Below are 94919 nucleotides of genomic sequence, written 5' to 3' on the forward strand. Positions count from 1 at the left end.
GTCACAGGTTCAAATCCTGTCCCCGCAACCAGATTCCCGACATCGAAACGCCCATCCGGCCAGCCCGGATGGGCGTTTCGCGTTCGGGCAACCCTCACGGCCAAACCGGACGGGCCGCGCGCGTCGGAGACAACCACAGACGTGCGCAGGACCCGCCTCATTGGCCAGATGCCGCCGTTCACGCGGCCTTGCGGCGGCCCCTCGCCTTCGGTGGATCGGTGCGGGGCTGCAGGGCGCCGGGCCGGCCGAGCCCGATCGTCTTGGCCAGTGCCGAGCGCTGCGCGGCGTAGCTGGCGGCCACCATCGGATAATCGGAGGGCAGACCGTAGCGCGCGCGATAGCTGTAGGCGTCGAGGCCGTGGGACGAGAGATGGCGCTTCAGCGTCTTGTAAGGCTTGCCGTCGATGAAGCTGATCAGGTGATCCGACGTGATCGACTTGCGGACCTGCGCGGGCGTCGGCTTCTCGACAGATTCGGACGGGACGGGCGCCGGCCGCGTCAACCCGACCAGCGCCGTGTGCACGGAGTGGATCAGGGCCGGCAACTCGCCGGCCGCGACGTGATTGCGCGTGACGTAGGCCGCGACGATGTCGGCGGATTGCTCAATGATCTGGTCCTGCGAATAAGAGGGATTTTCTTCCTTTTCCATGACGATCTCCCGATTGAATCCTACGTACTTCGCCGCAAACCGGCGGATGGGCAAGCGTAGGGCGTTGCTTAATGCACAGGAAATAGCTTCTTCTTGAAAGTGAATGCAGGGGATACAAAAACTTTTACATAAACGATGCAGCGACGCTCACATTAACCGTTGCCGTTCCCCAGTCGTTCTGCGGAGCATTTTCGCCGGCAGGGCGATGGCGCCTCCGCCCCGTCTCCGCGTTAGGGCTTTCCTCACCGTGTCGGCGCAAGGATCGGAATCGGTGCGGCGAACCTGCTAGGATCGCGCCGGTCGGGGAGATGGGCATGCTGCTTCTGGTGTTCACGGCGATCGGCGGCGGCCTCGCGACAGCCGGCCTGATGTGGCCGCAAGGCGCCATGATCTCGGTCCTTTCCGCGCCCCTGGGCGGGAGCCTCTGCGCTCTGACGGCGGCTTGCCTGCTCGCCACCCGGCGCGGTCCGCACTGGCAGGACGAGCACGACCTCGACCGGCAGACCGACGAGATGGTCGCCGCCCTCAGGGGCGTTTCGGCCCGCGCCGGCGAAGGCGAGACCGCCGCAGCGGCCCGCAAGGCGGCGTGAGCGCGGCCGGCCCGCGGCTCGGCGGCCGCATCAGGCGACGCGTCGGCGCCCCTGCGGTCCGCTGGGCCGCCGTGCATCCACCGGTGCGCTGACCGGGCGTCCGAGGCCGATGGAGCGGGCGAGCTCGGAGCGCCGCGCCGCGTAATCGGCCGCCACCATCGGGTAATCATCCGGCAGGCCGTAGCGGCGCCTGTAGCTCTGCGGATAGAGTCCGTGCGCCGCCAGGTGGCGCTTGAGCGTCTTGTAGGACCGGCCGTCGATGAAGCTGATCAGGCCGTTCGGCGTGATCGACCGGCGGATCTGCGCGGGCGTGGCCTTCTCGAAAGTCTCGACCTTCACCGGCTCCGGCGTCGCGAGACCGAGGAGCGCGCCATGCACGTTCCTGATAACCGCCGGAAGCTCGGGCATGGCAACGGAGTTGTGCGAGACATAGGCCGAGACGATCTCGGCTGCCTGTTCGAGGCGAACCATTCCGGATGTTCGTACAAGTTCCGACATGGCAGTCATCCCGGATCGGGTTTAGCCGCGAAGTTTTGAATAAGATTGCGCCTGCCGCAACGACATCTGTTAAAGCCATGTCGTTCCGCAAAGCTGCGCGGCGCGCAGCTTGAATTGCGGCTTCGCTGACCGCGCCGTCGCCGAACAGGCCGCCCCTCAACCGACGAGCCGCCTGCCGATGCGCGTCGGCCCGATCCACAAGCACCCCTGAGCCGGGAGCGCCGCCCGCGCCTTCTCGGTCCGCGAGGCGGCTTCCGCCCGTCGCTGACGGGGAGGGCGGGTGGGAGCGCGGGCTCCAGGCGAAAGCGGCCCCGGCCGATCGATCGGGCCGGATACGGGACGAGGCCAGCCGGGCGGCCCGGATCGCGCCTCAGCGCTTGCCCATGCGCGCGGGAAACCAGGCGAAGGCCGGGGCCCGCGCCGCGCGCACCGGGGCCTCGCTCCACAGGCTCAGCCCGGCCTTCAGCCCCGCGGCCGCCAGCCCCGCGAGACTTCCGCCCACGGGCATCGCCGCCAGGGCGAGAAAGGGGCCCGTGCTGCCACAGCAGGATGGTCGTCAGGGGACCGCCGACAAGTGCCGCCAGCATGATCACGAACATCGGCGCCTCCCTGCCCGGTTCGCGACAGGGCGTAAGCATCGATTGCGTCCAAACCGGGTCGACGCCGACAACGCCGTCCCGGATCCGATCGCCCTTGGCCGTGCGAGCCCTGCCCGTGGCGGGAGGCCCGGGTCCGGGGCGATTCGGGTTCTGGGAGATCCGGGTCCTGGGAGATGTTGGCCCGGATCTCAGGGGAGCGCGCCGCCCGGGCGGATCGGGCGGCTGATGAAGCGGGAGCCCGCGAGGCCGAATCGCCAGGGCGTGTCGGCGCCCCGCGTGATCCCGATCCGTGTCCCGACCGCGAGCGTGACCGGCCGCTCCCGCGCCCGGAGCACGAAGGGTGCGCGGTCGAGGGGCAGGCCGTCCTGCGCGAGCGTGATGCCGAGGGCCTGGGCGAGCCGGCCGGGGCCGGAGCAGAGGAGGCGCGGATCGACAAGCCCCCGTCGCGCCCGCATCCGGTCAAGGCCCGCCCCCGGCTCGATCGCCCGCAGCAGCACGGCGCTGCCGGGCTCGCATACGAGGTTCAGGCACCAGTGCATCCCGTAGGAGCGATAGACATAGGCATGCCCCGGCGGCCCGAACATGCTGGCATTGCGCCGCGTCGGGCCGGCGAAGCTGTGCGAGGCCGGATCCTCCCGGTCGTAGGCCTCCGTCTCGACGATGATGCCGCCGACGCCGTCGACGAGCAGGCATGCGCCGATCAGTTCGGGCGCGACCGACGCGGCTGCGCGGGCGAAGAAGGCCCGGGCCAGCGGGGACGAAGTCAGGTTATCCTGCATGATCATGACATTGCACACCGATCAGGCACTGCCTTCGGTGCGTTCGGCACCGTATTTCTTCGTACCTAACCGTACGCCACTTAACCGTTGATTCACGTATGTTAGTTGCTTAATCAAATGAAACCCGAGCGAATCACCACAAGCCAGCGAATCAATCACTGCCTATCTCCCCCCGATAGGAGAAGTATAAATCATGGCGCGATACTTTTTTGATGTATTCGATCCTCGCATCACTCACTACGACTTGGACGGGGTCGAGTGTTCGGACAAGCGTTCCGTCACCGACGAGGCCCTGCGCGCGCTCTGCGAGATCGCCGCGGACGAGCCCCGGCGCTATCTCGATCAGAATCTCCTCGTCGTCGTGCGCGACGATGCCAACCGGGTCGTCCTGACGGCCAGCGTCGGCCTGACCACCGCGTGGCACGCGGATGGGGGACACGCGGCGGCGGCCTGAACCGGCGCCTCACCGTCAGGAGCCTCAGAAGCCGCGCGCCCGGGGCAGCGCCCGCCCTCGCGGAACACCCCGTCGCAACCGCCTGTTGGTTCATCACAACAGGGAGGTTCGCGATGCTGAGACTGGCTCAGGCAACCCTGCTGACGCTGCTGGCCCGCGCGGCGCTCGCGCAAGAGACCCGCCCGGCCCCGCCGGCCCCGAGCGATGCGCGGCCCGTGCCGAGTCCCGCGGCCACCAGCATGGACATGAACTGGCTCTGGCTGGTTCTCGTCGTCGTCGTGGTTGTGGCGGCTCTGTACTACTTCCAGCAGCGTCGCCGGTCGCCGCGCATCTGAGACGCCCCCGCGCCCGGCCGGTGCCGGGCGCCGCCGCGCGGGCGGCCCGGTTCCTGCGCCGACGGCGCGACAGGGCCCGGGAAACCGGTCAGTGTCCGAGCCCGGCGCGCGACTGCGCGAACAGGTCCGCGCCCGCCTCGGCGCCCGCGGCCTTGATCAGCGTCGCCTCCTCGCAGGTGCTCGCGAGCTTGAGCGCCAGGGGCTGGAGCCGCTCGCGCTCGGTGCAGTAGGCTGCGATCCGGGCGCGGCCGTATTCCGGCATCGTCGAGACGAGGCGCCCGAACTCGCCCTCGTTCGCCCGATAGAGGGCCGCGATCAGCTCGATCGGGATCGGATACTTGGCAAGGCTCGTGGCCATGGGACGGAGGGAAGTCGATGCCATGGAGCGCCTCATCTGCTTCGGACGAGGCAGGATCGGTCCGGCATGGTTAACGAAGCGTTAGGGCGGGCCGAAAAGCCGAGGCCCGCCACGCGCTTACGCCCCCGCTCCGGGCCGGGTCGTCAGGCTGCCCGTCGCGCCGCGGGTCGATCGGCACGCGGGACGAGGAGCCGCTCCGGCCGGCGCCGACGGGCGCGCTCGAACAGCGCGTAGGTGCGGTTCACGTAGTTGGTGACGCCGCTGATCTCATCGATGTAGCGCTGCACGGGGGGCGTGATCTCGGCCTCCACGAGCCGGGTTGCCCTGGCCGGGTCGGGTGTCTCGAAGCGCACGTAGAACCAGGGCTGGCCCCGGCGCAGCACCAGGTTCCTGGACGTGTCGTGCCACTCGAAGGCCCACATCAGCGGTCGGGGCCAGATGTGGACGGGGAAGCGCCCGCTGATCAGAACGCCGGGGGGCGGCTCGGGCTGGTGGTCGAGATAGGGCGGCACCTGATTGAGATAGACGACCTCGTCCGCGAGGAAGATGTAGGGCGTCACGATCTGCAGGATCGGCCGCTTCGGATGGCGCCATTCCGACGGGCTCACGACGCTGACCATCTGGTTGATGTGCCGGGTCCGCACGGTGCTGCGAGCCCCGTCCGCGTTCTCCAGCACCGGCGCCTTGCCCTCCTCGAGACGGATGCGCAGGTTCAGGTCGACGGGACAGCGGACCACGATGTGCCGGGCGTCGAAATCGACGGCGGCGGGGCAGCCCTGCACCGACTTCGCCGAGGCGGCCTTCGGCAGGTCCCGGCGGAACGGCTCCGGATCGTCCCAGATCATCGCCGCCTTGGCCTCGGTGATGGCCCAGCCGACCTCGGCGACACGGCCCGGCCGCCCAGCCCGCCAGGGGCAGCCTCGTCCCTTCAGGAAACCGAACATGCTCGTCTCCCACCTCCACCGCGGATGCGGCGGGGGAGACCTAGCGCGGCGGGTCCGGGCGGACTGTGACGCGGGTCACGCCCGCCGCTGGCGCCGCCGAGCGAGGGGCGGGCGCCGTCGAGCGAGGGGACGGCAGCCGCCGCGCCTCAGCCGCGCTGCCGGCGCGCCCGGCGCGCCAGCCGGATCAGCTCGTCGGCCGTCAGGCAGCGATTCGCGGGAAGAAGCTGGTCGAACAGGGTGCGGTCCTCGTTCGTCCGGACGCTGACCGCTCCCGCGATGTTGCGCCACGTCCGCTCGAACCGGGCTGAAATAACCTGCGCTGCCATGATCGTACCCACCCTCAGGCCATGGAACAAGACAGTATTCGGATCCCGAGCGTCGGCAGATCCTCATATGTTAAGGATCAGTAAAAATTCTAAAATTCGCAGGTACGATACCGTACATCTCGACCGATGGCGCGCAATTATCTGAGAAATTTGCGCATATTCCTCAGCAATTTGCACCTGGTCCGTGAGAAATGACAAAAAGCGTTACGATTTAATGCCGAAATAATACCCTCCTCGACCTTGGACTATCGCTTAACACGCGTTACGAAAACGTCGTTCACACAGGTTAATGGGATGATTTGCCCATTGATTTTTGTGGGCGGCAAACAAGCTGGTAGAGGTATTCGATGTCTTCTGTACAGAACGACACGCAATCCAAAGCTCAGAACAAGGTTGCCGGGCAGGGCGGCCGGATTGCGCAAGCCGCCGAGGACGATCTCAACAAGGCGGCCGATCTCGGAATGAAAGGGCTCGATCAGATCGCCGAATTGCGCGAGCAGGTGACGGAGAACGCCAAGCAGATCGTGACGACGAGCGTCGAGGTGGCCTCGACGCGGGCGCGCCGGGCCTCGGACGAGATCGCCAGGACCTTCGGCTTCTCGGGCGAGGACGGGGAACGCCTGGCCCGTCAGTCGAAGCAGAACATGGAGGCGGTCGCGCGCTGCGGCACGGTCCTGACCCAGGCCCTCCAAGACGCGTCGCGTGGCTGGGTCGAGATCGGCCAGAAGCAGTGGCGGCGCAACCTCGACGGGCTGAACCGGCTCGCCCGGGTGCGGTCGCTGCAGGATCTCGCCGCGGTGCAGAGCGACCTGGTGCGCGAGGGGCTGCAATCCATGGTCCAGGACAGCCGCCGCATCGCCGAGGGGTCGCTGCGCGCGGTCGACGAGGCCGCCAAGACCATCGCCGCCGTCCCCGATGGCCGGGCCTGACCCGACGAAGCGCGGTCCCTAGTCTCGGGAGGAGACGACACGGAACGGCCCGCGACGATCCGGCCCGGCGACGCCATCGCCGCGCCGTGATGCGGCCGTCACGATCACCTGTCAGGCCCGCCGCGCGGCGGGCCTGCCTCATCGGAAAGCGAGGCCGAACGCGATGCGAGCACGCCGGATCCGTGCTCGCCGCAGGGGGACCTGTCGCCTGCAACGCCGCAGGAGAACGTCAGGGGACAATGATGTATTCAGACGACGCCCATTACGATTTCGACGCTCCCGAAGCGGACTGGAACTACGAACCGTCGCCTGCCGAAGTCTTCCATCAGATCAAGGGCGCCCTCTACACCACCGACGCCGAGGGCTGGCTGACCTATTACAACGAAGCCGCGGCCCGGCTCTGGGGCCGCCGGCCGGTGCTCGGGCGGGAGCGCTGGTGCGGCTCCTGGCGGATCTACCGGACCGACGGAACGGCGCTGCCGCACGATCGCTGCCCGATGGCCGTCGCCCTCCTGGAGGGCCGGCCGGTGCGGGGCGTCTCGGCCGTGCTGGAACGGCCGGACGGCGCGCGGGTGCCGTTCCTGCCCTTCCCGACGCCGCTGCACGACCGCGCGGGGCGGCTCCTCGGCGGCTCGAACATCCTCGTCGAGATCGCCCGGCCGCCGGCCCGGCCCTTCCCGCTGCCGCGCCGCGCCGCGCCGGCCTGGCCCTTCGAGCGGTAGCGGCGGCGGACGGGCGCCGCCCGCGGCCCGTTCAGGCGCCGTCCGCCAGCCGGCGGATCATGGCCTCGCGCATCAGGTACTTCTGGACCTTGCCGGTCACCGTCATGGGGAAGGAATCCACGAAGGCGACGTGGCGGGGGATCTTCTGGTGGGCGATCTCATCCCGGCAGAAGGCGCGCAGGGCCTCGGCCGTCAGCTCGGCGCCGGGGCGCAGCCGGATCCAGGCGCAGACCTCCTCGCCGTAGCGGGGATCGGGCACGCCGAAGACCTGGACCTCCTGGACCGCGGGATGGGTGTAGAGGAATTCCTCGACCTCGCGCGGGTAGATGTTCTCGCCGCCGCGGATGACCATGTCCTTGATGCGCCCGACGATCCGGCAGAAGCCCTCCGGGTCGAGGGCGGCGAGGTCGCCCGTGTGCATCCAGCCCGCCGCGTCGACCACCTCGGCGGTGCGCTCCGGCGCCCCCCAGTATCCCAGCATCACGCTGTAGCCGCGGGTGCAGAGCTCGCCCGTCTCGCCCCGGGGCACGACGCGGCCCTGCGCATCCACGATCCTGACCTCGAGATGCGGGTGGACGCGGCCCACCGTCGAGACCCGGCGCTCCAGGGAATCGTCCACCGCGCTCTGGAAGCTGACGGGACTCGTCTCGGTCATGCCGTAGCAGATCGTCATCTCGGTCAGGTGCATCCGCTCGATCGCCCGCCGCATCAGCGCGACGGGGCAGGGCGCGCCCGCCATGATGCCGGTGCGCAGGCTCGACAGGTCGAACCGGTCGAACTCCGGATGGTCGAGCTCGGCCAGGAACATGGTCGGCACCCCGTAGAGCGCGGTGCAGCGCTCGGCCGCGACCGTCCGCAGGGTCGCGAGCGGATCGAAGCCCTCTCCCGGATAGACCATGGCGGCGCCCGACGTCAGGGCCGCGAGGTTGCCCATCACGAGGCCGAAGCAATGGTAGAGCGGCACCGGGATGCAGATCCGGTCCTCCGGCCCGAGCCGCATCGCGCGGCCGACGAAATAGCCGTTGTTGAGGATGTTGTGGTGCGACAGGGTCACGCCCTTCGGGGTGCCGGTGGTGCCGCTGGTGAACTGGATGTTGACGGGCTCGTCGCTCTGGAGCGTCTGCGCGAGTTCCATGACCCGGCTCCGCTCGGCCGCACCCGCCCGGGCCTCCAGGGCCGCGAAGGGGAGGAGCCCGGGAGCGGCCCCGCCGCCGATCTGGACCACGAGGCGCAGATGCGGCAGCCGCGCCGCCCGCAGGGCCCCGGGCTCGGCGGAGGCGAGTTCGGGCGCGAGGGTGCCCAGCATCTCGAGGTAATGCGTGGTCTTGAAGCGCTCCGACGTCACGAGGCCTGCGCAGCCGACCGCGTTCAGAGCGAAGTCGAGCTCGGTCAGCCGGTAGGCCGGGTTGATCGTGACGAGGATCAGGCCGGCCTTGGCGGCGGCGAACTGCGTCAGCGCCCACTCGGCCCTGTTGAGGGACCAGATGCCGAGCCGGTCGCCGGGGTTCAGCCCGAGGGCGAGGAAGCCCGCCGCCAGCGCCTCGGCGCGCGCGTCGAGCGCCTTCCAGGTGAAGCGGGCCTCGCCCGCGATCAGGGCCGGCCGGTCGGGCCAGCGGCCGGCGGCCTCCGACAGCATCTGCCCGATCGTGCGGCCGAGCAGCGGCGTCGCGCAGGCGCCGTGCACGTAGCTGGGTGCGGCCGGCAGCGTCATTGCGTCATGGCGTCCTCCCGCCTGCGCGCCAGTCTAGCGCGAGATCAGGCCGGGCCGCAGGGAAATTCGGGAGCAGCGACCGGACGCCGATCGGATGTATAAGCCCCGGACGATCCCAGCCCGGAGAAGACCGATGCGGACCAGCGGGTATTCCGGCGCGGAGAGCGGCCCCGCCGCGGATCGGGCCTGACCCGTGCGCGCGCTGCTCTTCGTCCCCGGCGACGCGCCGGCCAAGCTCGATCAGGCGCTGGGGGCCGGTGCCGACGCCCTGATCGTCGACCTCGAGGATTCGGTCGCGCCGGACGGCAAGGCGGCGGCCCGGCGACACGCCGCCGCCTTCCTGGCGCGCGCCCGGGACGCGACCGGGCGTCCGCAGCTCTACCTGCGCGTCAACGCCCTCGAGACGGGGCTGACCGACGCGGACCTCGCCGCCGTGATGCCGGCCGCACCCGACGGCATCGTCCTGCCGAAGGCCGCGGGCGCCCGGGACGTCGCCGCGCTCGGCGCGCGGCTTTGCGTGCACGAGGCCGGGATCGGCCTTCCCGACGGCGCGACCCGGATCCTGCCGATCGCGACCGAGACGGCGCGGGCCGTGCTCGCCCTGTCGAGCCTCTCCCGGGGAGGCTATGCCGGGGGGCATGCGCGCCTGTCCGGCCTCACCTGGGGCGCGGAGGACCTCTCGGCCGATCTCGGCGCCGAGGCGAACCGCGACGAGACCGGCGCCTGGACCGGCACCGCGCGCCTCGCCCGCGCCCTCACCCTGCTGGCGGCCGCCGCCGCGGAGGTCGACGCGATCGACACGGTCCACACCGCCTATCGCGACCTCGACGGGCTCGAACGCGCCTGCCGCGAGGCGCGGCGCGACGGATTCGCCGGCAAGCTCGCGATCCATCCGGGCCAGGTGCCGGTGATCAACGCGGCCTTCGCGCCCTCCGAGGCCGCCCTGGCGGAGGCCCGGGCCGTGGTCGCGGCCTTCGCGGCCGCGCCGGGCGCGGGCGTCGTCGGCCTCGGCGGCGCGATGCTCGACCGGCCGCATCTGCGCCGGGCGGAGCGCCTCATCGCCCGCGCGGCGGGGCCCGCCGAGCGGTCCTGACCCGTCAGGCCGGAGCGCCGCCGCCGGATTCCGGCGCGTGGGCGTTGAGCCAGCCGACGGCACCCGTCAGGTCGAAGCCGCGGGCCGCCCCGTAGGCGAGGACATCCTCCCGGCGCATGCGCCCGGCGAGCACCTCGCCGAGCACCCAGAGGGTGAGCGAGCGGGTGCCGCTGCGGCAATGGGCGACGACGGGGCCGGGCGCCCGCTCCAGCGCCTCGCGGAATCCGTCGATGTCGGCGCGGGTGATCGTCGCCCCCGTGACGGGCAGGTGCAGGTAGGCGAGGCCGCCCCGTCCGGCCGCCGCCGCCTCGGCCGCGGAGCCCGGCTGGGCCGGCTCCTCGCCGTCCGGCCGGTTGTTGATCAGGAGGGCGATGCCCTTCGCCCCGAATCCCGCGATCTCGTCCGGCGTCGGCTGGCCGCCCACGAGGAGCTTGGCATCGATCTCCGTCAGCACCATCGCGGCCCATCCCGTTCCAGATCCGGTCCCAGCGCAGGTTTAAGACCTCGTCGGCAGGTCGGCAATCGTACCGGCCGACAGTCTCCGCCGCAGCTGTGTCTGTCATCGTACGGCACTTCAACTCAATGCTTAGACTTCGATCGATGGTTCCCAAGGGATAGGTTGCCTTGTCCCAAGTTTAGTGCCAGCTTCCGCAACAGTAATGGCCACCGCGAATGCGAGCCTCGCCGGCTCCCCGGCGCCCGCTCTCGCGGCCTGAACCTGCCCCGTGCGAAGGGCGTCTGGGATCCCCGCCTGGGCTGAGCCCGGTCTTGCCCGGACCGGCTCCGTCCGAAACGACCCGGCTCGGCTGCGCCGAGCCGCCTGGCGCCGGGCAGCCGAGATGAGCCGGACATGAGGCCCCCTGTCTCCCCACGCCGCCCCGCCGGTCAGCGGGTGCGCGCCGGCATCGCCGCCCTCGCGGTCGCGGCCTGCGCATCCGCCGCCCGTGCGCAGGGCGAGGGCGAGCCGGACGGCGAGGCCCGGATCCGGGTCGTCTATGAGCCCCCCAGGAAGGCGGCCCACGCGGCGGCCCAGGCCGCCCTGCGGCGCGAGCGCGTCCTCGAGCGGGTCGGCGCCCTGGTCGGGTTGTTCCGGCTGCCGACGCGGCTGACCTACCGCCTCAAGGATTGCGCGGGCGAGCTGAACGCCTGGTACGCTCCCGAGACCCGCACCGTGACGGTCTGCTACGAGCTGATCGACAGCATCGCGCGCGCGCCCCAGACCGGGATCCTGAGCGGCGTGACGCGCCGCGACGCGCTCGCCGGGCCCGTCGCGCAGATCCTGCTGCACGAGAGCAGCCACGCCATCTTCGACCTTCTCGACGTTCCGATCCTCGGGCGCGAGGAGGACGCCGCCGACCAGATGGCCGCCTTCGTGCTGCTGCAGCTCGGCGGCAGCGAGGCCCGCCGCGTCGTCAACGGCAGCGCCTTCTTCTTCGCGACCCTTGCCAAGGACGAGCCGGTGGACAAGGGCGCCTTCTCGGACACGCACGGCCTGTCCTGGCAGCGCTTCTACAATCTCGCCTGCCTGGCCTACGGCTCCGACGCGCGCGCGTTCCGCTACATCCTCGATCGCGGCTACCTGCCGAAGGACCGGGCCGAGGGCTGCGGCGAGGAGTACGAGCAGGTCGCCTTCGCCTTCCGGAAGCTGATCGGTCCGCATCTGCGCGTGCGCCTCGAAGCCCGCGAGCGCCTGCAGCGCGTGTTCTGGCGGTCCTGGAGCCGCGGCTAGAGCTGGGCCGCCGAAGCGGCCACCGGTCCGGCGCGGGACCCGCGCGACACCGCGACGGATCAGAGCACGGTGCCGGTGGGGGCTCGCGCCGCGCGGGCCTGGGCCGTCCGCCGCCCGGCGATCGCCCGCCGGGCATGCGCGCCGGCCGCCGCGACCACGGCCCACTGGTCGGAGCGGACGCGCCCCTCGGCGTGAAGGGCCAGCGCGGCGGCGGTGAGCGCGTGCAATTCGCGGTCGAGCGCATCGAGTTCGGTCGCCCCGGCCGTCTCGGCCGCCTCGGCGATCGCGATGAGCCGCCGGAGCAGCTTCCGGTCGCGGGCCGAGCGCCGGCGCTGCCACCGCTCGGCCAGGATCGCGAGGGCCGAGCCCGCGACGCTGAGGACGATGCCGCCCACGTAGAGGTAGTTCTCGGAGGCGTCGAAGAAGCTCTGGTCGCCGCTGCCGAGATAGGCGATCACGCCGGGGTGGATCGGCAGGACCGGGTTCTTGTCGTCGGTATCGGGCGCCTCGATCTGGCTGGCGAGCGGGGTCGCGGCGAGCAGCATCGGCTTCATGGTGAAGACCGAGCGGGCGATCGCCGCCGCCAGGAGATCGGGCATGGAGCGGGAGGCCACCAGGCGGTAGGTCACCGCCACGCTCGTCACGCTGTCGTCGGGCACCTCGGGCCGGCCCCGGAACGCGCCCGCCGGGACTTCGATCGACTCGAAGCCCGGGAAGCGCTTGCCGATCGCCTCCGCCTCGTCGATGGCGAGCAGCGTCGGGGCGCCCCGCTCGGCCTTCGCCAGCGCCGCGACCGCGTCGAGCGCCGTGCCCGGCCCGATCGGCCCGACCGCCAGGACCGCGGCCGCCCGCTTCTCGTGCACGGCCCGCCCGATCTCGGCGACGGGCAGGACGATCCGCCCGACGCTCGTCGCCGGCACGTCGACATAGCCCAGCAGCGTGTCGAGGATGCGGGCGTTGTCCGCCTGCGCCGGTCCCTCGGGAATCGCGACCGTGCGGCCCGCGAGGCGCCCGAGCCCGTCGACGGGGCTGTGGGGCGGCAGCAGCAGGGCGACCACGTCCCGCCGCAGGATCGCGATGGTCTGCGCGTTGCGCGGCGGCGCGAGGTCGCTGCGGATCACGGCGAGATCGACCCGGCCCTCCTCGAGCGCCCGCGCGCTCGCGGCCAGGCTGTCCTCCTCGACCGGGCTGAGGCGGACGCGCGGATGCACCTTGGCGTTCGCCGCGACGAGGGCCGCGACGAGGCGCTGCATCGCGCTGCCGGGCGGGCCGGCGGTGATCCGCAGATCCGCGTGCACGATCCCGAAATACAGGATCGCCGCGACGAGTCCGATCAGGGCGAGAAGCCCCGCGAGCACACGGACGACCAAGGCATCGCCCTCCCGGTGAGAGCCCGCCGGCACGGTGCGGCCGAAGGCCGGCCGTGTCCGACCGGGTACACATGATGACAAGCTGCCGGCGAGCGCAAATGATGAAACAGCAACACAATTCTTAGCTTATAAAATACAGTTCTGCCGTTTTTTGTACGGTATATTGCCGTAGACTGGCCAAGACAGAAAGCTTATCCTGCCGGCACTTGCATGACGGTAATCCTCTGGGTCCTGGAGGGGTTGCGTGCAACGGCTTGCGCACGGCACAGCGGCAGCATGGTTGGGTCCGGCCGTGCTGGCAGCCTCGCTGGCAGCCTGCGAGCGGCAGCCGGCCTTCGTGGCGCCGCCGGACCCGAAGGTGACGGCCGCGAGCCCGCTGGTGCAGCCCGTGCAGGACGAGGCCCTGTTCACCGGCCAGACCGCCGCGATCCTCAGCGCCGACCTCGTGGCCCGCGTCGCCGGCTTCCTGCGCGAGGCGGACGTCGCCGACGGGGCCGACGTGCAGAAGGGTCAGGTGCTCTTCCAGATCGAGCGCGAGCCCTATCAGGCGCAGCTGGATCTCGCCCAGGCCAATCTCGACCAGCAGCAGGCGGTGGCCAAGAGCGCCGAGAACGAGTTCGCGCGCCAGGAGACCCTGCGCAAGCAGCTCATCGCCACCCAGACCACCTACGACAGCGCGCTGGCCAGCCGGGACTCGGCGCGCGGCGCGGTCGCGGCGGCGCAGGCGAACCTGAAGACGGCCGAGATCAACCTCGGCTACACGCGCGTCGAGGCGCCCTTCTCGGGCCGGATGGGCCGGCGCCTCGTCGATCCCGGCAACCTCGTCGGCGCGGGCGGGCCGACGAAGCTCGCCAACCTCCAGCAGATCGACCGGCTCTACGCGACCTTCACGATCAACGAGCGCGACCTCCCGCGCCTGCAGCAGGCCATGCAGGCGCGGGGCCTGACGCGCGACGGGCTGCGCGGCGTGCCGGTCTTCGCCGGCCTCGCCAACGAGCCGGACACGCCCCACGAGGGGCATCTCGACTTCGTCGATGCCGGCCTCGATCCGGCGACGGGCACGCTGCAGGCGCGGGCCGTGTTCGACAACGCCAAGCGCCAGCTCGTGCCGGGCCTGTTCGTGCGCCTGCGCATCCCCCTCGGACCGCCCGAGCCCGCCTCCCTGGTGCCGAGCGCCGCGATCAGCGTCGATCAGGTCGGCCCCTACCTGCTCACCGTCGACGCGGGCGGGACGGTGGCCCTGCGGCGCGTCGCGCTCGGCCCCCAGCGCAACGGCCTCCAGGTGGTCGCCTCGGGCCTCGTTCCGGGCGACCGCGTCGTCATCGACGGCCTCCAGAACGCCGTGCCCGGGCGGCGCGTGACGGTGCTCACGGGCACCGTCGCGGCCACGCTCGCGCAGTCGAACTGAGGAGGCGCCGGTGCTCGCCCGGTACTTCATCGAGCGCCCGGTCCTCGCCAACGTCATCGCGGTGCTGGCCATCGTGGTCGGGGCGGTGGCGCTCCTCGCCCTGCCGGTGGCGCAGTACCCGCCGATCACCCCGCCGACCGTCCAGGTCACGGCGCGCTACCCCGGCGCCAACGCCCAGACCGTGATCGACACCGTCGCCCTGCCGATCGAGCAGCAGGTGAACGGCGTCGAGAACATGCTCTACATGCAATCGACCGCCTCGAACGACGGCACCTACGCGCTGGTCGTCACCTTCGCGGTCGGCACCGACCTCGACCAGGCGCAGATCCAGGTCCAGAACCGCCTCTCGGCCGTGATGGCGATCCTGCCCCAGGCGGTGCAGGCGCAGGGGGTGGTCACCAAGAAGAAGAGCACCGCGATCCTGCAGATCGTGACGCTGACCTCGCCCGACCGCTCGCGCGACGGGCTGTTCCTCAGCAACCTCGCGGCGATCAGCCTGAAGGATTCGCTCACCCGCATCCCGGGGGTCGCCGACGCCTCGGTGTTCGGCATCGGCCAGTACAGCATGCGGGTCTGGCTCGACGCCGACCGGATGAAGGCGCGCGGCCTGATGCCGGGGGACGTCGTGGCGGCGATCCAGCAGCAGAGCCAGGAGGTGGCGGCCGGCCAGATCGGCGCGCCGCCGGCCCCGGGCAGGCAGGCCTTCCAGTTCACGCTCGACCTGCGCGCCCGCTTCGCCGAGGCGCGGCAATTCGAGGAGATCGCCGTCAAGACGGGCGCGGCCGGGAGCATCACCCGCATCCGCGACGTCGGCCGGGTCGAGCTCGGGGCGCAGACCTACAGCCAGTTCCTCGCCCTCGACGGCGAGCCGGCCGCGGGCATCGCGATCTTCCAGCTCCCCGGCGCCAACGCCCTGCAGGTGGCCGCCTCCGTCAAGGCCGAGATGGTCCGGCTCTCGGCGGGCTTCCCCTCGGGCGTCGCCTACGCGATCCCGTTTGACACCACGCGCTTCGTCGAGGCCTCGATCCGCGAGGTCTACCTGACCCTGTTCGAGGCCGCGCTCCTCGTCCTCGTCGTCATCGTGGTGTTCCTGCAGGACTGGCGGGCGACGCTCGTGCCCGCCACCACCGTGCCGGTGACGATCATCGGCGCCTTCGCGGCGATGGCGGCGCTCGGCTTCAGCATCAACCTGCTGACGCTGTTCGCGCTGGTGCTCGCCATCGGCATCGTCGTCGACGACGCGATCGTGGTGGTGGAGGGCGCCGCCCACCACGTCGAGGCGGGCCTCGGACCGAAGGCGGCCGCGATCGCCGCGATGGGCGAGTTGCTGCAGCCAATCCTCGCCATCACGCTGGTGCTGCTCTGCGTGTTCCTGCCGGCCTCGATCCTGCCGGGCATCGTCGGCGAGCTCTACCGGCAGTTCGCCCTGGTCATCGCCGCGACCGCCCTGATCAGCGCGGTGAACGCCGTCACTCTGAAGCCGACCCAGTGCGCCCAGTGGCTGCGCCCCCGCGCGGGACCGCCGGGGGCGCTGGCGCGGGGCTTCAACGCGGCCTACGGGCGGCTGGAGGCGGCCTATGCGGGCCTCGTCGCGCGCCTCGTGCGGCGGCCGCTCCTCTTCTCCGCGGTCGCCCTCGCGCTCGTCGGCCTCGCGATCTGGTCGCTGGTGCGGCTGCCCACCGCCTTCATCCCCACCGAGGACCAGGGCTACCTGATGGTAGCGACGCAGCTGCCCGACGGAGCCTCCCTCGAGCGGACCGCCCGGACGATGGACCAGGTCACGGCCGCCGCCCGCGCGACGCCCGGCGTCGCGCACGTGGTGGCGATTGGGGGCGCCTCGCTCTTCGACAACAACGCCTCGCTGGCCAATGCCGGCACCGCCTACGTGATCCTGAAGGACTGGGGCCTGCGCGGGGCCGGCGAGGACCTGCCGGCGGTCTACCGGGGGCTGCAGGCGCGCCTCGACGACATCCCGGAGGCGCGCTCCACCGTGGTGCCGCCGCCACCCATCCAGGGGCTCGGCCTCGCGGGCGGCTTCCAGATGCAGCTGCAGCTCACCGACGGCACCTTCGACTACCGCAAGCTCCAGCAGGCGGCCGACGGTCTCGTCGCGGCGGCGGGCGCCCAGCCGGCGCTGACCCGGCTGATGACCCCCTTCCGGGCCGGCGCCCCGCAGCTGCGCGTCACCTTCGACCGGCGCAAGGCCGAGACGCTCGGCGTCAATCTCGGGGACGCTTTCCAGACCGTCCAGACCTATCTCGGCTCGACCTATGTCAGCCAGTTCGCGCGCTTCGGCCACGTCTTCCCGGTCTTCGTGCAGGCCGACGCCCCCTTCCGGCTGAGCGCCGAGACCCTCGGGGCGCTCAACGTCCGCAACGCGGCCGGCGGCCTCGTCCCGATCGACACGCTCGCGCGCGTCGCGCCCGCGCTCGGGCCCTCGCTCGTGCCCCTGTTCAACCTGAACCCCTCGGCGACGATCAACGGCGCGGCCGCCCCCGGCACCTCCTCCGGCCAGGCGCTGGCGCTGATGGAGGAGATCGCCCGCGCGACGCTCCCGCCCGGCATGCGGGCCGACTGGGTCGGCATCGCCTACCAGGAGGCCGCCCTCGGCAACCAGGCCTACGGGGTGTTCGCGCTGGCGCTGCTCCTCGTGCTCCTGGTGCTCGCCGGCCAGTACGAGAGCTGGACGGCGCCGCTCGCCGTGGTGCTGGCCGTGCCGCTCGCCCTGCTCGGCACCGTGGCGGCCCTGACGCTCGCGGGGGCCGCCAACAACATCTACACGCAGATCGGCCTCGTCCTGCTGATCGCGCTCGCCAGCAAGAACGCGATCCTGATCGTCGAGTTCGCCCGCGAGCTGCGCCTGCGCGACGGCCTGCCCGTGGTGGAGGCGGCCGTGCGGGCGGCGCGCCTGCGCCTCAGGCCGATCGTGATGACCTCGCTCGCCTTCATCCTGGGCGTGCTGCCCCTCGTCTTCGCCACGGGCGCGGGCGCGGCGGCGCGGCGCTCGATCGGCATCACGGTGTTCAGCGGCATGCTGGCCTCGACCTGCGTGGCCGTCCTGTTCGTGCCGCCCCTCTTCGTGGTGCTGCAGCGATGGTCCGAGCGACGCCGCCCCGTGCCTTCGCGCGGCGATCCGGCTCCGGCAGCCGGTTAAGAGGCGCCGCGGCAGAGAGGAGAGGATGGAGATCATGACCCGCATCTCAGCCCTGATCGGGCTCCTGGCCGGCCTTGCCGTCCCGGGCGCCATCGCCGGGCTCGGACCCGCCGCCGCCCAGGAGCCGGCCGCGGCCGCCCAGCCCGCGCAGGCGGTGGAGCCCGCGGCCGTGGCGCTGCTGCGGGCTGCCGGCGAGGCGCTCGCCGCCGCCCGCAGCCTGAGCTTCACGGCCCTCGCCGTGCACGACGTCCCGAACGCGGAGGGACAGTCCGTCTTCTACACGCTGCGCAGCCGGGTCGAGCTGCGCCGGCCCGACCGCCTGCGCGTCGTGACGGACGGCGACGGCCCGTCGAGCGAGTTCATCGCCGACGGCCGCACCCTGACGCTGTTCCATCCCGGCGAGCGCACCGTGGCGACGACGGGAGCGCCTCCGAGCCTCGATGCCGCGCTGAAGGCGGAGGTCCAGGCCTCGGGCCAGGCGCAGGCCTTCGCCGACATGCTGGTGGCCGATCCCGCCGGGGCCCTCACGGAGGGGCTCACCCGCGCCTTCGTGGTCGGCCGCTCGAGCCTCGTCGGCGGGGTCGAGACGGACATCGTCGCCTTCGCGGACCGCGACGCGCAGGCGCAGATCTGGATCGGTGTTGTGGACCGGCTCCCCCGCCAGCTCTGGGTCACCGAGACCGGCGCGCCCGGCCGCCCGCGCAACGGCGTGACCTTCTCCGACTGGACGGTCGACCGGCCGATCGAGGACAGGGTCTTCTCGACGGCCCATACCGTGGGGGCGCGGCCCGTCCCCTTCCCGAGGCCCGACTTCTGAAGGAGGCAGCGATGCGACGGTTCGTTCTCCCGTTCCTGGCCGCCGGCGCGCTCGCCGGCCTCGCGGTGCCGGCGGACGCCTTCTGGGTGGCGCGGGGCTGGCGCGGCGTGGCGGTCGGCGGCGTACGGGCCCCGATCCTGGCGCGGGGCGCCTACTTCCCGCATTGCTGGCGCTGCGCGCCGGCGGCGGCTGCCCTTGCCGGGACAGCCGTTGCCGGGACCGCGCTGGCCGGCGCCGCCGTCGCCGGAACCGCCGCAGCTGCGGCGCCGACGGGCATGGCCCCCGCACCGGCCCCCGCCGAGGCGGCGCCTCAGAAGGCCGCCGGGACCCAGGTCGCGCAGGCCGGCGGGGGAGGGGGCAGCGGCGCGGCGGCCCATTGCGCCGCGGGCCTGCCGGCCGATTCCCGGATCATCTACGACGCCTCGATCCGCAACATGAAGAGCCTCGAGACGCTGCGCGACACGGTGGTGGCGCAGACGCGCTCGCTCGTCGAGGCCGGCAAGATCAGCGAGGCCGATGCGCGGCCGGCGGCCGAGCGGGCCGGCACCTGCCTGCGGATGCTCGCCAACCCCTGACCCGCCGGGCCGGGCGGCCGCCCGGAAGCCGCCACGTATCGGCGGCGTCCCGCACCCGGGACGCCGGATCGGACCCCGCGCGGCGGAGGCCGCGCTCCAGCAAGGGAGACACGCCATGAAATCGCATCCTGTCCTGAAATCGTTCCTCGTCGCCCTCGGCCTGTTCATCGGCGTGACGGCGTTCATGCCGAGCGAGGCGAACGCGGTGGTCTGCGCGCGGGGCGTGTATCGGGCTGGCTGCGCCGGGCCGCACGGAGCGGTCGGGGTCCGGCGCGGCTACTACGGAGGCCGGACCACGGTGGTGCGGCGCGGCTATGCCGGGCCCCGGACCGTGGTCGTCCGGCGCGGGTACCGCCGGTACTGAGCGGCCTCGCGCCGAGGCCGCGGCCGGGCCGGGATGGCCGCGCCGCGTCTCATACCGGATCCGATGAATCCCTTCGGGATGGCGGATCCGGCCTTCGCGTCGCACGCCGCGCGGGCTTGCTCATGCGCTCCCCGCTCTGATCGGGCGGGGAGCGCATGGCCGGCACCGTGACGCCCGAACAGGCGAGGGCGGCCGCCATGACGGCGAGGGAGAGGACATCCGTCGGGGCTGGTCGGGGCGAGCCGGCGCGTTCGGCCATCGAGCGTTGGGCCGCCGCGGCATGATGCCCGCGCCGGCCTCTCCTGCCGCCTCGCAGCGGCCGCGGCTTCCGTTCGAACTGAATCGATCGTCAAGGCCATTGGCCAAGCAAAGTTTCCCGGACGCATCCAAAAAATTACACTCGGCGACGCATTGCCTCTTGATGCGGAGGCATCAAAATGATCATAGGCGCGCTGAGCAACTTTGAACGGGCCTCCGAAATGCCAGAAGAAAGCCAGGGGACAAACCCCGAATTCATTACACTCGCAGGCGACATCGTTTCAGCCTACGTGTCCAACAATTCCATTCCTGTAGCCGAGCTTCCCGCCCTGATCGCCAGCGTCCACGCGGCGCTGAATGCGCTGGCGGCCGGCCCGTCCGCCGCGGCCCCGGCGGAGGAGGCCGAGAAGGCGACGCCCGCGCAGGTTCGCAAGTCGGTCACGCCGGACGCGCTGATCTCCTTCATCGACGGCAAGCCCTACAAGACGCTGAAGCGTCACCTGACCGGCCACGGGCTCGACCCCTACAGCTACCGCCAGCGCTACGGCCTGCCGGCCGACTACCCGATGGTCGCCGCCAACTACGCCGCCCAGCGCTCGGAACTCGCCAAGTCGATCGGCCTCGGGCGCGCCGGCATCCCCGCCGAGGCGCTCGACGAGCCGACCGCGCCGCCCAAGAGCCGCGGCCGCAAGGCCGGATAGGCGTCCCGGATCGCCGGTCCGCGCGGACCGGCGGTCCGGCCGGCAGCACCCTTAACGGCCGCGAAACCTCGGCCTCGTAGATCCTGCCCTCCGCGGCGCGCCCGGCGCCACCCCGGCAGAGAGGCTTCGCGTGCTCGATCCCTTCGTTCCTGCCGCCCTGGCCGAGCGCCTGCGCGGCAAGCGCCGCAGGGCGCGCCCGCTCGCGGCGATCGACCACGCGCCGTCGCGGCCCGTCTTCGCCGAACTGCTCGACCGCGAGGGTCGCGGCACCGGGCAGTTCGTGCGACTGTCGCAGGGGATGGTCGAGCGGATCACCCGGGCCGTGAAGGCCGCGACCTGAACGGCCCGGGCCTCGTCCGCCGGAACGTCCGCCGGCCCGGCCCGGCAACGGGCCGGAGCGCCCTGCATGATCCGGGGATCAGGGGACGATCGCGCGCGGAACAGCCACGAACCCTCGCCGTTGGCGTCATCGAACCCCTGCCGGGCCGGCGCCGCCGCGCCCGGATCGCCGAGGAGCATGCATGCACGAGCGTACGCCGCCACGGGCCCGAGCGGCGCTCGGGCTCGGATCCCTCATCGGCGAGGCCCTGCGCGGCGCGGGCGATCTGCTGGGCAAGGAGATCCGGCTCTTCCAGGTCGAGGTGGACGGCAACATCCGGGCGCTCGCAGGCCTCATCGCCCGCTTCGGCCTCGCCGTCATCCTGCTCGTCGGCGGGCAGCTCCTGCTGATCCTCGCCCTGGTCAAGGCGCTCGGGGCCTTGATCGGGTCCGAAGCCGTGGCGGCCCTCTGCGTCGGCGGCCTCTTCGCGGCAGTCACCGGGCTCTTCCTGGTGCTCGGGTTGCGGCGCATGTCCCTCGACAACCTCGCGCCCCGGCGGACCGAGCTGCAGCTCGCACGGGATGCCGAGATGCTCGGCGGCGCGAAGGAGTGAGACCGCGCGGCGCCCGCGCGAGGCCGGAATCGGCGCCGCGACGCGGTCACCCGGATCTCGGATGAGGCCGCCTCGGCGCCGAACGGCGCCGTGGCGCGTGGCTAGATCATGCTGCGTTTTGAACGAATCGGTCAAAACGCAGAAAACATGATCAATTCAATAAGTTAGATCATGCTGAGGGCCGGCGTCAGGCGTGCAGCATCCCGTCCGTGGGCAGGTGGACCGTGAAGGCCTTGCCCTCGTCGACCCAGCCGGCGCCGGCCGCGCCGTGCCGGATGCCGTCGATCTCGCTCTGGGTCGCGGCGAAATGGTGGACCCCGCTCTGCGCGTTGTAGAAGCGCTCGAGGGTGACGCCGCCACTCCCCGCCGCGGCGGCATTCGCGTAGGCCTCGAAGGCGACGCCCTCGTACTGGTAGGCCGGCAGCGTCTTGAGGATCTGGTCCCGCTCGGCCGTGCCGGTGGTGTAGAAATGCGTCTTGTTCGCGGAGTCGAAGAAGCGGAACACGTCCATCGTCCCGGCCCCGGGATCGGGCACGGCCCAGTCGGTTCCCTCGTAGACGTACCCGCCCTTGTTCTGGATCAGGGCATCCCGCTCGACCTGGCTCGTCGTGTAGAGATGATCGTTCGTGGCCGGGTTGAAGAAGCGGAAGGTGTCGTGCAGCCCCGCGGCGGCCGGCGCCGCCATGGTCGTTCCAGCGGAGGCCGCGGCGGGAGCGCCGTAGAGCGCCTGGGCTCCGGCGATATCCGAGGTGGTGAGGTCGGTCACCGACGGGTTGAGATAGGCGTTCATCACGGCGGGCGCGCCGTTGTAATGGTCGAGGCCGATCGCGTGGCCGATCTCGTGCAGCGCCACGAGGAAGAGGGGCGTGTTGTGGTTGCTGACGATGCCGCCGCCCGCGGCGTGCCAGCCCTCGCCGCTGTCGAACGTGACGTCGGCCGAGGTCAGGGCCTTGCCGACATAGGCGTAGCTCGTCTGGCCCAGGACCTTGTCGAGCCCGTCGATGCCGCTCTGGCTGAAGCTGATGTCGGCGCCCGCCGCCGAGGCGACCTGCTGGAACGCGACATTCGCGTGCGCCGACCAATCGGCGAGGGCCGCCTGGATCGTCGGCAGGAAGGAGGCGGGAATCGTCCCGTCGATGGCCCAGGACACGGTCTCGCCCGCGCCCCAGCGGGGCCCCTCCAACGCGTATGCAGCCATGTTGCCGTCTCCTTCACACCGGTTGAATGGAGCTTCTGAGAGGATATTGCGGACAGAATGCGACGCTTCGGCCGGCGCCGCCACAGCAAATCCGCAGATTATCTTCCCGACTTCCGAGCATATTGCATTGGCGGATCAACGTTGACTCTCGGGATTGAGAGGATTCTTCTCCGGATCTGTGGGCGTAGCGGAGCCAATCATGCAATTTTTCAACTTCCGACCTTGTGCGATACCGGACGGAGGCGTGGTGCGGCGACCGGCCTGGGGCGGCGCGGCGCGGCTTTGCAAGCGCTTATAGCATATGTTACTCTCGCGCAGTTGCCGGAAGACGTCGGCCGATGCTGCGCGTCGTTCCGTCCAGAGCGGCATGGCGTTTCCATGATATCGTCGACGTTCGCCTTCTCGTCCCGCGAATTTCTTCGGATGATCGAGTCGCTTGGTCTGACTGGAAACTGGGGCTGGACGTTCGCCACGCATACGCAAATCTGGTCGCCTGGCCTATTCAACATCTTAGGCCTCGAAGTCGGGTCCGTGAGACCGGATTACGACTATATGCTCGGCCTCGTTCACCCGGACGACCGCGCCGGTCTCGAGAGCGCCGGCGAGATCATGCGGTCGGGCGTCTTCAGCGATCGCACCTTCCGCATCATCCGCCGGGACGGGACGATGCGCGTCCTGGTGAGCCGGGGCGAGGTGTTCCACGCGCCGGACGGACAGCCGCTCGGCGCGGCCGGCGTGCTGCTCGACGTCACGGACCGGGAGCGGTTCGCGCGCTCTTGCCCCGGCGGCCCGGCACCGTCCGGGGTCGACCCGGCAGCCGCGCCCGGCCCCGCGGAGGCCGAGGCGCCGCCGGACTCCGTGCCGCCGATCGGCATCGAGCAGGAGATCGACCGGCGTCAACTGCGCGCGGCCCGCGCGCTCCTCGAATGGTCCATGGCGGACCTCGCGCAGGCCAGCGGCCTGTCCTTCTCGTCGGTCCGCCGCCTGGAGGAGAGCCCGGATGGCGGCACCCCCCGCAGCCGCCAGGCCGCCATCGCGGCCCTGCGGGCGGCCGGCATCGATTTCTCGCGATCGCCGGGCCGGGCGGTCGCGGTCGCCCGGGTCGCGTGAACCCTGGGGCCCGCGCGCGGGCCGGCCTGCTGCCGGCGCGCAGCCTCAGCGGGCCAGGACGCGCGCCGCGTCCTTCGTGGTGGCCACGGCCCGGGAGACCGCCGCGAGGGATTGCGAGATCGTCCCGATGTTGCCGGTGATCGCCGCGACCGCGCCCGCGGCCCCCTGCATGTTGCCGGAGATGTCCTGCGTGACGACGCTCTGTTCCTCCACCGCGGCGGCCGCGCCGACGACGTGGTCGCGCATCGTCGCGACCGAGTCCTGGATCGCTCCGAGGGCGCCCACGACCTCCTGCGTGACGCCCCGGATGCCGTCGATCTCGGCGGCGATCTGCTCGGTCGCCCGCGCCGCCTGATTGGCGAGGCTCTTCACCTCCTGCGCCACCACGGCGAAGCCGCGCCCCGCCTCGCCCGCGCGCGCCGATTCGATGGTGGCGTTGAGGGCGAGCAGGTTGATCTGGCCCGCGATCGTCTGGATCAGGCCGACGATGCCGCCCATCGCGGCCGCGGCGCCGGTGAGCCGCTCCGTGAAGGTGCCGGCCGCGAGGACCTGGGCATGCGCGGCATCGGTGGCGGCCCGCGACTTGGCCATCCCGGCCGAGATCTCGCCGACGGAGGCGGCCAGTTCCTCGGTCGCCGCCGCCATCGCCTGGACGGTCTGGAGGGTGTCGCCGGCGGCATCGGCCGCCGCCGCGGATTCCGCCCCGGTGCGCGCGATCGAGCCGTCGATCTCGCCGAAATTCCGGTCGATCAGGCGCTGGAGATTGGCCAGGAGGCTCACCTGCGCGGTGATGTCGGTGGCGAACTTGACCACCTTGTAGGGGCGCCCGCTCGCGTCGAGGATCGGGTTGTAGGAGGCCTCGATCCAGATCTCGCGGCCGTCCTTGGCGACCCGCTTGAACTGGCCCGTCCGGTAGGTGCCCCGGCGCAGCGTCGCCCAGAACTCCCGGTACTCCGCGCTGTCGCGGTAGGCCGGCTCCACGAACAGGCCGTGGTGGCGGCCGACGATCTCCGGCAGGGCATAGCCCGTCACGGCGAGGAAGTTCGCGTTGGCCTCCAGGATGGTGCCGTCGAGATCGAACGCGATCACGGCCTGCGAGGCGTGGATCGCCGCGATCTGGCCCTGGCGATCGGCATCCTCGGCCTTCTGGCGGGTGATCTCGGTGGCGAATTTGACGACCTTGTAGGGCTTGCCCCGGCGGTCGAGGATCGGGTTGTAGGAGGCCTCGATCCAGATCTCGCGGCCACCCTTGCCGGTCCGCTTGAACTGGCCCGCCTGGTAGGTGCCCCGGCGCAGCCGCTCCCAGAACTCCCGGTACTCCGCGCTGTCGCGGTAGGCCGGCTCCACGAACAGGCCGTGGTGGCGGCCGACGATCTCCGGCAGGGCGTAGCCCGTCACGGCGAGGAAGTTCGCGTTGGCTTCCAGGATGGTGCCGTCGAGATCGAACGCGATGATCCCCTGCGACTTGTCGAGCGCCGCGAGCTTCGACTCGGTCTCGGCACGCGCCCCGCTCAACCCGCTGAACATCGAGAAGACTCCGAATATTTCTCCGGATCGCGGCGCATTCCATGCACCCCTCGATGCATTCGCCCCACGGACCCACCGTAATCGTCGTGGACATTTGATCGCCGGAACGGTGAATTTTTTATGAATACACCAATTTTAATGCCAAGATTTTGTGATTCTTTCATATATTCAATGGCGTCTTGCGAAAAATTGGCCCATACCTGCCGCGACGGCCGATCGAGCGATGGCTGGATTTGAACCTGAAATATCGCGACACAACTGCCGCTATCCTGGCGCGGAGGGCGGCCCCGGGGTCGCGATTGCTCGCGATCAATTTGCTCTGCGCAATTAAGTCTCCGTCAAGCACTTGGCGATAGCCTTACAACCCTTGATCACGGGCATCGCGCATGCATTCGACGACAGCGAGCACGTTCCCGCTCTCCACGACCTCCCCGTCGTTCCGGGAAGCGGTGGCCGAGGCGGCCGCGTTTCCGCGCCTGGTCCAGACGGTCGTGCGCAACATGATCGAGGCCTGGCCCGCGGAGGTCTACAGCGAGAGCCTCGTGGAAGCCCGCCTCCTTGGCCGCAGGACGCTCTTCGTGAGCGACCCGCGGCTGATCCGCGAGCTTCTGGTCGATCAGGCGGCGCGGCTCGGGCGCGAGGAGGTGATGACGCGGTCGCTGACGCCCGTGCTCGGCAGCGGCATCCTCACCGCGGACGGGGAGCGCTGGCGCGCGCAGCGCCGGACCGCGGCGCCGGTCTTCCGCCACGACCGGATCCGGGACTTCGTCCCGGCGATGCTGGCCGCCGCGGTCGCGACCCGGGCCCGCTGGATGGCGCGCACGGGCGACGGCGCGCCCGTCGACCTGCTCGCCGACATGATGCGCACCACCTTCGACATCATCGTCTCGACCATGATGTCGGACGAGACCGGCCTCGACGTCGCCCGCTTCGGGCAGGCGATGGACGCCTATCTCGACCAGACCCGCTGGAAGATGGCCCTGACCCTCGTCGGCGCCCCGGCCTGGATGCCGCATCCGGGCTCCGCCCGGGGCGTCTCGGCCGCGCGCTACCTGCGCGGCACCGTGACGGCGGCGATCGAGAGCCGCCGCCGCGGCGGCCGCAGCGGCCGCGACCTGCTCGGCCTGATGCTGCGGGCGCGCGATCCCGAGGGCGGGGACGCGATGTCCGACGAGAGCCTCACCGACAACCTGCTGACCTTCATCGCCGCCGGCCACGAGACCACCGCGATCACGCTGGCCTGGACGCTCTGCCTCCTCGCGGAGCACCCCGAGATCGAGGCGCGCGTCGTCGAGGAGATCGCCGCCTCGGGCCGCGACGCGCCGCACGGCCTGCCGGACCTCGACGCCCTCTCTTATACCCGCCAGGTGGTCATGGAGGTGATGCGCCTCTACCCGGCCGCCCCCCTGATCGTGCGCAAGACCCTGGACGAGGTCAGCCTCGGCGGCCGGCGGATTCCGGCGGGCCGGTCGATCCACGTTCCGATCTACGCGCTTCACCGCCACGCCAAGCTCTGGACTGCCCCCGAGCGCTTCGACCCGGACCGCTTCGGGCCGAACGAGAGCGCCGGGCGGGACCGCCACGCCTACATGCCGTTCGGGGCGGGCCCGCGCATCTGCATCGGCATGGGCTTCGCCATGACGGAATGCCTCGCGATCCTGGCCGTCCTGCTGCCGGCCTTCCGCTTCGACCGCGCCGGACCGGCCCGCCCGGAGGCGCGCTTCACCGTGACGCTGCGCCCGCACGGGGGCGTTCCCATGGTCGTGTCGCCGCGCGGAGTCCGCTAGCTCCGATGGCTGCGCCGCACCAGACAGGCCCAGACGGACCGCCCCCCCGCCCGGCCCCCGGCTGGCCGCGGCGGGTCTGGACGCGCCTGCGCGGCCCGGGCCCGGCGGCCGAGGCCGAACCCGGCGAGCGCGAGCGCTACACCCTGGAGACGCGCTTCGGCCAGCTCGAGGAGACCCTGAAGCTCGCCAACTACTCCGCCCTGACCCATGTGGCCATCGCGGTGGCGGTGACGGCCTTCTTCTGGGACGCCGCGCCGCAGGCCTATCTCGCCGGTCTGCTCGCCGTGGTGACGGCGACGAGCGCGCTCGCGGTCGCGGGGGCCTGGGCCCATCGCCGACGGCGGGCCGAGATGATGACGGAGGCCCGGATCGGCCTCGGCTACCGGGTCTCGAACTGGATCGCCCTCATCCTCGGGACCGCCTGGGGCACGATGCCGGTCGTCCTGTTCGCGCCCGCGGACAGCGACCACCGCATGATCGTCACCGCGATCGCGGCCGGCATGATCGCGGACGCCTACGTGATCGGGCCGATCCTGTCGGTGGCGCTGCTGTTCACCGTGCCCCTGGTGGCCGGGAGCTTCGTCGGGCTCGCGCGCAGCGGCGACTCGATCGGGGCGAGCCTCGCCATCCTGCTGACGGTCTACGCCGCCTTCGTGCTGTTCAGCGTCCGGCGGATGAGCCACCTGTCCTACCAGCGCATCCACGACCGCGTCCGGGTCAGCGACCAGAACGAGACGATCGGCCTCCTGCTGCACGAGTTCGAGGAGAGCACGAGCGACTGGCTCTGGGAGACCGACGCGCAGGGCCGCTTCGACCACGTCTCGGCCCGGGTGGCGCAGGTGGCCGGACGCCGAGCCGAGGACCTGCAGGGGCTCACCCTGGCGGAGGTCCTCGCCTGCGGGGCCGCGGGGGCGCTCGGCAGCGGCGCGGCCGAGGTGGTCGCGCTGATCGAGAGCAGGACCGCCTTCCGCGACCACGTGGTCGAGCTGCCCTTCGCGGCCGGCACGCGCTGGTGGCAGCTCAGCGGCAAGCCGGCCTCCGACAAGGCCGGCCGCTTCACGGGCTTCCGCGGCGTCGGCTCCGACATCACGGCGAGCCGCGACACCGAGGCCCGGATCGCCTTCCTGGCGAGCTACGATCCCCTGACGGGGCTCGCCAACCGGGCCCTCTTCCAAGACCGCGCCACCGCCGAATGCGCGCGCGTCGCGGGCTCCGCCGAGGCCTGCGCGCTCCTCTATCTCGACCTCGACGGCTTCAAGGCCGTCAACGACACCTTCGGCCACGGCATGGGCGACCAACTCCTCCGGAGCGTGGCGGGCCGCCTGCAGCCCGTCTCGGCCGACGGCCTCTGGGTGTTCCGCCTCGGCGGGGACGAGTTCGCGGTAATGCAGCGCTGCGGCGGCGTCGCCGAGGCGGTCGCGCTCGCCGAGCGGCTGATCGCGCTCGTCAGCGCGCCCTACCTGATCGATTCCGTGAAGGCCGAGATCGGCGTCAGCATCGGCATCGCCCTCACCCCCGCCCATGCCGGGACGCCGGAAAGCCTCCTGCGCAAGGCCGACCTCGCCCTCTACCGGGCGAAGGCGAAGGGGAAGGGCAGCTTCTTCGTGTTCGAGGACGAGCTCGAGGTGACGCAGCGCGCGCGCCGCGAGCTCGAGGCCGACATCAAGCTCGCCATCGAGCGCAACGAGCTCGCGCTGCACTACCAGCCGCTCACGAGCCTGCGCGACGGCTGCGTCGTCTGCTTCGAGGCGCTGCTGCGCTGGAGCACGCCCGCGCGCGGCCCCGTCTCGCCGGTGGAGTTCATCCCGGTCGCGGAGGCCACCGGGATGATCGTGGCGATCGGGCGCCACGTGCTCGGCCAGGCCTGCCGGGAGGCGGCCCGCTGGCCCCGCCACATCCGCGTCGCCGTCAACATCTCGCCGATCCAGTTCCGCACCACCGGCTTCGTCGACGACATCGCGGCCGCGCTCGCGACGAGCGGGCTCGATCCGGACCGCCTCGAGATCGAGATCACGGAATCGGTCTTCCTCGACAAGACCGCGATCACCATGACCAACCTCAACGAGTTGCGGAGCATGGGCATCCGCATCGCGCTGGACGATTTCGGGACCGGATACTCCTCGCTCAGTTACCTGGCCAAGTTCCCGGTCGACAAGATCAAGATCGACCGGTCGTTCGTTCGCGATATCAACACGTCGGACGAAAGCCTGGCCGTCATCGAGGCGATCCTGGCTATCGCTCAGAAGTTATCCATCTCGGTGACCGCCGAGGGCGTGGAGACGACCGAGCAGGCCAAGATCCTGAAGGCCAGGAATTGCAACGATATCCAGGGATATCTTCTGAGCCCGGCGCGTCCACCCGAAGACATATTTCCGATCATCGAGCGCATCCCGCAGGATTTCAAACGGATGCTTCCGACCGATCCGGCCCAGCCCTGGCCGAGGCCTGTGCGCGTCGTCGGAGCCTGAGCGCCGGAGCCCGGGACCAGGGATCCGCGCCGGGCCGGGGCCGCGTCCCGTTCACATCCTCGCGTTGTCACCCTAGTGTTGCGCGGCAGGGACAGACGCGCCCCCGTCGAGCCGCCATGATGGTGCGTGACCGCACCGTCGGCGCCGGCGCGGCGGTGGCCCGGGCGGGGCCTCGTCGCGGCCTCGCTTCGGCGGCCCGACGCTTGGCCCGACGCTTGGCTGCGGACCTGACCAGCCCGTGCGAGGATCGATGACCCTGCGGACGCTTCGCTCGCTGAGCTGGGCCCCCACGATCGGCCTCTCCTGGCTCTGGGGGCTCGGCTTCTTCTACTCGATCCACGTCACCCTGACGTATGGCTGGCTCGGCTTCGCGGCCTTCGCGGGCCCGAACGCGTTCGGCCTCTACCTGTTCGGCCACGTGCTGGGGCGGCGCGGGCGCAACCCCGCCGAGATCGTCCGGGCCGTGGAGGGGCGCTATACCGGGCTGTTCCTCCTCGCCCAGGTCGCCGCCGTCGGCATCAGCTGCTACGGCCTGTTCACCTACGTGCTGCTGCCGCTGTTCGGCTCCCGCGCGCCGGTCGGCGCCGTGCTGGTGCTGCTCCTCGGCGCGGCCACGGGGCACGCCGCCTCGATCGTCACGCTGAAGCGGCTCCACGCCGCCTATCTGGCGGTCGGAACCGCCGCGGCGGCGATCGCCGCCGCGGGACTCTCGGGTGCGGCGAGCCCGCCCGTCCCGCTCGCGGCCTTCGACGAGCGCTTCTACGGCCTCTGCATCCCGTCGCTCGTCGGCTTCCTGCTCGGCCCCTGGAGCGACGTGCAGCAATGGCAGCGCGCCGTCGCGATCCACCGGGAGGGCGGCTCGATCCGGACGGCCTATGGCGGCGGCGCCCTGATCTTCCTCGGGCTCCTCGGCCTCAACGCCGCCCTGGCGGCCCTGGCGGGGCCAGGCCTGCTCGCCGCCTCGGCCGACGGCATCCCGGGCGCGCAGGCGGCCGTCACCGGCGCGATCTCCCGTGCGGACGCCGCGCCCCTGACCATCGCCTACCTGGCCTGGGCCGTGATCGCCATGGTCTCGACAGTCGACAGCTTCTACTGCGCGACGCGCTGGTTCCTGACCTCGGTGACGACGCGCAGCAGCAGCCCGCTCCTCGCCTTCGTGCCGGCGGGCTTCGTCGCCTCGCCGCTCTGGACCCTGATCGCGGCGCTGGCGGCCGCCGCGGCAGTGCTCGGGGCGAACCTCTCGATGATGTACCTGATGGTGCCCTTCGCGACCCTGTTCGTGGGCGCGACGCTCTGCCTCATCTGCGAGGCGCTGGGAGCCCGCCCGACCTATGACGGGGTCCTCTGCGCGATGATCGGGACGGCCGCGGGCCTCGTCTTCCTGGTGGGCTACGTCGCGCCGGCCGGGGCGCTCATCGCCCTCTCGCCGATCGTCGGAGCCATCGGGGCGCTGCCGGCGATCAGCGCCCTGCTCGGCCCGGCGCCGCCCGCGCTGCCGGATGCCGCCGAGACCGCCCCCGGCCTCGCGACGCTCGTGCTGACCAAGGACGAGGCGGTCGCCGCGCACGGCTTCGACGGGCCCTGGTTCGTGCTGCAGCTGATCCCGACCTACGACGACACGAACTCGGTCGGGAACGTCTACTTCGCGAACTACTTCCGCTGGGTCGGCAAGGCGCGGGAGTTGTTCTTCAACGTCTGCATGCCGGATTTCGACCTCGCAACGACGGGGTTCTACGTGCTGACGCGCTCGTTCACGCACGATTTCCGGCGCGAGGCGCGGGAATTCGAGCCCGTCGTCGTGCGCATCCGCATCGCGGGCCACAATCGGAAGTTCGTGACCCTGGCGCACGAGATCCACAGCCGGACGCAGGGGCTGCTCGGGCGCGGCGAGCAGACGCTGATGTTCGTGGACACGGCGCGCTACCGCCCCCTCGACATCCCGGCGAGCATCATGGCGGGGTTCATGCCGCACTACGTCAAGGACGCCGCGGATTCCTCACCCCGCCGCAATGCGGGCACGCGCGGCGTCGCCCTGGCCGAGGAGGGCTGAGAGGCTCTCGAGCACGACCGGGGCGCCGCGGCCGCGCTTGATCGGCCGAGAAGTCAGCGGCGTCCCGAGATTGACGCCAACAAATCGTTGCGCTCGCAAACAATCACGCTCCACGAAACACGAGCATAGGCCCGCCTTCGCCGGCATCCGCCCGTGTTGTCAGCGCGCGAAATGCTATGGTGCGCACGCGCCGCTGCGCCTAGTAAGCAGCAGTTCACTTGGCGCGCGCTATCGCACGCCGGGGATCGACAACGAGCGGGATGTCCGCTCGTATCGCAACGCTGATCGAAGACGGGTGCCCCGCGCCCGTCGGCACACCTGTCCGGAAGGGGCGTCCGCATGACGGCAGCCACGTCGCAGCTCGAGCCGAAGCTCCTCCTCAAAAGCCTGCGCGCCTTCCGCAAGGGCGACTTCTCGGTGCGGCTTCCCCTCGACCTGACGGGGATCGACGGGGAGATCGCCGAGGCCTTCAACGACATCGTGGAGCTCAACCAGGGGCTCGTGCGCGAGCTCGACCGGGTGGCGCGCACGGTCGGCAAGGACGGGCGCATCGGCGAGCGCGGCAAGCTGCCGGCGGCGACCGGCTGCTGGGTCGACTGCATCGATTCGGTCAACGCGATGATCGGCGACCTCGTGCAGCCGACCACCGAGGTGGCGCGCGTGATCGGCGCGGTGGCCAAGGGCGACCTCGGCCAGACCATGCAGATCGAGATCGAGGGCCGCCCGCTGCGGGGCGAGTTCCTGCGCATCGGCAAGGTCGTCAACACGATGGTGGACCAGCTGAACTCGTTCGCCTCCGAGGTGACGCGCGTCGCGCGCGAGGTGGGCTCGGAAGGAAAGCTCGGCGGCCAGGCCCAGGTGAAGGGCGTCGGCGGGACCTGGAAGGACCTGACCGACAACGTGAACCTGATGGCGGCGAACCTCACCGGCCAGGTCCGCAACATCGCCGAGGTCACGACCGCGGTCGCCAACGGCGATCTGTCCAAGAAGATCACCGTCGACGTGAAGGGCGAGATCCTCGACCTCAAGTCGACCTTCAACACGATGGTGGACCAGCTGAACTCGTTCGCCTCGGAGGTGACGCGCGTCGCGCGCGAGGTCGGCATCGAGGGCAAGCTCGGCGGCCAGGCCCAGGTGAAGGGCGTCGGCGGCGTCTGGAAGGACCTGACCGACAACGTGAACATGATGGCGGAGAACCTCACGGGGCAGGTCCGCAACATCGCCGAGGTCACGACCGCCGTGGCGCGGGGCGATCTCTCGAAGAAGATCACCGTCGACGTGAAGGGCGAGATCCTGGCCCTCAAGCTCACCATCAACACGATGGTGGACCAGCTGAACTCGTTCGCCTCGGAGGTGACGCGCGTCGCCCGCGAGGTGGGCTCGGAGGGCAAGCTCGGCGGCCAGGCCCAGGTCGAGGGCGTCGGCGGGACCTGGAAGGACCTGACCGACAACGTGAACATGATGGCCGCGAACCTCACCGGCCAGGTCCGCAACATCGCCGAGGTCACGACCGCGGTCGCCAACGGCGATCTCTCGAAGAAGATCACCGTCGATGTCCGCGGCGAGATCCTGGAGCTGAAATCGACCATCAACACGATGGTGGACCAGCTGAACTCGTTCGCCTCGGAGGTGACGCGCGTCGCCAAGGAGGTCGGCTCGGAGGGCAAGCTCGGCGGCCAGGCGCAGGTGCGCGGCGTGGCGGGCACCTGGGCGGACCTGACCGACAACGTGAACCTGATGGCGGCGAACCTCACGGGGCAGGTCCGCAACATCGCCGACGTCACCACCGCGGTCGCCAACGGCGATCTCTCGAAGAAGATCACCGTCGATGTCCGCGGCGAGATCCTGGAATTGAAGAACACCATCAACACGATGGTGGACCAGCTGAACTCGTTTGCCTCCGAGGTGACGCGCGTCGCCAAGGAGGTCGGCTCGGAGGGCAAGCTCGGCGGCCAGGCCCGCGTGGAGGGCGTGGCGGGCACCTGGGCGGACCTGACCAACAACGTGAACCTGATGGCGGAGAACCTCACGGGGCAGGTCCGCAACATCGCCGACGTCACCACCGCGGTCGCCAACGGCGATCTCTCGAAGAAGATCACCGTCGACGTGAAGGGCGAGATCCTGGAGCTGAAATCGACCATCAACACGATGGTGGACCAGCTGAACTCGTTCGCCTCGGAAGTGACGCGCGTCGCCCGCGAGGTCGGCACGGAGGGCAAGCTCGGCGGCCAGGCCCAGGTGAAGGGCGTCGGCGGCGTCTGGAAGGGGCTGACCGACAACGTCAACATGATGGCCGCGAACCTCACGGGGCAGGTCCGCAACATCGCCGAGGTCACGACCGCGGTCGCCAACGGCGATCTCTCGAAGAAGATCACCGTGGCGGTCGAGGGCGAGATCCTGGAGCTGAAATCGACCATCAACACGATGGTGGATCAGCTGAACTCCTTCGCCTCGGAAGTGACGCGCGTCGCCCGCGAGGTCGGCATCGAGGGCAAGCTCGGCGGCCAGGCCCAGGTGCGCGGCGTCGGCGGGACCTGGAAGGACCTGACCGACAACGTGAACATGATGGCCGCGAACCTCACCGGCCAGGTCCGCAACATCGCCGAGGTCACGACCGCGGTCGCCAACGGCGATCTCTCGAAGAAGATCACCGTCGATGTCCGCGGCGAGATCCTGGAGCTGAAATCGACCATCAACACGATGGTGGACCAGCTGAACTCGTTCGCCTCGGAGGTGACGCGCGTCGCCCGCGAGGTGGGCTCGGAAGGAAAGCTCGGCGGCCAGGCCCAGGTGAAGGGCGTCGGCGGGACCTGGAAGGACCTGACCGACAACGTGAACATGATGGCCGCGAACCTCACCGGCCAGGTCCGCGGCATCGCCAGCGTCGTGACGGCGGTGGCCCAGGGCGACCTCAAGCGTAAGCTCTCGGTCGACGCCAAGGGCGAGATCGCGGCGCTCGCCGACACCGTCAACGAGATGATCGAGACGCTCGCCACCTTCGCCGATCAGGTGACGAACGTGGCCCGCGAGGTGGGCGTCGAGGGCAAGCTCGGCGGGCAGGCGCGCGTGCCGGGCGCGGCGGGGCTGTGGCGCGACCTCACCGACAACGTGAACCAGCTCGCGGCGAACCTCACCACCCAGGTCCGCGCCATCGCCGAGGTGGCCACCGCCGTGACCAAGGGCGATCTCGCCCGCTCGATCTCGGTCGAGGCGTCCGGCGAGGTCGCCTCGCTGAAGGACAACATCAACGAGATGATCCGCAACCTGCGGGACACGACGCTCAAGAACGCCGAGCAGGACTGGCTGAAGACGAACCTCGCCAAGTTCACCCGCATGCTGCAGGGCGAGCGCGACCTCGCCACGGTCTCGAACCTGATCCTGTCCGAGATCGCGCCGCTGGTGAGCGCGCAGCGCGGCGTGTTCTACATGGTCGATCGTGACGGCGGCGAGCCGGTGCTCGACCTCGTGGCGAGCTACGCCTTCACGGAGCGCAAGAACCTCTCGAACCGCTACCGGATGCGCCAGGGTCTCGTCGGCCAATGCGCCTTCGAGAAGAAGCGCATCCTGCTCACCCACGTGCCGGGCGACTACATCACGATCGGCTCGGCGCTCGGCGAGGCGGCGCCGCTGAACATCATCGTGCTGCCGGTCCTGTTCGAGCAGGAGGTGCGGGCCGTGATCGAGCTCGCCTCCTTCAACCGGTTCAGCGAGACGCACCAGTCCTTCCTCGACCAACTCACCGAGTCGATCGGCATCGTGCTCAACACGATCGCCGCCAACATGCGGACGGAAGGGCTCCTCAAGCAGTCGCAGCTGCTCACCGGCGAGCTGCAGAGCCAGCAGGAGGAATTGAAGCAGACCAACGACCGCCTGGAGCTGCAGGCCGCCTCCCTCCAGCAATCGGAGGACCTGCTGAAGAGCCAGCGCGAGCGGCTGCAGCAGACGAACGAGGAGCTCGAGGAGAAGGCGCGCCTCCTCGAGATCCAGAAAAAGGAGGTCGAGGGCAAGAACCGCGAGGTCTCGGTCGCCAAGACGGCGCTCGAGGAGAAGGCCGAGCAGCTGGCGCTCACCTCGCGCTACAAGTCGCAGTTCCTGGCCAACATGAGCCACGAGCTGCGCACGCCGCTCAACAGCCTGCTGATCCTCTCCAAGCTTCTCTCGGAGAACCGCGACGGCAACCTGAGCGACAAGCAGCGGGAATTCGCCAAGACCATCAACGCGGCGGGCACCGACCTCCTGTCGCTCATCAACGACATCCTCGACTTGTCGAAGATCGAGTCGGGCACCGTCTCCCTCGAACTCGGCGACGTCTCGCTGCAGGATCTCGTCGACCACCTGGAGCGGACCTTCCGGCAGATCGCGGTGGAGCGGCACCTCGCCTTCGAGATCGCGGTGGCGCAGGGCCTGCCCCGGACAGTGCGGACGGACACGAAGCGGCTGCAGCAGGTGCTGCGCAACCTCCTGTCGAACGCCTTCAAGTTCACCGACCAGGGCGGCGTGACCCTCCGGATCGGCTCGGCCGAGGGCTCGCCGCTGCGCGCGGGCAGCCAGTGGCTGGCGCTGTCGGTGAAGGATACGGGCATCGGCATCGCGGAGGACAAGCAGCGCATCATCTTCGAGGCGTTCCAGCAGGCCGACGGCACCACCAGCCGCAAGTACGGCGGCACAGGCCTCGGCCTCGCGATCAGCCGCGAGATCGCCCGGCTCCTCGGCGGCGAGATCGTGGTGGCGAGCCGCACGGGCGAGGGCAGCACCTTCACGCTGTTCCTGCCCTTCGAGCCGCCGGTCGCGACGGGGACCGGCCGGCAGGCGGTGCTCAACGGCGACGGTGCCGGGCCGATGCTCGGCCGGCAGCCCTCCGCCGCGATGGCGCTGTCGGCCTCGGCCGACGACCGGCACGCGATCCAGACCGGCGACCACATCGTCCTGATCGTGGAGGACGACGCCATGTTCGCCTCCGTCCTCCTCGAACTCGCCCGCGAGCGCGGCTTCAAGGGACTGATCGCGCAGGACGGGGCGACCGCGCTGGCGCTCGCGCATCGCTACAAGCCCCACGCCATCACGCTCGACATCGGCCTGCCCGACATGGACGGCTGGGCGCTCCTCGACCTCCTCAAGAACGACGCGCGCACCCGCCACATCCCGATCCACGTCATCTCGGTCAACGACGAGCGCAAGCGCGGCCTGCGGGCGGGCGCCTTCGGCTTCCTGGAGAAGCCGGTCGACCGCGAGCGGCTGATGCAGGCGCTGGCGCGCTCGAAGGAATTCATCGCCCGGCCCGTGCGCAACCTGCTGCTCGTCGAGGACGATGACGGCCAGCGCGCCGCCATCGCGGCGCTGCTCGGCAGCGCGGAGGTCAACGTGTCGGGCGTCGCGACCGCGCAGGGCGCGCTCGAGGCGGTCAGCGGCGGGCGCTTCGACTGCGCGATCGTCGATCTCGGCCTGCCCGACATGCCGGGCTCCGAGCTGATCGAGCAGATCCGGGCGATCGAGGGCTGCGCCGAGATGCCCGTCATCGTCTATACCGGCAAGGAGCTGACGCAGGAGGAGGAGCAGCAGCTCAAGCAGACCGCCTCGACGGTGATCCTCAAGGATACGGGCTCGCCCGAGCGCCTCCTCGACGAGACGGCCCTGTTCCTGCACCGGACGATCAGCAGCATCCCGCCCGAGAACCAGATCCTGGTCGAGCGCACGGACGATCAGGCCTCGCTCAAGGGCTGCCGGGTCCTCCTGGTCGACGACGACCTGCGCAATATCTTCTCTCTGACGAGCGCGCTCGAGCAGTACGGGCTGGAGGTGCTGTTCGCCGAGAACGGGCGCGACGGCATCGACCTCCTGATGGCCAACCCCGACATCGACGCGATGCTCGTCGACATCATGATGCCGGAGATGGACGGGTACCAGACCATGCGGGAGATCCGCGGCCACGAGACCTTCCGGGCCCTGCCGCTCATCGCCGTCACCGCCAAGGCGATGAAGGGCGACCGCGAGAAGTGCCTGGAGGCGGGCGCCTCCGACTACGTCTCGAAGCCCGTCGACATCGCCCAGCTCCTCGCGGTGCTGCGGGTCCAGCTGGAGCAGCGTCGCCGAGGCGCCAATGGCGCGGCCCCGCACGGCGCCGAGGCGGGGCAGGGCGGGCTCTCGCCATGAGGAATCCGCTCCCGTCGCCGCCCGACGCGCGCCCCGTCCTGGTCCCGACCGAGATCGCGGAGCGCGCGCCGATCCCCGCCAAGATCCTCATCGTCGACGACGATCGCCGCAACCTGCTCGCCGCCTCGGAGGTGCTCGCCGAGCCCGGCCTGGAGATCGTGCTGGCGGAATCCGGCGAGGACGCCCTGCGCTGGAGCCTGCGCGACGATTTCGCCGTGATCCTCCTCGACGTGCAGATGCCCCGCATGGACGGCTACGAGGTCGCCGCCCTGATCCGCAGCCGGCCCCGCACCTCGCGCGTTCCGATCCTGTTCCTGACGGCCTACAACAAGGAGGACATGCACATCTTCCGGGGCTACTCGGCGGGCGCGGTCGACTACGTGTTCAAGCCGATCCAGCCCCTCGTGCTGAAGTCGAAGGTCGACGTCTTCGTCGACCTCTACCGCAAGTCCGAGGAGATCTTCCGCAAGGCCGCGGCCGAGAAGCAGCTCCTGCTCGAGAACCTGCGGGTGCGGGGCGAGAAGCTCGAGGCCGAGCGGGCCCTGCGTCGGCGCGAGGAGCACCAGGCCGCGGTGCTGCGTGGGCTGCCCATCGCCCTCTATACGGCCGAGCTCGGCGATCTCGACCGGGCCCTGCGCTTCACCAACGACAGCATCGCGCGGATCACCGGCTTCTCGCAGGTGGCCTTCGAGGCGCCGGGCCTCTGGCGCTCGCGCCTCAACCCGGAGGATCGCGACCGGGTGGTCGAGGCCCTCAGGGGCCTGCCGGAGACGGGCGCGGCGGCGCTCGAGTACCGCTGGCGCAACGCCGACGGGGCCGAGCGTCACATCCTCGACCAGATCGTGCTCAACCGCGGCGAGGACGGCCGGCCCGGCGAGGCCTTCGGCATGTGGTTCGACGTGACCGAGCGCAAGGAGCTCGAGCTCAGCCTCCTGCACGCCTCGAAGCTCGAGGCGGTCGGCCGGCTGACGGGCGGCATCGCCCACGACTTCAACAACATGCTGAGCATCGTCATCGGCAATCTCGACCTCGTGCAGCGCTCGCTCAGCGGGGACGAGAAGGCCGAGCGGCGGGTGCAGAGCGCGATCGCGGGGGCGGAGCGCTGCGCCGAGCTGACGAGCCGGCTGCTCGCCTTCTCGCGTCGCTCGCCGCTCCAGGCCGCGCCCCTCGACCTCGGCGCGTTCATGCCGGAACTCGTCAAGCTGCTGCAGCGGACGCTGGGCGAGCGCGTCGCGGTCGAGCTCGACCTCGCCGAGGCGCTGCCCCGCATCCGGATCGACCACGCCCAGCTCGAGGCGGCCCTCGTCAACCTCGCCCTCAACGCCCGCGACGCGATGCCGGAGGGCGGCAGCCTGCGGATCGCGGCGGGACCGCATGCGGCCGGCGACCTCGACGACGCGGTGGAGATCCGCGTCGCCGATACCGGCACGGGCATGCCGCCCGAGGTGATGGCCCGCGTCTTCGAGCCCTTCTTCACCACCAAGGGCGCGGGCAAGGGGACCGGCCTCGGGCTCAGCATGGTCTACGGCTTCGTGCAGCAGAGCGGCGGCACCATCGCGCTCGACAGCGCGCCGGGGCAGGGCACCACCATCACGATCGCGCTGCCCGCCTTCCGGGGCGAGGCACCGAGCCGGGGCCGCGGCGTCGAGGACGGCACCGAGGCGGCGATGTGCGGGGACGGCCGCACCGTCCTCGTGGTCGAGGACGACCGCGACGTCCGGCAGGTCGCGACCGCGACGCTCGAATCCCTCGGCTTCCGGGTCCGGGAGGCGACGACCGGCGACGAGGCCCTGCGCATCCTCGACGAGGATTCGGGCGTCGCCTTCGTGTTCAGCGACGTCAACATGCCGGGCGCCACCACGGGCATCGCGCTCGGGCAGACCCTGCGGACCCGCTGGCCGGGAATCGGCATCCTGCTCACCTCGGGCTACGTGAAGGAGGAGCAGGATTTCGGCGGCTTCGACCTGCTGCCGAAGCCCTATCGCGCCTCCGAGCTGATCGACCGGATGCGCGGCCTGCTGCGCGAGAGCGTGATCGCCTGAGCGGGGCCGGGCTCGTCGGGCGGCTCCGGACCGCGACGCCGTCGGCCGGCTTCTCAGAATCGGAGGCGGGCGCCGGTGGCCGCCCGAGGCGCGGGCCCTCGCCGGCCCGCCGCGGCACCCTATCCTCTGACGCGCGCCGGACCGGCCGGCCCGATCGGGGAGCGGAGCGATGAGCGGATTTACGGACGACGAGGCCTTCGGAGCGCGCCGGTCCGCGGCGCACGAGGTCGGCCAGAAGCTCGACGACCTCTCGGTCGAGGATCTGGCCGAGCGCATCGCGCTCCTGCGGCGCGAGATCGAGCGCCTGGAAGAGGCCTGCGCCGCCAAGCAGGCGGCGCGGATGCGGGCCGGGTCGATCTTCAAGGTCTGACGGGGTCGGGGCAGCCGATGCCCGCCTGAGGGCGCCCGCGCGGGCGCCCTCAGGCGGGCGCGGCGGCGAAGATCAGGCGCGTGCCCGTGTAGGCGCGCACCAGCCTGTCCGGCATCTCGGCCTTGGCGATCTCGTAGAAGGGCTCGCCCGAGCAGTGGAGCGGGACGACGAAGTCCGGCCCGATCTCCTTCAGGGCCGCGACCGTCCGGCGGACGTAGTCGGGCGGGTAGGGCGCGAGGTGGAAGCCGCCGATCACCGCGTGCACCTTCTCGACCCCGGACACGGCTTGAGCCTGCCGGATCGCGTTGACGACGCCCCGGTGGCTGCAGGAGGTCAGGATGACGAGGCCGCGCCCCTTCAGGTTGAAGGCGGTGGCGATCTCGTGCCGGAACTGGTCCGGGATCGGGCCCTGGCCCTGCTCGGCCGGCGTGAGCCGGTCCGGATAGCAGCCGGAGCCGTGCGTGACGCCGAGCTTCATCGCGCTCGGCGACAGCAGCGTCTCGAAGCTGCGCTGGCCGATCTGGCCCGAGGTAAATCCGTGGCCCGCCACCAGGGCGGGGCGCTCCGTCGAGGTCACCGCCAGGCTCGCCTCCTCGAGGCCGCCGCGGTCGATCACGCCGAAATCGCCCCTGACCGGGGGCGCCGTCCATTCGCGCGCGCAGAAGCAATCCTCGCCGCCGACATGGAACGGGAGCCCCGGCCTGAGCCGCCCCCGGTTCGCCTGCAGGAAGCCCGCGAGCCCGCCGAAATGGTCGTAATGGCCGTGGCTGAGCACGAGCGCGTCGAGCTCGGAGGGGCGCAGGTCCAGGAGCTTGAGGTTGTTGTTGAGAGCCTCGGGGGTGAAGCCGAAATCGACCAGGATCCGGCGAGTCTCCTCGCCGCGCCGCGAGGTGACGTGCATCGCGAGGCCGAACTCGCTGTCGAGCGTCGGGCCCGGCGGGTGGCCGGGGGAGATGCCCCAGCCGAAATGCTCGATGACGAGCCCCTCCACCTTGCGGCCCGGGGCCACGGCGAACTGATAGCTGTCGGTGACGACGCGCACCGAGACCGCGTCGAGCTCGGGCACCGGGCCGCTGACGGGCTCGGCGAGCGCCGGGCCGGACCGGCTCAGGAGCTCGGCGAGGAGCGCGCCGAGAAGCGCGGCTCCGCCGCCGCGGATCAGGTCCCGCCGCGCCGGGTCGTCGCAGGTGATGCGCGCCCGCGCGGTCGTCGGCAGGCGATACGAGTCCGGGGATGGCGCCGAATCCGGTCTGGTAGCCATGGCAACCTCCTGCCGCTGGTCGGGTTACGAACCGAAAGCAGGGGCGCGGGACAGGACCGTCGTGCGATCCGGCCCTGTCGGGCGTCCGGAGGATGATGGTCTCACGGCGGATCATCCGCGACAAGGCGCGCTCGATCGTGTCCGGGACATGACAAGTCCCGAGCGGGGCCGGCCGCTGTCGGCCCGAGCCGGCGGGCCGCGCTCAGTGCATCAGCACGGCCTCGATGCGCTCCATCGCCCAGTCGACCTCGGCCCGGGTGATCACCAGGGGCGGGGTGATCCGGAGCGTGTGCTCGTGCGTATCCTTGGTGAGCAGGCCCCGCGCCCGCAGGGCGTCGGCCGTTGGCCGCGCCCCGCCGGCATCGGGGTGGAACTCGATCGCGAGCATCAGGCCGCGCCCGCGCACCTCGCGGATGCGGTTGCTGCGCAGCGCCCGCAGGCGCTCCAGGAAATAGGCGCCGAGCGCGGCCGAGTTCTCGATCATACCCTCCTCGACGAGGACCTTCAGGGCCGCGCGCGCCACCGCGCAGGCGAGCGGGTTGCCCCCGAAGGTGCTGCCGTGCTGCCCGGGCCTGAGGGTGCCGAGCACCGCCGTGTTCGAGAGCACCGCCGAGATCGGGTAGAAGCCGCCGCCGAGCGCCTTGCCGACGAGCGTCACGTCGGCCACGATCCCCTCGTGCTCCTCGGCGAGCAGGCGGCCGGTGCGCCCGAGCCCGGTCTGGATCTCGTCGAGGATGAGGGTCAGGCCGTGCCGGCTGCAGATCTCGCGCACCTGCCGCAGATAGCCCTCGGGCGGGATGATGACGCCGGCCTCGCCCTGGATCGGCTCGACCAGGAACGCCACCGTCTCGGAGGTGATCGCGGCCTCGAGCGCCCGCGCATCCCCGAACGGCACGATGCGGAAGCCCGGCAGGAACGGCCCGAAGCCGCCGCGCGCGTCGGGATCGGTCGAGAACGAGACGATGCCGAGCGTCCGGCCGTGGAAGTTGCCCGCGCAGACGATGATCTCGGCCCGGTCTTCCGGCACGCCCTTCACCTCGTAGCCCCACTTGCGCACGGCCTTGATGGCGGTCTCGACGGCCTCCGCGCCGCTGTTCATCGGCAGGACCTTGTGCGAGCCGGTCAGCCCCGCGAGCTCCTCGTAGAACAGGCCGAGCTGGTCGTTGCGGAAGGCCCGCGAGGTGATGGCGAGGCGCCCCGCCTGCTCGGTCAGCGCTGCCAGGATCCGGGGATGGCAATGGCCCTGGTTCACCGCCGAGTAGGCCGACAGGCAGTCGAGGTAGCGCCGCCCGTCCGTGTCGGTGACCCAGACGCCCTCGCCACGCGTCAGCACCACGTCGATCGGCCTGTAATTGTGGGCGCCGAGGCGGCTCTCGATCTCGGCGAAGTCCGGCCGGTCCATCATGGCGGTCTCCCCGCCGCGCCACGAGGAGCGTTCCGGGCGCGGCCGATGTCGCGAGGCATCATAGCAGAGCCGGGCCCGCCGCCGGCAGGGGCGCACCCCCGAATTCCCGCGGATCCGCGGCTCGGGACGCCGGCGCGCCCAAGCTCGACAGGCGGCCGGAACGGTGCGAGACTCCGCCCTCGTCCTGCCGCCCGAGCGGCCGGTCGGATCGCAGGAGGGGGTGCGCGCGATGTCGCCGGAACTACGCGAGTCGCGGGCGGCCCTGGTCCTCCTCGCCGTGGCCGTCCTCTCCGTCCTCGTCTTCGGCGCCGTGACGCTGATCAGCCAGATCGGCTGATCGCTCGCACCCTCGATTCGTCGCTGCCAGACCGGATCTCGAGCCGCCGGCCCGGAATGCCGTCGATGCCGCGCAAGCGATGCCGCGCAAGGCCGCGGGCGGTCGCGCGACCCGGACTCCGCGTCGGGCGGCATGACAGAAAGAGATCAGAAATTTCCGGAAAGGCGCGGTTAACCCTGGTTCTATGATTTCAAAGTGTTCGAAAGTATCAACGGTTGAGCTGGAAACCTCTTGCGGATACCCGCGTATGATGAATTAGATGGAATTCGATCTCTAAGTCTAAAAGTTGCGACTAAACAACATTTGTAATCCTAGATTGCATCGCTGTCTCTCAGCGGGTCTCGTTCGCGGAGGATGACCATGCTCGCAAACGCGATCGACGGGGCGTTCGAGCCGCTCGACCGTCTCAGGGCCGCCCTCGACGCCTCCGGGGTGGTCGGGACCTGGTCCTGGTCGCGCGGACCGGACCGTTGCATCCTCGACCAGGGTGCCGCCCTCATCCTGGCCGGCGACGGCAGCCTCGCCGGGATTCCGATTCCGCTCGAACAGGCCAGGGCCCGGGTCCATCCGGAGGACAAGGACGAGCTGCTCCGGCAGTTCCGGGCGCTCGGACAGGCCGGCGGCCCGCTGGTCGCCGAGTACCGCGCCGTCAGCGCCTCGGGCCGGGTCCGGACGATCCTCGATCGCGGACGGATCTCCCGGGACGCGGCGGGCGGCCACGGCCACGGCATCATCCTGGACGTCACCGAGAGTCCGCGCGGCGAGGCGGGACTCCCGACCTTCCCGGACGCGAGGCGGCCCCTCGACCTGGCCGCCGCCCACGCGATCGCCTGCCGGGGCGAGATCGACCGGCTCGGCCTGTCCGAGCTCCGGCTGATCGTCGACATGCTGCTCCTGCGTCTCGGCCAGGAACTCACCCGGATGCCGTGGAACGGCGAGGGCCTGCACTGAGGCCGGCGGCCTCGCCCTCGGGTGACAAGAGCGGGCTTTCGCGCCAAACTCGACCCCGTCGGCGCACGGGCGGCCAAAAGCCCCGGCGCCGGGAGGGGGCGGGCGACGGAAGCTGCCATGCCGAGATTCTACTTCGACGTCCGGACCCCGTCGGGGGTCGTCTGCTCCGACTACCAGGGACTCGACTGTCCCGACGCCGCCGCGGCCCTCGAGGAGGCCCACCACGGCGCCCGGTTCGTGACGCCGGGAGAATGCGCGCGCAACCCGCTCTTCTCCGGCTACAAGTTCGCCGTCACCGACGAGGCGCACCGGCTCCTGTTCACGGTGCCCTTCACCGAGCTCCAGCTCGCCGACGACGAGCCGGAGCCCCCGGCGGCGCCTGGCCGATCCCCCGCCCGGCGGAAGCGAACTCGCCCCGGCGCTCCGGCGCGGGCGCGGAGCGCCAGAGCCGGCTGACCGCGAGCGCCGCCGCGCCGATATGGATGTCCTGCAGCGGTCCCGGCAGGAACGGGTGCAGCCGGGCGAGATCAGCCCGGCGAACGGCGTCGCCGCCACGGTCGCGAGGCCGATCGCGGATCCGGCGCGCCCATGTGCACAAACGCACGGCGCGCGGGTTCGCACCATTCTAGAAGCATGGCGGTAAGACCAAATCCCGCACGGTGCCCGGCGTGTCACCCGCCGGACCGAAACGGACATTCACGGCCATGACACCACGTCTCTCCGCAGCCGTCCTGGGCCTCGCCGTCGCGCTCGCCCTGCCGGCCCTCCCGGCCTCCGCGCAGGGTAGCAAGGCGCAGGGCCGCCCCTCGCTCGAGGCCACCGCCCAGACCTTCTCGGCCCGGATGAACCGGCTCGACTCCCTGATGGGCGCGACCCCGCGCGCCAGCCTGCTGTCGCGCGAAGCGACCGAGGTTCCGGTGCGCCGCACCCGGATCCGCGACGCCAACGCCGAGCGCTGAGCGCGGGGCCTCCCGACCGGAACGGGAGCCGGCCCCGCTCGGCCGACCTTCTCGCGCCCCGCTTCTGGCCTGACCGCTCCCCGTGGCATGATGCGTGCCCCTGGCCGGCTGCCCCCCCCCCCGCGCGGGGCGCCCCGAGGCACGAGGTCGTCATGAACGCGCAGCGCCCCCTGAACCGCTTCGGTGTCGAGCCCCTCGCGGTGCTCACGCGCCGGCTCGCGGACGTGGCGGGGGGCCGGGCCGAGCCCGATCTCGTGATCGCGGGCGCGCGGGTGCTCTCGGTCTATTCCGAGCGCATCCTGCCCGAGCGCGAGGTCTGGATCGCGGGCGGCCGCATCGCCGCCGTGAAGGCCGCCGGGACCCACCAGGGCGGGGCGGCCCGCTACGACGCGCGCGGCGGCCTGCTCGCCCCCGGCCTCGTCGACCCGCACCTCCACATCGAGAGCAGCATGGTCACGGCCTGCGCCTACGCGGAGGCCGCGCTCCTCAACGGCACCACCACGATCGTCTGCGACAGCCACGAGATCGGCAACGTGCTCGACGCGCAGGGCATTGCCTGGATGCTGGAGGATGCCCGTGCGGCGCCCCTCAACATCTACCTGACGGTGCCGAGCACCGTGCCGGCGACCTCGCCCGCGCTCGAGACCGCGGGCGGCGACCTGACGCCGGACAAGATCGCCGCGCTGTTCGACGCCTGGCCCGAGGCGATCGGGCTCGGCGAGAAGATGGACTTCGTGGCGGTGGCGGACGGGGATCCCCGCGCCCACGCCATCATCCGGGCGGCTCTGGAGCGGGGGCGCCCGGTCTCGGGCCACATCTACGGGCGGGACTTCGTGGCCCCCTACGCGGCGAGCGGCGTCACCGACACGCACGAGGCGGTCGACCGCGACATCGCCGACGACCTCCTGGAGGCGGGCCTCTGGATCTACCTGCGGGGCGGGCCGCCGACGACGCCCTGGCACAGCCTGCCCAAGGCCATCGGCACGATCACGGATTACGGCGCCGCCTGGAAGCGGGCCTGCCTCTGCACCGACGACCGCGACGCCGACGACCTGCTCGAGTTCGGCCTCGACTGGGTGGTGCGGGAGGCGGTCCGGATGGGCATCCCGAAGGCCGCCGCCTGGGCGATGGGCTCGCTCCACCCGGCGACGCGCTACGGCCTCGACGGGGAGGTCGGCGGGTTCGGCGGCGGGCGCCGGGCCGACCTCGTGCTCCTCGACGACGACCTCGTGCCGCGGTCGACCTGGTACGGCGGCGAGCTCGTGGTCGAGGAGCGCCGCGTCACGCCGCGGCTCGAGGCCGCCCTGTCGCGTCCCTACCGCTACCCGGCGCCCGCCACCGCGACCGTGCGCCTGCCGGATCCGCTGCCGGCGCTGGTGCCGCCGCTGCCCGCCGGCCCCTGCACCGTCAACGCCATCCGGACGGTGCTGCCGGGCATCGAGCTCAGCCACGAGCGCGTCGCCCTCGCGCCCGGCCCGGACTGGGCCGCGACGCTCGCCGCGCACGGCCTCTGCCACGTGGCCGTGGTCGAGCGGCACGGGCTCCGGGGAAGCGTCGCGCACGGGCTCCTCAGCGCCTTCGGGCTGAGGCGCGGGGCGGTGGCGAGCAGCGTCGGCCACGATTCGCACAACCTCGTGGTGGCGGGCCTCGACGAGGCCGACATGCGGGTGGCGCTCGCGGCGATCGAGGCGCGGCAGGGCGGCGTCTGCGTGGTCGCGGACGGCCGGGTCGTCGCGATGGTGCCGCTGCCCGTGGCCGGGCTCCTCTCCGACAAGCGCGTCGGGGCGGTGGCGGCCGAGATGCGCACGCTCAAGGCCGCCTGGGCCGAGGCAGGCTGCGGCATCCCCTATATGGGCTTCAACCTGATCCCGCTCTCGGTGATCCCCCAGATCCGCCTCACCGACCGCGGCCTGGTGCTGGTGCCGGAGATGCGCCTCGTGCCACTGTTCGAGCCGGCCTGACACGCGCTGCCCGGTCCGCGCCGAGTTCCTCGCCGAGTCCCTCGCCAAGGTTGTTGCCGAGGTTTTTGTCAGCCCCACGGAGCCTCTTCCGACGATGCGACCGATCCACGCTCTCCTCGCCGCCGGCCTTCTCGCCCTCTCGCCCGCGGGCGCGCGGGCCCACGATCTCTGGCTGACGCCGGCCCCGGGCGGGGTGGCGGTGCATCTCGGCCACGCCCACGAGCCGGCGCTGCCGGCGGCCGACAAGCTCGTGCACCTGAGCGCGCTCACGGTCTCCGGCAGCGCGGCGCTGAGCGCGCGCGCCGAGCCCGGCGCCGGGGTGCTGACGGCCGCGCTCCCCTCCGGCGGCGACGCCCTGGTGTCGGGAGCCTACGACAACGGCTTCTGGGTGCGCCTGCGCGGGGGCGGCGAGCGCAACGCCGACCGGCGCTCGGCGCCGGATGCCGAGAGGAGCCAGTGGTCGATGAAGTTCGCCAAGGCGGTGCTCGGGCCCGATGCCCCCTGGGACCGGGTGCTCGGCCAGACGCTCGAGATCGTGCCCCTCGAGGCCCCGGCGGCGGCCACGGGCGCCATCCGGGTGCGCGTGCTGTTCGAGGGCCGGCCGGTCGCGGGCGCCGAGATCGAGGCCGCGAGCGGCGACACGGCCGAGGAGACCCGCGCCACCACGGATGCCGAGGGCATCGCCCGGGTGCCGCTGGCGCGGGCCGGCCAGCAGATCCTCGCGGTCGACCGCCGGGTCAGGCCCTCCCGCACCCCGGCGCTCGCCGACGCGGACAGCTACAGCGCGACGCTCGCCTTCACGACCGCCGAGCCGCGCACGAACTGAGCGCGCTTTTCGAGGCGCGACAATCCGCTTGGCCCCGTGCGGGAGAGGAAGCCGCCCCTCACGCCAGGCCGCCCGCCTCCTCGACGAAGCGGGCGACCGTGTCGGCGCCGCGTCCCTCGCGCAGGGACGCGAAGACGTAGGGCCGCGGCCCACGCATGCGGCGCGTATCCGCCTCCATGACGGAGAGGTCGGCGCCGACGAGCGGCGCGAGGTCGGTCTTGTTGACGATGAGGAGGTCCGAGCGGGTGATGCCGGGGCCGCCCTTGCGGGGGATCTTCTCGCCGCCCGCCACGTCGATCACGTAGAGGGTGATGTCGGCAAGCTCCGGCGAGAACGTCGCCGCGAGGTTGTCGCCGCCCGACTCGATCAGCACGAGGTCGAGCCCCGGGAACCTGCGACGCATCTCGGCGACCGCCGCGAGGTTGATCGAGGCGTCCTCGCGGATCGCCGTGTGCGGGCAGCCCCCCGTCTCGACGCCCAGGATGCGCTCCTCGGGCAGCGCGCCGGCCACGGTCAGGATGCGGGCATCCTCCTTGGTGTAGATGTCGTTGGTGATGGCGCAGATCTCGTAGCGGTCGCGGAACCGCCGGCAGAGCTGCTCCATCAGCGCCGTCTTGCCGGAGCCGACCGGGCCGCCGATGCCGACGCGCAAGGGACCATTGAGTGAGGGCATGGGTATCTCACGAGCGGAAGATGCGGGAATACTGGGTCTCGTGCCGGATGCTGCCGAGGTCGAGCCGCGGCGTCGCCGAGCCGAGGGCGTCGAGGTCGGCCCGCTCCGCGGCGCCGGCCAGCGCCGCGACCCGGGGGGCGAGCGCCGCGATCACCCCCATGCCGGCGCTCTGGCCGACCGGCGCGAGGCGGAGCGCGGCCGAGACGAGGTTCTGCACGAAGGCGAGGCCGTAGGCCGCCACGAGCCGCGCCCGGTCCATGCCGTGGGCGCCCGCCGCCGCGCCGAGCGCGACCGGGTAGGCCGCGGCGCCGGGCAAGGCGCCGGCCATCTCCGTCAGCGCCCGGCAGGGCCAGGCGGCGAGCGTCGCGTCGAGGAAGCTGCGGCCCTGCTGGCTCGTCTCGAGATGCAGCTCGCGCGAGGGCGCGAGGGCGAGGGCGAGGTCGTTGACCCGGGCGAGCGCCGCCCCGTCCCCCGCGGCGGCGGCCCGGTGGGCCTGCGCGGCCAGGATCATGTCGTTGCGCGCAGCACCCCGCTCCACGAGGTCGCCGAGCCAGGATTCGAGGCTTCCCGCGTCCCGGACGTCGCCCGTCTCCACGGCCCATTCGAGACCGTGCGAGTAGGCGTAGGCCCCGACCGGGTAGGTCGGCGACAGCCACGCCATCAGGCGCAGGTCCTCAATCGTGGGCATGCGGATGGCCGTGGCGGTGGCCGTGATCGTGCTCATGATGCTCATGATCATGATGCGCGTGATCGTGTCCGTGGCCGCCCGCGTAGGCGCCGCCCTCGGGCCGGAAGGGGCGCTCGACGGGCTCGGCCGTACCGCCCAGGCCCCGCACCATCTCGGCGAGCACGTGGTCGTCGCCGATATAGACCGCCTCCTCGGCGATCTCGGCCGGGATGTGGCGGTTGCCGATGTGCCAGATCAGCCGCTTGAGGGCGAGGGCGCTGCCGGCCCGGATCTCCAGGAGCCGCTCCGGCGCGGCCTCGACCCAGACGAGGCGCCCGTCCTCGAGCACCAGCGCGTCGCCGTCGTCGAGCACGGTCGGCTCGGCGAGGTCGAGCAGGAAGGGCAGGCCGCCGACGCCGCGCATGGCCACGCGGCGCCGGTGCCGGTCGCCGTGGTCGAGCACGATCCGGTCGACGATCTCGCCAGAGCGCAGGGCATCGCGGCGCAGGACGCGTGTGGCACGGATCATGACGTCAGGACTGGTCCAGGAGATCGGGCTCCTTGGGAAGGAAGCCGTCGTCCAGTGCCTGAAGGAGCGTGAAGGGCGGCTGCTGCGGAAAGAGCGTGAAGTCGATCCCCGTCTCCCGCGACGCGAGCAGACGACTGGACAGGTACGCTGCCTCGAACACCTCCGCCGGGTAGCGCTTCAGGCTCGGGCTTGCCCGCAGAACGCGCGCGATCCGGCTGCGTTGTTCGAAGATCGTCGCAGTCCAGGAGTTGTTGCGGGCGCCGGGCTGGTACTTCCACTTGAGAAGGTGGCCAAGAAGAATGTCCAGCCGGTTCTCGATCTCGCGTTTCTCGCTTCCTCCCACGCCCGCCACCTCGTCGATCAGGTTCGTGAGGTCGAGTTCCTCGAAGCGACCGGCACGCAGCAGCTCGGCCTGCGCCTGGGTCCAGGCGTAGAAATCCGTCCCATAGAGATCGGCCGCCGGCGGCGGCTTCAACGCGGCCTTGGGCATCGCGGGCCTCCCGTCATGCTGGCCATCCTAGCTCAAAACAGGAAGTAGCGCTGCGCCATCGGCAGCACGTCGGCCGGCTCGCAGACGAGGAGCTCGCCGTCGGCGCGCACGTCGTAGGTCTCGGGATCGACCTCGATCACGGGCGTGGCGTCGTTGAGCACCATGCTCTTCTTCGAGATGCCGCCGCGCACGTTCTCGACCGCGACGAGTTCCTTGGCGACGCCGAGGCGCTTGCCGAGCCCGTCCTCGAGGGCGGCCCGCGACACGAAGGTGAGGGCGGTGGCGTAGGGCGCCCGGCCGCAGGCGCCGAACATCGGGCGGTAATGCACGGGCTGGGGCGTCGGGATCGAGGCGTTCGGGTCGCCCATCGGCGCCACCGCGATCATGCCGCCCTTGAGCACGAGGTCAGGCTTCACCCCGAAGAAGGCCGGCGACCACAGCACGAGGTCGGCGAGCTTGCCGGGCTCGACCGAGCCGATATGCCGCGAGACCCCGTGGGCGATCGCCGGGTTGATCGTGTACTTGGCGATGTAGCGGCGCGCCCGCAGGTTGTCGTTGCCGGACGCGTCGCCCGGCAGGGCGCCGCGCTGGCGCTTCATCTTGTCCGCCGTCTGCCAGGTGCGGATCGCGACCTCGCCGACCCGGCCCATCGCCTGGCTGTCCGAGGACATCATCGAGAGCGCGCCGAGATCGTGCAGGATGTCCTCGGCGGCGATGGTCTCCCGGCGGATGCGGCTCTCCGCGAAGGCGAGGTCCTCCGGAATCGACGGGTCGAGGTGGTGGCACACCATCAGCATGTCGAGATGCTCGTCGATGGTGTTGCGGGTGAAGGGCCGCGTCGGGTTGGTGGAGGAGGGCAGGACGTGGGCCAGGCCCGCCACCGTGATGATGTCGGGCGCGTGGCCCCCGCCCGCGCCCTCCGTGTGGAAGGCGTGGATGGTGCGGCCCCGGAATGCCGCGATCGTGTCCTCGACGAAGCCCGACTCGTTCAGCGTGTCGGTGTGGATCATCACCTGCACGTCGTGGGCGTCGGCGACGGTGAGGCAGGTGTCGATGGCGGCGGGCGTCGTGCCCCAATCCTCGTGCAGCTTGAGGGCGCAGGCGCCGGCCCGGATCATCTCCTCGAGCGCCTCGGGCCGCGCCGCGTTGCCCTTGCCGGCGAAGGCGAGGTTCATCGGGAAGGCGTCGGCCGCCTCGATCATCCGGGCGATGTGCCAGGGGCCGGGCGTGCAGGTGGTGGCGAAGGTGCCGTGCGCCGGGCCGGTGCCGCCGCCGAGCATGGTGGTGATCCCTGAGCAGAGCGCCTCCTCGATCTGCTGCGGGCAGATGAAGTGGATGTGGCTGTCGAAGCCGCCGGCGGTGAGGATCTTGCCCTCGCCGGCGATCACCTCGGTGCCGGGGCCGATCACGATGTCGACGCCCGGCTGCGTGTCCGGGTTGCCGGCCTTGCCGAGCCGCGCGATGCGGCCGCGCACGATGCCGACGTCGCACTTCACCACGCCCCAATGATCGAGGACGACGGCGTTCGTGATCACGGTGTCGACGGCGCCCGCGCCGTTCGGCACCTGCGACTGCCCCATCCCGTCGCGGATGACCTTGCCGCCGCCGAACTTCACCTCCTCGCCGTAGGTGGTGAGGTCGCGCTCCACCTCGATCCAGAGGCTGGTATCGGCGAGCCGGATCCGGTCGCCCGTCGTCGGGCCGAACATGTGCGCGTAGGCCGCGCGGGGCAGGGTGGCGGGAACGGGGGCGTTCGACATGGCCCTAGAGCTTTCCCATCACGTCGCCGCGGAACCCGTAGACGGTGCGTGCGCCCCGGAGCGGCACCAGCGCGACCTCGCGCGTCGCGCCGGGCTCGAAGCGCACCGCGGTGCCGGGCGCGATGTCGAGGCGCTGGCCGCGGGCCTTCTCGCGCTCGAAGACGAGGCCCGGATTGGCCTCGTAGAAATGGTAGTGCGAGCCGACCTGGACCGGCCGGTCGCCGGTATTGGCCACCGCGATCACGGTGCGGGGCTGGCCGGCGTTGAAGACGATCTCGCCGGGCAGCGTCTCGACCGTCCCGGGCACGTCGGCCGAGGGCGCCCCCCGGATCGGGTGGTGCACCGTGACGAGCTTGGTGCCGTCGGGAAAGGTCGCCTCGACCTGGATGTCGTGGATCATCTCGGGGATGCCCGGCATCACCTGCGAGGCGTCGAGCACCTCGGCGCCCGCCTCCATCAGCTCCGCGACGCTCAGCCCGTCGCGGGCGCCCTCCACCACGAAGTCCGTGATGAGCGCCACGGCCTCGGGGTGATTCAGCCTCACCCCGCGCGCCAGCCGGTTGCGGGCGACCTGCGCCGCCATGGCGACGAGGAGCTTGTCCTTCTCGCGGGGGGTGAGGAGCATCGGGGCCTTCCTGCAGAGCTCGGGCCCCGGAGCAAGGATCATGCTGGCGCGAAGGTCAACCGCGCCGATCACGCCTGCCAGACCCGCGGCAGCGCCTCGCCCCGGTAGCCCGCGAGGAAGCGCGCCGCGAGGCGGCGGAGCGCGTCGGCGTCCCGCGCCAGCATCCTGACGGCGAGGTGCCCGTTCCAGGCGCTGGCGCCCGCCTCGACGGCGCCGGCCGCATCGAGCAGGGCGCGGGCCTCCTCGAGGCGGCCCTCCGCCCCCGGCGAGAGGTCGATGAGGGTGGCGAGCGCCCGGGCGCCGCCGCCGATCGCCGGGCGGGCGAGAAGGGCGGCGACGGGCCCGTCGAGGCTCAGGGCATCGGCGTAGACGAGGCGGCCGGCCCGGGCGATGCGCCAGACGTCGGACACGTGCCCCTCCTCGACGCGCTCGCCGCGGGCCGCGCGGCCGAAGACCAGGATCTCGCAGACGATGAGCCCCGCATCCGGCGCGAGGTCGGCCTCGAAGCGGCGGGCGAGGCGGGCCCGGTCGTACAGGATCGTCTCCTGCGGCAGCCAGGCGAGGCGGGCGCCGGGGCCGAGGTCGAGGCGGCTCCCGATCGTGCTCACCGGCCCGTCCGAGCGGCAGACCTTCTCGGCGGCCGCGGTGGTGAGGACGAGGCCGGCGCCGGCCCCGAGCTCCACCGAGACGGCGAAGCGGTCGCCGCAGGCGATGCCGCCCGCGGTGTTGACGAGGACGGCCTCGGGAGTGCCGCCCTGGAACCGGGGAAAGCGCAGGCGCGACGGGCCGGATTCGGCGAGGCCGGCGATGCGCGTCGTCCCGCCCTCCGCCACCATCCTGAGCCGCACGCGCCCGTGCGAGCGCTGACGCGCGGTCGCGTCGCGGGCGGGTGGGGCTGAGAGGGCGGATCGCGCGTCGATGGGGGGCGGGTCCTGCGAGGTGCTGCCTTCATCGGCCCCGCGGCGCCGCGGGGCAAGGGCCGGCCGTCCTCAGGTGGCGAGGTCGCGCGGCACCGCCTCGATGACGGGGGTCGGCCGGTCGAGGATGCGCCGGCCGAACAGGCTCGCCACCAGTTCCACGAGGACGCGGGCGCTGCGCCCGCGCTCGTCGAGGAAGGGGTTGAGCTCGACCACGTCGAGGGAGCCGACGAGGCCGGAATCGTGCAGCATCTCCATGATCAGGTGGGCTTCCCGGAAGGTGGCGCCGCCCGGCACCGTGGTGCCGACGCCGGGCGCGATGCCGGGGTCGAGGAAGTCGATGTCGAGGCTCACGTGGAGATGGCCGTCCGCGGCCTCGACCCGCTCCAGGATACGCCGGAGCGGGGCCACCACGCCGAACTCGTCGATGGCGCGCATGTCGGTGACCGCGACGCGCCGCGCCGCCACCAGGGCGCGCTCGCCCGCATCGATCGAGCGCAGGCCGAACAGGTGCAGCCGGGTCGGATCGAGCAGGGGGCGCGGCCCATCCGCGAACAGCCCGTCGAAGCCGGGCTCGCCGCAGAGCGCGGCGAGCGGCATGCCGTGCAGGTTGCCCGAGGGCGAGGTCTCGGGCGTGTTGAAATCCGCGTGCGCGTCGAGCCAGAGCACGAAGAGGGGCTGCGCGCCGCGCGCGCAGTGGCGCAGCGCCCCGTCGACCGAGCCGAGGGACAGGCTGTGGTCGCCCCCCGTCACCACCGGCAGGGCGCCGCCCGCGAGGCTCGCCTCGACGCGGGCCGACAGCACCCGCGTCCAGGCCGCCACGGCGGGCAGGCCGCGGGCCTCGGGCGGGCAGTCCGGCGCCACGTCGCCGAGATCCGTCACGGCATGACCGAGATCGGCCAGGATGCGGACGAGCCCCGCGGTGCGCAGGGCGGCCGGGCCCATCAGGGCGCCGGGCTCACTGGTGCCGACCTCGATCGGCGCGCCGATGATCTCGATCGCGGCCGCTTCGTGCATGGGCCGATGCCTCATGGGTCGACGCCTCCTGGGCCAACACCTCCTGGGCCGATGCCGCTTGCCGGGCCCGATCCGCGGCCCGTCCGGCCCGGCGCGGATGCCCCCGACATGCAGAAGGGCCATCCGCGCGGACGGCCCTTCGGGTCGGCTGATCGTATCGCTCGCGGGGTCCGCGTGCGCGGGAGCCCCCGGATGCCGCTGGCGCCTAGACGCCGACGCCCCCACCGGGCCGCTGACGGGTCGTCGTGATCCTGGGCACCATCACCATCACTCCTTCTTCGGCCCATATGGGCGCGGCTAGCGACGCGGCAAGGGGACGATAGGGACCGAGCGGCGAGCAGACCATCGAAATGTCAACACCGCGTTTATCAGTCCACTAGCAGTTTTCAAGGGCGGTTACCGCGCCGTCCGGCGCCGGGGCGGGCGGCGATGCGGGCGCTTTGGGCGCCCACCAGAAGGCCACGCCGTTATGCGGCAGAAGCGGGCGCTCGATGCGCGCCGTGAGCATCGTGTCCGACCGGTAGAGGATCTCGATCGGGTCGGGATGGATCGCGTCGATGTCCACCTCGAGCGTGTCGGGGAACGTGATGCTGATGAGCAGCCCGTCGCAGACATAGACGCTGCGCCACATCTCGCCGTCGGCGACGAGCTTGTCCCGCGCGTAATCGCGCATCTTGACGATCTTCGAATCGTCCTTGCCGATCTCCACGTCGAATTCGTAGAGGTTGTAGATCTCGTCGCTCTTGCCGACCGGCTCGCGGGCCTTCATGCCCGATTGCGGGATCGCCGTCCCGTCGACCGAGACCTCGATGTCGGGCCTCGAATCCCCGAGGCTTTCGTGGTTCTGGCCCTGCGGACGCTCGACGAAGAAGCGCGCCGGGAAGACCACCTTGTCGCCCGTCAGGTTGACGACCTCCATGCAGGTCTCCTGCCGGATCGTCACCACGTCGATGCCCCCGATCTGCCGCGGCGCGGCCGGATAGGACAACCTGTAGAAGACGTGCGTGTCCTTGCGGAAGAACTTCTCCTTCATGACCTTCTGCACGAGGAGCTTCCAGACCTCGCCCGGGAACTCGACGCCGAGGATCGTCGAGAACAGGTGCTCGTGCGTCTCCGAGAGGAACTTCTTGATCTCCTGGTTCTGCTCCCGGCGCTGGCGCTGCTCGATCGTGATGATGACGATGAACGCGACCAGAAACGCGATGCCGATGTCGCGCACGGCGTGGTGCCAGAGCGAGTGCTCGTCGATCTGGTGGGAGCCGAGCACGAAGGCGACGCCCATCACGAGCACGATCAAGTAGAGGGCGAAGGCCCTGATCAGGTGCATGTAGGGGGCCGGGTCCTCGAGCAGGCGCTTGATCGGGTTCATGGCTCCGGTCCCGGGCAGGCCGCCCGGGGTTCCGCGCGGCCCGCCGGAGAATAGGCGCGCGAGCGATGCGATGAAGGCGTCTCTTCAGTCGCGGCGCGCTGTTCATCGCGGATGTTGCCGCAAAGTCATACATCGAGGATTGATCTACTGCACAAAATCAATTCTCGATTGAACAGGCAGGCCGATAGCCGTCCGGAAGGATGCCGCCGAGGGGACCCTGAGACCGCATGACGATCAGCCTCGACGCCCTCAACGCGGCCCCGGCCGCCGAATTTACCGCGCATCTCGGCGCCGTCTTCGAGCACGCGCCCTGGGTCGCGGAGGCGGCGGCCGCGCGGCGCCCCTTCGCCACGGTGGAGGCCCTGTTCTCCGCCCTGCGCGAGGCCGTCGCGGCGGCGCCCGAGGCGCGCCGCCTCGCCCTCCTGACCGGGCATCCGGAGCTCGCGGGGCGCGCGGCTCGGGCCGGCCGGATCGCGCAAGCCTCGATCGCCGAGCAGGCCGCGGCCGGGCTCGACCGCCTGTCGGAGGCCGAGTTCGCCCGCTTCGAGGCCCTCAACGCGGCCTATCGGGAGCGCTTCGGCCTGCCCTTCATCCTCTGCGTCAGGCGCCACGGCCGCGCCTCGCTCCTGCGCCGGTTCGAGGCGCGCCTCGCCTCGGACCCCGAGACCGAGCGGCGCAGTGCGGAGGCCGAGGTCCTGCGCATCGCCGCGCTCCGCCTCGACGCGCTGGTGACGGGGGCCGGCGCCCTGAGGGTCGCCGGGCGCCTCTCCACCCATGTCCTCGACACGGTGCGGGGCGGCCCGGCCATGGGCGTGGCCGTGGAACTCGCCGAGCTCGTCTCGGCGACCGAATCCGTCGTGGTGGCGCGCGCCGAGACCAATGCGGACGGGCGCACCGACGCGCCCCTGATCGCGGGCCGCCCGGTGCCGGTCGCGACCTACGAGCTGCGCTTCGGCCTCGGCGACCATTACCGGCGCGCCGGCCTCGACCTGCCCGACCCGCCCTTCCTCGACCTCGTCACCCTGCGCTTCGGCGTGGCCGAGCCGGAGGGTCATTACCACGTGCCGCTGGTGGCGAGCCCCTGGAGCTATCAGACCTACCGGGGCAGCTGACCGGGCCGCCGGCCGGCCCGTGACCAGCCCGCGTGCAGGCATTGCCTGTTTTCTGGCCATGCCTGCCCTGATTCAACCGCTTCCGGCCCCGGCACAACCGCAGATCCGGGGATTTGCGGTCCGAATCCGGACGCAGCCGCGGCGTCCGCCTATTTCTTAGCCTCCGGACCGCCCGGCGGCGGATCTTGGCACATCGCTTGCCATGCCGGCCTGCACCCGAAAAGGGCAGGGGAACGGCATGAGCAAGACGATGCATCTCACGCGCAGGGCCACGGTGCGGGGCTGGGCTTCGGCCGCCGCGCTCGCGGGCGGGATCGCCCTCGGAATCCTCACCTCCGGCGCGGCCGCCGCGCAGGAGACCATCAAGGTCGGCATCCTGCACTCGCTGTCCGGCACGATGGCGATCTCGGAGACCACCCTCAAGGACGCGATGCTGATGCTCATCGCGGAGCAGAACCGGAAGGGCGGGGTGCTGGGCAGGAAGCTCGAGGCCGTGGTGGTGGATCCCGCCTCGAACTGGCCGCTCTTCGCCGAGAAGGCGCGCGAGCTGATCGCCAAGGACAAGGTCTCGGCGGTGTTCGGCTGCTGGACCAGCGTCTCGCGGAAATCCGTGCTGCCGGTCTTCAAGGAGCTCGACTCGATCCTGTTCTACCCCGTCCAGTACGAGGGCGAGGAGAGCGAGCGCAACGTCTTCTACACCGGTGCCGCCCCGAACCAGCAGGCCATCCCCGCCGTCGACTACCTGATGAAGGAGGAGGGGGTGCAGCGCTGGGTGCTGGAAGGCACGGACTACGTCTACCCGCGCACCACCAACAAAATCCTCGAAGCCTATCTCAAGGCGAAGGGCGTCGCGCCCGAGGACATCTCGATCAACTACACGCCCTTCGGCCAGTCCGACTGGCAGACGCGGGTGGCCGCCATCAAGGCGTTCGGCTCGGCCGGCAAGAAGACGGCCGTCGTCTCGACCGTCAACGGCGACGCCAACGTGCCGTTCTACAAGGAGCTCGCCAACCAGGGCATCAAGGCCACCGACATCCCGGTCGTCGCCTTCTCGGTGGGCGAGGAGGAACTCGCTGGCATCGACACCAAGCCGCTGGTCGGCCACCTCGCCGCCTGGAACTACTTCCAGTCGATCGACACGCCCGACAACAAGGCCTTCATCGAGCAGTGGCGCGCCTTCACCAGGAACGGCAAGCGCGTCACCAACGACCCGATGGAGGCCCATTACATCGGCTTCAACATGTGGGTGAAGGCGGTCGAGAAGGCCGGCACCACCGATCCCGACAAGGTGATCGCGGCGCTGCCCGGCACCGAGCAGAAGAACCTCACCGGCGGCACGGCGAAGATGCTGCCGAACCACCACGTCACGAAGCCGGTCTTCATCGGCGAGATCAAGGACGACGGCCAGTTCGACGTGGTCTGGAAGACCGAGGGGCTGATCCCCGGCGAGGCGTGGTCGAAGCAGCTCGAGGGCTCGCGCGACCTCGAAGCCGACTGGGTGACGCTCAATTGTGGCAACTACAACACCAAGACCAAGAAGTGCGGCGGCGCGTGAGGCGGCCGGACTGAGCGCGGGCCGCCTCTCCCGTTCGGGAGAGGTCGAGTCCGCACCAGCGGACCGGGTGAGGGAGACGGCATCTCCGGATCAAGCGCCTCCCTCACCCCAGCCCTCTCCCGCACGGAAGAGGGGGCTTCGAGCCGCACCGATGACTGGCCTCGAAGGCAGGGCCACCCCGCAGAGGCACCCCGATGATCCGCCTTCTCGCCCTCCTCCTGTGCCTGGCGCTCGCCGGTCCTGCCCTCGCCCAGGCGCCGGCCGACGCGGCCTATGCGAGGCTCGCGAGCGAGGGCTACGCCGACATCGAGGCCGGCATCGCGGGGCTCGCGGTCAGCGGCGACCCGCGCGCGGGCGCCGTGATCGCCGCGCTCTCCGACGGGCGCCTCCTCTACCGGCCCGCCGACAGGGCGCTGTTCATCCGGGAGGGCGGCGGCACGGTCGAGGCCCGCACCGGCGCGCCGGCGAGCGCCGAGGGCTTGCGGCCGGTGCGCGCGAACAACAAGGTCCGCCGCGCCATCGAGGCCGCGATGGGCGGCCTCAACCTGACGAGCTCCGACGCGGGCAAGCGCCGCGAGGCGGCGGATGCCGTGTTCAAGGCCCGCGACGCGGCCGCCCTGCCGGCCCTCGACGCCGCGCTGGCGAAGGAAGCGGATGCCGGCGTGAAGCGGGCGCTCGGCGAGGCCCGGGCCGCCGTGATCCTGGCCCGGCCCGGCACGGCCGAGCCGGAGCGGCTCGCGGCGATTCCCGCCATCGCGGCCCGCGGCGACGGCGACGCGCTGGGGCTGCTGCGGGGGCTGTCGGCCGACCCGAGCGAGGCCGTGAGGGTGGCGGCCGCCCGCGGCATCTCGGGCATCGAGACGCGGCTCGCGGTGATCGGGGCGGCGCAGAACGTCTGGTACGGGATCTCGCTCGGCTCCGTGCTGCTCCTCGCCGCGATCGGGCTCGCCATCACCTTCGGAGTGATGGGCATCATCAACATGGCGCACGGCGAGATGGTGATGCTCGGCGCCTACACGACCTACCTCGTGCAGGGCGCGATCCGGACGCACGCGCCAAGCCTCTCCGAGTGGTCGCTCGCCCTCAGCATCCCGGCGGCCTTCCTGGTGGCGGGCGCGGTCGGGGTCGCGATCGAGCGGGGCGTGATCCGCTTCCTCTACGGGCGCCCGCTCGAGACGCTGCTCGCCACCTTCGGCATCAGCCTCGTGCTGCAGCAGGGGGTCCGCTCGATCTTCGGGCCGACGAACCGCGAGGTGAGCTCGCCCGGCTTCATGACCGGCGCCTTCGACCTCTACGGCCTCTCGGTCACCTGGGGCCGGCTCTGGATCGTGGCCTTCGCGCTCGTCGTGTTCCTGGGCCTGCTCTTCGTGCTGCGCAGGACCGCGTTCGGGCTGAAGACGCGCGCCGTGACCCAGAACCGCCGCATGGCCGCCGCCATGGGCATCCGCACGCCCCTCGTCGACGCGCTCACCTTCGGGCTGGGCTCCGGGATCGCGGGCATCGCGGGCGTGGCGCTCTCGCAGATCGACAACGTCTCGCCGAATCTCGGCCAGGGCTACATCATCGACTCGTTCCTCGTCGTGGTGTTCGGCGGCGTCGGCAACCTCTGGGGCACGCTGGTGGCGGCGCTGACGCTGGGCGTCGCCAACAAGCTCGCCGAGCCGTATCTCGGCGCGGTGCTCGCCAAGATCGGGCTCCTGGTCTTCATCATCCTGTTCATCCAGAAGCGCCCGCGCGGCCTGTTCGCGCTCAAGGGCCGGGCGGTGGAGGCGTGAGCACGATCGGCTTCTCTCCCACCCATCATCCTCATCCTGAGGCGGCGGCGCGGAGCGGCGCCCTCGAAGGAGCCCTCCGGCCGGCCTCGCGATCCCTGGAGCCCTCCTTCGAGGCCCGCTGCCGCGGGCACCTCAGGATGAGGGCCTGGACGGGAAATCGCGTCCCGAAGCGCGCGGGCGCCCGCGAGAGACACGCAACATGACCCCCCGCACCCTGATCGATCTCAAGGGCTGGATCTTCCTCGGCGTGCTCGCGGCGGTCTGCCTGCTGGTGCCGCTCCTGAATCTCGGCCTGCCCGAGGGTTCGGGGCTGCACCTGCCGACCTACCTCGTCTCGCTGTTCGGCAAGTACCTCGCCTTCGCGCTGCTCGCCCTCTCGCTCGACCTCGTCTGGGGCTATTGCGGCATCCTGTCCCTCGGCCACGGCGCCTTCTTCGGGCTCGGCGGCTACGCGATGGGCATGTACCTGATGCGCCAGATCGGGCCGCGCGGCGTCTACGGGCACCCGGTCCTTCCCGACTTCATGGTGTTCCTGAACTACAAGGAACTGCCCTGGTACTGGCTCGGCTTCGACCGGTTTCCCGTCGCGGCCCTGATGGTGCTGCTCGCGCCGGGGGTGCTCGCCTTCGTGTTCGGCTGGCTCGCCTTCCGCTCGCGGGTGACGGGCGTCTACCTGTCGATCATCACGCAGGCCATGACCTTCGCGCTGATGCTCGCCTTCTTCCGCAACGACATGGGGCTCGGCGGCAACAACGGGCTGACCGACTTCAAGGACATCCTCGGCTTCCCCGTGCAGGCGCAAGGGGTGCGCGTCGCGCTCTTCCTGGCGACCGCGCTCGCGCTCGCGCTCGGCTACCTGATCGCCCGCTTCATGACCGTGTCGGCCTACGGCAAGGTCCTGATCGCGGTGCGGGACGCCGAGCCCCGCACCCGCTTCCTCGGCTACCGCCCCGAGGCCTACAAGACGCTCGCCTTCGTGGTCTCGGCCATGATGGCGGGAGTGGCCGGCGCCCTCTACGTGCCGCAGGTCGGCATCATCAACCCCTCCGAGTTCGCGCCGGCCAACTCCATCGAGGCCGTGATCTGGGTCGCGGTCGGGGGGCGCGGCACGCTCGTCGGGGCGGCGCTCGGGGCGGTGCTCGTCAACTACGCCAAGACCCTGCTGACCGGCGCGCTGCCGGACGCCTGGCTGTTCGCGCTCGGCGCCCTGTTCGTGCTCGTCACCCTGTTCCTGCCCAAGGGCATCGTCGGCACCGCGGTCGAGCGCTTCGGCAGCCGGCGCGCGGCCGCCAAGCTGCCGCCCGAGCCCGAGATCGCCCCGCGTCTCGCCGAGGAAGGGCAGGGCCGATGAGCGAGGCCGACCTCCTGATCCCCGAGACCACCATCGCCGGGGCAGGCCCCGCCGCCGAGCGCCGGCTCACCCGGACGCTCCTCTATCTCGACGACGTCCAGGTCACCTTCGACGGCTACCGGGCGCTGCGCGGCCTCTCGCTGACGCTCGCGCGGGGCGAGATGCGGGCGATCATCGGCCCGAACGGGGCCGGCAAGACCACCATGATGGACGTGATCACGGGCAAGACCCGGCCGGACGTGGGCGCGGCCATGTTCGACGGCGTGCACGACCTTACCCGCCTCGACGAGCCGGCCATCGCCGATCTCGGCATCGGCCGGAAGTTCCAGAAGCCCACCGTGTTCGAGAGCCACACGGTGGCCGATAACATCGTGCTGGCGCTGAAGGGCCCGCGCGCGGCGATGGCCTCGCTGTTCGGCTGGCGCAACCGGGTCGAGGCGGCCCGCGTCGAGGAGCTGCTCGCCACGGTCGGGCTCCTCGCCCACCGCGAGCGGCCGGCAGCCGACCTCTCGCACGGGCAGAAACAGTGGCTGGAGATCGGCATGCTGCTCGCGCAGGATCCGAAGCTGCTGCTCGTCGACGAGCCGGTGGCCGGCATGACGGATGCCGAGACCGAGGCCACCGCGACGCTGCTGCGCCGGATCGCCCGCGACCACGCCGTGATGGTGGTGGAGCACGACATGCACTTCGTGCGCGCGCTTCAGTGCCGGGTCACCTGCCTGCACGAGGGCGCGGTGCTGGCGGAGGGCTCGATCGACGCCGTCTCGGCCGATCCCCGCGTCGTCGAAGTCTATCTGGGGCGCTGAGCATGCTGAATGTCGAGGGCATCGACCTTCATTACGGGGCCGCGACGGCGCTGCGCGGCGTCTCGCTCGCCGCCGAGACGGGCCGGGTCACCTGCGTGCTCGGCCGCAACGGCGTCGGCAAGACCTCGCTGATGCGCGCCATCGTCGGACAGCAGCCGATCTCGAAGGGCGCGATCCGGCTCGGCGGCGAGGACATCGCGGGGCTCGCCCCCTACGACCGGGCGCGGCGCGGCGTCGCCTTCGTGCCGCAGGGCCGCGAGATTTTTCCTCTGCTCACCGTGAAGGAGAACCTGGAGACCGGTTTCGCGCCCCTGAAGCGCGCCGAACGCCACGTCCCTCCCGAGATCTACGACCTGTTCCCGGTCCTCAAGGACATGCTGCACCGGCGCGGCGGTGATCTCTCGGGCGGCCAGCAGCAGCAGCTCGCGATCGGCCGGGCGCTGGTGACGCGCCCGCGCCTGCTCGTCCTCGACGAGCCGACCGAGGGCATCCAGCCCTCGATCATCAAGGATATCGGCCGGGCCATCGCCTACCTGCGCGCGAAGGGCGAGATGGCGATCGTGCTGGTGGAGCAGTATTTCGAGTGGGCCCGCGACCTCTGCGACGCCTACGCGGTGATGGACCGCGGCCGGGTCGTCCAGGCCGGCCCCCGCTCCGCCATGGTCGAGGCGGACGTGCGCAAGTGGCTCTCGGTGTGAGGGCCTGCCTGCACGGGGCGGAGGCGGGGCGTCACCGCCGCCCCCGCCGCGGCGCCGAGCGCCAGCAGCGCCGCGCCCCCGAGCACGGCGAGGCCCGCCGTGCTGAGGATGCGGGCCGAGGGCACGCCGTGCCGCGCGCGCCAGCCGCCGCTGGTGCGCGGGCGGTCGGGTAGGGGCTGGCGGATCGCCCCGTAGGTCTGGCGGGCGGGCCGCGCCCGGTCGAGCATCCGGTGGATGGCGAGGCCCGCGAGGTGCTCCGTCGGCCCCGGCGCCAGCGCGTAGGCCGCCTGCGCGGCCCGGGCCGGCCAGCCCACCGCGATCTCGTCGCGGGGGCGGCGCGCCACGCGCACGAAGGTCTCGGCCACGTCCTCGGGGGCGTAGACGAGCGGGCCGGTGTCGATTCGCCGGCCCGAGACGTTGGCGCCGTGCTCAAGTCCCGGCGTGTCGACCATGGCGGGGAAGACCGCGCAGACATGGATATGCGGGTGGCGCCGCAGCTCCTGCCGCAGGCTCGCGGTGAAGCCGCGCAGGCCGAACTTGCTCGCCGTGTAGGCGGCCGCGAAGGGCGCGGGCGCCCAGCCGCCGAGCGAGATGTTGGTGATCAGCGTGCCGTGCCCCTGCGCGAGGAAGCGCGGCAGGACCGCGTAGGCGCCGTACATGCCGCCCATGAGGTTGATCTCGACGGTGCGGCGGTGGAGGTCGAGCGGCGCGTCCTGATAGGGCCCGAACACCCCCGAGGCGCGCGCCCCGGCAGGCGAAGGCGAGCGCCGTCGCCCGCCCGATGCCGCTCGAGGCGCCGGTGATCACCACGCAGGCACCGCGCAGGTCCCTCATGCCCGGAAGCCCGGCCCGTCGGCGAGGCCGATCGCGGACGTCCGTCGGAAGGCGGCAGCTGGCATGTGCACGTTTTCCTTACGCTTCCGATGAGGCAATTGACGCAACTGTGGCGACTTCGCAGATGTTCCGGAGATATTGCCGCCAAGCTGCAGGCAGAATTTGCGACAAGGTGGCGCTCTCTATTGGCAGACCAGCCGGAGTCGGTCCGGGTCTTCTGAGCGATCAGCCAAGCTGAAACCGTCCGAATCCTGCGACGTTGGTGACTGCACGCGCGGGACCGGCCTCATGACCGGCTTGCCGGTTCCGACGCCGCGCGGCCCGGGCGCGGCTTCCCTTCCCGGGAGACGTTCTTGTCCAGCCCGACGCCCCGGCGCGACTGCGATCGGGCGGCCGACGGCCGGCATCACCCCACGCGAGACCGCAACAGGAGAGACGCGATGGCGAAGGCCGACAGGCACAACATGGGTCCGGGCGCGCAGGGCAAGGGCTCGGGCTCCGGCGCGATGACGGAGCTGCCGGAGGGCATCCTCCCGGAGAACAGCGTGCTGAGCAACCGCGACAAGTCCCGCCACAGCAACGAGCGCGGCCTCGACGGGCGCCATGTCCAGACCGAGCAGTACCACGACCATGCGGGCGCCCGCCGCAACTTCGCGGACCAGGCACCTCCGGACGACGGCAATACCAGCGGCCTCGGCACACCGATGACCCGCTCCGGCGACGCGAGCAGCCTCGAGGGGCAGAAGCGGAGCTGACGGGCGCGCCGCCTACTCCGCCGCGGCCGCGGTCAGGTGGCGGGCGTCGCGCAGGATCTCGTCGGCGGCCGCGCGCGCCAGCATGGCGTAGCCGGCATCGGCCATGTGCAGGCCGTCGGCGGCGAACAGTTCCTTGCGGGTCAGCTTCGCCTCGGCGATCCACTCGCGCATCAGGTCCGAGCGCCGGATCACCGGAACGTCGAGCTCGGCGCCGATCTCCCGCACCGCGTCCCGGAAGCGGTAGGCGCCCGGCGTCGCGTCGAGCTTCGGGCACCATTGCGGCTCCATCAGCACCACGTCGATGCCGGCCTCCTGCATCCGCTGCACCGCCGCCACGGTGACCTCCCGGAAATGCTCGAGGCCGACCCCGCGCAGCGGGTCGTTGCTGCCGGTCTGCCAGATCACGAGGTGGGGCTCGGCCGCCAGCACGTCGCGCTCGAGGCGCGCCAGCATGTCGTCGACGTGCTGGCCGCCGATGCCGCGGTTGAGCACGCGCACCTGCCCGGCGAGCTGGGGGAGCGCCCGCTTCAGCGCCGCCTCGAGCCGGGCCGGATAGGCGGCAGCCGGGCTCGAGGCGCCGATGCCCTCGGTCGAGGAAGAGCCGAAGGCGACGATCCGCAGGGGCTCGCCGCTCGCGACCTGCCGGGCCACGTGCGGCAGCTCGACCGGGGGCGTGGTCTCCGGCCAGAGCATGACGAGGTCCAGCCCCTCGGTCAGACTCTCGGGCAGGAGGTCGGCGTAGGCCAGGACCGCGCTCGGCAGCACGACGAGGCCGGCGAGCAGGGCGGCGCCGCGCGCCAGCGCCCGCAGCGGATGGACACGCGAGGACTTCACGCGGTGGCGGACCGTGGAGGCTGACGTCGTCGGGGGAATCATCGGGAAGCCGTGCTGCGGTGTCGTCTCGATACCGGTCTTACAGGTTGATCCGGAAGATCCCCCTCGCCCTGTCACTTGAATGCGGCGGAACTTCGTAACTCAAAATTCATAATCTGGGGAGTCCGGGCCTCGCAACTCTTCGTGCGCCGCCGCGTGCCTGTGCAGCCCCCCGGATTCCGGAAGGATCTCCGCCCCCGTGGCCCGGCCGCCACGGGACTTCGCTCCCGCGGGCGCGAGCGTGGCCTTTGGCCGGAAGCTTGCTTGAAGGCTCGGTGCGGCCGTGGGAGTACCCCGTCTGCGCGCTGGCTAACTATCGGCGGCGGCAGATCTTTTCGGGTATTCGCCGGTCACCTTGACCTTTGTAAATGCCACGGATGCGGTGCGCGTGTTGGGTGCGGCATCCGTTCAGCGAGGATCTGTCCATGCCCGTCGAGGAGCCTTTCGTCTCCTACAGCCTGTTCGCGAAGGATTCCGAGGCCGGCCTGTGCTGCGCCGTGCGCCAGGACCAGCCGATTCCGCGCTTCGTCGAGGGCTGGACGTTCAAGGGCGTGATCAGGGAGGCGCGGGACGCGCCCCCGGACTTCAGGCCGCACGCGGCCCATGCCGCCACGGCGCTGACGGGGTTCTACCTGTTCCACAGCCTGCGCGGCGCCCGGCAGCCCGAGCCGGTCGCGGCCTGAACCGGGCCGCGCCGCGGATCTCGGCTCGCCCGGGATCCACGAATAATCCGAATCGTGGTTGCCCTCAGATGAAGGGCTTGCCGCCCGTCACCGCCACGGTGGCGCCCGAGACGTAGCTCGATTCGGGGCTCGCCAGCATCACGTAGACGGGGGCGAGCTCGCAGGGCTGGCCCGGGCGCTTCATCGGCACCTGCGAGCCGAAGCTCCTCACCTTCTCCATCGGCATGGTGGAGGGGATCAGCGGCGTCCAGATCGGGCCGGGCGCCACGCAATTCACCCGGATCTCGCGCTCGGCCAGGATCTGGGCGAGGCCTCCGGTGAAGTTCTGGATCGCGCCCTTGGTGGTGGCGTAGGCGAGGAGCTGCGGGCTCGGCGTGTCGGCGTTGACCGAGGTGGTGTTGATGATCGCGGCGCCGGCCTGCATGTGCGGCAGTGCCGCCTTGGTGAGGTAGAACATCGCGTGGATGTTGGTGGCGAAGGTCACCTCCCATTCCGCGTCGCTCAACTCCTCCACCGACTGCACGCTCGACTGGTGTGCGGCGTTGTTGACGAGCACGTCGATGCGACCGAATTCCTGCGCCGCACGCTCCGCGATGGCGCGGCAATGGGCCGGGTCCTTGATGTCGCCCGCGAGCGGGATCGCCCGGCGTCCCGCCTCCTCGGCGAGGCGGCAGGTCTCCTTCGCGTCCTCGTGCTCGTCGTAGTAGCTGATCAGCAGGTCGGCGCCCTCGCGCGCGAAGGCGATGGCCACCGCCTTGCCGATGCCGCTGTCGCCGCCCGTGATGACCGCCTTGCGGCCCGCGAGCCGGCCCGAGCCCCGGTAGCTCGCCTCGCCGTAATCGGGGCGCGGGTCCATCTCGGCGTCGCGGCCCGGCGGGTCCTGCGGCTTCTGGCGGTCGAAGGGGGGCTTCGGAAAGTTCGTCATGGCGCGGCGCTCCTGTGCGGGCCTTCCCTGTGCGGGCCTTGGGGTGTGTCGGGGTTCGGCGCTCAGCCGGCCGAGGGGGCGAGGATCAGCGTGCCCTTGAAGGGCGCGACCCGATCCTGCACGCCGGTGCAGGCGTAGGGGTATTGGCCGGCCGCGAGCGTCCTCAGCTTGAGCGTGCCCGTGCCGCCCTGCTTCACGAGGTAGCCCTCGTTGCTCATCACGTGGACGAGGTCGCCGTCGGCGTGGAGCACGTTGCGGTTCTCGAACTGGCCCGGCGCCGTGAGGGTGACCGGCCGGTCGGCCCGGTTGACGACGCGGAGCGCGACGTTCGTCTCGGCGGGCAGGCGCAGCTCCGCCGGGCTGCAGCGGGGCTTGCCACCCTCGAGGTCGATGGTGAGCTCGACGGGCGGCATCGCGTCGCCGGCCTTGGGTTGCGGGGAAGGCTTCTCCTCGGCCAGCGCGAGGCCGCCCGACAGGACGAACAGAGCCGCGAGCGCGCCGCGGGTGCATGCGGGTATCATCGAGGGTGGCGTCTCCTGGGATGTCTCGGTCCCGGAACTACCGCCTCGGGCGCGCCGATGTTCCGGCGCCGCGCCGCGACGGCGCCGCGCCGTGAACCTTCCCGGGGCCGGGCGGGTTCTTGCCGGGCAAGTGCCCGGGACACGCCGGGCGAGCGCCCGGAGATCACAGCGCCGCATGGGCCCGACCCGCAGCCTCCTCGCCGCGACCGGAATCCTGATCCTCGCCGGCGGGCTCGCCGCGGGGCTCGGCCGCGCGGCCTACGCGCCGATGCCCGACGCGGCAACGGTGGCCAACCCCGAGCGCAACCCGCCGGAGGGGCACTACGACGTGCTCGGCCGCGCCGTCGCGGCCGGGGAGGGGGCGCCCGGCGCGCAGGCCGGCGCGGTGCGCATCGACGACGCCCTCGCTCGGCGCGGGCGCGAGGCCTTCTACCGGGAGACCTTCGGCAACGAGGTCTTCCTCACCGACGTGATGGGCATGCTCGACGGCGCGCTCAGCCCCTACGAGGTGGCGCGCGCGCTGACGCTGCTCGCCGGGCGGGGCACCACGAACCTGCAGGTGCGCGTCGCCCGGCCCGTCACGATCGGCGACCGGACCTACCGGGTGGGCGAGCTGGTCTCTACCGGCCTCGACGTCGAGCGGGGCAGCCTGTTCCCGCTCGGCATCAAGACCTCCTACGACCGCGGCCATGTGCGCATGGGCATCACCTGCGCGCTCTGCCACGCGGCGGTCGATGCGGGGACTGGCCGGGTCGTCGAGGGCGCCCCGAACCGCGACCTCAATGCCGGGCTGATGATGGCGCTCGCGGCCAACACCACCGCCTACTACATGCACGGCTCGACGCCCTCGCTCGACCCGTTCCGGACCGATCCGGACCGCACCGTCGCGACGCGGTCGGGCACGCGCGAGCGCCTGCCCGACCCGGAGGCGCTCGAGGCCGCCGCCAAGGTCGAGGCCGCGAGCTGGCCTCCCGGCAGCTTCGATTCCTCCCCCGACCTCGTCACCAACCCGACCTCGATCCCGTCGAGCTTCACCGCGCACGGCCACCCCTACGGCTGGAGCGGGCACGCGGCGATCGGGCCGTTCCGGGGCCTGTCGGCGCTCAACAACAACGTGCACGCGCTCAATTCCGACACGACCGCCCAGGCCGAGGCCGCGCCCGCCCTGTTCGGCCTCGACCCCGAGGTCTATCTCGGCACGCTCCTGCAGCGCGCGCCCTCGCCGAGCTTCCGCTTCGATCCGCAGGGCGGCAGGGCACCGTCCGAGATCCTGAAGGCCGCCGACCCGACCCCGGGGGCGCCGGGCCTCAACAGCTACGCGGTGCTGCCGAGCGCGCCCGACGCCAACTACGTCACGACGAACGGCCTCGTCGCCTCCGCGCCGGGCGAGAGCGTCGGCTATGCCAACGACGGCATGTCGGTGTTCCAGAACGGCCTGCGCCCGCCCGCCCGCCCGGCCCGGCCCGAGACCCTGGCGACGGGGCGGCAGGTGTTCGAGCGCGCGGGCTGCGCCGGCTGCCATGCGGGCCCGGCCTACACCGACAACCGCGTGATCCCGGCCCCCGAGATCGGAACCGAGCCCTCCCGCGCCCGCTCCTTCGCGCGGACCGAGGCGACGCTGAGGGCGCCCGACCTGTTCGCCCCCGGCACCCCCTTCCCGGTGCCCGCGGGCACGCGGCCGGTGCCGGTGCCGCTCGCGGGCGAGGCGCGCGCGCAGGTGCAGCTCGCCTGGGCGCATGCGGGCACGCCGGGGGGCTACAAGGTGCCGAACCTGATCGGGCTCGCCGAATCCGCCCCCTACCTGCACGACGGCGGCGTCGCGGTGGGGCCGGGGCCCGAGCACCGGCCCGGCATCGCGCCGCTCCTCGACCCGGCGGTCGGGGCCGACCCCGCCGAGAGCCTGCGCGCCCTCGTCGACCGGGACCTGCGGGCGCGCGTGGTGGCGGCGAACCGCGCGCTGCCGCGCGCCGTCGCGGCCCGGGTCACGGGGGAGGGGCACGCCTACTGGGCGGATGCGGGGGCGGGGGTGAGCGCGACCGAGCAGGCGGCCCTGGTCCAGTACCTGCTGTCGCTCGACCGGCCCGCGGGCGATTAGCCGGGCCGGGCCGGGCCGCGCACGAAGGTGCCCCGTCCCACCCGCGATTCGATCAGGCCCCGGCGCCGCGCCTCGGCGTAGCCGCGCGCCACCGTGGTCACGTCGAGCGCCAGCCGCTCGGCCAGCACCCGCTGCGGCGGCAGGCGGGCCGCAACGGGCAGGCGCCCGGCCAGGATGTCGTCTGTCAGCGCCTCGGCGATCGCGCGGTAATGCGGCTTGCCCCAGTATCGCAGGTCCGGCGTCCAGTCCCTGCCGGCGCCCCCGCGCCGCCCGTCGCTCGCCGTCATGGACGTGCCTTCCGGAAAGAGGCGCGGGCCGGACCCGGCCCGTCGCGCATCGAGCGCGGAGCAATCGCCGTGCCGGCCGGGCCTTCGTTTGCGGGTGGTCGTGCCCGCCACCGCACGCTTGCGCGAGCGCGGCATCGCCGCCGCCCGCATCGGCACGATCGATGCGAGCCGCGTCGCCCGGGGTCGCTCGAGGGAGGAGGCCGCGGTCCGGGACTTCGCGGCCAGTCCCCGGTCGGCCGCGGCGGGACCTGAAGGGCACCATGCTGGACCGGCAACGCATTGCGATCCTGACGCATTCCACGAATCCGCGCGGCGGCGCGGTGCACGCGCTGGCGCTTGCCGAGGCGCTCTGCGACCTCGGGCACGAGGCCGTCGTGCATGCCCCCGACCCCACCGGCCGCGGCTTCTTCCGCGACGCCCGCTGCCCCGTGGTCTCCGTGGCGGCCAAGCCCGCCGGCGGCTCAGCGGCCGAACTCGTGCGCGCCCGCATCGAGGACTACCTGCGCCACTTCGCGACGCCGGCGGCCTGCGATTTCGACGTGTTCCACGCCCATTGCGCCATCGGCGGCAACGCGCTCGCCACCCTGGCCCGCCGCCGCCTGATCCACGGCTTCGCACGCACCGTCCACCGCGTCGACGCCTTCCTCGACCCGCAACTCGCCCAGTGGCAGGACCGCGCGATCTTCGACGCGAGCCGCCTCCTCTGCGTCAGCCGGGCCTGGGCCGGGACGCTCGCCCGCGATTTCGGCCTCGCCGCGGAGGTGGTCGGCAGCGGCGTCGATACGGCCGTCTACGGGCCCGGGCCCGCGGAGAGCGACGCGACCTGGCGGGCGCGATGGGGCCTCGGATCCGGTCCGGTCTTCCTCTGCATCGGGGGCTTCGAGGAGCGCAGGAACTCGCTGCGCGTCGTCGAGGCCTTCTCGGCCCTGCGGACGGGGCTTCCCGGCGCGCAGCTCCTCGTCGCCGGGGGCGCCTCCCTCCTCGACCAAGCCGCCTACCAGGCCCGCTGCCGCGCCGCTCTCGAGCGCGCGGGGCTCGATGCCGGGATCGGGCGCGCGGTGGTGCAGACCGGCCCGGTGCCGCAGGCCGCGATGCCGGGCCTCTATCGCTTGGCCGACGCTCTGGTCTTCCCCTCGCTCGAGGCGGGGTTCGGCCTCTGCGTGCTCGAGGCGATGGCATGCGGCACGCCGGCCATCGTCGCCGCGCGGCCGCCCTTCACCGAGTACCTGATGCCCTCCGACGCGCTCTTCGTCGACCCCGAGAGCAGCGGCGCGATCGCCGCCGCCCTCCGGGCGGTCCTCGAGCCGGAGCGGCGCGCGCGTCTCGCCGAGGCGGGCCGGCGCGTCGCCGCGGCCCATCCCTGGCGCCTCTGCGCCGAGCGCCACCTCGGGACCTACGCGGCCTGCTCCCGCCGGACGGACGCGATGACGGATGCCTGAGATGCGCGTCCGGGCGGACTTTCCGACAGGGGCGGGGACGGACCCTGCGCGTCGGCAAGCCTCGACCGGAACGGGCCGCCGGGCCGCGTCAGGCGGGGACCTCCTTCGTGGAGCCCGTCGAACTCCTGCCGACGATCATCCGGCGGTCGCCGGCGCGCCGGGTGAACCCGACCGCGTCGAGATGCTCGAGGAGGGGAATCGAGAACTTGCGCGAGATGTCGAGGGCCGCCCCGGCCTCGCGGGCGAGGAATCCGGTCTCGGGCGTCGCGGCAGCCGGAAAGGCCGCTGCGAGGCGAGCCTTGGCCGCCGCGACGGCGTCCTGGTGGAACAGGATCGTCCGCTTCTGGACCCGGTCCGCCGCCCGGATCAGCGTCCCGGCGCCGATGAGGTAGGTCAGGGCCTCGCGCCGGCGGATGTCGCGGCCGACCGCCACCGCCTCGTCCGGCGGGTTCAGGCCGGCCCGCCGGTAGACGGATTCCAGCGCCCGCACGATCTCGGTCTCGTTGCCGGCCGGATCGAAATCGGCCCGCCGGTAGAGAGGGCCGGCCTGAACCACGGCGCGCGTGCCGACGAGCTCCCGCAGGACGGCACCGCCCACGGGCTCGCTGAGGCCCAGGACCCGTACCAGGCGCTCCTGCGCGACGCCGTGCTCCATCGGGTGATCGCGGTGATGCCCGGCGAGCGCCGCGAGCACCGCCTCGCGCAGGGCCGCGAGGGTCGGAGCCCCGAGGAAGCGCTCGCCGATCTCGCGCGCGCCGATCTCGCCGAGGCGACGGCGCACCCGATCGGGGGCGATCCCGACGAGGCGTGCGAGGTCGATCAGCCGCTCGCCCGCGGCACCGCTCGCGGCCAGGCGCGTCTCGAGCGTATCGGTCGGATGTCCGGCCGCGACGGCGGTGAGGTGCTCGCTCACCCGCGGATCGGAGCGCCTCCGCCGCCGGCTCAGGGGATCGAGCACCCGGCCGCCCGCCACGGTGACGGGCGGCGATGCGAGCCGCAGGATGAAGGGCTCCCGCGCCGGGACAGCGATGTCCGCGTCCGCGCGAAGCTGCGCCAGGCACGTCGCGCCGGGTTCGAGGGCATCCCGGTCGAGAAGGCGCAGCCGGGCCGAGGCTTCGGCGGTGCCGAACAGGAGCCGGCAATCCGTTCCGCCCTGAAGGGGCCGCTCGGCGCTCGTCACGGCCGTGAGCACGACATCGATCCACCGGCCCATCGCCAGCATCCCGGGCGCGCTGAGCGCCTGACCGCGGCGGAGGTCGCCGATCCCGACCCCCCGCAGGGCCACCGCGGCACGCCGCCCGGGCTCGACCTGGGATACCGAACGGCCATGGATCTGCAGGCTGCGCACGCTGGCGACGAGGCCGCCCGGCGTGACCTCGACGGGATCGCCCACCGCCAGACGGCCCCGGCGCAGGGTGCCGGTGACGACGGCCCCGAAGCCCGGGCGCGGGAAGGCCCGGTCGACAGGCAGGTAAGGATATCCGTCGTCGGCCAGCTGCGGCGCCTCGTCGAGGAGACGCGCGAGGGCCGCGGCGAGGGCATCGATGCCGGTGCCGGACAGGGCGGAGGTCGGGACGACCGCGACGTCGGCGAGGCCCGCACGGGCTGCCGCCGCCCGCACCTCGGCAGTGCGTCCGCCGATCCGCTCGGGCGCCACGCGGTCACACTTCGTGAGTGCGACCACGCCGGCGCGCACGCCGATCAGCCGGGCAATCTCTAGGTGCTCGACGGTCTGCGGCTTGATGCCCTCGCGCGCGTCGACGGCGAGCAGGACCGCCCGCATGCCGGTCGCGCCGGAAATCATGGCCCGGACGAAGCGCTCGTGACCCGGCAGATCGACGAGATCGATCTCGGCCGGCTCGCCGCCATGCGTCGTCCGCAGCAGGGCGAAGCCCGGCACGATCGAGACGCCGCGCGCCCGCTCCTCCGTCAGCCGGTCCGTCTCGACGCCCGTGAGCGCCCGGACGAGCGCCGTCTTGCCGTGATCGACGTGCCCGATCACGCCGACGAGGAGGGTCTTCATCGTAGTGTCACCGCCATGATCGATCGGAGGGCCGGTCCTCGCGCCCCGCTCCGGGCAGGCTAGAGCATTGTCCGTGATTTTTGGATCTTGGAGAATGCTCCAAACCATTGATCTAGCGCGCTTTCTGATCGCCAAACCGGCAACCGCTTCGGCGGAAAGCGCGCCAGCGTTCGTCCGGCTCACAACGGCATCCGCCGGGATAGGTTGCGTGCAATGCGGCCTTGCACGGAGCTTCGGCGGAGGGAAGGGGCGCTCGCCCGGTCCGGATCGGCGAGCCCCTCGACCGCCGCGACCCGGGCGTCCCCGTCGGCTCCGTGCGAGGCGGGACCAAGCATGGCAGAATGTCCCGGATCCGGCGGCACCGACGCGTTGCGCGCGCGTTGGGCCGGAACTCAGAATTGCAGATGGACGGAACCTCATGAGCGCCCCGCGCGAGATCGAGTTGAAGCTGGAATGCGACGGGCCCGATCTTGCCGCGCTCGCCTCCCATCCGCTTCTGCAGGGGGAGGGGACCGCCGAGCACGTCACGTCGACCTACTTCGACACGGCAGGGCGCGATCTGCGCGCGGCCGGTCTGACGCTGCGCGTTCGTCGGCAGGGCGACCGGCGCGTCCAGACCGTCAAGGCCGGATTCGGCGAGGGGGCGGCCCTGTTCGACCGGTCCGAATGGGAATCCGAGATCGCTGGCGATCGGCCCGACGTCTCGGCCTTGGCCGGGACTCCCGTCGCGCGCCTCCTCGACAAGGCGGGCTCGCCGGACCTCGAGCCGCAATTCAGCAGCGTGGTGATGCGGACCGCGCGCTCCGTCAGCCACGGGACCGCGCGCATCGGCGCGACCCTGGACGAGGGCCGGATCGAGACGCCGCAGGGCGACGCGCCCCTGTGCGAGCTCGAGCTCGAATTGGAGGCGGGCGACCCGGCCGACCTGTTCGCGATGGCCCAGAGCCTCGCCGAGACGGTCTCCCTGCGGCTCGGCGTCCAGTCGAAGAGCGAGCGCGGCTTCGCCCGTCTCGAGGACAGGTGGCGCCGTCCGAGCAAGGCCGGCGCGGTCGTGCTGCCGGAGGAGGCTACCGCCGCACAGGCCTTCCGTCTCGTCGCGCAGGCCTGCCTGCGGCACCTGCGCTTCAATGAGGCCGTGTTCCTGGCCGGGCGCGATCCGGAAGCCCTGCATCAGATCCGGGTGGCCCTGCGGCGGCTGCGCTCGGCCTTCAGCCTGTTCAAGCCGATCCTCGCGCAGGATCCGCGCTCCGACAGCCTGCGCGACGAGATCAAGCGGGTCACCGAGCCCTTCGGGCGGGCCCGCAACCTCGACGTCTTCCTGGAGACCACGCTGCCGGCGGAGATCGCGCGCCGTCCCGACGAGCCCGGGCTGCAGGACCTGCGCGAGCGCCTCGTCGCGGAGCGCGACAGGGCCCACGACGCCGTCCTGGCGACGCTCGCCTCGCCCGAATGGCGCAGCCTCCTCCTCGACCTCGTGACCTGGATCGAGACGGGGCCCTGGCTCAGCCTCGCGGCGCCTCCGGAGCGCGACGCCTCCGCCCGCAGCTTCGCCGCGCAGGTGCTGGAGCGGTTCCGGCGCCGGGTCAAGAGACGGGGCCGCCACCTCGCCAGGCTCGACCCGGAGGCGCGCCACCGAGTGCGGATCGCGGCCAAGAAGCTGCGCTACGGCGCGGATTTCTTCGCGTCGCTGTATCCGGCGAAGAAGGCGCGCAAGCGCCACAAGGCCTTCGCATCGGCGCTCTCGGACCTGCAGGACCACCTCGGCGCGCTCAACGACCTCGCCACGGCGCATGCGGTCATGGCCGGCCTCGCCGACGGGGAGGCCGGCGGGCGGCCGGCGAGCGGAGCCGCCCTCTTCGCGGCGGGCCTCACTGCCGCCGACGGCGAGGCCCGCACCGATGCGCTTCTGGAGGCGGCCGCCGAGGCGCACGAGGACCTGATCGACGTGAAACCGTTCTGGCGCTGAGCGCGCTTCGCGGCCGCGACCGATCGGCGGGCGAGGGCGCCCGGCTCGGTCGGCCCCGCCTCAGACCTCCGGCCGCCGCAGCGCGTAGAGCGTTATCGCGGCGGCGTTCGAGACGTTGAGGCTGCGGATCTCCCCCGTGAAGGCGATCCGGGCGAGAACGTCGCAGCATTCGCGGGTGCGCTGGCGCAGGCCCTTTCCCTCGGCGCCGAGCACGATGATCGCGGGCCGGCGGGGCCCGACCGCGTCGAGGGCGGTCTCGGCCTCCGAGTCGAGGCCGATCCGGGTGAAGCCGCGCTCGCCGAGCTCGATCAGCGCCTCGGCGAGATTGCGTACCGTGATCAGGGGCACGTGCTCGAGGCCGCCGGAGGCGGACTTCGCCAGGACGCCGGTGGCGCTCGGCGAGTGGCGCGCCGTGGTGACGATCCCGGCGACGCCGAAGGCCGCGGCCGTGCGGACGATGGCGCCGACATTGTGGGGATCGGTGATCTGGTCGAGGGCCAGGAGCAGCGCGTCCGGGGCGAGATCGTCGAGGCCCGGGGCGGAGAGGGGATCGGCCTCCAGATAGAGCCCCTGATGCACCGCGTCGGGGCCGAGCAGCGCGTTGATCGCGCTCGGGCGCACGAGTTCCGGCGCGATCCGCAATGATCCGAGCTCCTCGGTCAGGCGAACGGCCGCGTTCTCGGTGGCGAGCAGCCGATGCAGCCGCCGATCCGCGTTGGCGAGCGCCTGCGAGACGGGGTGCCAGCCGTAGAGCACGACCGGGTCGTCCGGCCCGCCCCGCGGTCCGGATGGCGGCCCGGCGCGCCGCTGGGACGGGCGCGGGTTGCCGCGCGGCTTCCTGGAATCGGCCGAGCCCCTGCCGGGGCCGTCGCGTCGGATGGTCATGCTCTCAACAGGTCCCAGGGCAGGCACGGCGCGGAGCCGCCCGCACGACATACGAGGCCTGCGACAAACCGGCCGCCGCTCCCCGCGTCAAGCGGCACGGCGCCCGTTGCCCTTCCAGGCCGAGCCGATTATAGGGACCCTCGCTCGCACACGCGCCCTTCGTCTAGCGGTCCAGGACGTCGCCCTTTCACGGCGAAAACACGGGTTCGATTCCCGTAGGGCGCGCCAGCAAAATCAATGCATTAGCTGCACTTCTGGTCAGTTCGGAAGCTCCGTACGGAAAAAATACGGAAATCCTGCTGCTGTTCGTGGGCGACCATCGACGCTCGGCTGCGACTGAGGCTCCCCTAGATCGAGGAAGTTGACGTTAGCGTGATTGGGGCAGCACGCGCTTGAGTAGTGGATCTCGCCATCTCGCCTGACGGCTCACGCCGACGCTGGGTGTACCTGTACCGTTGGCGGGAGCCCGGCGAGAGCGGCGCCGGCAAGCTGCGCGAGATGGGTCTCGGGAGCGCCAGCAGCATCAGCTTGGCAAAGGCGCGGGAACTCGCGACCGCGGCGCGGGCCCACCTCGCGGCCGGGCGCAACCCGCTCGCGATGCGCAACGTGGAGCCGGAGAAGCGCGTGCCAACCTCCGGCGAGATGGCCGATGAGGTGATCGCCTCGCTCGAGAGCGGCTGGCGCAACCCGAAGCACCGCGAGCAATGGCGCATGACGCTCGCGCGCTACTGCGAGCCGATCTGCGGCGTGCCTGTCGATCAGATCGCGACCGACCACGTCCTCGCCATACTGAAGCCGCTCTGGACCAAGGTGCCGGAGACCGCCTCGCGCCTGCGCGGCCGGATCGAGAAGGTGCTGGATGCTGCCCGCGCCAAGGGTCACAGGACGGCCGAGAACCCGGCCCGCTGGCGGGGCCATCTCGATCATCTACTGCCCAAGCGCCCGAAGCTGACGCGCGGTCACCACAAGGCGCTGCCGTATCAGGAGGTGCCGGCCTTCCTGGCGCGCCTGCGCGAGAGCGGGTCGGACAGCGCGCTCTGCCTGGAGTTCACGATCCTGACGGCGGCGCGCAGCGGCGAGGCCATGGGCGCGCTCTGGAGCGAGGTCGATCTGGAGCGCGGCGTCTGGACGGTGCCGAAGGAGCGGATGAAGGCCGGGCGCGAACACCGTGTACCGCTCGCGCTTCGACCTCGACAAATTCTCGCGATCATGGCCGAGACGCGCGAGAGCGACCTCGTCTTTCCCGGTGCCTGGCGTGGTCGGCCCTTGTCGACGATGGCGCTGGAGATGGTGCTGCGGCGCATGACGGTGGAGGCGACGGTGCACGGCTTCCGCTCGGCCTTCCGGGACTGGGCGGCGGAGCAGACGAGCGTGCCACGTGAGGTGGCGGAGGCCGCGCTGGCACACACGCTGAAAGACAAGGTTGAGGCGGCCTATCGCCGGACGGACTTGTTCTCGAAGCGGCGGGTACTCATGGAGCAGTGGGCCCACCATTGCGGTGCCCTTGATGGAGAAGGAAAGCATGACGCGCAGGCGAAGTCCAAAGCCTAATGCTGGCACGAGCGAACATCCGGAGGAGGGTGGATTCGATGGTCCCGCCAGTGAAGGGGTTCTGACCGGCACTCCACGCCAGCGCTTATGCAAGAGGCTCGGCATAGAGTTCGTGGAGGAGGGCGGCGACCTGGTCGCCCATCTTCTAATGATGGAGAAGATAGCTCTGGAACTGGAGCAGACACAGCCTGAATTCAGACCAGAGAAGAAAAGGGGGCGCAAATCTGGCAAAGTCCAAGAAGTTGACCAGTTTGTAGTTCAGCTGTGCGAGGCTTTGCAGGCGAAGTACTTTGGAGAGAAAAAAAATAAGATTTTGCGCAAAGCTGTCAAAATTGCCGAGGACCAGGGCTTCCTCGCGAAAGGCGGGGATCCCGACGCAAACTTCAAGCGGGTGCGGAGGGCCCACGAAACCACCTCGGAGCAGAGACGAGCGAAGCTTGCTGCTGACATTGCTGCCAAGGCGTCGAACCCGGACAAAAATTCGGCCGGTAATTGATGTCCGTGCAGGCGCGCCCGTTGTCCGCGAACGTCATCGGATCCCGAGGGATTCGGGCGCGCTTCCCGGCGCTTTCCGGGCAAAAGGTGCAATCTATTGACTGAGACAAAGAACGTTTCCCACCGGGCTGGATACTCGGTGCAGGAGGCGGCGAAGTCGGCTGGCGTGGGCCGCACGACGATCTACGAAGAGCTCGCGCGCGGCCGCCTGCACGCGAAAAAGGTAGGGCGCCGCACCCTCATCCTGGCCACCGATTTGGAGGCCTGGCTGCAGGCGCTCCCGCCGGCGGGCAGCAAGACGCTGTAGCAGCCCTCAACGTCGGGCGCTGAAGCGCCCGTTTTCCCCCGAACTTTCGAAAAGTAACCCCGCACAAGCAGCGCCTGCGCGGGGGTAGAGAGGTATGTACATGAAATGTTATAACGTCAGGCGCAGCGTGCGCCAAGTAAGTGTTGGCGCGCCCGATCCGTTCGCGCGGGCTCGCCGCCGGAAGCTGCGCACGGACAACCAACGCAAAGCGGTCACAGGCCACACGCGCCCCGCGCACAGGGGCAACTCTCCCAAGCCGCGCCGCGCTATCCAGCGCTTCTCGGCGGAGTGGGCGAACCGGATGACGCCCAGCTACATCGCGGGGGCCTTCCATCGCCACACCCCGCTGCGGTCGAGCGACTTGGTTGACCTCGTCGGGCGTGAGGCTTCTGCCTTCCGCATCTACAAGCAGACCAAAGCGGTCCCGGCAGGCGAGATCGTCTGGCTCACGCCCGGACGCTTCGAGTTCGCAGCCTGGGCATCGGATCTCGATCGCGGGCAGGGCGCAGAACGCGCGCTGCTGTTCCTGGTCCGCAACGAGGCCGGCGAAGCGGTCGACATCGCGGCCTGGCAGCCCGCAACGGGCCGCACCGCGACCTGGCTCGGGCAGGCCTGGGCGCTGGGGCAGGACACGATCTACTTGGCCCGCATGCACGAGGATGATGTCCTGCCGATCCGGCGCGACGTACTGGCTTGGCTCGAGGCGGGTCAGCGCGGGCTGGTTCTGCTCGATCACCGCCGCGCTGCGCTGCGCCTTGCCGACGCCGGCCCTCTCGAGGCCGAGGACTGGCAACACCGGCACGAGCTCCTCAAGGCGCTGACCCGGCCCACGCCCCGCATCCTCATCGGCAACACCCGCAACGAGGGGAGGGCGGCGTGACCGAGAGGCTGGAAGTCATGAACGTCTTCGACGGGGTGATTGGCTGCGCGGAGGCGCGCAGCCAGGACCATCAGGCGACAGATTGTGTCGGATCGGAAGCCGCCGAGACCATCACCGCCGGCGAATGGTCTCACGACCAGGCGGCACTCAACTACCCGGCCGAATGCGGGGCTGCCTGCGAGCCGCACAGAGGGCCCGACCAGCGGAGGGGCAGGGGCCGCCCCGGCACAGAGACAACATGGGAGAGCCCTGATCTGACCCTGCTCGGAAGCGGGCGGCGTCCGGCACCTCGGATCCCGCTGGAGGCGCTCGGCCCATGGGCCGAATGGATTACGGAGAGGGCCAAGGCTTCCTCGGCTCCGGTCGACTACGTCGCGGTCGCTCTCCTGGCCTGCGTCGGTGCAGCCATCGCCAACGTGCGCTGGCCGAAGGCAGGGGCGGCCTGGGCCGAGCCGCCGCTGCTTTGGTGCGCTCTGGTCGGGGCGCCTTCATCCTCCAAGTCGCCGGCCATGGACGCGGTCATGGCGCTGTTGAGCTTTGCCGAGGAGCGAATGGCGCTCGGATTCGAGGATCAGCAGCGAGCCTATGCGACGAAGCTGCAGGCGAGCGAAGCGCGCTTGGAGGACTGGAAGGTCAAGCTCAAAGCCGCGCTGAAAGCCGGTGAGGCGCCGCCGGAGATGCCTGCCGACGCGCAGGCGCCGGATGCACCCGAGCGCCCGCGCATCCGGGTGGCGGATGCGACAGTCGAGAAGCTCGGCGGGCTCGCCGCCGTACTGCCCCGCGGTCTTCTGCTCGTGCGTGACGAGCTGGCGGGCTTCTTCGGTGGCTTCGGCAAGTACGGCGGAGGCGGCTCGGAGCGGGCGTTTACCATCGAGATGTACGGCGGACGTTCCTACACGGTTGACCGCGTGAAGAACCCGCAGCCGATTTGCATTGAGCACCTCTCGGTCGGGCTACTCGGTGGTGTGCAGCCTGACAAGCTGCCGCTGATCATCGACGGGCCGGATGATGGGATGTCCGCCCGCGTGCTCTGGGCCTGGCCCGAGATCAAACCGGAGTTCTCGCTCGCGCGCACTCTGCAGGACGACAGCCTCGCTAAGGCGAACTTCGCCCGGCTGGTGGATCTGCCGCCGGGCCGGGACGAGACCGAGCGGCTCGGTCCTAAGGAGGTTCGGCTCACGTCCGAAGCGGAGGACGCGCTGGAGGCGTTCGGGCGTGAAGTGGCCCAGCGTGCGGACACGGTCGGCGATCGTCTCGCAGGTGCTCTGGGTAAAGCCCGCGGGCACACGCTGCGGCTCTCGGCGGTGCTGGAGTACCTATGGTGGTGCGGCGGCACGCGGACCTCAGAGCCGACGTGCATTTCCGTGGAGGCTGTCGAGGCAGCGGCTGGCATAGTCCGTGGCTACTTCTTGCCGATGGCCGAGCGCGTATACGGCGACGCTGACATTCCGATGCAGGAGCGGCGGGCCATGCTGCTGGCGCGCTCCCTCAGGAGCAAAGGCGAGCAGGTGTTCAACGCGCGGGATCTCCGACGCGAGGTCGGGGGCTTGCTGCGGCAAGCTGCCAACATGCGGGAGGCCTGTTCGGAGTTGGCCGACGCTTGCCTGATCCGTCTGACGCCCTCGGGTAAGGAACCGCCGAGGGGTCGGCCGGCTCTGACCTATGAGGTCAATCCCGTGCTGCTCGCCGGGCAGCCGTAGGACCAAGCTCCGCCCCGTCCTGTCCCAGGGACCTGGGCGGCTGTGCCGATAGTGCCGAAAGTGCCAAAACTGCGAGTCGCCGGCTTTTTGGCACTATTGGCATACGATGCGGACCCAACTTACAGCGGCGAAGATGCCGCCGGCATAAGAACACGCGCCCCGAGGAGGAGTGGCGGGAACCCGCCCTCCTGCCACTTCGAAGGCCCGCTCCTACTCCTTGCGGTCATCGCAAGCGTCCGCTTCCGGGTGGGCCGATCCCATCCCCCGAACGACTGATGGTGGCCGAAGAACGAACCCGCTGCGCGGGAGGGCTCAGGTGGTGAGGGCGCGGTAGCGTTCGGACCGTCGCGCATCGTTTTGAGGCCTGTCGGCGGCGGGCCGAGCATCGCGGCTCCTTCATCCGAGGAGCCCCACGATGCTCGACCTGCTTCCCGCCCCTGCGATCAGCCCGCTGCGCCAACGCCTGATCGAGGAGATGAACCTGCGCCGGTTCTCCCACGAGACCCAGCGCAACTACCTGCGCGATGTCGGTCGTCTGGCAACCTTCCTCGGACGCCACCTCGACACGGCCACCGCGGAGGACCTGCGCCGCTTCCAGGTCGAACAGCGCGAGGCCGGCGTGCCGGTGCCGACCCTCAACGCCATCGTCTCGGCCCTGCGCTTCTTCTTCACCCACACCCTCGACCGCCCGGATCTGGCGCGCCGGCTCGTCCGTCTGGCCTATCCGCGCAAGCTGCCCGTGGTGCTCAGCCGCGAGGAGGTGGGCCGCCTGCTCGCCGCCACGACCTGTCTCAAGCACCAGGCGGCCCTGGCCGTGGCGTACGGCGCCGGCCTGCGCGTGGCCGAGGTCGCGGCGCTGAAGGTCACAGACATCGACAGCGCGCGCATGCTGATCCGGGTCGAACAGGGCAAGGGCGGCCGGTACCGCAACGCCATGCTCTCGGTGGATCTGCTGATCCTGCTGCGCCAGTGGTGGCGGGCTGGCCGCCAGCAGGGCGTGATGCAGGGCGGCGGCTGGCTGTTCCCCGGCCAGCACGTCCTCAGGCCGATCAGCACCCGACAGCTCCACCGGGTGGTCGTCGAGGCTGCACAGGCTGCCGGCATCGCCAAGCGCGTCGGTCCGCATACCCTGCGCCACAGCTTCGCCACCCACCTCCTGGAGGACGGCACCGATATCCGCGTGATCCAGGTCCTGCTCGGCCACGCCAAGCTCGACAACACCGCCTTCTACACCAAGGTCGCCACCCGCACGGTGCGCACCGTGACCAGCCCCCTCGATCGGCTCGGACTATTCGAGGCCGGGGAAAGCGCGGCCGGGGGCTGACGCGTGCGGTCGGCCTCCGTGCTGGAGGTCGCCGACGTCTTCCGCGCCGCTGGGCCGGCCTACCGGGCGGCCCGGGCCGGGCATCTGAGCCTGCACCAGCGCAAGGTCATGGCGGCGATCGAGGCCTGCCGTACCGCCGCGCTGGGCGGGCACGTCGAGGCCTGCGACGGCTGCGGCCACGCGCGCATCGCCTACAACTCCTGTCGCGACCGGCACTGCCCCAAGTGCCAGGGGGCGGCGGCCCGCACGTGGCTGGCCGCACGCGAGGCCGACCTCCTCCCGGTCGGCTACTTCCACGTCGTGTTCACCCTCCCGGCCGAGGTCGCGCAGATCGCCTTCCAGAACAAGGCCACCGTCTATGACCTGCTGTTCCGGGCGGCGTCCGCGACGATGCTGACCATCGCCGCTGACCCGAAGCATCTCGGTGCCCGCATCGGGCTGACCGCCGTCCTCCACACCTGGGGCTCGGCGATGACCCACCATCCGCACGTCCATATGATCGTGCCCGGCGGCGGCCTCTCGCGCGACGGCACCCGCTGGATCTCGGCCCGGTCCGGCTTCCTTCTGCCGGTGCGCGTCCTCGCCAAGCTGTTCCGCCGCCTGTTCCTCGCAGGGCTCATCGCGCTGCACGAGGCCGGACGGCTCGTCTTCTTCGGCGGCCTGACGCCCCTGGCCGAGCGCGGCACCTTCCGGCGCCACCTCGCGCCGGTCCGGGCAAAGCGCTGGGTCGTCTACGCCAAACCGCCGTTTGCCGGCCCCGCGGCGGTGCTCGCCTATCTGTCGCGCTACACCCACCGCGTCGCCATCTCGAACCGGCGGCTCGTCGGCTTCGACGCGGCCGGCGTCACCTTCCGCGTCAAGGACTATCGCCGTGACGGGCCCGGACGCTACGGCGTCCTGACGCTGGCCACGGGCGAGTTCATCCGGCGCTTCCTCCTGCACGTCCTGCCCAAGGGCTTTCACCGCATCCGCCATTACGGCCTGCTCGCCAGCGCCATCCGCCGCGCCAACCTCGCCCACATCCGCGACCTGCTGGCCGCCTCGCCGGTCACTTCGCCGGAGCCTTCGCCGCCCGACCGGCTCGCACCGTGCCCGTGCTGCGGCGGGCACATGACGATCGTCGAGATCTTCGGCCGCTTCCGGCAGCCACGGGGTCCGCCGACTGCCTCGGCTCCAGCCCGGATGAGGGCCACGTGATCCGGCCCTCTGTGAGCCCCGTCGCCTGCTGCGAGTATCACACCGCAGGTCGTGGATCGTTGTGCGCCTGCTCCGGCCGACGCCACCGTCGGCCACCCACGCCAGGGTATGGCCCCCTCGTCGGCGTCCCATTCGATCGTGACAGGCCAACGGATCGGTCCCAGCCAGCACGTGCGAGCCAGGACAAGGTCAAGCGTTGGCCGCCGCGAGGCTCCCCGCCATCAGGTCGAAACGACCAATCCCCATAGCTGAGCGCCTCGGCCCCCGCGGGTTCCTTCTTCGGAGACTTTCGTACGCCTCACGGCGCCCAAAACTCTTCACGAAAGCTGCCGGTCCGCTTCGGAGCGGGCAAGGCGGTGAAGCGGACATTCTGCGCCGCTCAGATGAATGCCCCGAAACGACCGAGGCTGTGTGAAAACGCAAGAGCGGTAGAAGGATCTCCCCTCGAACACCCTGGGCAGCGCCGAAATAGGCATCCTGACGGCATCAGAACGGCCATCCTGCAGGCTTGAATGTCTGCCACGTAGAGGATTGTTTTACGATTTCGGAACACGCCTGCGTTTTCACACAGCGTGGACCCGATGCAGCCCTTCACGGCGCGCGTGAGGAATGTCCGGTCACAGGCGTTTTCCAGACAATTGATTTCCTAACAGGGTTTCCTGACGCGGGCAGCCGAGGCGCCAGGGCACCGGGCAGGACGCAATCGGCGTGGAAGGTTTTCCGTCGTTTCCCTTACATGGCATTTTGCGCCGTTTGGAACCGCCCACTGGGGAAAGCCCTATTGGAACGGGCAGATCCGCCAGCAAGGTGCGCGACTGGGTGAGATCCGCCATCCCTGCCCAGCTTGCCGCCTCCGCTCGGAGCCGGCCCATGATCCTCCACGCTGTCGTCCTTAAGCTGAAGCGCCAAGCCCAGGGCGACTTCAAGGGCCCACGCTTCGAGGCCGCTCTCATCAGGCCCTGGCAACTTGGGCCCAGCTCAGAACCATCCCCACTGGATCCCTTGATTAATCACCGGTGCGACTATGCTATCAACGTCGCCGTGCGGGTCGCCTCCCATCACGATGATGTCATGGAAGCCGCTGTCAGCGGGCGAATTGTAGGTCACGACCCAATCGGTCCCATTCTGCCATATGCCAAACTGGCCATCAGCGGGTGCGGAGGTGTCGCCAGCGAAGCTGTACTCACCGCCCAGGCCGATTTTATCTCCCTCCGAGTCGTCAAAGTCGAGGATGATGTCGGCTTCGCCGGCAGCAAGGGCACCAGTGTCGCCTGTGGCGAAGTTAAAATTATCGGCACCGGCCAGGCCGATGAGACCATCGACGCCCTTCTGCCCGATGAGAATATCATTGCCATCTCCGCCGTAAATTATGTCGGAGTTCGCGCCGCCGAAGATCATGTCCTGACCGTCGCCGCCATAGATGAGGTCGTCACCGTCACCGCCATAGAAGACGTCGGAGCCTTCGCCGCCAGCCAGAATGTCGTCGTCGGCATCGCCATAGAGGTAGTCGTTACCGGCGTCGCCGTAGAGCCAGTCGTTGCCGCTGCCGCCATAGAGGCCACCGAAAAAGCCGTCGTCGCCATCTCCACCATAGAGCTTGTCTTCGCCGTTCCCGCCGTAGAGCTCGTCTATGCCCCACCCGCCGTAGAGCTCGTCTTGACCGTCCTCGCCATAGAGATCGTCGTTGCCGATATCACCGAAGAGCATGTCGCCGTCGCCGCCGCCCGCTAGCACGTCGTTGCCGTTGCCTCCGCTGAGGTTGTCAGAACCTTCGCCACCGTACAGGCTGTCGTTGCCAACTCCGCCAAACATAAAGTCGGCGCCGTTATCGCCATGCAAGGTGTCGTTGCCTGATCCTCCGTCGAGAGAATCAAAACCATCTCCGCCGTAGAGAATGTCATTGTCGTCTTCCCCATAGAGGCTGTCGTCACCGGCGCCCCCGTAGAGCTCGTCGTTGCCAAATGAGCCCCACATTTTATCGTTGCCATCAAATCCCCAGCCAACATCGTCGTTGGTACTCAACCAGGGAGCTGAGGGGGCGGGAAAGAGGCCAAAGTTATGGGAATCATCACCAGGGGTGCCGAACCAATAATTGTGGATCGAACCAAGTCCGAAGGACATATTAAATCTCCATGCAAACTGTTACTATGAAATACTTTCATGCCGGCATTGCTGACATGCCGACTAGCGTTGATCTAATCTTTTGCTGTGATCAGCATCCAGAAGGGGAGCCATCCATTTCCTTTTGGATCAGGCGCTTAACACGCCAATCGGCGCCCAAACCGCACCACGGTCTGATGCCGTGCACGAGCCTAACGGGAGCGTCGCGCGGTTCCGGTCGGACCGGCTTCGTCTCAGTAGAAGGAGATGTCGCCGTGGGGATCGCCATACTTGACCACGATGTCGTGGTAGCCCTTGTCGGTGGGCGAGTTGTAGGTGACGACGAAGTTGCCGTCCTTCTGCCAGATGCTGTACTGGCCTTCACCGGGAGCCGAGGTGCCGCTCGCGTCGTAGCTGTACGAGCCCTTCAGGAAGATCTGGTCCGCATCGCTGAAGTCGTTGATGGTGTCGGCCTTGCCGGCATAGACGTCGCCGGTATCGGCCGTGTCGAAGTAGAAAGAGTCGGCCCCGCCAAGGCCGTAGAGCGAGTCGACGCCCGCGCCTCCGTACAAAATGTCATTGCCGGTCCAGCCAACGAGGAGGTCGTTGCCAGCGTCGCCGTAGAGCGTGTCGTTACCGTCGAGACCGTAGATGTAGTCGTCGCCGTCTCCACCGTAGAGTTGGTCGTCTCCGTTCCCGCCATTGAGCACATCGTGGCCAGCGTCGCCATAAAGGGTATCATTGCCGTCCTCGCCGAAGAGCACGTCTTCGCCATCCCCACCGTAGAGGGCGTCGTTGCCGTTCCCGCTGTAGATGCTGTCGTTGCCGTCCTCGCCATAAGCGACATCGTCGCCTTTGCCGGCGCTCGAGGAAAAAGTCTTATCGTCGTCCCCTGGGCCTCCGTACCAGATTTCGCCGGTTATTTCGTCACCTAGGGGCACGTAGAGAGCCTTACCATAAAGCGACATAGCGCACCTCTTCAACTTTGAAGGATAGTAGAGATCTCAATCTTTCCAAAGAACGATAAACGCTCAAATTCCGGGCAAGATTTTACACAAGCAAAGGGCCTGACGCTCTGAATGAACCCAACGGGAGTGTCGGTTCGCCGGGAGCGCGGCACGCGCATCAGTAGAAGGAGATGTCGCCGTGCGGGTCGCCGCCCTTGACCACGATGTCGTGCCAGCCGTCATCTGTCGTGGAGTTGTAGGTGACGACAAAGTTGCCGTCCTTCTGCCAGATGCTGTAGGAGCCCTCGCCGGGAGCCGAGGTGCCGCTCGCGTCGTAGCTGTACGAGCCCTTCAGGAAAATCAGGTCGGAATCAGTGAAGTCGTTGATGGTGTCGGCCTTGCCGGCATAGACGTCGCCGGTATCGGCCGTGTCGAAGTAGAAGCTATCGACACCGTCACCGCCATAGAGGCTGTCGACGCCCTTGCCGCCGTACAGGTCGTCGAAGACGTCTCCACCGTAAAGGGCATCGTTGCCGTCGCCGCCATACAGGATGTCGTAGCCGTTCTCTCCGTGGAGGATGTCGTTGCCGTTATCGCCAAAGAGAACGTCATGGGCGTAAACGCCGAGATCTTCCGAAGGACCGTTATCGCCCCAGAGGATGTCGTTGCCGTTACCGCCAAAAAGGCTGTCGAGGACACCGGCACCGCCGTAGAGGATGTCATCACCGTCGCCGCCGTCGAGCCCGTCGACGCCGTCGCCGCCCTTGAGGTAGTCGTTGCCGTCTTGGCCGTAGAGTGTGTCGTTGCCGGCACCTCCATTCAGGTAGTCGCCGCCGCCTCCGCCCCAGAGAATGTCGTTGCCGGCACTGCCACTGAGGGAGTCGCTGCCATCTTCGCCGAAAAGAGTGTCGTTGCCGGCACCACCCTCAAGGGTATCGCTGTCTCCGCCGCCATAGAGCAAGTCGATACCGTCGCCGCCGTACAGGTGATCATTCCCAGCCGAGCCAACGAGCCAGTCATCGTTCGCGCCACCGTATAGCTTATCGTCGCCGTCCCCGCCATAAAGTAAGTCATTACCGTTGTTGCCGAAGATTGTATCGTCTCCTGCCAGCCCGTACCCCTCGTCGTTTCCGTCCAGGTCGAATTGTCCGAATATATGAACATCGGGTCCACTGGTTCCAAGCCAAGAACTCATAGCTTAACTCCATTTTTGCTAGTACATCAGCCATAAGGTAAGAACTGCATGGATACAAATGCCGCTGTATTTGATAAAAGCTGAGCTCCTAACACGTGCGAAGGCGGCTCAGGCATATCGCGTGCTGTATAGGGTCGGTCGAGATGCACAGCCTTCTCTGGGCCTCTATATACGCCCGCATGGCTTCTGTGCAGGTTGAGCCGGCCCCGTTATCAAATTTGATATTCATCAAAGCGGCACTTATAGCGGAGAGCGTATACCTCGAAGCATTGTCGCACTCTACAAAAGATTGCTGCCAAACTACTGAGACAGATCCAGAGTATTCTATGATGTAATACCCGCGTGCTGTGCCGTTCGGATAAGAGATGACGTGAAATGTCCACCCGCGGTCGCCGCCAGGGCTGCGCTCATCCCTTTTCAGTACTTGCCCGAAACTTGACGGCGCGTTGTTTGCCCATAGTCTGGCCCACATGAGTTTAAGGTGGTCCGCCTTAAACTTGGAGGGGCTTACCTGGGACGCGCCTAGCATGCCAAGTCTGCATACCTCGGCAGAAGGCCCAGCCGCAGCTCCCTGATAAATGTAGCCACTTTTGACGCGCACCCAGCCGGGAGGAGGCTGGAAGTCTACAGCGATCCGTTCGCCCGCCTCCGTTACAACGGTAGAGAGGATGTCGGCACGGGTTGGGGCAACGGAGGCGGCCAATGAGACGGCGGCCAGAACTGCTGCCCGAAGGTGGGCATAGGGAGTAGAGCGACCCATGGGGGCCTCCATTTGAACTCGATGGCAGTGACATGCCGTTGGAGTGCGGTGTTTAACGAAGTGAAAAAGTATAGCCGAATATTACAATTCTATTCGAATCCATGCTTTTACTCAGCGGTTAGTATCAAATAATCGGCTAAAGTTATAATTTAAGTCTAAAATTCTCAGACAATCTGCGAGGTAGATACCGTGGACAGTTCTTATGTGCGGCCGGCTAGTCGAGCAAGGTGGCTCCGGCCGGCGACACGTCCAGTCACGCGCATCCGCAGATGTCGCATAATCAGCACGCCTCCCTTCGCGTAAGTCGAGTTATGGAAACGGGTATCCCGCTAGGCAGACCCGGCGGGAGCACCGCGCGGTTCCGGTTGGAGCGGCTTCGTCTCATTTGAAGAAAATGTTGCCGTGTGGATCGTCGCCCTTGACCACAATGTCGTGGAATCCGTTGTCGGTGGCCGAGTTGTAGGTCACGATCCAGTCAGTGCCCTTCTGCCAGATGCCGTACTGCCCTTCGCCAGGCGTGGCGGTGTCGCCGGCGTAGCTGTACGGGCCCTTTAGGGCGATCTGGTCGGCTTCGCTGAAGTCGTAGATTGTGTCGGCCTGATTGTACATCGGTTTCAGATATGTTTGACCAGTATCTATGAAGTTGTTAAGGCTGCCAGTTTGGCTGATCAGAATTCCCAGATTGGGGTACTCGCCAGTGTCGCCCTTGTCGAAGTAGAAGGTGTCAGCGCCGTCGCCGCCGTAGAGCGCATCGGTACCTGAGCCACCCTTCAGCCAATCATTGCCGTCGCCCCCATAGAGCGTGTCGTCACCCTCATTGCCGTTGAGAGTGTCACCGCCGACGCCGCCATAGAGCGTGTCGTTGCCGGCGACGAGCGTGCCAAAGCCATCGCCCTCAAGATAATCAAAGCCGTCGCCGCCATAGAGCGTGTCGTTGCCATCATTGCCGTAGGCAAAGTCGCTGCCGTCGCCGCCGATAACAAGGTCGTTGCCGGCCTCGCCCTCGAGGTAGTCGTCATCAGCACCGCCGTCCAGCGTGTCCTCGCCCGTGCCGCCGTAGAGATCATCCTTCCCGCTCTCGCCATAGAGCTTATCGTTGCCGTCGTTACCGGTGAGAATGTCGTCGTCGTTTCCAGCGAAGAGCGCGTCATCACCGTTGTCGCCGGTAAGAAAGTCGTCGCCATCCCCGCCGAACACGGTGTCATTGCCGTCATCGCCCAAAATAAGGTCGAAGCCAGCGTCGCCGAGGAGTACGTCGTTGCCATCATCGCCGTCGACAAGGTCATTGCCGTCGCCACCGTACAGGAGGTCGTCGTCACTACCGCCGTAGAGTTCGTCTTTGCCGTCACCGCCGTAGAGCTTGTCGTTGTACTTGTTACCGGCGATGATGTCGTCGCCTCCCGAGCCGTAGCCCAAGTCGTTCTCATCTATATCAGGGACGGAGAAAATCCCCGAGAAGACCCCAAAGTAATGGATGTCATTTGTGTTAGTGCCATTCCAAGTAGACATGATTTTGTCCTTAACTAAGCTATTTAAATTCCTGCCATAAGACTGTCCTGCATCGACAGAGAAAAATGTGGGCGAGAATAATCCAGGCCCGGCCGCTAGACAGCTACTCTTTTCAGAATTTCAGCAGTCGAAGAATTAAAAAGCGAAATATAAGTGTAAGTATGTGATATACATCACAGACAAATGAAATTTTTTCATTATTTGCGCAAGTAATAGTGCATAATATAGACAAAATACAATTATAATATGTGTATTTTTCTAAAATCTATCTTTAGAAATGCTTTCTGGCAGGCATTCTTCCCGCAGATCGATGTCCCACTATGTTGGCGAAGCTTTGCTGAGAGCCATACCGGATCGTCCTGCCGTGTGCCCGGCTGCGGCGTTGGCGTGCCGATCTGGGCGTTCAAGGGATGAGACAGCGCCGACTGGGCTCAGAATAGCCGGTCATCGGCCCTGCACGGCCCAGAGCCGCGCCCTAGCTTGGCTGGCATGGCGACAAACCAGACCGTCAATGAACTGCTGGGGCAGGGGCTGATCTCTCAAGAGGACGTAGCCGCGGCCGTCGATGCGGCTGCGGTCGCGCCATCCACCCGCCTCTTGCCCGTCGGCATGGCCTACACGTTGAACTTGACCGGCTTCCTGCGCGTGCACCCCTTCGTGGCTAAGACGCTGAGAGACCCTGACGCGAGCCAAACGCTTAAGAGGGCGGCTCTAAACAAGGTCATCCTCACGGCACGGTTGGAGGCCCGATGAGCCCGGTTCGTTTCTCTCGGCCTTGGTCAGGACCCGCCTTTACGGTGAGCGGGGCGCTGATCGTGCTGGGATGGTTCGTGGCCGCGCTGACCTGGCTCGCCCACTGACCGAACCCAACGCTTCCCTGCGCGCTGGACAAGCGTGCCGCGACCTATCCGGATTGGTCGGGCGGGTGGCGCAGGGGGCGGTAGGCTGGCTGCTCCATAATTCCCCTTACGCGAAGGAAGCCGGGCGCATTATGCGAATTCCGCGGCCTCGCGCGTGAGAACAGGCCCCTGACAGCTGGGTCAGCGCCCCGGGCTTCCGCCATGCGTCGTCGCGGGAGCGCCGGTTGACGAGCCGCCAGACGAGGTGCCCGCCGACCCGGCAGCGCCGGCGCCCGTCCTCGACTGAGAGGCCGTGCCCGGCTGGTTGCCGCCAGCTCCCATGTTGCTGCTACCGCCCTTGCCGGCTCCCATGGAGCCACCGCTTCCGCTCGTTCCTGCACCGCCGGCTCCGCCTGCACCGCCACCGGCCCCTCCGGCGCCGCCACCTTGAGCAAGAGCAAAGCTGGCGCCGCCGAGAAGGAGAGCCATGGCCATGAGCGGCGTGCGCAGATCCCTGGCGTTCATCTTCAACTCCCGTTGCTGAAATTTGGACGCCCCGTCTGTGGGGTTCCTCTCTCGCCAACCGAACGCCGGGAGAGCTGTTCCAGCCTGAGGCAGCCGACGAAACTATGCAGCTGACCGGCTGCTGCCTGTTCCCCGCCCCGCAGGCGTGAGCGGAAAGGAACACGTCTGGTCGCCGCTGTTTTGGCCCCTGCAACGAACACATAGGATCCCTGCATAGTAAGTTGCCGAGCTCGGGACCGCCCGAGAGGAACTTGCTTCAGCTAAGAAGCGAACGCCGTAGATTTGCGGCAACTTCAGCAGAAATTATCCTTAACGAGGGTAAGCAATAAATCTTGGCCCTATCTTCGCACTGGTTGCCCAAACGGGGTTGCTGGTGTCCAGATCTGGGGCAGTAAGCCTCGAAATGGATCATCATAGTATTTTGGTTCTTCGCGTTCTGCCCACAAGTAAGGGGTGCCCAGATGGTCTGTGACGTGGATGTTGCCGTCGCCGTGCTCGCATCGAGCCCCTTTGTGCAAGAGGGCATGGCCGCCCTCCTCAGCGGATCACGCTTTCGGGTCACGAGCGCGTCCGCAGCGACAAGCGAGGCCCTTCCTCCTGCAGAGGATCAGGTCCGTCCCGCCCTCATCCTCGCAGCGCCCGAGGATGCATCCGGGTTCGAGGCACTTCGCAGGCTGCAAGCCACGTATCCAGAGGCGAAGCTTGTCATCTTCGGGCGCGCCGCAGCACCGGAGAGCTTGCCGCGGGACCTCTGCCTCTCCGCCCAGGCGGTGCTCGATTATGCGATCAGCCGCGAGGCGCTGCTCAGCGTCCTCGAGGTGCTCATGTCGGGCATGACGGTCCAATCCGCCAGTCTGTTCTCTTGGCTCTTTGCGCCGCCGAGCACCTCTAGCCCTGCATCCGCAGACCAGCAGCCCATCCTGGTCGGCGAGGACCCGACGGGGCAGAGCGGCACAGGTGCGCCGCCCCGCCATCCGCTCTCAGGCCGCGAACTCGACGTGCTGCGCAGTCTGGCGGAAGGTACCTCCAACAAGCTGATCGCCCGCAAGTACGATCTGGCCGAGGCGACGGTGAAGGTGCACGTCAAGGCGATCATGCGCAAACTGGGGACGCGGAACCGCACGCAGGCCGCGATCTGGGCATGCGAGCATGGCATCCAGCCGGAACTGGCGCGGGTCTGAACAGCGGTACCGCGCTCCATAACGCCCAACCTGCGAACGAGCCGGGATCGCGCGGCATTTTGATTTCCAGACACACAAACCTAACAGGATTAAGTGCCTGGAAAACCGTCGTTTTCCTGGCATGGCGCGTTGCGCCGTTTGGAACGTTCCACTGGGGCAAGCCCTATTGGAACGACGCGCAGGGGACTGATGATCTCGTCCTACGCTGGCCGCGGTTTTCGATGCCGAGCGCACGCAGGCAAGCCAGGAGCGCATAGGTCTGGGACGCGGCTTCGGTCCGTCTATGTACGTGCCGGCAAGTGCTCAGTCAGGCATGTACACCGGACGACGGCAGGCGGATCGGGTTAACCTCGGTAGGGCCGCCTACCCTATCAGGCGCCGCCCCGCGGTGACGGGAGGACCGCCGCATGGAGTTGACTGCCGCAACGATCGTTGTCGCCTTTGCTGGTGTCTTCCTGATCTGCTTCATGAAGGGTGCGTTCGGAGGCGGGTTCGCCATCGTGGGCATTCCGCTGTTGTCGATCGTGATGGATCCGGTGACGGCCGGTGGCCTGCTGGCGCCATTGTTCGTCGCGATGGACCTGTTCGCATTGCGATACTGGAAGCCCTCGACTTGGTCCAAGCCGGACCTCATGCTGCTGTTGCCGGGCCTAGTGATCGGGATTGGGTTCGGCTACCTGCTATTCCGTGTCCTGGACCACCGCGCCATAGCGATCGTAATGGCGGCGATTACGCTGATCTTCGTTGGCCTCTGGTTTGTCGGAGGTGCGAAGGTGACGATCCGTCCGCGTTCGGCGCCGAAGGCGGTCACAGCCGGCCTCGCATCGGGCGTTACCACCATGGTAGCTCATTCGGGAGGGCCGCCTCTGGCGATGTATCTCCTGCCACTCGGCTTGAGCAAGGAAGTCTATGCAGGTACGACGAGCCTATTCTTCACCGTGGGCAATTTGATAAAGGCGGTGCCTTGGCTGATGTTGGTGAGGCCATCGGGCAATATCCTGATATTGATGGTGATTTGCGCGCTCGCCATTCCCACTGGGGTATGGCTTGGTTGGCGGCTTCACGGAAGGCTAGACCAACGTCAGTTGTATCAGGCTTGTTACGGACTATTGATCATCACGGCGCTGAAGTTGTTGTGGGATGGTATCTCTGGATACCTTGCTTGAACTTGGACTGCGAGTGTCCGCACTGGGTTAAAACGGCGCTTTACGCTATATCTACCGCGCCCGGTTCCATTCGGAGGGGCGTTTTCCATTCCATAACGCCCAGTCCGCGGCCCAGCGCGCTCGCGGGATACCCCTTCGGTAGGCTTGCCGCTGGAGGGCTGCGCTTTAGCTTCCTTCCATGGGGCGGTCTCGGACGGTCAAGCAAGCTGACGCTCTTCCACCTTGGCGCGAGGTCACGCCCGATGACTTCCTGCGCGAGACCTACAAGGCGACGCTGGCGGCCGAGAAGCACCTGATCCGGGCGCGAGAGAATGGCCAGCTTCGATTGCGGCTGATCCTGCGCGAGGCCAAGGACCTGAAATACGGCGCCTTCCGTGATCCGCTCTGGCCCTACGACTACAAGTACGGCACCCACCACATGCTCCGGGACGTGGATGAGGTGGTGATCGAGACCCGCGACGGTCGGCGCCACTTGGTCGAGCGTCTGAGGGCAACTCAGGCGAGCCCGCTTGCGGCCCAAGCGCGCCCGTGACGCGGATCGGCATGATCGCGTGCCGCCGCCCAGAGAACCAGGGCTCGTCCCATAGCTCCGCTTACGCGAACTGGGCGGCTCCATAACGCTCAATCCGTGCGGATGGGCCGGGACCGCACGGCATTTTGATTTCCAAACACACCAACCTAACAGGTTGAAGTGCTTGGGAAACCGTCGTTTTCCATGCATGGCGTGCTGTTTGGAGCGGTCCATTGGGGCAAGCCCTATTGGAACACCGCCCTGAGATCGCGCCCGCCGGCCCGTTGATGTGCCTTGCTAGTTCCATGGCGAGCGGCAGGACGCTTTGCGCGAATGGCGCAGGATATGTCCTGAGCTCTCCACACCTGCCGCACCGGGTTACCAGCGTGATTCAGATCACAGTTG

At 70.0% G+C, this 94919-nt stretch carries 83 protein-coding genes, 1 tRNA gene and 1 pseudogene; 51 read left to right on the top strand and 34 right to left on the bottom strand.

The features are described from left to right. Nucleotides 1-178 precede the first annotated feature (178 nt). On the bottom strand, nt 179-649 hold the full coding sequence (locus tag WDW90_RS10590) for a Ros/MucR family transcriptional regulator (protein WP_336487348.1): 471 nt from the start codon (nt 647-649) through the stop codon (nt 179-181). 314 nt (nt 650-963) lie between these two features. Here WDW90_RS10590 and WDW90_RS10595 point away from each other — a divergent pair, with 314 nt between their 5' ends. After that, nucleotides 964-1239, top strand: coding sequence for a hypothetical protein (locus WDW90_RS10595; protein ID WP_336487349.1), 276 nt, complete (start codon nt 964-966; stop codon nt 1237-1239). A gap of 30 nt (nt 1240-1269) precedes the next feature. On the opposite strand, the gene WDW90_RS10600 is transcribed toward WDW90_RS10595, so the two are convergent. From WDW90_RS10600 to WDW90_RS10610, 3 genes are all read right to left on the bottom strand, one after another. Then, nucleotides 1270-1710 carry a Ros/MucR family transcriptional regulator gene (locus tag WDW90_RS10600; RefSeq protein WP_336487350.1) on the bottom strand — a complete coding sequence of 147 codons (441 nt, stop codon included), beginning with the start codon at nt 1708-1710 and terminating at the stop codon, nt 1270-1272. A 397-nt stretch (nt 1711-2107) separates the two neighbouring features. Further along, nucleotides 2108-2239, bottom strand: a complete 132-nt coding sequence (locus WDW90_RS10605; RefSeq protein ID WP_336487351.1) for a hypothetical protein — start codon at nt 2237-2239, stop codon at nt 2108-2110. A gap of 285 nt (nt 2240-2524) precedes the next feature. After that, nucleotides 2525-3121 carry a DNA-3-methyladenine glycosylase gene (locus WDW90_RS10610; RefSeq protein ID WP_336487352.1) on the bottom strand — a complete coding sequence of 199 codons (597 nt, stop codon included), beginning with the start codon at nt 3119-3121 and terminating at the stop codon, nt 2525-2527. A gap of 187 nt (nt 3122-3308) precedes the next feature. Here WDW90_RS10610 and WDW90_RS10615 point away from each other — a divergent pair, with 187 nt between their 5' ends. Continuing rightward, nucleotides 3309-3569, top strand: coding sequence for a DUF6894 family protein (locus WDW90_RS10615; RefSeq protein ID WP_336487353.1), 261 nt, complete (start codon nt 3309-3311; stop codon nt 3567-3569). 113 nt (nt 3570-3682) lie between these two features. Beyond that, nucleotides 3683-3904: a hypothetical protein gene (locus WDW90_RS10620; RefSeq protein WP_336487354.1), complete on the top strand. Its 222-nt coding sequence runs from the start codon at nt 3683-3685 to the stop codon at nt 3902-3904. Between the two features lie 88 nt (nt 3905-3992). On the opposite strand, the gene WDW90_RS10625 is transcribed toward WDW90_RS10620, so the two are convergent. The 3 genes from WDW90_RS10625 to WDW90_RS10635 form a co-directional block, all read right to left on the bottom strand. Beyond that, nucleotides 3993-4286, bottom strand: a complete 294-nt coding sequence (locus WDW90_RS10625; RefSeq protein WP_336487355.1) for a hypothetical protein — start codon at nt 4284-4286, stop codon at nt 3993-3995. A gap of 119 nt (nt 4287-4405) precedes the next feature. Then, nucleotides 4406-5206: a hypothetical protein gene (locus tag WDW90_RS10630; protein WP_336487356.1), complete on the bottom strand. Its 801-nt coding sequence runs from the start codon at nt 5204-5206 to the stop codon at nt 4406-4408. A gap of 146 nt (nt 5207-5352) precedes the next feature. Continuing rightward, entirely contained in the window at nt 5353-5532 is a 180-nt protein-coding gene (locus tag WDW90_RS10635) for a hypothetical protein (protein ID WP_336487357.1), read from the bottom strand. 347 nt (nt 5533-5879) lie between these two features. On the opposite strand from WDW90_RS10635, the gene WDW90_RS10640 reads away from it, so the two are divergent. Together WDW90_RS10640 and WDW90_RS10645 are read left to right on the top strand one after the other, a co-directional pair. Next, nucleotides 5880-6461: a phasin family protein gene (locus WDW90_RS10640; RefSeq protein WP_336487358.1), complete on the top strand. Its 582-nt coding sequence runs from the start codon at nt 5880-5882 to the stop codon at nt 6459-6461. Nucleotides 6462-6700: 239 nt separating this feature from the next. Next, nucleotides 6701-7183, top strand: a complete 483-nt coding sequence (locus WDW90_RS10645; protein WP_336487359.1) for a hypothetical protein — start codon at nt 6701-6703, stop codon at nt 7181-7183. A gap of 31 nt (nt 7184-7214) precedes the next feature. Here the strand turns inward: WDW90_RS10645 and WDW90_RS10650 are convergent, their stop codons facing one another. Beyond that, the gene (locus tag WDW90_RS10650) at nt 7215-8894 is read right to left on the bottom strand and encodes an AMP-binding protein (RefSeq protein WP_336487360.1); all 1680 of its coding nucleotides are present in this window, start codon (nt 8892-8894) and stop codon (nt 7215-7217) included. 193 nt (nt 8895-9087) lie between these two features. On the opposite strand from WDW90_RS10650, the gene WDW90_RS10655 reads away from it, so the two are divergent. Beyond that, complete coding sequence (locus WDW90_RS10655) at nt 9088-9987, top strand: HpcH/HpaI aldolase/citrate lyase family protein (protein ID WP_336487361.1); 900 nt, start codon at nt 9088-9090, stop codon at nt 9985-9987. Nucleotides 9988-9991: 4 nt separating this feature from the next. Here WDW90_RS10655 and WDW90_RS10660 read toward each other — a convergent pair whose 3' ends face one another. Continuing rightward, nucleotides 9992-10444: a protein tyrosine phosphatase family protein gene (locus WDW90_RS10660; protein ID WP_336487362.1), complete on the bottom strand. Its 453-nt coding sequence runs from the start codon at nt 10442-10444 to the stop codon at nt 9992-9994. 393 nt (nt 10445-10837) lie between these two features. Between WDW90_RS10660 and WDW90_RS10665 the strand changes: the two genes are divergently transcribed. Next, nucleotides 10838-11716, top strand: a complete 879-nt coding sequence (locus tag WDW90_RS10665; protein WP_336487363.1) for a DUF4344 domain-containing metallopeptidase — start codon at nt 10838-10840, stop codon at nt 11714-11716. A gap of 59 nt (nt 11717-11775) precedes the next feature. Here the strand turns inward: WDW90_RS10665 and WDW90_RS10670 are convergent, their stop codons facing one another. Next, nucleotides 11776-13086: a TAXI family TRAP transporter solute-binding subunit gene (locus tag WDW90_RS10670; RefSeq protein WP_336487364.1), complete on the bottom strand. Its 1311-nt coding sequence runs from the start codon at nt 13084-13086 to the stop codon at nt 11776-11778. Between the two features lie 244 nt (nt 13087-13330). Between WDW90_RS10670 and WDW90_RS10675 the strand changes: the two genes are divergently transcribed. From WDW90_RS10675 to WDW90_RS10710, 8 genes are all read left to right on the top strand, one after another. Beyond that, on the top strand, nt 13331-14494 hold the full coding sequence (locus WDW90_RS10675) for an efflux RND transporter periplasmic adaptor subunit (protein WP_336487365.1): 1164 nt from the start codon (nt 13331-13333) through the stop codon (nt 14492-14494). 10 nt (nt 14495-14504) lie between these two features. Further along, nucleotides 14505-17648: an efflux RND transporter permease subunit gene (locus tag WDW90_RS10680; RefSeq protein WP_336487366.1), complete on the top strand. Its 3144-nt coding sequence runs from the start codon at nt 14505-14507 to the stop codon at nt 17646-17648. Between the two features lie 34 nt (nt 17649-17682). Continuing rightward, nucleotides 17683-18465, top strand: coding sequence for a DUF2092 domain-containing protein (locus WDW90_RS10685; RefSeq protein WP_336487367.1), 783 nt, complete (start codon nt 17683-17685; stop codon nt 18463-18465). Nucleotides 18466-18476: 11 nt separating this feature from the next. Continuing rightward, complete coding sequence (locus WDW90_RS10690; protein WP_336487368.1) at nt 18477-19040, top strand: hypothetical protein; 564 nt, start codon at nt 18477-18479, stop codon at nt 19038-19040. Nucleotides 19041-19155: 115 nt separating this feature from the next. Further along, nucleotides 19156-19404 (top strand): hypothetical protein, encoded by a 249-nt coding sequence (locus tag WDW90_RS10695; RefSeq protein WP_431311013.1) that lies wholly within the window; start codon nt 19156-19158, stop codon nt 19402-19404. Between the two features lie 479 nt (nt 19405-19883). Beyond that, on the top strand, nt 19884-20363 hold the full coding sequence (locus WDW90_RS10700; RefSeq protein WP_336487369.1) for a Ros/MucR family transcriptional regulator: 480 nt from the start codon (nt 19884-19886) through the stop codon (nt 20361-20363). A gap of 130 nt (nt 20364-20493) precedes the next feature. Next, on the top strand, nt 20494-20703 hold the full coding sequence (locus WDW90_RS10705; RefSeq protein ID WP_336487370.1) for a hypothetical protein: 210 nt from the start codon (nt 20494-20496) through the stop codon (nt 20701-20703). Nucleotides 20704-20884: 181 nt separating this feature from the next. Next, complete coding sequence (locus WDW90_RS10710) at nt 20885-21295, top strand: phage holin family protein (protein ID WP_336487371.1); 411 nt, start codon at nt 20885-20887, stop codon at nt 21293-21295. Nucleotides 21296-21482: 187 nt separating this feature from the next. Here WDW90_RS10710 and WDW90_RS10715 read toward each other — a convergent pair whose 3' ends face one another. Further along, on the bottom strand, nt 21483-22493 hold the full coding sequence (locus WDW90_RS10715) for a matrixin family metalloprotease (RefSeq protein ID WP_336487372.1): 1011 nt from the start codon (nt 22491-22493) through the stop codon (nt 21483-21485). A gap of 423 nt (nt 22494-22916) precedes the next feature. Here WDW90_RS10715 and WDW90_RS10720 point away from each other — a divergent pair, with 423 nt between their 5' ends. Further along, the gene (locus WDW90_RS10720) at nt 22917-23603 is read left to right on the top strand and encodes a PAS domain-containing protein (protein WP_336487373.1); all 687 of its coding nucleotides are present in this window, start codon (nt 22917-22919) and stop codon (nt 23601-23603) included. 45 nt (nt 23604-23648) lie between these two features. Here the strand turns inward: WDW90_RS10720 and WDW90_RS10725 are convergent, their stop codons facing one another. Next, on the bottom strand, nt 23649-25130 hold the full coding sequence (locus tag WDW90_RS10725) for a methyl-accepting chemotaxis protein (protein WP_336487374.1): 1482 nt from the start codon (nt 25128-25130) through the stop codon (nt 23649-23651). Between the two features lie 386 nt (nt 25131-25516). On the opposite strand from WDW90_RS10725, the gene WDW90_RS10730 reads away from it, so the two are divergent. The 6 genes from WDW90_RS10730 to WDW90_RS10755 all read left to right on the top strand — a co-directional run bounded on the left by WDW90_RS10730 (nt 25517) and on the right by WDW90_RS10755 (nt 39997). Further along, on the top strand, nt 25517-26917 hold the full coding sequence (locus WDW90_RS10730) for a cytochrome P450 (protein ID WP_336487375.1): 1401 nt from the start codon (nt 25517-25519) through the stop codon (nt 26915-26917). 5 nt (nt 26918-26922) lie between these two features. Continuing rightward, a complete protein-coding gene (locus tag WDW90_RS10735; protein ID WP_336487376.1) occupies nt 26923-29385 on the top strand; it encodes a putative bifunctional diguanylate cyclase/phosphodiesterase in 2463 nt (820 codons plus the stop codon). Nucleotides 29386-29635: 250 nt separating this feature from the next. Beyond that, nucleotides 29636-31435 carry an acyl-CoA thioesterase gene (locus WDW90_RS10740; RefSeq protein ID WP_336487377.1) on the top strand — a complete coding sequence of 600 codons (1800 nt, stop codon included), beginning with the start codon at nt 29636-29638 and terminating at the stop codon, nt 31433-31435. A 339-nt stretch (nt 31436-31774) separates the two neighbouring features. Continuing rightward, nucleotides 31775-37585, top strand: coding sequence for a HAMP domain-containing protein (locus WDW90_RS10745; RefSeq protein ID WP_336487378.1), 5811 nt, complete (start codon nt 31775-31777; stop codon nt 37583-37585). Beyond that, nucleotides 37582-39627, top strand: a complete 2046-nt coding sequence (locus tag WDW90_RS10750; protein WP_336487379.1) for a response regulator — start codon at nt 37582-37584, stop codon at nt 39625-39627. The genes WDW90_RS10745 and WDW90_RS10750 overlap by 4 nt, the downstream gene beginning before the upstream one ends. Before the next feature lie 169 nt (nt 39628-39796). Next, nucleotides 39797-39997, top strand: coding sequence for a DUF1192 domain-containing protein (locus WDW90_RS10755; RefSeq protein WP_336487380.1), 201 nt, complete (start codon nt 39797-39799; stop codon nt 39995-39997). Nucleotides 39998-40046: 49 nt separating this feature from the next. On the opposite strand, the gene WDW90_RS10760 is transcribed toward WDW90_RS10755, so the two are convergent. Further along, on the bottom strand, nt 40047-41258 hold the full coding sequence (locus WDW90_RS10760) for an MBL fold metallo-hydrolase (protein WP_336487381.1): 1212 nt from the start codon (nt 41256-41258) through the stop codon (nt 40047-40049). 202 nt (nt 41259-41460) lie between these two features. After that, nucleotides 41461-42663 carry an ornithine--oxo-acid transaminase gene (gene rocD, locus WDW90_RS10765; RefSeq protein WP_336487382.1) on the bottom strand — a complete coding sequence of 401 codons (1203 nt, stop codon included), beginning with the start codon at nt 42661-42663 and terminating at the stop codon, nt 41461-41463. A gap of 163 nt (nt 42664-42826) precedes the next feature. Here rocD and WDW90_RS10770 point away from each other — a divergent pair, with 163 nt between their 5' ends. The 6 genes from WDW90_RS10770 to WDW90_RS10795 all read left to right on the top strand — a co-directional run bounded on the left by WDW90_RS10770 (nt 42827) and on the right by WDW90_RS10795 (nt 47697). Continuing rightward, a complete protein-coding gene (locus WDW90_RS10770; RefSeq protein WP_336487383.1) occupies nt 42827-43000 on the top strand; it encodes a hypothetical protein in 174 nt (57 codons plus the stop codon). Nucleotides 43001-43360: 360 nt separating this feature from the next. Next, the gene (locus WDW90_RS10775) at nt 43361-43951 is read left to right on the top strand and encodes a PAS domain-containing protein (protein ID WP_336487384.1); all 591 of its coding nucleotides are present in this window, start codon (nt 43361-43363) and stop codon (nt 43949-43951) included. Between the two features lie 117 nt (nt 43952-44068). Then, nucleotides 44069-44407, top strand: a complete 339-nt coding sequence (locus WDW90_RS10780) for a DUF6894 family protein (protein ID WP_336487385.1) — start codon at nt 44069-44071, stop codon at nt 44405-44407. 248 nt (nt 44408-44655) lie between these two features. Next, nucleotides 44656-44910, top strand: coding sequence for a hypothetical protein (locus WDW90_RS10785; protein ID WP_336487386.1), 255 nt, complete (start codon nt 44656-44658; stop codon nt 44908-44910). Nucleotides 44911-45062: 152 nt separating this feature from the next. Beyond that, nucleotides 45063-46871: an adenine deaminase C-terminal domain-containing protein gene (locus tag WDW90_RS10790; RefSeq protein ID WP_336487387.1), complete on the top strand. Its 1809-nt coding sequence runs from the start codon at nt 45063-45065 to the stop codon at nt 46869-46871. A 94-nt stretch (nt 46872-46965) separates the two neighbouring features. Beyond that, on the top strand, nt 46966-47697 hold the full coding sequence (locus WDW90_RS10795; protein ID WP_336487388.1) for a DUF4198 domain-containing protein: 732 nt from the start codon (nt 46966-46968) through the stop codon (nt 47695-47697). 58 nt (nt 47698-47755) lie between these two features. On the opposite strand, the gene ureG is transcribed toward WDW90_RS10795, so the two are convergent. The 9 genes from ureG to WDW90_RS10840 all read right to left on the bottom strand — a co-directional run bounded on the left by ureG (nt 47756) and on the right by WDW90_RS10840 (nt 55744). Continuing rightward, the gene (gene ureG, locus WDW90_RS10800; RefSeq protein WP_336487389.1) at nt 47756-48370 is read right to left on the bottom strand and encodes an urease accessory protein UreG; all 615 of its coding nucleotides are present in this window, start codon (nt 48368-48370) and stop codon (nt 47756-47758) included. A 7-nt stretch (nt 48371-48377) separates the two neighbouring features. Continuing rightward, entirely contained in the window at nt 48378-49094 is a 717-nt protein-coding gene (locus WDW90_RS10805; RefSeq protein WP_336487390.1) for an urease accessory protein UreF, read from the bottom strand. Next, nucleotides 49045-49566: an urease accessory protein UreE gene (locus WDW90_RS10810; RefSeq protein ID WP_336487391.1), complete on the bottom strand. Its 522-nt coding sequence runs from the start codon at nt 49564-49566 to the stop codon at nt 49045-49047. The genes WDW90_RS10805 and WDW90_RS10810 overlap by 50 nt, the downstream gene beginning before the upstream one ends. 4 nt (nt 49567-49570) lie before the next feature. Continuing rightward, complete coding sequence (locus WDW90_RS10815) at nt 49571-50056, bottom strand: DUF29 domain-containing protein (RefSeq protein WP_336487392.1); 486 nt, start codon at nt 50054-50056, stop codon at nt 49571-49573. A gap of 32 nt (nt 50057-50088) precedes the next feature. Beyond that, nucleotides 50089-51816, bottom strand: a complete 1728-nt coding sequence (gene ureC / locus WDW90_RS10820) for an urease subunit alpha (protein WP_336487393.1) — start codon at nt 51814-51816, stop codon at nt 50089-50091. Nucleotides 51817-51820: 4 nt separating this feature from the next. After that, the gene (locus WDW90_RS10825; protein WP_336487394.1) at nt 51821-52441 is read right to left on the bottom strand and encodes an urease subunit gamma; all 621 of its coding nucleotides are present in this window, start codon (nt 52439-52441) and stop codon (nt 51821-51823) included. A gap of 68 nt (nt 52442-52509) precedes the next feature. Continuing rightward, nucleotides 52510-53361, bottom strand: coding sequence for an urease accessory protein UreD (locus tag WDW90_RS10830; RefSeq protein ID WP_488803306.1), 852 nt, complete (start codon nt 53359-53361; stop codon nt 52510-52512). Nucleotides 53362-53430: 69 nt separating this feature from the next. Continuing rightward, complete coding sequence (gene rocF / locus WDW90_RS10835) at nt 53431-54390, bottom strand: arginase (RefSeq protein WP_336487395.1); 960 nt, start codon at nt 54388-54390, stop codon at nt 53431-53433. Nucleotides 54391-54751: 361 nt separating this feature from the next. Next, nucleotides 54752-55744 (bottom strand): hypothetical protein, encoded by a 993-nt coding sequence (locus WDW90_RS10840; protein ID WP_336487396.1) that lies wholly within the window; start codon nt 55742-55744, stop codon nt 54752-54754. 227 nt (nt 55745-55971) lie between these two features. Here WDW90_RS10840 and uraD point away from each other — a divergent pair, with 227 nt between their 5' ends. The 6 genes from uraD (at nt 55972) to urtE (ending at nt 63041) form a co-directional block, all read left to right on the top strand. Further along, the gene (uraD, locus tag WDW90_RS10845) at nt 55972-56856 is read left to right on the top strand and encodes a 2-oxo-4-hydroxy-4-carboxy-5-ureidoimidazoline decarboxylase (RefSeq protein WP_336487397.1); all 885 of its coding nucleotides are present in this window, start codon (nt 55972-55974) and stop codon (nt 56854-56856) included. 238 nt (nt 56857-57094) lie between these two features. Further along, nucleotides 57095-58411, top strand: a complete 1317-nt coding sequence (urtA, locus tag WDW90_RS10850) for an urea ABC transporter substrate-binding protein (protein ID WP_431311014.1) — start codon at nt 57095-57097, stop codon at nt 58409-58411. A 194-nt stretch (nt 58412-58605) separates the two neighbouring features. After that, nucleotides 58606-60186 (top strand): urea ABC transporter permease subunit UrtB, encoded by a 1581-nt coding sequence (gene urtB, locus WDW90_RS10855; protein ID WP_336487398.1) that lies wholly within the window; start codon nt 58606-58608, stop codon nt 60184-60186. A 199-nt stretch (nt 60187-60385) separates the two neighbouring features. Beyond that, the gene (gene urtC / locus WDW90_RS10860; protein ID WP_336487399.1) at nt 60386-61537 is read left to right on the top strand and encodes an urea ABC transporter permease subunit UrtC; all 1152 of its coding nucleotides are present in this window, start codon (nt 60386-60388) and stop codon (nt 61535-61537) included. Then, entirely contained in the window at nt 61534-62343 is an 810-nt protein-coding gene (urtD, locus tag WDW90_RS10865) for an urea ABC transporter ATP-binding protein UrtD (protein WP_336487400.1), read from the top strand. The genes urtC and urtD overlap by 4 nt, the downstream gene beginning before the upstream one ends. A 2-nt stretch (nt 62344-62345) precedes the next feature. Further along, nucleotides 62346-63041 (top strand): urea ABC transporter ATP-binding subunit UrtE, encoded by a 696-nt coding sequence (gene urtE / locus WDW90_RS10870; protein ID WP_336487401.1) that lies wholly within the window; start codon nt 62346-62348, stop codon nt 63039-63041. A gap of 38 nt (nt 63042-63079) precedes the next feature. On the opposite strand, the pseudogene WDW90_RS10875 reads toward urtE, so the two are convergent. After that, nucleotides 63080-63875 (bottom strand): annotated as a pseudogene (locus WDW90_RS10875) (SDR family NAD(P)-dependent oxidoreductase); the annotation flags it as partial. A gap of 440 nt (nt 63876-64315) precedes the next feature. Here WDW90_RS10875 and WDW90_RS10880 point away from each other — a divergent pair. Then, the gene (locus WDW90_RS10880) at nt 64316-64630 is read left to right on the top strand and encodes a hypothetical protein (protein ID WP_336487402.1); all 315 of its coding nucleotides are present in this window, start codon (nt 64316-64318) and stop codon (nt 64628-64630) included. Between the two features lie 12 nt (nt 64631-64642). On the opposite strand, the gene WDW90_RS10885 is transcribed toward WDW90_RS10880, so the two are convergent. Further along, nucleotides 64643-65464, bottom strand: coding sequence for an SGNH/GDSL hydrolase family protein (locus WDW90_RS10885; RefSeq protein WP_336487403.1), 822 nt, complete (start codon nt 65462-65464; stop codon nt 64643-64645). A 464-nt stretch (nt 65465-65928) separates the two neighbouring features. Here WDW90_RS10885 and WDW90_RS10890 point away from each other — a divergent pair, with 464 nt between their 5' ends. Then, a complete protein-coding gene (locus WDW90_RS10890; protein ID WP_336487404.1) occupies nt 65929-66186 on the top strand; it encodes a hypothetical protein in 258 nt (85 codons plus the stop codon). 64 nt (nt 66187-66250) lie between these two features. Here WDW90_RS10890 and WDW90_RS10895 read toward each other — a convergent pair whose 3' ends face one another. Beyond that, on the bottom strand, nt 66251-67111 hold the full coding sequence (locus WDW90_RS10895; RefSeq protein WP_336487405.1) for an SDR family oxidoreductase: 861 nt from the start codon (nt 67109-67111) through the stop codon (nt 66251-66253). A gap of 62 nt (nt 67112-67173) precedes the next feature. Beyond that, complete coding sequence (locus tag WDW90_RS10900; RefSeq protein WP_336487406.1) at nt 67174-67632, bottom strand: cupredoxin domain-containing protein; 459 nt, start codon at nt 67630-67632, stop codon at nt 67174-67176. A gap of 175 nt (nt 67633-67807) precedes the next feature. On the opposite strand from WDW90_RS10900, the gene WDW90_RS10905 reads away from it, so the two are divergent. Further along, complete coding sequence (locus WDW90_RS10905) at nt 67808-69727, top strand: cytochrome C oxidase Cbb3 (protein WP_336487407.1); 1920 nt, start codon at nt 67808-67810, stop codon at nt 69725-69727. Here the strand turns inward: WDW90_RS10905 and WDW90_RS10910 are convergent. Further along, complete coding sequence (locus tag WDW90_RS10910) at nt 69724-70014, bottom strand: GntR family transcriptional regulator (RefSeq protein WP_431311015.1); 291 nt, start codon at nt 70012-70014, stop codon at nt 69724-69726. The two genes, WDW90_RS10905 and WDW90_RS10910, sit on opposite strands and share 4 nt — an antisense overlap. A 260-nt stretch (nt 70015-70274) precedes the next feature. Here WDW90_RS10910 and WDW90_RS10915 point away from each other — a divergent pair, with 260 nt between their 5' ends. Further along, nucleotides 70275-71453 (top strand): MSMEG_0565 family glycosyltransferase, encoded by a 1179-nt coding sequence (locus WDW90_RS10915; RefSeq protein WP_336487408.1) that lies wholly within the window; start codon nt 70275-70277, stop codon nt 71451-71453. An 88-nt stretch (nt 71454-71541) separates the two neighbouring features. Here the strand turns inward: WDW90_RS10915 and selB are convergent, their stop codons facing one another. Next, nucleotides 71542-73476, bottom strand: coding sequence for a selenocysteine-specific translation elongation factor (gene selB / locus WDW90_RS10920; protein ID WP_336487409.1), 1935 nt, complete (start codon nt 73474-73476; stop codon nt 71542-71544). Between the two features lie 418 nt (nt 73477-73894). Here selB and WDW90_RS10925 point away from each other — a divergent pair, with 418 nt between their 5' ends. Beyond that, nucleotides 73895-75442 (top strand): CYTH and CHAD domain-containing protein, encoded by a 1548-nt coding sequence (locus WDW90_RS10925; protein ID WP_336487410.1) that lies wholly within the window; start codon nt 73895-73897, stop codon nt 75440-75442. A 60-nt stretch (nt 75443-75502) separates the two neighbouring features. Here WDW90_RS10925 and rlmB read toward each other — a convergent pair whose 3' ends face one another. Beyond that, entirely contained in the window at nt 75503-76327 is an 825-nt protein-coding gene (gene rlmB, locus WDW90_RS10930; RefSeq protein ID WP_336487411.1) for a 23S rRNA (guanosine(2251)-2'-O)-methyltransferase RlmB, read from the bottom strand. 152 nt (nt 76328-76479) lie between these two features. Between rlmB and WDW90_RS10935 the strand changes: the two genes are divergently transcribed. The 8 genes from WDW90_RS10935 to WDW90_RS10970 all read left to right on the top strand — a co-directional run bounded on the left by WDW90_RS10935 (nt 76480) and on the right by WDW90_RS10970 (nt 83781). Then, nucleotides 76480-76555 (top strand) — tRNA-Glu (locus WDW90_RS10935). 171 nt (nt 76556-76726) lie between these two features. After that, a complete protein-coding gene (locus WDW90_RS10940; RefSeq protein WP_336487412.1) occupies nt 76727-77878 on the top strand; it encodes a tyrosine-type recombinase/integrase in 1152 nt (383 codons plus the stop codon). Continuing rightward, nucleotides 77835-78374 carry a hypothetical protein gene (locus WDW90_RS10945; protein WP_336487413.1) on the top strand — a complete coding sequence of 180 codons (540 nt, stop codon included), beginning with the start codon at nt 77835-77837 and terminating at the stop codon, nt 78372-78374. Before WDW90_RS10940 ends, WDW90_RS10945 begins: the two co-directional genes overlap by 44 nt. Before the next feature lie 138 nt (nt 78375-78512). Next, complete coding sequence (locus WDW90_RS10950) at nt 78513-78680, top strand: helix-turn-helix domain-containing protein (protein WP_336487414.1); 168 nt, start codon at nt 78513-78515, stop codon at nt 78678-78680. A gap of 301 nt (nt 78681-78981) precedes the next feature. After that, nucleotides 78982-79560, top strand: coding sequence for a hypothetical protein (locus WDW90_RS10955; protein ID WP_336487415.1), 579 nt, complete (start codon nt 78982-78984; stop codon nt 79558-79560). Continuing rightward, nucleotides 79557-81260, top strand: a complete 1704-nt coding sequence (locus WDW90_RS10960) for a DUF3987 domain-containing protein (protein WP_336487416.1) — start codon at nt 79557-79559, stop codon at nt 81258-81260. The genes WDW90_RS10955 and WDW90_RS10960 overlap by 4 nt, the downstream gene beginning before the upstream one ends. Nucleotides 81261-81675: 415 nt before the next feature. Then, complete coding sequence (locus WDW90_RS10965; protein WP_336487417.1) at nt 81676-82584, top strand: tyrosine-type recombinase/integrase; 909 nt, start codon at nt 81676-81678, stop codon at nt 82582-82584. Nucleotides 82585-82587: 3 nt separating this feature from the next. Next, a complete protein-coding gene (locus tag WDW90_RS10970) occupies nt 82588-83781 on the top strand; it encodes an IS91 family transposase (RefSeq protein ID WP_336487418.1) in 1194 nt (397 codons plus the stop codon). Between the two features lie 978 nt (nt 83782-84759). On the opposite strand, the gene WDW90_RS10980 is transcribed toward WDW90_RS10970, so the two are convergent. The 4 genes from WDW90_RS10980 to WDW90_RS10995 form a co-directional block, all read right to left on the bottom strand. Continuing rightward, complete coding sequence (locus WDW90_RS10980; protein ID WP_336487419.1) at nt 84760-85902, bottom strand: calcium-binding protein; 1143 nt, start codon at nt 85900-85902, stop codon at nt 84760-84762. Between the two features lie 233 nt (nt 85903-86135). Next, nucleotides 86136-86849, bottom strand: a complete 714-nt coding sequence (locus WDW90_RS10985; RefSeq protein ID WP_336487420.1) for a calcium-binding protein — start codon at nt 86847-86849, stop codon at nt 86136-86138. 157 nt (nt 86850-87006) lie between these two features. Continuing rightward, nucleotides 87007-88023 (bottom strand): calcium-binding protein, encoded by a 1017-nt coding sequence (locus WDW90_RS10990; RefSeq protein ID WP_336487421.1) that lies wholly within the window; start codon nt 88021-88023, stop codon nt 87007-87009. 1141 nt (nt 88024-89164) lie between these two features. Next, a complete protein-coding gene (locus WDW90_RS10995; RefSeq protein ID WP_336487422.1) occupies nt 89165-90292 on the bottom strand; it encodes a calcium-binding protein in 1128 nt (375 codons plus the stop codon). Nucleotides 90293-90781: 489 nt separating this feature from the next. Here WDW90_RS10995 and WDW90_RS11000 point away from each other — a divergent pair, with 489 nt between their 5' ends. The 4 genes from WDW90_RS11000 (at nt 90782) to WDW90_RS11015 (ending at nt 94535) form a co-directional block, all read left to right on the top strand. Then, nucleotides 90782-91045 (top strand): hypothetical protein, encoded by a 264-nt coding sequence (locus WDW90_RS11000; RefSeq protein WP_336487423.1) that lies wholly within the window; start codon nt 90782-90784, stop codon nt 91043-91045. 1135 nt (nt 91046-92180) lie between these two features. Continuing rightward, nucleotides 92181-92837: a LuxR C-terminal-related transcriptional regulator gene (locus tag WDW90_RS11005; RefSeq protein ID WP_336487424.1), complete on the top strand. Its 657-nt coding sequence runs from the start codon at nt 92181-92183 to the stop codon at nt 92835-92837. A gap of 407 nt (nt 92838-93244) precedes the next feature. Continuing rightward, a complete protein-coding gene (locus WDW90_RS11010; RefSeq protein ID WP_336487425.1) occupies nt 93245-94003 on the top strand; it encodes a sulfite exporter TauE/SafE family protein in 759 nt (252 codons plus the stop codon). A gap of 178 nt (nt 94004-94181) precedes the next feature. Continuing rightward, entirely contained in the window at nt 94182-94535 is a 354-nt protein-coding gene (locus tag WDW90_RS11015) for a hypothetical protein (RefSeq protein WP_336487426.1), read from the top strand. The last annotated feature ends 384 nt before the right edge of the window (nt 94536-94919 follow it).

This window comes from Methylobacterium nigriterrae (genome assembly GCF_037106235.1).
GTDB lineage: Bacteria > Pseudomonadota > Alphaproteobacteria > Rhizobiales > Beijerinckiaceae > Methylobacterium > Methylobacterium nigriterrae.

Bases quoted from the DNA above. Each gene is read 5' to 3' on its own strand.
- WDW90_RS10590 (WP_336487348.1), bottom strand. From the start codon at position 649: ATGGAAAAGGAAGAAAATCCCTCTTATTCGCAGGACCAGATCATTGAG.
- WDW90_RS10595 (WP_336487349.1), top strand. From the start codon at position 964: ATGCTGCTTCTGGTGTTCACGGCGATCGGCGGCGGCCTCGCGACAGCC.
- WDW90_RS10600 (WP_336487350.1), bottom strand. From the start codon at position 1,710: ATGGTTCGCCTCGAACAGGCAGCCGAGATCGTCTCGGCCTATGTCTCG.
- WDW90_RS10610 (WP_336487352.1), bottom strand. From the start codon at position 3,121: ATGATCATGCAGGATAACCTGACTTCGTCCCCGCTGGCCCGGGCCTTC.
- WDW90_RS10615 (WP_336487353.1), top strand. From the start codon at position 3,309: ATGGCGCGATACTTTTTTGATGTATTCGATCCTCGCATCACTCACTAC.
- WDW90_RS10620 (WP_336487354.1), top strand. From the start codon at position 3,683: ATGCTGAGACTGGCTCAGGCAACCCTGCTGACGCTGCTGGCCCGCGCG.
- WDW90_RS10625 (WP_336487355.1), bottom strand. From the start codon at position 4,286: ATGGCATCGACTTCCCTCCGTCCCATGGCCACGAGCCTTGCCAAGTAT.
- WDW90_RS10630 (WP_336487356.1), bottom strand. From the start codon at position 5,206: ATGTTCGGTTTCCTGAAGGGACGAGGCTGCCCCTGGCGGGCTGGGCGG.
- WDW90_RS10635 (WP_336487357.1), bottom strand. From the start codon at position 5,532: ATGGCAGCGCAGGTTATTTCAGCCCGGTTCGAGCGGACGTGGCGCAAC.
- WDW90_RS10640 (WP_336487358.1), top strand. From the start codon at position 5,880: ATGTCTTCTGTACAGAACGACACGCAATCCAAAGCTCAGAACAAGGTT.
- WDW90_RS10645 (WP_336487359.1), top strand. From the start codon at position 6,701: ATGATGTATTCAGACGACGCCCATTACGATTTCGACGCTCCCGAAGCG.
- WDW90_RS10650 (WP_336487360.1), bottom strand. From the start codon at position 8,894: ATGACGCTGCCGGCCGCACCCAGCTACGTGCACGGCGCCTGCGCGACG.
- WDW90_RS10660 (WP_336487362.1), bottom strand. From the start codon at position 10,444: ATGGTGCTGACGGAGATCGATGCCAAGCTCCTCGTGGGCGGCCAGCCG.
- WDW90_RS10665 (WP_336487363.1), top strand. From the start codon at position 10,838: ATGAGGCCCCCTGTCTCCCCACGCCGCCCCGCCGGTCAGCGGGTGCGC.
- WDW90_RS10685 (WP_336487367.1), top strand. From the start codon at position 17,683: ATGACCCGCATCTCAGCCCTGATCGGGCTCCTGGCCGGCCTTGCCGTC.
- WDW90_RS10690 (WP_336487368.1), top strand. From the start codon at position 18,477: ATGCGACGGTTCGTTCTCCCGTTCCTGGCCGCCGGCGCGCTCGCCGGC.
- WDW90_RS10695 (WP_431311013.1), top strand. From the start codon at position 19,156: ATGAAATCGCATCCTGTCCTGAAATCGTTCCTCGTCGCCCTCGGCCTG.
- WDW90_RS10700 (WP_336487369.1), top strand. From the start codon at position 19,884: ATGCCAGAAGAAAGCCAGGGGACAAACCCCGAATTCATTACACTCGCA.
- WDW90_RS10710 (WP_336487371.1), top strand. From the start codon at position 20,885: ATGCACGAGCGTACGCCGCCACGGGCCCGAGCGGCGCTCGGGCTCGGA.
- WDW90_RS10715 (WP_336487372.1), bottom strand. From the start codon at position 22,493: ATGGCTGCATACGCGTTGGAGGGGCCCCGCTGGGGCGCGGGCGAGACC.
- WDW90_RS10720 (WP_336487373.1), top strand. From the start codon at position 22,917: ATGATCGAGTCGCTTGGTCTGACTGGAAACTGGGGCTGGACGTTCGCC.
- WDW90_RS10725 (WP_336487374.1), bottom strand. From the start codon at position 25,130: ATGTTCAGCGGGTTGAGCGGGGCGCGTGCCGAGACCGAGTCGAAGCTC.
- WDW90_RS10730 (WP_336487375.1), top strand. From the start codon at position 25,517: ATGCATTCGACGACAGCGAGCACGTTCCCGCTCTCCACGACCTCCCCG.
- WDW90_RS10735 (WP_336487376.1), top strand. From the start codon at position 26,923: ATGGCTGCGCCGCACCAGACAGGCCCAGACGGACCGCCCCCCCGCCCG.
- WDW90_RS10740 (WP_336487377.1), top strand. From the start codon at position 29,636: ATGACCCTGCGGACGCTTCGCTCGCTGAGCTGGGCCCCCACGATCGGC.
- WDW90_RS10745 (WP_336487378.1), top strand. From the start codon at position 31,775: ATGACGGCAGCCACGTCGCAGCTCGAGCCGAAGCTCCTCCTCAAAAGC.
- WDW90_RS10750 (WP_336487379.1), top strand. From the start codon at position 37,582: ATGAGGAATCCGCTCCCGTCGCCGCCCGACGCGCGCCCCGTCCTGGTC.
- WDW90_RS10755 (WP_336487380.1), top strand. From the start codon at position 39,797: ATGAGCGGATTTACGGACGACGAGGCCTTCGGAGCGCGCCGGTCCGCG.
- WDW90_RS10760 (WP_336487381.1), bottom strand. From the start codon at position 41,258: ATGGCTACCAGACCGGATTCGGCGCCATCCCCGGACTCGTATCGCCTG.
- rocD (WP_336487382.1), bottom strand. From the start codon at position 42,663: ATGATGGACCGGCCGGACTTCGCCGAGATCGAGAGCCGCCTCGGCGCC.
- WDW90_RS10775 (WP_336487384.1), top strand. From the start codon at position 43,361: ATGCTCGCAAACGCGATCGACGGGGCGTTCGAGCCGCTCGACCGTCTC.
- WDW90_RS10780 (WP_336487385.1), top strand. From the start codon at position 44,069: ATGCCGAGATTCTACTTCGACGTCCGGACCCCGTCGGGGGTCGTCTGC.
- WDW90_RS10785 (WP_336487386.1), top strand. From the start codon at position 44,656: ATGACACCACGTCTCTCCGCAGCCGTCCTGGGCCTCGCCGTCGCGCTC.
- WDW90_RS10790 (WP_336487387.1), top strand. From the start codon at position 45,063: ATGAACGCGCAGCGCCCCCTGAACCGCTTCGGTGTCGAGCCCCTCGCG.
- WDW90_RS10795 (WP_336487388.1), top strand. From the start codon at position 46,966: ATGCGACCGATCCACGCTCTCCTCGCCGCCGGCCTTCTCGCCCTCTCG.
- ureG (WP_336487389.1), bottom strand. From the start codon at position 48,370: ATGCCCTCACTCAATGGTCCCTTGCGCGTCGGCATCGGCGGCCCGGTC.
- WDW90_RS10805 (WP_336487390.1), bottom strand. From the start codon at position 49,094: ATGAGCACGATCACGGCCACCGCCACGGCCATCCGCATGCCCACGATT.
- WDW90_RS10810 (WP_336487391.1), bottom strand. From the start codon at position 49,566: ATGATCCGTGCCACACGCGTCCTGCGCCGCGATGCCCTGCGCTCTGGC.
- WDW90_RS10815 (WP_336487392.1), bottom strand. From the start codon at position 50,056: ATGCCCAAGGCCGCGTTGAAGCCGCCGCCGGCGGCCGATCTCTATGGG.
- ureC (WP_336487393.1), bottom strand. From the start codon at position 51,816: ATGTCGAACGCCCCCGTTCCCGCCACCCTGCCCCGCGCGGCCTACGCG.
- WDW90_RS10825 (WP_336487394.1), bottom strand. From the start codon at position 52,441: ATGCTCCTCACCCCCCGCGAGAAGGACAAGCTCCTCGTCGCCATGGCG.
- rocF (WP_336487395.1), bottom strand. From the start codon at position 54,390: ATGAGGCATCGGCCCATGCACGAAGCGGCCGCGATCGAGATCATCGGC.
- WDW90_RS10840 (WP_336487396.1), bottom strand. From the start codon at position 55,744: ATGAACCCGATCAAGCGCCTGCTCGAGGACCCGGCCCCCTACATGCAC.
- uraD (WP_336487397.1), top strand. From the start codon at position 55,972: ATGACGATCAGCCTCGACGCCCTCAACGCGGCCCCGGCCGCCGAATTT.
- urtA (WP_431311014.1), top strand. From the start codon at position 57,095: ATGAGCAAGACGATGCATCTCACGCGCAGGGCCACGGTGCGGGGCTGG.
- urtB (WP_336487398.1), top strand. From the start codon at position 58,606: ATGATCCGCCTTCTCGCCCTCCTCCTGTGCCTGGCGCTCGCCGGTCCT.
- urtC (WP_336487399.1), top strand. From the start codon at position 60,386: ATGACCCCCCGCACCCTGATCGATCTCAAGGGCTGGATCTTCCTCGGC.
- urtD (WP_336487400.1), top strand. From the start codon at position 61,534: ATGAGCGAGGCCGACCTCCTGATCCCCGAGACCACCATCGCCGGGGCA.
- urtE (WP_336487401.1), top strand. From the start codon at position 62,346: ATGCTGAATGTCGAGGGCATCGACCTTCATTACGGGGCCGCGACGGCG.
- WDW90_RS10880 (WP_336487402.1), top strand. From the start codon at position 64,316: ATGGCGAAGGCCGACAGGCACAACATGGGTCCGGGCGCGCAGGGCAAG.
- WDW90_RS10890 (WP_336487404.1), top strand. From the start codon at position 65,929: ATGCCCGTCGAGGAGCCTTTCGTCTCCTACAGCCTGTTCGCGAAGGAT.
- WDW90_RS10895 (WP_336487405.1), bottom strand. From the start codon at position 67,111: ATGACGAACTTTCCGAAGCCCCCCTTCGACCGCCAGAAGCCGCAGGAC.
- WDW90_RS10900 (WP_336487406.1), bottom strand. From the start codon at position 67,632: ATGATACCCGCATGCACCCGCGGCGCGCTCGCGGCTCTGTTCGTCCTG.
- WDW90_RS10905 (WP_336487407.1), top strand. From the start codon at position 67,808: ATGGGCCCGACCCGCAGCCTCCTCGCCGCGACCGGAATCCTGATCCTC.
- WDW90_RS10910 (WP_431311015.1), bottom strand. From the start codon at position 70,014: ATGACGGCGAGCGACGGGCGGCGCGGGGGCGCCGGCAGGGACTGGACG.
- WDW90_RS10915 (WP_336487408.1), top strand. From the start codon at position 70,275: ATGCTGGACCGGCAACGCATTGCGATCCTGACGCATTCCACGAATCCG.
- selB (WP_336487409.1), bottom strand. From the start codon at position 73,476: ATGAAGACCCTCCTCGTCGGCGTGATCGGGCACGTCGATCACGGCAAG.
- WDW90_RS10925 (WP_336487410.1), top strand. From the start codon at position 73,895: ATGAGCGCCCCGCGCGAGATCGAGTTGAAGCTGGAATGCGACGGGCCC.
- rlmB (WP_336487411.1), bottom strand. From the start codon at position 76,327: ATGACCATCCGACGCGACGGCCCCGGCAGGGGCTCGGCCGATTCCAGG.
- WDW90_RS10945 (WP_336487413.1), top strand. From the start codon at position 77,835: ATGGAGAAGGAAAGCATGACGCGCAGGCGAAGTCCAAAGCCTAATGCT.
- WDW90_RS10955 (WP_336487415.1), top strand. From the start codon at position 78,982: ATGACGCCCAGCTACATCGCGGGGGCCTTCCATCGCCACACCCCGCTG.
- WDW90_RS10965 (WP_336487417.1), top strand. From the start codon at position 81,676: ATGCTCGACCTGCTTCCCGCCCCTGCGATCAGCCCGCTGCGCCAACGC.
- WDW90_RS10980 (WP_336487419.1), bottom strand. From the start codon at position 85,902: ATGTCCTTCGGACTTGGTTCGATCCACAATTATTGGTTCGGCACCCCT.
- WDW90_RS10985 (WP_336487420.1), bottom strand. From the start codon at position 86,849: ATGTCGCTTTATGGTAAGGCTCTCTACGTGCCCCTAGGTGACGAAATA.
- WDW90_RS10990 (WP_336487421.1), bottom strand. From the start codon at position 88,023: ATGAGTTCTTGGCTTGGAACCAGTGGACCCGATGTTCATATATTCGGA.
- WDW90_RS10995 (WP_336487422.1), bottom strand. From the start codon at position 90,292: ATGTCTACTTGGAATGGCACTAACACAAATGACATCCATTACTTTGGG.
- WDW90_RS11000 (WP_336487423.1), top strand. From the start codon at position 90,782: ATGGCGACAAACCAGACCGTCAATGAACTGCTGGGGCAGGGGCTGATC.
- WDW90_RS11005 (WP_336487424.1), top strand. From the start codon at position 92,181: ATGGCCGCCCTCCTCAGCGGATCACGCTTTCGGGTCACGAGCGCGTCC.
- WDW90_RS11010 (WP_336487425.1), top strand. From the start codon at position 93,245: ATGGAGTTGACTGCCGCAACGATCGTTGTCGCCTTTGCTGGTGTCTTC.
- WDW90_RS11015 (WP_336487426.1), top strand. From the start codon at position 94,182: ATGGGGCGGTCTCGGACGGTCAAGCAAGCTGACGCTCTTCCACCTTGG.